Consider the following 112,263-nt stretch of genomic DNA (forward strand, 5'->3'; position numbering starts at 1 on the left):
GCCGGACAGACCGGCTCGCGGCGCCGCGCCGAATACTGGGGTCCTGGAGCCTGTGGGAAGTACCCAGGCGTGGCCTGATCGGGTATCTGCTCCTCGTCGACGCCGCCGCTTTCGCCGCCACCGCGTACCTCTTCGCGTTACGGCCGCCCGCACCTTCGTCGTTGCTCCCGTTTTCCGCTCTGCTGGCGGGAATGATCCTCAGTTCGGAGCTTTCGCGTCCCGTCGAGCGGTCCCGCGCCGACACCCGGCTCGGTGCCGGACTGGACGCGGCATGGATCTTCGCGGGCGCGTTGCTGCTGCCGCCGGCGCTGGCCGCGGTACTCGTCGTCGCCTCGGCGGCATACCGCTGGTGCCGGATCCGGCGCGGTATCCCGCACCGCCAGGTGTTCGCGGCTTCCGCCACCATGCTTTCGGCGCTCGGTGCGTCGATCATCCCTGTTCTGCTGGGTGCGCCGCCATTCCTCGACGCGCCAAGGGATTTCGAAAGTTTCGCGCTGGTTTTCGCGACCGGCCTGGTGTTCCTGTCCGTCGACGCCGCCTTGGCCGCGCCGGCGGCCGAATTCGGGGCGGAACCTTCGGGATTCGCCTTCGACGCGGCGATGGTCGCGTTCGGGTTGTTGCTCGCGTGGTCGGCGGCGGACTGGCCGTTCGTCACCGTGGTACTCGCGGGCGCACTCGTGGTACTTCACCGGGCGGGAACGATGCGTGCCCTGCGCGGCCATGCGGGGACGGACTCCGGCACCGGACTGCTCACCGCGTCGTCCTGGTTGGACGGTGCCCGCACCCAGTTCGAGCTGCTTCGCGGCCGTGGCGCCGATCTTTCGCTGCTGATGCTCGATCTCGACCATTTCGCCCGGCTCAACGACCAGCACGGCAGACATGTGGGGGACGACGTTCTCCGTGCCGTGGCGGACACCTTGCGCGCGGAGGTGCGGGCGGCGGACCTCGTCGGCCGGTTCGGCGGCGAAGAGTTCGTCGTCCTGCTGCCCGGTACGAGCCGATTCGACGCGCACGCGATCGCCGAACGCATCCGGCTGCGGATCTCCTCGACGTTCGTCTCACTGGGTGGGACGTTCGCCGGGGCGACCGTCTCGATCGGGGTGTCGTCACAAGCGGCCGCCGGCGAGACGCTCGACCGGCTCGTCGGCGCGGCCGATCAGGCGCTGCGCGCCGCGAAGGGGGCCGGACGCAACCGGACCGTCGTCTTCGAGGCCGAAAACTAATCTTCGGCCGGGACGCCGATGTCCTCGAACCACAGCTCCGGGTGATCCCGGATGAACTCGGTCATCAGCGCGGTGCACGCCGGGTCGTCGAGCAGGGTGATCTCGACGTCGTTCTCCTCGAGCCAGCCGTGCCCGCCCGCGAACGTGGCCGCCTCGCCGATGATCACGCGGCCGATGCCGAACTGGCGCACCAGCCCGCTGCAGTACCAGCAGGGGGAGAGGGTGGTGACCATGATCGTGTCCCGGTAATGCGGCCGCCTGCCCGCGTTCCGGAACGCGGAGGTCTCGGCGTGCATCGACGGGTCGCCGTCCTGGACCCGGCGGTTGTGGCCGCGGCCGAGCAGGACACCGGCGGTGTCGAAGAGCGCGGCGCCGATCGGGACCCCGCCCTCGGCCTTGCCGAGTTCGGCCTCTTCACGGGCGACGGACAGCAGGTGCGCGGGATCGATCACGAGGTTCACCTTACGGCTCGTGAGTGGCGAGGCCGGTTGTATTGAAGGGTGAGTCAAAGGTGGGAGGTCGCGAAAGCCACTTTCGCGACGCCTGAGGTCCCGAAAGTGGCTTTCGCGACAGGCCACCCCGACACCTTTGCTTTACCACTCACGAGCCCAATGCGGACCGGAACTGTCCTCGATGTCTGCCACACTCCGTCCCATGAAGCGAGCGAACCGATGACCACGGGCACGTCGGCACGGCTGCTGAGGCTGCTCTCCCTGCTGCAGGCGCGGCGCGACTGGCCGGGCGCCGACCTGGCCGACCGCCTGCAGGTGGACGTCCGCACGGTCCGGCGCGACGTCGAGCGGCTGCGGGAACTGGGCTACCCGGTGCACGCCACCCCCGGTGTCGCGGGCGGCTACCGGCTCGGCGCGGGGGCCGCGCTGCCGCCGCTGCTGCTGGACGACGACGAGGCCGTCGCGGTCGCCGTCGGGCTCCGCACGGCCGCGAACGGGACGGTTTCGGGTATCGAGGAGACGTCGGTGCGCGCGCTCGCGAAACTGGAGCAGGTGCTGCCCGCCCGGCTCCGGCACCGGGTGACCGCGCTGAACACGGCGATGATCCCGATCGGCGGCTTCGTCCCGGTCATCGACGCGGCGGCGCTGACGGTGATCGCGTCCGCGTGCCGCGACCACCAGCAGCTCCGATTCGGTTACCGCAGCCACAAGGGCGACGTCAGCGAGCGCCGCATCGAGCCTCTGCGCCTGGTGCACACCGGGCGCCGGTGGTACCTGGTCGCGTTCGATCTCGATCGTGACGATTGGCGGACCTTTCGCGTCGACCGCATCGACGGCGTCCCGGACACCAGTTTCCGGTTCACGCCGAGGGAACCGCCCGCCGAGGACCTCGCGGCCTACGTTTCCCGCGGGATCTCGTCGTCGCCGTACCCGCATCAGATGGTGTTGCGGGTGAACGCTCCGGCGGACGCGCTCGCCGAATACGTGGCACCGACCGCCGGCGCGATCGAGGCCATCGACGAGCACACCTGCCGGGTCCGCGTCGGCTCCAACGACCTTTCCGTGATGCCTTACTACCTCGCCCATTGGGACGTCGACTTCGTCGTGGAAGAGGCGCCCGACGAGGTCAAGGAGAAGCTAAGGCTGGTCGCCGACCGTTTCGCGCGCGCGGTCGTGTGAGTCCGAAGTGGACTGTTCGGCTCGCTTGGCGCGTTTGGCCAGCAGGCCGATCGAGCCGAGCGAGATCAGCGCCAGCACGATGATGTAGAGCGAAACCGACATCGACGTCCCGGTGGATTCGAGCAGCAGCACCATGATGAACGGCGCGAGCCCGCCGCCGACGACCGCGCTGATCTGGTAGCCGAGCGAGGCGCCGGTGTAGCGCATCTCCGCGGTGAACAGTTCGGCGAACAACGCCGCCTGCGGGCCGTACATGATGCCGAGGAACAGCGACCCGACGAACGAGGCGACCACGAACAGTGGCAGCGAGGCCGTGTCGATCAGCAGGAACATCGGGATCGCCCAGAGCGCGACCCCCGCCGCGCCGAAGGTGTAGATCTTCAGCCTGCCGATCCGGTCGGACAGTTTCGCCGAAAGCGGGATGATCGCCAGCTGCAGCGTGCTGATCAGCAGCGTCGCGACGAGCACGGTGGTCCGCGACATCCCCAGATGACGGGTGGCGTAGTCGAGGACGCCGTTGAGCAGGATGTAGAAGGTGGCGGTGTTGACCATGAACGAACCGCCGGCCAGCAGCACCGTGCCCTTGTGGTCGCGCAGGACGTCACGCAGCGGCGACTTGGCGCGGCCGCGTTCCTCAGCGGTGAGTTTCGCTTCCGCACGGCGGTATTCCGGCGTTTCGTCGATCTTGACGTGCATGTACCAGGCCAGCCCGAGCACGAGGATGCCGACCAGGAAAGGGATCCGCCAAGCCCAGGTGAGGAAGGCGTGCGGCGGCGCGACCTGCGCGGCGATCAGGAACACCGTGTTCGCCAGCACCACCCCGATCGGGACGCCGAGCTGGACGAGACTGCCGTAGAGACCGCGTTTGCCGGGCGGCGCGTACTCGGTGGCGAGCAGCATCGCGCCACCCCACTGGGCGCCGACGGCGACGCCCTGCACGAGCCGTAGCAGCACCAGGAGGATCGGCGCGGCGATGCCGATGGTGTCGTAGGTCGGCAGCAGGCCGATCAGCGTGGTCGCCGCGCCCATCAACGCGATCGCCAGCACCAGCACGGGTTTCCGGCCGCGTTTGTCGCCGAGGCTGCCCGCGATGATCCCGCCCAGCGGCCGGGCGAGGAAGCCGACCGCGAACGTCGCGAACGAGGCGAGGACGCCGGCCGCCGGGTTGGTGGTGGGGAAGAAGGTCTTCCCGAAGACCAGGGCGGCGGCGATCCCGAAGACGAAATAGTCGTACCACTCGACCGAGGAGGCGAGTGCCGCGGCGGTGGCGGCCCTCCGGCGCTGGGACACGGTGATCGTCGGTTCGGGGGCGGTTTCAGGGGCGTTCTGTGCGCTGTCTGCCATCTGGATTGCCCTTCGCTCGGCGCTGCTGCGGCGATGCAGTCCGGGCAAGTTAACAACCGCTTAGTATGTGGTCAACGTCTCAACGGGTAATTCTAGATACCGACCAGTTGGTATGTCACTCTGGTGGCGGTATCGCCGACGAAGGCCGATCAGTACTGGTCAGGAGAGTTTCGTGCCGAGCATGCGCAGCACCAGCTCGCTGTACTCCTGGCCGAGCTTCTTGGGGGTCTGGCGGGCTCGTTCGCTGTACCAGCGTGAGACGTCGACGCCGAGCGAGAGCACGGCCCTGGCGGCGGTGTGCGGATCGCCGACGGTGAACACGCCCGTCCGCGCGCCTTCGGTGATGACCTCGCGCACGAGCTGCTCGATGCGGCGGCGCAGTTTCGCGACGATCTCGAACTCCTCGTCCGGCAGCGCGTGCAGTTCGTACTGCACCACCCGGGCGACGGTGTGCCTGCGCGCGTGCCAGGCCACGAAGTCCTCGACCAGCAGCCGGATCCGCTCGACCGGGTCGGTCTCCCGTGCGACGACGCTCTCGACCAGCGAGAGTGTCTGCTCGTGGCCGTACTTCGAGATCGCGAACAGCAGCGCGGCCTTGGACGGGAAGTGCACGTACAGCGCCGCGGGGCTCATCCCCGCCGCCGAGGCGATGTCCCGGGTGGTCGTCGCGTGATAGCCGCGCCGCGCGAAGGATTCGACCCCGGCCAGCATCAGCCGCCGTGCCGTCTCCGGCTGGACGTCGGGCCACAGTTCGGCCGACAGCGACATGGTCATCCGCAGATCCTCCCAGACGCTCGTTCCGGATGGCGGGCTTGACACCGTCTCCGGACCTTCCCATTGTAAGTGAGCGCTCGCTTAGTGATGGCGTCGCCAGTGAACACAGAGGAGATCGAAGAGTGAACTCGTTCAAGGATCGCGTCGCGATCGTCACCGGCGCCAGCCGGGGTATCGGCCTCGGGATCGCCAAGGACCTGGTCGAGCGCGGCGCGAAGGTGTGCATCACCGCGCGCAAGCCGGAGCCGCTGGCCGAGGCGGTGGCCGAACTGGGCGGTGAGGCGGTCGCCATCGCCGTTCCCGGCAAGGCCGACGACACCGCGCACCAGGACGAGGCCGTCGCCAAGACCATCGAGACCTTCGGACGGCTGGACATGCTGGTGAACAACACTGGCATCAACCCCGTGTTCGGCCCCACCCTGGACATCGACCCCGAGGCCGCCGCGAAGATCTTCGCCGTCAACGTGCTCGCGCCGCTTTCGTGGACCCGCCGGGCGCGGGACGCGTGGATGGGGGAGCACGGCGGCGCGGTGGTGAACGTCGCGTCCGTCGCCGGGCTCGGCGCGTCGCCCGGGATCGGCATGTACGGCGTCAGCAAGGCCGCGCTGATCCGGCTCACCAAGGAACTCGGCTTCGAGCTCGGCCCGAAGATCCGCGTGAACGCCGTCGCGCCCGCCGTCGTCAAGACCAAGTTCGCGACAGCGCTGTACGAAGGCCGCGAAGAAGAGGTCGCGGAGTCGTACCCGATGAAGCGTCTCGGCGTGCCGGCGGACATCGCGAGCGCCGTGTCGTTCCTGCTTTCGGAGGAGGCGGGCTGGATCACCGGGCAGACGGTGGTCCTCGACGGCGGCGTCACACTGGCGGGTGGCCTGTGACCGCCTCGTTCACCGGATCCGGTGTCGTCGTCACCGGTGGGGGTGGCGGCATCGGAGCGGTCCTCGCCCGCCGGTTCGCGGCCGAGGGGGCCAGGGTCGTCGTCGGCGACCTGAACGGGGACGCCGCGGCCGAAGTCGCGAAGGAGATCGGCGGAACCGCCGTCGCCGGTGACGCCGCGAGCGAAGCGGGTGTCGCGTCGCTGATCGAGACCGCGCGCGAAACCCTGGACGAGATCGACGTGTTCTGCGCCAACGCCGGGATCGCGCCGATGGGCGGCGTGGACGCGCCCGAGGAGGACTGGGCGCGGATCTGGGACGTCAACGTCATGGCGCACGTGCGTGCGGCGCGGCTGCTGCTGCCGCCGTGGCTCGAGCGCGGCCGCGGGCACTTCATCGCGACGGTGTCCGCCGCGGGATTGCTGACCAGCCTCGGTTCGGCGTCCTACTCCGTGACCAAACACGGCGCGCTCGCCTTCGCCGAATGGCTGTCCGCGACCTACCGGCACCGCGGGCTCACCGTGCAGGCCATCTGCCCGCAGGGCGTGCGGACGGCGATGCTGGAGAACACCGGCCCCGCGGGCGAACTGCTGATGGGTGCCTCGGCGATCCAGCCGGAGCAGGTCGCGGACGCGTTGTTCGAGGCCATCGCCGCCGACCGGTTCCTGGTGCTGCCGCACCCCGAGGTCGCGGACTACTACGCCGCGCGGGCCACGCAGACCGACCGCTGGCTCGGCGGGATGAACAAGCTGCAGCGCAAGGTGGAGCAGCTCACCGGTGAATGACCGGTGCGGCCTTCGCCGAACTCCCGTGATCAGAGGCGTAACTCGCGTGCTTGGAGGCGTAACTCGCGCGTGGCGGTTGATCTGGTCCGGTGGTGTCGACACGGTTGCCGGGAACCCGAAGCGCCACGGCGCGCGGGGGTTCGGATTACGGCAGGGGTGACGACACGCGTCAAGGTGACTCGTCCGGCGCGTGGCGGTTGATCTTCACCGGGTGATCGGCCACTGTGGGTAGGGGGTCTTGCTCGCGGTAAGGAAAACTCGATGAACAAACGCTTCGTGGTCCGTGGGTTCGTGCTCGCCGCAGCCGTGGCGGGGTCGTTGTTCACCGCGGGAACGGCGATGGCGAGCACCGCGGAACCGTGCGCGGCCGGGGCGTCGGGTGACGTCGCGGCGGCTTCCTGCACGCCGTATCGCAAGGTGAGTGAAGGCTGGAGCAGTAAGACCGCCTGCAACCGCGCCGGCAACGAGGGCGCGCAGGCGGGCCGCTGGACCGGCTGGAACTGCAACCAGGCGCTGCGCGGCTGGGAACTGTGGGTGCGCACCTGCACCGCCCTGGCCGCCGAGAAGGACGCGGTGACCACGCGCGAAACCGTCTGATTCGGTACGGGCCGCCCCGGTTGTGAGGCCGGGGCGGTCTAAACCCCTCGGTACGGCGGGAAGTCGGGGGTGCGGCGTTCGTTCCAGCTGGCCAGGCCCTCGGAAAGTTCCGGATGGGCGAAGGATTCCAGCATCAGGGCGGTGGCCTCGCGGGCGGAGTCTTCCAGCGAGAGATCGGCTTCCCGCAGGACCTGCCGCTTGATGAGTGCCATGGAGCGCGGCGCGCTGTGGGTCGCGAGTTCGGTGGCGTATGCCTTCGCCCGCGCCGCGAGTTCTTCCGCGGGCACGATTTCCTGCACCAGGCCGTATTCGTGCGCCTGTTCGGCGGTGAACGTCCGGCCGGAGAGCAGCAGGTCGAGTGCCCGGCCGCGGCCGACGAGTTCGGGCAGCAGTTTCGCCACCCCGTATTCGGCGATGAGGCCGCGCCGGGCGAAGGCGGTGGTGAACTTCGCGCCCGCGGCGGCGAACCGGACGTCGGCGGCGCAGGCGATCACGAAGCCCAGGCCGGCGCAGCCGCCGTTGATGGCCGCGACCACCGGCACGTCGGCATACGCGGCGGCCAGGACGTTGCGGAAGCCTTCGTGCTCCGGCGCGGTCGCGCCGCCTGCCGAGATGCCCTCCAGTAGCCCCAAGTCCGCGCCGGGACAGAAGGAACGCCCGGCGCCGGTGACGACGACAGCGCGGATTCCGGGATCGGCCGACGCCTTGCCCAGCAGGTCGCCGTAGCGGACCTGCATCGCCTGATCCATCGCGTTGCCGCGCGCCGGATTGTCGAAGGTGATCGTGGCGACGGTGCCGTCCACGGCGTACCGGACGGAATCCGAACTGTCCACTTCGGACGGTGAGAGCTGATCGGTCACGTCGACCTCCTTGCGTCATCGCCATACTAAGCGGATGCTTAGAGGCTCGTCGAGACTTTGTCATGGAGGAACCTGCGTGAGCTCCTACGAAGCGAAGCCGTGGCTGGCCGCCTACGGCCCCGGATGAGGGACGCGGAACCGGCGGAACCGGCCACGGTTCCCGCGTCCTTCCGGCGGACGGTCGAGCGCTTCCCGCACGTCACCGCGATCGCCTACTTCGACGGCAGGATGAGCTACCGCGAGGTCGACGAGCTTTCCGACGGCATCGCGCGTCACCTGATCGCGTCCGGTTTCACCCCGGGCGACCGGCTCGCCCTGATCCTGCAGAACATCCCGCAGTTCGTGCTGGCGCTGCTCGGTGCATGGAAGGCGGGCGGAATCGTCGTCCCCGTCAACCCGATGTACCGGGAACGGGAGCTGCGGCACGTCTTCGAAGACGCCGGAGTGCGCGCGGTCGTGTGTTCGCAGAGCGGGTGGAACAGCCGGATCGCTCCGCTCGTTCCCGGCAGCGGCGTGACCATCGCGCTGACCACCAGCGAACTCGACCTGCAGGGCCGCGACGATCCGCGGGTGTTCGGCAAGAGCGTGCGGGAGCCGACTCCCGGCGCCGCAGACCTGCTGAAGGTGGCGCGGGCCGCGGCGGGGGACCCGCCCCCGGACCCCGGCCTCGGCCCGGACGACGTCGCACTGATCAGCTACACGTCGGGCACCAGCGGGACACCGAAGGGGGCGATGAACACCCACGGCAACCTCGGCGCGAACGCGGCCGTGCTCAGCGCGTTCAGCAGCCTCGACGAAGGTGCCACCCTGTTCGGCCTGGCGCCGCTGTTCCACATCACCGGCATGGTCGGCGAGATCGCCTCCGCGATCGACATCGGCGGCACACTCGCGGCGGTTGTCGCGGCAGTGGCCGTGTCCCGTTGTGAGCGTGTCACGTTGCGACCAGCCAGTGAAGCCCATCGGAGCCGTGTGCGTCCACGTTAGACGATCGGACTTGCGGTCGGTGGATGGGTGATGTCGTGTCGCGGTACTCCTTTGGAACAGATCTTCGTTCAGCCGTATGGTCCGGTGATCCTCGACTTCCTGGCGGTGGGGAGGGTGCGGACGTTGTTCGGAGAGTCGGCGCGTTGTCGAAGCCGGAGGATCTCTTCGTGCTGCGCGGCGAGTTGTGACATCGCGCGCTCCTTGAACTCGGTGAGCTCGGTGATCCGTGCATCGCGTTCCTGGACGCGTTCACGGAGCTTGGCGTTCTCGTCTTTCAGCCTGGTGATCTGGAGTTCGCGTGGGTCTGAGACGGTGCCCGCCTCGCGGAGATCGGCCAGCCGACGCTGAAACTCCTCGGCCAGGTGCTGATAGGGCCCTGGCCGCTGGTTGCCCTGCGGGTCGGTGCGTGCGTAGAAGCCCGTTCTGGCGACGCCGGCTTCTCGTGCGAGAGTCTTGAGGTCGCAACCGCCGCGGGCTGGAAGCTGCCCCAGCAGTAGGCGGTCCATCGCAGCACGGATGCTGGCCTCGTTGCGGCGGCGCTGTTCGGTGGTCAGCGGCATGATGTGCTCTCCTGCATTGCGGTCTGCGGGAACGTGGCGGAGTTCTGGGCCAGTTGGCGGCCGATGATCGGTCTCTCTGCGTCGGCCGTCCACGAGGTCGTGATCATGGAATATCGTGCCGGTCATGACCACGGATGACTGGTTGGCCGACACCCGAACCTCTTATGACACGGTCGCGGTCAGCTATGCCGACCAAGTGCGCGGCGCCCTCGCCGGACACCAGTACCTGCGCGCGGCTCTGGCGTTGTTCGCCGACAGCGTGCGGATCGCTGGCGGCGGGCCGGTCGCGGACGTCGGCTGCGGCCCCGGTGAAGTCACCGCCCACCTGCATGAGCTCGGTGTCGACGCCTTCGGTGTCGACCTCTCCCCTGGGATGATCGACGTGGCCCGGCGCGATCACCCCGGCCTGCGGTTCGAGGTGGGCTCGATGACGGACCTGGACCTCCCCGTCGCTTCGGTGGCCGGCCTGCTCGCCTGGCAGTCGTTGATCCACATCCCTGACGACGAGGTGCCGACTGTGTTCGGGCACTTCCACCGAGCATTGCGTCCCGGCGGACCGCTGCAGCTCCTGTTTCACGTCGGCGACGAGTCGCGGTTGATGACGGAGGGCTATGGCGGTCACCCGATGAAGGTCCATGTCCACCGCCGTCAGCCTGACCAGGTGGCATCCTGGCTGCGCGATGCCGGATTCGTGGTCGAGGCTCAGATGCTGCTCGACCCGGATGCGAAAGCTCAGCAAGCGATTCTTTTCGCACGCAGTAAGTCCTAACTTCTGCATATGTCGGGCTCGCCACTCGGAGCCGGAGGACATGCGGGTGTGCTCCCAGCGGTGCTGGTGGCCTCGTCGATGCTGTCGAGCACTCGTTGGACACGGTCGTGCTCGCGCCGAAGCCGGGTCTTCTCCCCCGTGGGGACTCTGGGGTTGCCGGGAACGCTTGGAAGGTGGCCGCCTGCTCGGCCCAGATCGGCCAGTCGCAGGCAGAGCGCTTTGGACGGGTCGCGGAACCAGCAGTAGTTGGCCGGGCCGACGTGCAGGCTTGCGGCCTCCTTTCCTACCTTCAGGGTAGGGAAGGAGGCCTTCACGGACTGGTGAGCGGTTCCTGGTCTGGTGATCGACGTTGCGAAAGCCACTTTCCCAAACGTTGAGGGTTGCGAAAGTGGCTTTCGCAACGGGTTGGTGCTGGAGCGGTGGCTCAGTCGGCGTCGGCACGCACGAGACCTGGCCCATGCGGTGCCGGCACGCTGGGAAAGGTGTGAAGGGCGAGTTTCCTCGGCTCAGCCGAGGGAAGGGGGCCTTCACCCGCCGCTGGTGGCGCTGCGAGGGAAGGACTCGGGGTCCCGTTCCCAATGCCGCGACAAACCGGCCGGTATGCTTGGTGTCCGCACGAGAAGGAGCCGGCCATGACACGAGCGACCACCCGGAAGGCCGAGGCGGGCGGCGACGACCAGGCCGCCGTGCCGCGCCGACTCCTGTCGCACGCCACGAAGCTCTTCGCCAAGAAGGGGTTCGACCGGACCTCCGTGCAGGAGATCGTCGAGGCGGCCGGGGTCACCAAGGGCGCGATGTACCACTACTTCGGCTCCAAGGACGACCTCCTTTACGAGATCTACGCCCGGGTGCTGCGCGCGCAGACCGAGCAACTGGAAAAGGTGGCCTCGAGTGAGGCACCGCTGCGGGAGCGGCTGCGTTCCGCGGGCTCCGACGTCGTCGTCAGCACGATCGACAACCTCGACGACAACACGATCTTCATGCAGTCCATGCACCAGCTCAGCGTGGAGAAGCAGAAGGCGGTCCGCGCGGAACGCCGCAAGTACCACGAGCGGTTCCGCACGCTGATCGAGGAGGGCCAGGAGTCCGGCGAATTCCGCGCGGACAAACCGGCCGACGTGATCGTCGACTTCTTCTTCGGCTCGGTGCACCACCTCGGTTCGTGGTACCGGCGTGGCGGCGCGCTCTCGGCCCGCCAGATCGGTGACCATTTCGCCGATCTCCTGCTGGCCGCGCTGCGACCCGAGTAGCGCTCAGCCCGGCGGCGCGGACACGAGCCGTTCGGCGAACCATTCGCAGCGGCGTTCGAGCACCGTTCCCACCTCCCATCTGGAGGCGAAGGCGAGCAACCCCGTCGCCACGTCGTCGGCGGCTTCGGGTGGCCAGCCCTGGGCGGCCAGGCTCGACCGTATCGCTTCGGCGTAGTCGGAATAGGTGAAGCCGGGCAGCTCCGCGACGAGTGCCGTCGTCGTCCCGAGATGCGAGTTCAGCCCGTCGAAGGACCGTCCGCAGCCGCATTCGGAATCCGCCGAGTCTTCGCCGTCGTCGCAGCACGGGGCGATCCAGATCAGCTCGCCCTCGACGCAGTGGTCGAAGTCGTTCTCCCGCGCACCCTGGGTCTTCGAGGTGGCCACGAGCAGCTTCATGATGACTCCCTGTTCGCTCTGATGTTCGAACAGGTTTTACCGGCGGGGTCCGACACTTTCCGGGCGGACCCCGCCGGGGGAGATCAGGCCGGCAGGTCGATCAGCGGCGCGAGGGCCGCGCGATGCCGCCCAGGAGTGCCCAAAGCGATCTCGTCGCTCTTCGCGCGCTTCAGGTACAGGTGCGCGGGGTGCTCCCAGGTCATGCCGATCCCGCCGTGCAGCTGGATCGCCTCCTCGGTGGCGTGCACGGCGATGGGGGAGTTGCGGGCCTGCGCCACCGCGACGGCGATCGCGATGTCGTCACCGGAAGCCAGGCAGTCGGCGGCGTACCGCGCGGTCGCCCTGGCGTTGACCAGATCCGTGTACAGATTCGCCAGCCGGTGCTTCAACGACTGGAACGAACCGACCTGACGGCCGAACTGGTAACGCTCCTTGAGATAGCGCACCGTTTCGGTCAGGGCCCATTCTGCGATCCCGAGTTGTTCCGAGGCGAGCAGCCCCGCCGCGGTCACGAGTGCGGTGTCCAAAGCGGACACTGCGGCCGAGGAGGCGGCGACGCGCTTCGCGGTCACGTTCTCGAAGGTGACGTCGGCGATGCGCCGGGTGAGGTCCAGGGAAATGGCCTCGGTGACCGTCACGCCCGTCGACGCCACGTCGACCGTGTACAGGCCGGGACCGTCGGGCCCCACCGCCGGGACGACGATCAGTTCGGCCACCGAAGCGTCGGCGACGCTCCGGACCTGACCACTGAGCGTGCCGTCGGTGGCCGCGGTGACCGTCGAGGGGAACTCGGCGCCGGGCGCCGTCGACAGCGGAACGGCCAGCGCGCCGATGAGCGTGCCCGCGGCCAGTTTCCCGAGCCGTTCCGCCACTTCCGCCTGCGACGTGTCGGTCGCCAGCAGGGCCGACGTCGCCAGGACGGCACTGCCGAGATACGGGACGGGGGCGACGCTGCGCCCGAGTTCCTCCATCACGACGGCGACTTCCCGCGCCGAAGCGCCGTGCCCGCCCAGTGCCTCCGGGACGGCGAGGCCCGCCGCGCCCAGGTCCGCGGCGAGCGTGCGCCACAACTTCAGGTCGTACGGTTCCGCCGACTCGGTCCTGGCGATCAGGGCCGCCGGTTCCGCGCGATCGGAGAACAGATCCCGGACGCTGGCGCGAAGGTCCTCTTCGACCTCGGAATACAGCAGGTCGCTCATCGGGGCAGGTCCTTCCAGGCGACGTCCTTGTCGATCCGCGGCTCGGACGGCAGTCCCAGCACGCGTTCGGCGATGATGTTGCGCAGGACCTCCGAGGTGCCGCCCTCGATGGAGTTCCCCTTCGCGCGCAGATAGCGGTATCCGGCTTCGCGGCCGAGGAAGTTCACGCCGTCGGGACGCCGCATCGTCCAATCGTCGTAGCGCAAGCCTTCGTCGCCGAGCAGCTCGATCTCCAGCCCGGACGCGGCCTGGTTCAGCTCGGAGAACGCGACCTTGACCGCGGAACCCTCCGGCCCCGGCGCGCCCGCGGCGAGTTGCTGCCGCAGCCGCGAACTCACCAGGCGCAGACTCTCGCCCTCCACCCACAGCTTCAGCAGCCTGTCGTGCAGTTCGGAGGTGCGCAGTTCCGGGCGTTCCCGCCAGGTTTCCGTGACGACGCCGACCATGCCGCCGTCACGCGGGAACTCGGTCCCGCCGATCGCGACCCGTTCGTTCATCAGCGTGGTCTGCGCGACCTTCCAGCCCTCGCCCACCGCGCCGAGGCGATGCGCGTCGGGAATGCGGACCTCGCTGAGGAAGACCTCGTTGAACTCGGCCTCGCCGGTGATCTGGCGCAGCGGCCGGACCTCCACGCCCGGCGCGGTCATGTCGCACAGGAAGTACGTCATGCCACGGTGTTTCGGCACGTCGGGATCGGTGCGGGTGACCAGGATGGCCCACTGCGACTTGTGCGCGCCCGACGTCCAGACCTTCTGTCCGGTGACCACCCAGTCGTCACCGTCGCGGACCGCGCGGGTGCCCAGCGCGGCGAGGTCGGATCCGGCGCCCGGCTCGCTGAACAGCTGACACCACACCTCGCGTTCGGTCCACAGTGGACGCAGGAAGCGCTGATGCTGTTCCGGGGTGCCGAAGGCGAGAATGGTCGGCGCGGCCATGCCGAGACCGATCCCGATCCGCCGTTTGTCGTTGTCCGGGGCGCCCGCCGCGGCGAGTTCCTTGTCCACAAGGGACTGCAGGGAACGAGGCGCGTTCAGGCCGCCGAGGCCTTCGGGGAAGTGGATCCACGCCAGCCCGGCGCCGAACCGCGCGTCGAGGAAGTCCTGCCGGGGCGTGCTTTCCGGCGGATACGCGGCCAGAAGATCGGCTACCCGGCGCTTGAGATCGTCCACAGTGGTCACTTTGAGGCCTCCCCGCGGTACTTCTTCAGCTCACGGTGCGCCAGCGAGCGCTTGTGCACCTCGTCCGGCCCGTCGGCGAGCCGCAGCGTCCGCACCTGCGCCCACATCTCGGCGACCGGGAAGTCCTGGCTGACCCCGCCCGCGCCGAACAACTGCACGGCCTTGTCGAGGATCCACTCGACGGTGATCGGCGTGGAGATCTTGATCGCCTGGATCTCGGTGTGCGCGCCCTGGTTGCCGACGGTGTCCATCAGCCAGGCGGTCTTGAGCACCAGCAGCCGCTGCTGCTCGATCTTGACCCGCGCCTCGGCGATCCAGTCCTGCACCACGCCCTGTTCGGCGATCGGCTTGCCGAAGGTCTCGCGCGAAAGCGCCCGGCGGCACATCAGTTCCAGCGCGCGTTCGGCCATGCCGATGGCGCGCATGCAGTGGTGGATCCGCCCCGGGCCGAGGCGGGCCTGCGCGACGGCGAACCCGTCACCCTCGCCGGCGATGAGGTTCTCCGCGGGCACACGGACGTCCTCGAAGACCACTTCGGCGTGGCCGCCGTGATCGCCGTCGGTGTAGCCGAAGACGTGCATACCGCGTTTCACGGTCATGCCGGGGGTGTCGCGGGGGACCAGGATCATGCTCTGCTGCTTGTGCGGCGGGCCGTCCGGATCGGTCTTGCCCATCACGATGAAGATCTTGCAGTTCGGGTTCATCGCGCCGGAGATGTACCACTTGCGGCCGTTGATGACGTACTCGTCGCCGTCGCGCCGGATGCCGGTGGCGATGTTGCGCGCGTCGGAGGACGCGACGTCGGGCTCGGTCATCGCGAACGCGGACCGGATCTCGCCGTCCAGCAACGGCTGGAGCCACTGCTTCTTCTGCTGCTCGCTGCCGAACATGGTGAGGACTTCCATGTTCCCGGTGTCCGGCGCCGCACAGTTCAGCGCGGTCGGCGCGAGCCGGATGCTGCGGCCGGTGATCTCGGCCAGCGGCGCGTACTGGAGGTTCGTCAGCCCCGCGCCGTGGTCACCGGGGAGGAAGAAGTTCCACAGTCCGCGCTTGCGCGCCTCGGCCTTGAGTTCTTCGACGATCGGCGGCTGCGACCATTCGCTGTCGCGCTCGGCCAGCTGCTGCTCGAAGACGGCCTCGGCCGGGTAGATGTGCGAATCCATGAACTCGAGGAGCTTTCCCCGCAGTTCCTCGGTTTTCGCGTCGAAGGCGAAGTCCATCTCTATCCCTCTTCCTTGAGAGTCTCATTGCCGTGCGCGATCAACGGGACGACGCCCGCGCCGATGCCGTCGAATCCGGCACCGACGGTCTGGCCCTTGCTGTAGCGAAGGTGGATGCCTTCCAGGATCACCGCGAGTTTGAAGAACGCGAAGCCCACGTACCAGTTGAGCCGCGAGACGTCGCGGCTCGAACGTTCCGCGTAACGCGCGATGACCTCGTCGTTGCGCGGGTAGCCCGGTGCGGAACTGGCGTTCGACACGAACTGCAAGGACACCTTGTCGCGTTCGGCGTAGGCCACCAGCAGCGCGAGGTCGGTCAGCGGGTCACCGAGGGTGGACATCTCCCAGTCCAGCACCGCGGTGATCCGGTCGTCGTCGTTCACCAGCACGTTGTCCAGCCGGTAATCCCCGTGGACGATCGACGGCTTGCCCGAAACCGGCACCGAACCCGCCAGCCGATCGTGCAGTTCGTCGACGCCGGGGAGATCGCGGCTGCGGTTGCCGTCGAGCTGTTTCTTCCAGCGTCGCAACTGGCGTTCGAGGAAACCTTCCGGGCGGCCGAAATCGCCGAGCCCCACCGACTCCGGATCGACGGCGTGCAACTCGACGAGGGTGTCGACCAGTTCGTCCGCGATCGCCTTCGTCCTGGCGGGACCCAGCGCGGCCAGTTCGGTGTCGGAGCGGAAAGGTGTGCCCTCCACGAACTCCATCACGTAGAACCGCGCGCCGATGACGTCGGTGTCCTCGCACAGCAGCACGGTTTCCGGCACCGGGACGGCCGTGCCGTGCAGGCCGGAGATCACCCGGAACTCGCGGCCCATGTCGTGCGCGGTCGGCAGGACGTGGCCAAGCGGCGGGCGGCGGACCACCCAGCGGGACCGGCCGTCGCCCACGATGTAGGTGAGGTTGGACCGGCCCCCCGCCACGACCTGGCCGCTCAAGGCGCCCTGGACGAGCCCGGGCCGGTGCTCGTCCAGGTGGGTCTTGAGCCTGGCCAGGTCGAGGCCCGGCAGGTCGGACTGGTTCATGGTGCCTCCAGCATCTCGCTTTCCGGTGACAGTACCGACCAGTCGGTATGTCGGGTAGGGGTGGTCCGGCGAGGTGCCGGAGGTCACCTTCTCAGGCGATCAGCCGGACGACCATCTCCGCGACGCACGCCGGTTTGGGCTCGCCGTCGATCTCGATCGTCCACCGCACGACGGCCTGCTTGCCACCGGAGACGTCGGTGACCTCGACCAGTTCGGCGCCCGCCCGGATGTTCGCGCCCACCTTGACCGGCTGGGGGAACCGGACCTTGTTCAGCCCGTAGTTGATGCCCATCTTGAGCCCGTTGACCCGGTAGAGCTTCCCGACGAAACCCGAAATGAGCGAAAGCGTCAGGAAACCGTGGGCGATCGGGCCGCCGAACGGCCCTTCGGCCGCCTTCTCGACGTCGACGTGGATCCACTGGTGGTCGTCGGTGGCGTCGGCGAACAGGTTCACCCGGTCCTGGGTGAGCGTCAGCCAGTCGCTGTAGCCGAAGTGCTCGCCGACGGCGTTCTCGAACTCCTGCAGTGAGGCGAATTCGCGCATGGCTCAGTCCTTCGGTCCGCCGGCGACGTAGATGACCTGGCCGGAGATGAATCCCGCGCCGTCGCTCACCAGGAACGACGCGAGGTTGGCGATGTCGTCGGGGGTGCCGACACGCTGCACCGGGATCTGCGACGCGGCCGCAGCCTTGAAGTCCTCGAAGGACATGCCGATCCGCTCGGCGGTCGCCGCGGTCATGTCGGTGGCGATGAAACCGGGGGCGATGGCGTTCGCGGTGACGTTGAACTTGCCCAGTTCGATCGCGAGGGTCTTCGTGAAGCCCTGCATGCCCGCCTTGGCCGCGGAGTAGTTGACCTGGCCGCGGTTGCCCAGCGCCGAGGTGCTGGACAGGTTGACGATGCGGCCCCACTTCTCCTGCGTCTGGTACTTCTGCACCTCGCGGGTCATCAGGAACGAGCCCTTCAGGTGCACGCCCAGCACCGAGTCCCAGTCCTGTTCGGTCATCTTGAAGAGCAGGTTGTCGCGGGTGATGCCGGCGTTGTTGATCAGCACGGTCGGCGCGCCGAGCTCCTCGGCCACCCGGGTCACCGCGGCTTCGACCTGTGCGGCGTCGTTGACGTCCAGCGCGACACCGACGGCCTTGCCGCCCTCGGCGACGATCGCTTCGGCCCCCTGCTTGACACCCGCCTCGTCGAGGTCCAGCAGACCGACGGCGAACCCGTCGGAAGCGAGCCGCTTGGCCACGGCGGCGCCGATGCCGCGGCCGGCGCCGGTGACGATCGCTACACGGGAGGGGTGTTCGGTCACGGGTGACTCCTCGTCGTCGAGTGGAAGTGACGTCGAGTCTGCCGTACTGAGCGGTCGGTTTGTAGAGATACCGGGCCAGGAGTTTCGCTGTGATCGTAATCACCACCCGGCCTCCAGCGCCTCGACCTGCACTTCCGCTCGCGGCGGACGCCGCTCCCGCTGATGACGCCTCGGGCCGGTCCGTCACTCGGTCCGTGGAGGCCCTCCCTGAGTGCCTGAAGGCCTCCAGTCAAGCGCTCACGTGAGTTTTCGCGGTCGTGGGGATGTCGTGAAGGGCTCGACGGCGGCCCCATCGGAAGCACTGAAGCAGCCGCCCGCTCATCCTCACATCTCGTGAGTGGCGATTCGGGTTAGGGCCGGCCGTGTTCTAGGTGCCTACGGCGGGTGGATCGGGATCGCAGGTCCGTGAAGGACCCCAGTACATGAAGGACCCCATCCTTGCGCCTAGGTACAGGAAGGGGTCCTTCATGTACTTCACTCCGGCATCACGCAAGAAGCGCCACAGGTCACGCAGTAGGTACCCAAGGGGAAGCTCGCCAGAACCCGAATCGCCACTCACGACCCACTGGAGGTCAGCCAGCCCGCCTGCCGAGAACCTCGGTGATCAGCTTCGGCAGTTCGCCGCCGTGCCACGAACTGGGCGAGAACCGCTCCTGCGCGATTCCGTCCCAAGGCTCGCCGTCGTCCAGCGAAATGCCTTTCTCGCGGGGGACGAGGGTCCCGATCTCCTGCGCCGAGACGCCTTCCCCGGCAAGGGTCTTCTTGGCGAGCGCGACATCCTGTGGTCGCACGGCGACCACGAGCGTCCAGTCGCCCCAGGCCTGCGCGAGTTCGAACCGGCCGAGTCCCGACTGCTCGCAGACGTCGGCGGGCGCGTCGTCCAGCTGGACGTCCGTCGTGACGCGCGCGCCGAGACCGTTGGCGCCGCACAGGGTCCGCACGGTCGGGAAGAGGCCGTCGGAGACGTCCATCGCGGCGCGTGCCAGTCCGGCCGTGGCGAGCGCCCTTCCGGCGGCCACCTGCGCCATCGGGCGGCAGGCGCGTTCGCGGATGTCCGCGACGAGAGACTCGGGAAGCCGTGCCTGCTTTTCGACGAGCAACGCGTACGCCCACAGATAGCCGGGTGAACCGACCAGAAGCAGGCGGTCACCGGCTTCGGCGCCCGCGCGCCCGAGCCGTCCGTCGGGGACGCACCGGCCGATCGCCGTCGCGGTGAGCTGCCGGACCGGACCGTCCCGGAGATCGCCGCCGACGACTTTGGTCCCGTGGGCCTTGGTGCAGTCGTCGACGCCGTCGAGAAGCCGCCGGAACTCGCCCGCGGTGGTCGTCTTCGGCAGGGTGTAGTTGACGACCAGGCCGATGGGGGTGGCGCCGGCCGCCGCCAGATCGGACAGGTTGATCGTCGCCAGCAGCCAGCCGGCGTGATACGGATCAGTTTCCCCGAGGATGGTGACCAGCGGAGTGGGACAACTGTCGGTGGTGGCGACCAGTTCGCCGCGAAGCCCTTCCGGGGCGTCGAGGACGGCGCAGTCGTCACCGAATCCGTGGACACCGCCGTAGCGCGGCCGCAGGATGTGCTCGAGGATCGCGTGTTCGCCGAGGTCCCCGAGGCGGACGTCATCGCCGACCGGCGAGATTTCAGTTACGCCCGACATGATCCGCCAATCGGGACGGGGCCACGTTGTGGTCGCTGGAATAGTTGTTCGGCATCGTGCCGTAGGGCTGCTCGCTGCCGGTGGACGCGAACAGCATCAGGTTGCAGATCCGCGTGCCGGGGTGCAGGAGCACCGGATGCCGCAGGTGGTTCACGATCTCGAGAGTCAACACGGCCCCTGTCTCACTGCCGAAACCGGGGCTGACCTGACCGCACAGGACGACGCTGATGCCGAGCCGCGCGTAGTCGCTCGTGCCGTCGACGAGACCGGCGAGTTTCTCCGAAAGCCCGATCCTCTCCAGCGTCGGCGCGAGAACGACTTCGCCGGGCTCGACGGACAGCCTGCCTTCGGCGTCGAGTTCCTTCGGGCGGAGGTCCGGATACGTGCTCCGGTCGGCGATGTCGACGATGCCGGTCGATTCCAGCGCGAACGCCTCGTGGCCGAGCCGCAGGCTGATCGCGGCGGGGCGGACGAGACCGGGCTCGAACGGGGTGATCGTCAGTTCCCCGTTCCGGTGCGCGCGTTTGATGGCCCGGTCGGTCAGGATCCCGCGGCGCGGGGCGGGCCAGGTCAACGGCACGACGCCACCGCTTTCGCGACGGCGCCGACCAGGACCCGGAAATCGGCCTCGGTCAGTTCGCCGTTGGGCTGGTCGTCGGTCTGACCGGGCTCGCAGTACACGACGGTGGTGCCGGTGCGATGCGGGCCCTGGATCACCACCGTGGCGGTCAAGCCCGCCGCGATCGGGCGGACGGTGTGCACGATGGCGGTGTCGCACGAGTAGACGTCGCCACGCCGGACCCGCGGGGTCTTCTCCACTTCGAGCCGGGCTCCGCCGTCCGCGCGCAAGGCGGCCGGATTCGCCGGATCGGCGCCGTAGCGGTAGCGGTCGTACGCCATCCCGCCTTCGGTCGTTTCGCGGAATTCGACCATGTGCAGACCTTCGCCCGCGACGATCGTCGAGGCGAATTCCCAGCGGTGGCTGTGCGGATTGGACTCGCCGCGGGACGGTTCCGCGGATTCCGGCCAGACGTGGAGCCGGATCCGGAAATCGGCGGAGGCGTGGAGCACCATTTTGGCGAATCCGTTGGGATGCCAGTAGGAACGCTTCGCCGCGGTGCGGACGGTTTCTTCGTCACCGAGGATTTCCTCGAGCCACGAAAGGAAGCTCTCGGGAGCGTCCTGGACCCGGTGCGCGACCGTGCGCAGCCAGGCCAGATCCGCGTCGCCGTGGCTGGGTCGCGTGCCGGTGACCTCATCGAGGAACGCGTGCGCGTCTGGCCGAACGGCGGTGAGGGTCGAGGGCGGGGTGTCGATCATGTAGTCGTTCCTGGAGGGCTGAGCGGGGGCGCCGCGGCGGCGAATGCGGCCGCGCGGAGCGCGGTGACTGCGTCCAAGGTCTGCCAGATGGGTAGGTCGCCGCTTCCCCAAGCCCAGAGCCCTTGATCGGCGTCGTAGCGCTCCCAAAGGGTTCCGAGCGCCCGGTTGAGCCGGGGGAGTGGCAGGAAGGGGGCGGTGGCGAGCGCTTGGACGACCCAGGCTGCGGTGAAGTGCCGGATGATGATCCGGGTGGTTCCTTCCCCGTCGGGGCGAGGCCTTTCGAGATCCTCGGCCACGCCATCGTCCGAATGCGACCGGTCGATGAGCCATTGTGTGGCTTCGTCGGCCGCCTCACGGACGTCGTTGCGATCTTCACGGCTGCACAGGACGTCCCGCAGAGCGACGACCGACCGCGCGGTGTGCACCACCGACGCCTCCGGGGCGACGAGCCCGGCCTCGTTCTTCTCGGGCCACAGACGTGCGCCGTCGAAGTCGAGCCTGGCCGCCAGGAGGGCGTCGATCAGCCGGTCGGTCAGCGGGGCGTCCGGCCGCAGCCGGACCGCCGTGTGCAGCACGGCGGACAACAGGTACGGACGGGTCCGGCTGTACGGGTCGAGCGACCCCTCGAGCTGGTCCAGCCCTTCGTCGGCGGACATCGTGCTGGTGCGGAACAGCGCGTCCACCACCGACGCGGTGGTCTCCGGCCGCTTGCCGCCCGCGCGGCCACGCCAGCCGTGTTCCGATTGCAGCCGGTAGAGATCTTCGGCGAGCGTATGTAGGTCGATGTAGGGATCGCCTACCACCAGCATCGTGTTGATCCCGTACGCGGTGCTGAGGGCCTTCGGCCCGGTGTTCTTCTGCAGGTTGTGCCGCCAGCCCAGCGGCTTGCCATCGGCGTCACGGATCAGGCGCTCGGCGAGCTTCGCGCCGACGGTGTGGAAGACCTGCAGCAGGGAACGCGAGGTGTCGACGACGCCGGCGTCGCCGAGGACCGGTGGGGTGTGTTCGTGGGGCGAACGGGCCGTCTCCACCAGCGTGAACAGTGTGTTCGCGGCGCGGAAGTGATCGTCGAGCTGGCGGGCGTTGTGCGCCGACGGCAGGTATTTGCCGGTCTCCCACTGGGTCAGGTTCGCCCTGGTGACGCCGATGATCCTGGCGGTCTCCGCCTGCGTTTCCCCCGCGGCCTTGCGCAGCCGCCGCAGCTCTCGTCCGACACCCGACGCGGTAACGGTTTCCGCATCAGGGCTTACCGGCTCGCCTCCGGCCGATGTAGGCTTCATGTAGGCACTAGACACGGACTTACCTACCTTCGGTAGGCATGTAGGGGCGGTGACTGAACGTGCACACAACGGCGAGAGTACAGCAAGCTGATCGGACCGTGCTGGCGCGTGGGTCAACGTCTTGTCACAAGATGCGGAAACCGTGAAAGAGCCTGTTCTGCCTGGTCTTGGGGTGCGTGAACGCACCTGACGGCCAGGGCCGGTACCACCCGGGCGCGACCGGAGAGCGGATGCTGACAGCCATCTGAATGTGACGCTGCGCATCCGAACCCGTTCGTGTCGCCTGTGGGCCACACGAATGCCGGAGTAGGCGTCGTGTGGGCCGACCCGAGTTCGCGCTTGGCTGCATCGGGGGTGAACCTCATGTCCCACCACGAGAACCACACGGCAGCGCCCCGATCTTGGTTCGACCGACTTCTCGAACGTTTCCACGAATGGCTCTTCGCGACCCAAGAAGACACTCGCGCGGTCGCTCGCGGCCGGCAGGTCTCCCGGGTGCCGGGCAGCAGGCGCCGCGTCTACCGCGATCCCCGCTGGAACACCGTCCACGCGTGCGAACCCTGCGGGGGCACGGGGTGGTGGCCCTACGAGGACGCCGTTTGCCCGGACTGCGCCGGTGCCGGTGTCGTCCGCTCCATTCCCGCGGCGGCCGTGGCCGCCGAGCAAACCGCCGGACGGACAGGAGGAAGGTCATGAGCCGTTGGCAGGAACCCCAGGCGATCGCCGAGCTGGCCAGGGAGATCACGGTGGTCAGGAGGCCGAACCCGCTCACCGCGCTCTATCACTGGCGTTACGAGATCGGCGTGCTCCTCGTCCTCCCGTACGCGTTGTTCACCCTTTTCCATGCGGTCGGCCCGATCTGGGGCGCGGTCGTGCTGTTCGGCGTCGCGAACTGGCTGTTCTACTGGCGCTCGGCGCGGCGATTCCTCCGCGACCGGCTTCGCTCGGTCGTCGTGCAGCACCGGCTGCGGACCGGCTTCGCCCGTGCCCGGGTGTGCACCCTCGACGGCAAGCTGCCGGTGATCCTGTGGACGAAACCGCGTGGTGACGAAGTCGAGGTCACGGTGTTCTGCCCGGCAGGAGTCGGTTACGAGCGCATCGAGCAGCGACGGGCTCTGCTCGCGGCGGCGTGCTTCGCCTCCGACGTCCACGTGTACCGCCATCACAAACGCGCCAACGTGGTGCACCTTTCGGTCTGCACCGCACGCTTGCGCAAGGCCGCCGAAGACACTGCAGAGGACGAGGTCAGGCCCGGTCTGCCGCCCGCGCGACGATATGCCGGGCAGCCGGACGGTGCCGCCATTCCCCTGCCGGGGACCTTCGCAGGAATTCCTCGCGCAGTTCGGCGATGAACTCTTCACCGCGCACGCTCGCCAGCGGCCGCATCGGCCCGGAGCGGGTGTGCGCGGTGAAGAACGTGTCCGCGTCGGGATGGACCATCGGGAACGCCAACGGCTCATCCAGTTCGAGTGCGGCGCCCTTCAAGGCGGGTAGGAGCCGTTCTTCCCAGGAACGGTCGCCTGCCGGGACGCGTTCCCGGAGGACGTCCGACAGCACGGTGAACGGCCCTCCCGGTTCGGTGCTGTGCGGCCAGTAGACGACCGAAAGCACTCCGCCGGGGCGAAGCGCGCCGGTCCAGGATCGGAGCGCGGCGTCGGGCTCGGGCAGTTGCTGGAGCCCGAAGACCGAGACGACCGCGGCGGCGGAGGCCGGTTCGAGTTCCGAGGCGTCGCCCTCGACAACGCGTACGAGTGAGTTGCCCGCGGCCCGCGTCCGCGCTCGGGCTGCCATGCCCGCGGACAGATCGATGCCGACGATCTCGCGGCCGGGCAGATGTCCGGTGAGCACGTCGAGTTCCGGGAAGGTCCCGCAGCAGGGGACGAGAACGGGGCCGCCGGGCAGTTCCGCGGGAAGGGCCTGCACCGCGGCGGCGACCCACGGCGCGAACCGGGGGACGTAGTAGGCCTCGTAGCCGTCGGCGGCTTCGTCCCAGCCGTGGGCGACGCGGGCGAGGTGTTCGGCGGTCATCGTGCTGTCTCCGTCGGGTGTTCGAGCGCGGCCAGGCTTCGCCGCAGGTGCTCGCGTTCGGGTTCTGTCGGGGCGAGCCCGATCGCTTCGCGGTAGGCCGTGGCCGCCGCGTCGTGGCGGCCCAGCCGCTGAAGCAGGTCGGCCCGGGCGATGGCGAAGGGAGGGTAGCCGCGGAGCAGCGGTTCGCCGGTCAGTTCGTCGAGCAGCGCGAGTCCCGCGGCCGGGCCGTCGCGAAGGGCGACGGCCACGGCGCGGTTGAGCGCGACGACAGGGGACGGTGCCAAGGTCATCAGGACGTCGTAGAGCGCCACGATCTGCGGCCAGTCGGTGGTTTCGACGTCGGCCGCCTCGTCGTGCAGGGCCGCGATCGCGGCCTGCACCCCGTACGGTCCTGGCGGGCCACCGGTCAGTGAGGCGACCACCAGGTCACCGCCCTCTTCGATCAGTTCCCGGTTCCACCGGCTCCGGTCCTGGTCCGCCAGGAGGACCGGTTCGCCGTCCGGCCCGGTCCGGGCGGCCCGCCGGGCGTGGACGAGCAGCATCAGCGCGAGCAGCCCCGCCACCTCCTGATCGGCGGGCATCAGCCCGCGCAGGATGCGGCCGAGCCGGATCGCCTCCTCGGCGAGGTCGGCCCGTTGGAGACTCGCTCCCGAACTGGCCGCGTACCCCTCGGTGAAGATCGAGTACACCGCCTGCAGCACACCCGGCAGCCGCTCCGGTAGTTCGTCCGCGCCGGGAACACGGAACGGGATGCGGGCCTCGCTGATCTTCTTCTTCGCCCGCACGATCCGTTTCGCCATCGTCGGCACCGGGACGAGGAAGGCCCGCGCCACCTCCGGCGTGGTCAGCCCGGCGAGAAAACGCAGGGTCAGCGCACCCCGGTCCTCGACGGGCAGGGCGGGATGGGCGCAGGTGAAGAACAGCCTCAGCCGCTCGTCCGGCAGGCTGTCACCGGCGTCCGCCGCGGGAGCGGGACCGGCCCGCTCCGCCTCCACCTGCAGGATCGCGAGTTTGGCGGCGTAGGCCTGATCCCGGCGCAGCCGGTCGACCGCCTTGCGTCGCGCGGTGGTCATCAGCCACGCACCCGGCCGCGGCGGGACACCGTCCACCGGCCAGCGCTCCAGCGCCGCTTCGATCGCCTCGGAAGTGACCTCTTCGGCCAGGTCCAGATCACCGAAGCGGCGCACGAGCGCGGCCAGGAGCCTTCCCCGTTCTTCGCGGAACACCGCCTCCACCGACGCCATCCCTGGCCCCTGCCCGTCCATGATCAGACGCTGAAGTCGGCGACCGGGCGGATCACGACGGAGCCGTCCCGCGCGCCGGGGCACCGGGCCGCCCAGTCCAGCGCGGTGTCGAGGTCCGGCACATCGATGACGTAGAAGCCGCCCAGTACCTCGCGGGTCTCGGCGTACGGCCCGTCGGTCACCGTCCGCTTCCCGTCGCGATCGACCTTCACCGTCGTCGCGGTGACGAGGTCGGCGAGTGACTCCCCGGATGACCAGATCCCGGCGTCCCTGACCTCTTTGTCGTAGACCGTCCACTCCTCGAAGGTGCACTGGGGCTCGGTGTCGGTCGCGGCTTGGATCAGCATCATGTACTTCACGGTGGTGCTCCCGTTCCGGTTTTCCGCGCGGCCTGCTTGCCGCACGACACCACTACGAGCGGGAGATCGTCAAATGGACACGACGCCGGGAAAACCTTTCAGGACGCGGTCTCCAGCGCTTCGGCCTGCTCGGTCACCGGTGCGGCGACCACGCGGGCGGGGATGAGCAGCGACGCCAGCGCGATCAGCCCGGTCAGCGCCATCGCGCGTTCGACCAGCCCCAGCGGGATCGCCCGCCACCACGGCTCGCCGCCGTTCATCGAGACCACGATCGCCCCGAGGATCACCCCGAACCAGGCCAGCGCGGCCACCGCGAGCACCCGCGTCACCGCACGCCGCGCGGGCGAGGAGGCGAAGACGGCTTTCGCGGCGAACCACACGGCCAGCGGAAGGGCGACGAAGGCCACCACGCTCGCGATCCGGTGCACCGTCCCGCCGGTGCTCGGCCCGATCGCCCAGTTGTTCTTGGGGAACGCCACGATCACCACCAGGCTCACCGTCCAGAGCGCGCAGAACACCGAGGCCGCGGACAGGGCGGGAAGATGCTTGCGGCGGATCAGCGCGCCGAAGCCGATCGCCGAGCCGAGCGCGACCAGCAGGACCGCGACGTCGAAGATCCACTTGTGCTCACTCAGCGCGTATTCGCTGATGGTCCGGCGGATCGGGCTGATGTCGCTGGTGGCGGGGAGGACCTGCAGCAGCAGGATCAGCAGCGCTCCGCCGGCGACCGAGACCACGGCGGCCAGCAGTGCCAGCGGTGACCGGGCGGTGACCTGGGGCGTCGTCATGGTTGAACGGTAACCACCCAACCTGAAGGTTTTCTTAGGCTTTCCTGTCGAAATCGACAGGGAAGCCCCCTCTCAGGGCGCGTGTGCGAGTGATCGTTCCGGCACGGTCGGTGAGATCGTTGGGCCGAAAGGGGTGCAGACGACTTGTGGCGGGTCCCTCGGACGGGGTCCCGGGTCTAGGGTCTCGCTACCGGTGACCTCACCCGGTCACCGGACTGTCCAAGGAGGTCAGTCTGTGGGGTATTCACCAAACCGGCGAAGAGCGGGATGGACGGCGGCGACCCTGGTGCTCGCCGGCACCTTCGTGGCACTTCCGTCGGCCACGACGGCAGGGGCCGCGGACAACGTGGTGCGGACCAATCAGGCCGTGCCGCGTTCCTGTTTCGCCGCGCTGCAGAAGCCGGGTACCTCCGGCACCGATCGGCGTGAGTTCACGTCCACAGTAGACGGTCTGCTGCAGGCGCGGATCGCCCCTCGTGGCGGCGGTGAGGGCGACTGGGACCTCGCGGTCTTCGACAAGGCCACCGGCGCCGTGGTCGCCGCGTCGGCCGCGTTGCGCAGTCACGAGCTCGCCGAAGGTTTCGTGAAGAAGGACCAGAAGCTGGTCGTGCAGACCTGCCGGTACGCCGGGCAGACCCGCGACGCGCTGCTGGGCGTCGACTTCCTCGCCCTCACGCCGACCGGGGCCCCGGCCGCGCCGCAGCGCGCCGAACTGGTCCGGGTCGAGACGCCCGCCAAGCAGGACAAGGACAAGCTCCTCCGGCTCGGGCTGGACGTCACCGAGAAGGCCGACGCCACCGGCGTCGAGGTCGTCCTCGCCAACGACGCCGACCGCAAGACGCTGGCCGACAACGGCTTCAAGTCGAAGGTGATCGAGCCGGATCTTTCGGGCAAGTCGATCCGGAACGCCAAGGCCGACAGCGAGTACGACGCCAAGACGCAGGCCTCGGCGTTGCCGTCCGGGCGCACGAGCTACCGGCACCTCTACGACTACCAGTTCGAGGTCAAGGAACTGGCCCGCAAGAACCCCAAGCTCGTCACGGCGTTCACGCTGCCGCAGCCGACCTGGGAAGGCCGCGACGTCGTCGCCCTCGAGATCGCGACCGACGTCAAGAACATCGCCGACGGCAAACCCGTCAACTTCACCATGGGCGTGCACCACGCCCGGGAGTGGCCCGCCGGCGAACACGCCATGGAATGGGCCCACGAACTGGTCAAGGGCTACACCGGCACCAACGCCGAACTCCGCGGCCTGGTCGGCCGGACCCGCAACATCATCGTGCCGATCGTCAACCCCGACGGCTTCGAAATCTCCCGTGAGGCCGAGCCCAAGGGCGACTTCTCGCGTTTCGACTACGAGATGAAGCGCAAGAACTGCAACGTCAACGACTCGCCAAAGGAGTTCGCGACCGGCGTCTGCAAGGCCAACCCCGCCGGCCGTGAACGCGGCACCGACCCGAACCGCAACTACGCGGGCTTCTGGGGCGGCGCCGGCGCGTCGACCCTGTGGCGCAGCGACACCTTCCGCGGCGCGGGCCCGTTCTCCGAGCCCGAGACGCAGAACATCCGCTCGATCGTGTCCAACCGCCAGGTGACCAACCTGATCACGCTGCACACCTACTCCAACCTGGTGCTGCGTGTCCCGGGTGTCGCCGCCGTCCGCCCGCCGCTCGACGAGCCGGCGTACAAGGCGCTCGGTGACAAGATGGCCTCGCGCAACGGATACACCAGCCAGCCGTCGTGGGCGCTCTACGACACGACCGGTTCGACCGAAGACTGGTCGTACTGGGCCACCGGTGGCTGGGGCTTCACGTTCGAGGTCGGCCCCAACGAGTTCCACCCGCCGTTCGCCGACGGTGTCGTCGCCGAATACACCGGTGTCGCCCCCGCCGCGGGCGCGGGCAAGGGCGGCAACCGGCAGGCCTTCGTGGACATGCTGGCCAACACCGCGGACCCGGCGGCGCATTCGACGCTGATCGGTACCGCACCGAAGGGCTACCAGCTGAAGCTGCACAAGACCTTCCAGACGCCGACCTCTCCGGTGGTGCAGCCGGACGGTTCGACGAAGCCGCCGATCTACGTGACCGACAACCTGAACTCGTCGCTGGCCTCGACCGGTGGCCGGTTCGCGTGGTCGGTCAACCCGTCGACCCGGCCCTACGTCGCGGGCCGCTACGGCCGCGAGCCGCAGGGTCCGGCGCAGCCCGCGATCCAGGCGGCCAACCCGGCCGGGGTCCCGGCGATCAACACGAACTACCCGGCCGACCCGGCTTCGGAGAGCTTCACGTTCCACGTGGACGGGCTCCCCAAGGTCGACAACGGGAAGTTCAGCGTCGACGTCAAGTGGGCCAGCCAGGACACCGACTGGGACCTGTACGTCTTCGACGCCGCGGGCAACATGGTGTCGTCGTCGGCGAACGGTTCGACCACGGAAGAGCACGCGATCCTGTACGACCCGCCAGCCGGGGACTACACGGCCGTGCTGGTCAACTACGCGCAGGCGAATCCGTCCACTGTGGACGACTGGGCCGGCGGTGTGTCGTTCCAGTCGCCGATCCCGCCGACCTACGGCCCCAAGGAGGCGTACCAGCTGACCTGTACGTCGCCGAAGGGCAAGCTCGTCGGATTGGCGGACGTCTACATCGACCGCGGCCAGACGGTCGACGTCGGTGAGGTCTGCACCCGTTCCGCGCGGGCCAAGAAGGAGCGCGGCTAGCCGGTAGACTCGAGCTCTTATGTCGTGAAGGGCCCCTTTGAGACGTTCATCGTCTCAAAGGGGCCCTTCACGACATCCCCACGGACCGCGACCACTCGCGTGAGCGCCTGAGTGGAGTCCTTCACGGACTCGCGATACCGGCTCACCCGCCGTAGGCACCTAAGACAACCTTGGCTCTAAGCCTCCTTGCCACTCGCGAAACCACATCGGGGGTAGCGAGGGGCTCCTTCACTACCCTCAGGGTAGGTAAGGAGGCCTTCACGGGCCGCTCCCTAAACGGTGCCGACGACCCGGTCCCGCACCAGGCGCATCGTCGCCGTGTCCACAGTGGACGGCTCCGCCGCCAGCCAGCCGCCGATCTCGTGCAGGAACTGCTCGGGTGTCATCGGCGGCGCGGGGGAGGGGTCCTCGTGATCCGTGGTGATCTCGCCGGTCCGGCTCGGGTACACGATCATCGCGCCGCGCAACGCGACGCCCGGCAGGATCCGCCGGTATTCGGCGAGGCTTTCGGTCAGTCTGCTCCCGCCGCCGCGGAAGGCGCGGCCGTTGCGCAGCAGGCGATCGTCGTCATCGGTTTCGTAGTGTCCCGGCAGCCACAGTTTCGATTCGACGAGCACGAGCCGCTTTCCGCACAGCACCGCGTGGTCGACGTCGGCGAACACCGAGTCCGGCCACGAGAGGCCGTGGAAGATCCGCGCGCCGGGCAGCCGGGTCAGGTAGCGCTCCAGCAGATCGGCGGTGAGGCGTTCGGCGAGCTCGTCGGTCTCCGTGCCGGGGGTGCCGAAGACGCGTTTCCCGCCGAATTCGGCGGCGAACCGGTTCTTGGCGCGGGAAGCGGCGAGATAGCCGCGCGCGAGGCGTTGCACCAGCAGTGCGGTCCCGGCGGTCAGGATCAGCCAGACGATGAGCGTGGGGGCCGTGAATCCGACGCCGGTCAGCACCGGGAGCAGCACCAGCACCATCCCGCCGACCGCCGCGACGACCGGGGTGTGCCCGGGGCCGCGCCGCCGTCCGTGGCGCACGCGGCCGTCCTGTGCGGCGAATTCCCACCATTCGAGGTCTTCCGGATCGATCACGACCGGTTCGGGCTCGTAGCCCGGTTCTTCGCCGAAGCGACGTCGCGGCCGCGGCCGGATCGGGACGCGCACGGAGCGCCCGCCCGCGTCGTAGCCCGCGCGCCGCATCGGATCGCTGAGCGTGTCGTAGGCCTCGCGGACCAGCTGGAACGTGAGCGCGGAACCCCCGGTGTCCGGGTGATGCGACTTCGCCAGCCGCCGGTACGCGGTCTTGATCTCGTTGACCGAGGCGGCCTTGCCCACGCCGAGCACCTCGTAGTAGTCGACATCGGGCACGGGCGGGTCACCTCCAAAGGGCCGGGCCGCAACAATATTCGGCCGCCGCCGGGCATCCGCAACCACCTCCGCGGCGCGTCGGGGTGACGTCGCGGGCATACTGTTTCGCTTGTGGCGGAACGAGGTCCGCTTCCCGCGCGTCCTGGATATCGTGGAGATCGACAGCACACGAGGAAGGACAACGGTGGGAGAACCGGTCACGGGCACGGCCGCGGGAGTACCGTTCACAGTCTTGCCGCCATCGGCCGAGGTCAGCGGTCCCGCGCCGGTGGTCGTCGCTTGGCACATGATCGACGCGCCCCGTTCCGACGCCGCGTTCGCGGCCGCGTTGCCGCTGGCGGGGGTGCCTGCGTGGCGGGTGTACCTCGGAATGCCGTTGTGCGGCGCGAGAATGGTCGACGGCTCGATGGACGCCTTGCTCGAGCGGGCCCGGCGTGACGCCATGCTCGCCTACATCGACCCGGTCGTCGCGCAGGCGGCGCTGGAGTTCCCCGCCGCGCTGGCCGAACTGCGCGAGCGCTTCGGGTTCGACTCGTCCCGGATGGCCGTCGTCGGTGGTTCGCTCGGCGGTGCGGTGGCGCTGACGATCCTGGCCACGCGGGAGATCCCGGTCCGCGCGGCGGTCCTGATCAACCCCGCCGTGCGGGCGCGTTCGGTGATCGGCCTGGTCGAAGACATGCTGGAACAGGCGTATCCGTGGAGCGACGAAGCAGAACGAGCGGCGGATCAGCTCGACTTCGTCGCACGATCGGGTGAAATCTCGGCGCGGGACGAGCAGGTTCCGCTGCTGCTCGTCAGCGGCGAGGGCGACTATCCGTCCCTGCGCACCGATGCCGACGACCTGGTCGCCGCGCTGCGTGAGCGGTACGCCCGTCCGGACGACGTCCGCCTGGCCATGCTGCCCGGTCTCGCGCATCCGCTGGCCGAAGAGCCGGGCATCGAACCCGCACCGCAGCTGCCGATCGCGAAACTGGTCGACGACACGGTCACCGAATGGCTGGAGCGCCGTCTGGTTTGACGCGCGTCAGCAGGCGGGCGGCGGGACCGATCGGGGCGGGCCGAATTCGAGGCGCAGCTTGTCGGTCTTCGGGATCACGAACACGACGCCGGTCGAGGCCCGCCAGTTCCCCGGGAGGAAGACGTACTGGCCGCCGGACTGGAGCAGCAGCTTCAGCCCGGTGTACCGGTATTTGTACGCCGATTCGGCGTCGGCGCATTTCACCTGCGTGACACCGTTCGCGGTGAGGTTGAGGCTTTCCGCGCTGTACAAGGTCGCGGCCGGTCTCGTCGTGATCACCCCGGAGGCCTCGAAGGCGCGGCTGGTGCCGACGGCTCCCGAATAGTCGCCGACGGACCAGAAGAGGCCGATGCTCACCAGGACGTAGCCGGTCACCAATTCCGCGACGTTCGAACGGCCGCTCGGTGTGCTGCGCGAGGTCCAGTGACGCCAGGCGAAGAGCACCATCAGGACACCGATCGCGAAGCCGACCCCGGGAACGCCGGGATGGTCGCGAAAGGGTTCCGGGTCGAGGGCGATCGCCGTCGACGAGACGAGGAGCGCGAGGCCGAGCACGCCGGCGACCGGGGCGCAGATCCGCAGCAGGCGGTTCCAGGGACCCTCGCCGAGCCGCGTCTTCAGGAACCGGGTCAGGATCAGGAAGAGCAGCACCGCGCCCGCCGCGCCGGTCAGCGGCAGGAGCATGCCGTCGACACCTCGCCCGAAGATCTCGTCCGGTGTCTGGCCGAGCAGCGTGTAGTGCACACGGAAGTAGATGAAGTACGTCTGCGTGTAGACGAGCCCGAAGTAGTAGAGCAACGCGGTGAGCAGGGTGGTGTTGGCCAGCGCGGTGCCGATCAGCCTGAGCGCGCGCGACGGGTCGGCCGCCGGCTCGCCGACGGCGGGCTCGGGTCTGCGGAGGCCGCGGTGGCCCCGGCGGAGTGAGCGCCGGACGCTCATCCGCCCGTGGTTTCGCTCGGTTCCGTGCTTTCCGACTTCGGAGGTGCCGAGCTTTCCTCTGTCGTCTCGGTCGTACACGACCTGGCCACGATCTTGATCGTTTTGCCGGGGAGAACCGGATTCGGCCCGATACTGAGGATGCAGTCACCCGCGTCCGGGTTCGGGATCACCACCGAGACACCGCACCGCCGGGGACTCTTGCAGAGGTCCGCGAGGTTCTGCTCGATCGCGTTCTTGGCGGTGGTGGGATCGGTGCCGAGCAGGTCGCTGTTGTACTTGATGGGGCTTCCGGGAACCACGGGCGGACGGCGTTCCTCGGTACGCCGGGGTCCCGGCCCGGTCGGGGCCGCCTCGGAAGACGCCGTCGGGGCGGTCTCCGTCGTCACCTCGCTGCCGGTGGTCAGATCCGCCGGAGCGGTGTCGCGGGGAGTCGAGGCTCCGCCGCAGGCCGCCGTGAACCCGAGAGCGGCGATCGCGATCGCCGCGCTGATCAGCCGTTTCATTGACCTCACCGTCCTTGGGAAGACGTCCTTCTGAGTAAGGACGCAGAACGACGGCCTCCTGATACGTCCCGGCTTGGGCCATTCGGGCGTATTTCGCCGCTTTCGCCCTTTCGGGCAGTCCGGGGTGGACCGGCACGCGACAACTTCATCGCCTGGCCTTCCGACACGCCGTGTTTTATGTTAAGAAACTTTACTAACTAAGAGGGAGGCGCGTTTTGAGTTCATCCCCGCTGCCGGGGCTCGAGCGGAAGATCGGGCCGCTCCAGGCGACCGCCATCAACATGACCCAGATGTGCGGCATCGGCCCGTTCGTCACCATCCCCGCGATGGTGGTGACCCTCGGCGGCCCGCAGGCCATGTTCGGCTGGCTCATCGGCGCGGTCATCGCGCTGGCCGACGGCCTGATCTGGGCCGAACTCGGCGCCGCCCTCCCCGGCGCCGGCGGTACTTACGTGTACCTGCGCGAGGCGTTCGGCTCCCGGACCGGCAGGCTCATGCCGTTCCTGTTCGCGTGGAGCGCGGTGCTGTTCATCCCGCTGATCATGTCCACCGGCATCATCGGGCTCGTCCAGTACCTCGGGTACCTGATCCCGGGGGTGGCCGACGACGGCGGGACCACCGGGCTCGGCAAGGTCATCGGCCTCGGCGTCATCGTCCTGATCGTGCTGGCGTTGTTCCGCAAGATCGGCGAGATCGGGAAGCTGACCACCGTCCTGTTCGCGATCATGCTGTTCGCCGCACTCTCGGTGATCGTCGCCGCCTTCACGCATTTCGACGGCGCGCAAGCGTTCGCGTTCACGCCGGGCGCGTTCTCCTTCGACGGCGGCGCGTTCTGGGCCGGGCTCGGCGCGGGCCTGATCATCGCCATCTACGACTACCTCGGCTACAACACCAGCGCCTACCTCGGCGGCGAGGTGCGCGACCCCGGCCGGACGCTGCCGCGATCGATCATCCTCTCGATCCTCGGCATCATGAGCCTGTACTTCCTGCTGCAGCTCGGCGTGCTCGGCTCGGTCCCGCTGGAGGAATTGAAGAACGCCACTTCGGTCGCCTCCACCGTGCTGGAACAGGCTTGGGGCACGGGCGCGGCGAAGGTGATCACCGTGTTCATCGTGATCGCCGCGATCGGCTCGGTGTTCGCCGGTCTGCTCGGCGGCTCACGCGTCCCGTTCGAGGCCGCGCGCGACAAGGTGTTCCTGCCGGTCTTCGCCCGACTGCACCCGAAACTGAACCTGCCGACGGCCGGTGTGCTCACGATGGGCGTCATCGCCGCGATCGGCTCGCTGTTCACACTGACCGCGGTGATCAACGCGGCGGTGACGGTGCTGGTGCTCATCCAGTCGCTCGCGCAGGTCGCGGCGATCGTCGTGCTGCGGCGACGGCGGCCGGAACTGGAGCGGCCGTACCGCCAAGGGCTCTACCCGATCCCGACGGTCATCGCACTGCTCGGCTGGGTCTACATCTACTTCTCCGCCACCTGGCTTTCGATCGGGCTTTCGGTGGGCTGGATCGCGCTCGGCGTGGCGGCGTTCCTCGCCTACGCGAAGGCGGAGCGCGTGTGGCCGTTCGGGCCCAAGGGAATCCAGGAATCGTTCGCGGGGGCGGCAGCAGAGGGGAACGTGCGGTGATGGGGGACGAACTGATCCTGGGGATCGACTTCGGCGGGACGAAGGTCGCGATCGGGCTGGCCGACAGAGCCGGGAGCCTGCTGGTCACCCGGCGGCTCGACACCGACGCGCAGTCGGGCGCCGGGCAGGTGGTCAGCCGTGCGCTCGCCGCGGCACGGAAACTGCTCGCCGACGAAGGCGCCGCGGACGCACTTGTCGCGATCGGCGTCGTCAGCCCCGGCATCGTGCTGGAGGACCGCATCCTGCTGGCCCCCAACGTGCCGGGCTGGGAAGAACTGCGGCTGCGCGAACTCGTCGCCGCGGAGTTCGAAGGCGTGCCGATCGAGGTGGGCACCGACGCCAAGGCGGCGGCGCTCGCGGAATGGCGGTGGGGGGCGCTGGCGGACACCGATCCGGCGGTCTTCCTCTCCTTGGGGACCGGGATCGCCGCGGCGGTCCTGGTCGGCGGACGGCTGCTGGCCGGCGCCAACGGAGCTGCGGGCGAGATCGGGTACAACCTCCGCTCGCCACAGGACACCGACGGGTTCTCCGGCGGAGCGGCGCCGCTGGAAGAGGCCGTCGGTGGGCGTGGGCTGGGCGGCCGGGCGAGTGTGCTGCTCGGCCGCCCGGTAACCGCGGGCGAACTGTTCGGCCTCGCCAGGGAAAACGCACAGGCCAAGGAACTGGTCGGCGCGGCGCTCGACGAACTGTCGATGCACGTCGCGAACCTCGCCATCGCGCTCGACCCGCGGCGCATCGCCGTCGGCGGGGGACTGGTGCGCTCGGCCGACGTCCTGCTGCCCGCGCTGCGAGACCGGCTGGCCCAGGCCGTGCCGTTCCCGCCGGAGCTGGTGGCGGCGAAGTTCGACCAGGACGCGTCCCTGCTGGGCGCGATCGCGATCGCGCTGGACGCGTAACCCGCAATTCGGCACCTGGTTGCGATAGTTGCGCCAGGTAAGCATCGCGTTCAGGTGCCGAATCGCGATCACCGACCGAAGCCGCCGGGCCTTCGCTAGATCCGATCTAGCGAAGGCCCGGCGGCTTTCTCGCGCCTAGGGGGTGAGGCGAGAGGAGGTCGGTCATGGACGACAGTCCGCTGCGGGTCGCGGTGATCATCGGCAGCGTCCGCGAAGGGCGGGTGGGGGACGCCGTCGGCAAGTGGTTCACCGGCCGCGCGGAACACCGGGACGACCTCGTCACCGAAGTGCTCGACCTCGTCGAATTCGACCTGCCCGCCGGGCTGCCGGAACCGCCGGCCGCCGATATGAAGCGATTCGCGAGGCTGGTCGACGAGGCCGAGGCGTTCGTCGTCGTCACCCCCGAGTACAACCGCAGCTTCCCCGCGTCGCTCAAGCAGGCGATCGACTGCGCCTACGACGAGTGGCGTGCGAAGCCGGTCGGGTTCGTCTCCTACGGCTACCGTTCGCAGGGTCTCTACGCCGTCGAGCAGCTGCGCACGATCTTCACCGAACTGCACACGGTGACCATGCGCGACAGCGTGGCCTTCAACCTCCTCGACGACACCTTCGCCCGCGACGGCACCCCCTTCGACACCGACGGGCAGGGACAGGCCGTGACCACCTTGCTCGACGAACTCGTCTGGTGGGGCCTCGCCCTGCGCGAGGCACGCGCCAACCGTCCTTACGTCTGCTGAAGCTTCTGAAAGGAAAACGAAAATGAGTGAACTGGCCATCGAAGCCTCGGGGCTGGTCAAGGTGTTCGGGGAGAACCGGGCGGTCGACGGGATCGACCTGAAGGTCCCCGCGGGCACCGTGTACGGCGTCCTCGGACCGAACGGCGCCGGGAAGACCACCGCGGTGAAGATGCTCGCGACCCTGCTCCGCCCCGACGGCGGCGAAGCGCGCATCTTCGGCAAGGACGTCGTCCGCGAGGCCGACGCGGTCCGGTCCATGGTGAGCCTGACCGGGCAGTACGCCTCGGTCGACGAGGACCTGACCGGGACCGAGAACCTGGTGCTGATCGGCAGGCTGACCGGGCACCGTAAACCGGCCGCCCGTGCGCGGGCAGCCGAACTGCTGGCGGCGTTCGGGTTGTCCGAGGCCGCGGGGCGGCAGGTGAAGAACTACTCCGGCGGGATGCGGCGGCGGATCGACATCGCCGCGAGCATCCTCAACACCCCGGACGTGCTCTTCCTCGACGAGCCGACCACTGGTCTCGATCCCCGCAGCCGCAACCAGGTCTGGGACATCGTGCGAGCGATCGTGGAGCACGGCACCACCGTCCTGCTGACCACGCAGTACCTCGACGAGGCCGACCAGCTGGCCTCCCGGATCGCGGTCATCGACCACGGCAAGGTGATCGCCGAAGGCACCAAGGGGCAGCTGAAGGCCTCGGTCGGCGCGGGCGCGGTCCACGTCCGGCTGCGGGAGGCCGATCGGCGTTCCGAAGCCGAGGCGCTGCTCGTCCGCACCTTGCAGGCGCAGGTGGTGCTCGAATCGGACCCGGTCGCGCTGACCGCGCGGCTTTCGGGCGAGAGCACCGAACAGGGCGCCGCCGAACACGCCTCGCACGCGCTGGGCGAACTCGCCCGCGCGGGAATCATCGTCGACACCTTCTCCCTCGGCCAGCCGAGCCTCGACGAGGTCTTCCTGGCCCTGACCGACCGCACCGCCACGCCTGAGGAGAGTGCAGCTTGAGCACCACAACCGTCAAAGAGAACGAACCCGTCCTCGCGGCGCCGAAGCCCGAAGACCTCGCCGCCGTCCTGATCGCGAAGACGCGGCCACCGCGCCCCAGCGCGCTGTCGACCTCGGTCACCTTCGGGTGGCGCGCGATGTTGAAGATCAAGCACGTGCCCGAGCAGCTGTTCGACGTCACGGCGTTCCCGATCATGATGACGTTGATGTTCACCTACCTGTTCGGCGGCGCGCTGTCCGGTTCGCCGACGGAGTACCTGCAGTTCGTGCTGCCGGGCATCATGGCGAGCAGCATCCTGATGATCACCATGTACACCGGGATCTCGGTGAACACCGACATCGAGAAGGGCGTGTTCGACCGGTTCCGCACGCTGCCGATCTGGCGGCCGTCGGCGATGGTCGGCTATCTGCTCGGCGACATGCTGCGCTACCTCATCGCGTCGGTGGTGATCCTCGGCGTCGGCCTGATCATGGGCTTCCGGCCCGGCGGCGGATTCGGTGGCGTGGCCGCCGCGATCCTCCTGCTGCTGGCGTTCTCGTTCGCGTTCTCGTGGATCTGGACGATGTTCGGCCTGCTGCTGCGCAGCGAGAAGTCGGTGATGGGCGTCAGCATGATGGTGCTGTTCCCGCTGACCTTCCTCAGCAACATCTACGTCGACCCGAAGACGATGCCGAGCTGGTTGCAGGCCTTCGTCGACGTCAACCCGGTGACCCACGTGGTCGCGGCGGTCCGCTCGATGATGTCCGGCAACTGGGACGGCGGCGAGATCACCTGGGTGCTCATCGCCGGCGGAGTCATCCTCGCGATCTTCGGCACGTTGACGATGCGGCTCTACAACCGGAAATGAGCTGGGGGTGACAAGGTCCCCTGGCGGTTCACAGCCGCCAGGGGACCTTGTCTTCGGGTGCGTAGCGGCACGAAGAACCGGTGGTGACCGACGCGCGCAGGTGCGCGGACAGCGCCGGATGCTGCTCGTCGAGTTTGCGCAGGGTGTCGCGGATGCGGGCGGTCACCGTCTTGCGGGCGCGTTCGGCCTCGTCGCCGAGCCGCCTGGTGCGGCCGCCGAGCCCGGCCGCGGATCGCAGTTCGGCGAGCAGCGCGTCCCGTTCACGGTCCAGAGCCGCGGCGCGCGCGTCCTGGCCGAGCTCGGTCGCGGTGTCGATCAGCTCGTCGAGTTCGTCCAGCCGTGTGCGATACCGGGCTTTCGCCTCGTCGTCGAGGACGGCGTCCCCGCCGAGGCTCTTCGCGGCCACGACCTCCTCGCCTCCCGCGGGATCGAGCAGCCGGACGGCCGCCACTTCCGAACCCGGCCTGCCGAGCAGGAAATGCAGGTCCCGCAACCCTTTCGAGTCCGGAAGGCGGGCGGTGACGCCGTCGAAGTGCAAGGTCCACACGGCTTCGTCGCGACGGAATTCGGCGGCGGGGGCGGGCGGCGCCTGCGCGCTGTTCCGCGTCCGCGCCACTCTGGCCAGGATCTGCCGCATGCCGAACGCGGCGGCTTCTCTGTCCACTTCGGACAGCAGGGTCGCCGCGGCCGCCGCGTCGCCTTCGAGGTTCCGGCCGAGCAAAGCCGCCGCCAGCCAGGATTTGGCCTCGGTCGCCCAGACCGTGGCCCTCAGCCGGTCCGCGGAGAGCGCGGCGCCGCGAAGCCGGTCCACCGCGTCGTTCCAGCGTTCCTGCGCCAGATCGAGCCTGCCGAGCCAGAGGTCGACCGGTCCGGAGATCTCGCAGCCGTACAGGGAAACCAGCCATTCCCCGCTGTAGGGCGCGAGCAGCGCGCGGGCGGCTTCACAGCGTTCGGGATCGCGCGAGACCGCCGCCGTCTGCGCCTGACAGCGCAGCCACAACGCTTCCAGATCGCGAGGGTACGGTTTCGCGTCGCCCGCGAGATCGGTGAGCCGCACGGCCTCCCCGACGTCCTCACGGTGGGCCGCGGTGACCGCCTCCAGCAGGCGGCTGTACGAGTACCCGCCGCGGGCGATCTCGCGGTGCAATCCGGCGAGATCGTCGAACCGCCCCTCCAGGCACCACCGGGCCCACCGCTGCAACTGGTTCAGGTCACCGAAATGGGGATGCTCACCCCCTTCGTGGTCGGAGAGCACCTGCTGGATGTACGCCTCGGCTTCGGTGAACCGGCCTTGGAGGGTGGCGATGATGCTCTGGTCGATCCGGGAGGCAAGCTGCGAACTCGGCGCGCGGCCGGTGCTCGCCAGTGCGACGAATTCCTGATACTGCTCGAAATACCGGGGATCGCCCTGTTCGAGCAGCGCCACCCACTTGAACGACGCCGCGTAGTGCTCCAATTCCGGGTTCGCCGTGCGACGGCCGACCACGACCAGTTCGTCGGTGAGCCGTTCCCGTTCCGCGGCGCTGCCCGGCCCCCAGATCGCGTCGTGCCGGGCCCACAGACCGAACAGCAGAGCGGAATCGTCCTCATGGTCGCGGGCGGTCATCATGATGCGCGCGGACAGTTCCTGCGTCATCTCCTCGACGGTGAGTTCCTGTCCTGGCTCGCGGCCACAAAGCCGCGCGTGTGCTTCGGTGAGCACCTTGACCGTCTCGTCGACCCGAAGGCTTTTGTGATCGGCGCGGACCAGGGTCAGCGCCAGCCTGGCGAGGAGATCGTCGTCGTCGAGTTCGTGGATGAGCGCGGAAACCTCGTCGAGGACCTGTCTGCCCTCGTCCGTCTCGTGGTGACGGGTCAGGTGCGCGCCCAGTTCGAGGGCGATGCTCGCCTGCCGCCGCCGGTCCTCGGCGATCTCCATCGCCCGCCGGTAGTGCGTGGTCGTCTCCTCGACCGCCATGCGGCCGGTGGCGTCGATCGCGGCGGCCAGCAAGAGGTCGATGGCCTCGCCCGGATCGAGTTCGGGTCCGGCGAGCAGCGCGTGGCGGGCCAGGTCCGCGGGGAAGAGCCTGTCCCGTGACGTCGGCGTCTCGCGGGCCGCCGCGACGACCGCGGCGTGCTGTTTCCGGCGGTCCTGTTCGGACAGGGCCGCGTACAGCGTTTCGCGGACGAGGTCGTGGGCGAAGGCGAACCGGCCTTGCCCGTGCACCACGACCAGCCGTGCCGCGACGGCCTGGTCGAGCAGCCGGTCCACCTGGGGCACGGGCGCCGAGGCCACGCCGGCGAGCAGCCTGCGGTGGAATTCCCTGCCGAGTACGGAGGCGGTGGTCAGCAGATCGAGAACCGGCTGGGGGAGCAGGGAAAGCCGTCTCTGCAGGGCGTCGGCCACGCCGGGCGCGATGGTCTCGGCGGAACCGCCGCTGTGCCAGAGCCGCGCCGTCTGCTCGACGAAGAACGGGTTGCCGCCGGTGCGGCGGTGGACCTCGGCGACCAACGCGTCTTCGGGCGCCGTGCCCGCCGTCCTGGCCATGAGCGTGCCGACCTCGTCCGGTTCGAGGCCGGTGAGCGTGACCGAAGTGGCCTTCGCGAGCAACGGCAGCATGAGCGAGCGAAGCGGGTGATCGGTCGCCTCGACCTCGACGTCCCGGTACGTGCCGATCAGCAGCAACCGTTCGAACCAGGTGTGCTGCGCGGCGAACTCGAGCAACCGCAGCGACGCGGCGTCGGCCCAGTGCAGATCGTCGAGCACCACCACGATCGGCTGATCCTGGGAGGCGGCCACCAGCGCGCTCGTCACCGCGTCGTACAGCCGGAAGCCGTCCGCCGCGCCGTCGCCGCGGGCTTCACCGAGCAGGACGTCCAGTTCACTGTCGGCCATCGCGGCCCAGCGCCCCTGCCCGACCGCGCGCCGCAACCCGCGGATCACCTGGGTCCACGGCCAATAGCCCGGCGCGCTGGCCGAGTCCCAGCAAGACCCGTTGAGCACCAGGGCGCCGAGGCGTTTCGCCTCCTCGGCGGCGCCGGTGACGAGCGTGGTCTTGCCGATCCCGGCCTCGCCGGTGACCAGCACCAGCCCGCCGTGGCTTTCGGCGGCACGGGCGATCTCCGCGCGGAGAACCCCCGCGGGATGGTCGCGTCCGATGAGCACGGCTGACATGTCCGAATCCTCCCAGTAAGGTCCGACAATCTCACGACGCGCACCCGATGTCAGGCGTTGTCTCCGGTCCGTTGTGACCGACGGTGACCGAGGTCTCCCGGTCGCCGGGAACCTCCCGCGGCGGAAATCCGACTTTCTGGACGTGACTGATCGAGTGGGACGGCGGGTGAACAACCGTCGAAAATCCTGCCCCACCGGGCGAAGGCGACCTGTTGTGCCAGGTCAGGTGCTCAGCGGCAGGAGTAGGGTGCAGGGTATGGGGAGCATTCGCTCGCGCGTGTTGGCTTGGATCGGCCGCCGCTACCTCGCGCGTCAGCAGAAGAACGGTTTCGACCTGTCCAAGATGTCCATCATCCCGGACAACGCGCTGCTGCCGCTCAAGCGCGACGGTCTCGACCCGGTGGCCGAGCTGGGCCGGATCCGCGCGACGGAGCCGATCAGCAAGCTCGACCTGCCGTTCGGGATGAACGGCTGGCTGGTCACCGGTTACGACGAGGCCAAGGCCGTACTCGGCAAGGTGAGCGAGTTCAGCAACGACTTCACCAACCTGGTCGGGAACGCGGGCGTGACCGAGGACCAGAACCCCGGTGGGCTCGGGTTCGCCGATCCGCCGGTGCACACCCGGCTGCGGCGGCTGCTCACGCCGGAGTTCACCATGCGACGGCTGTCCCGGCTGACGCCGCGGATCGACCAGATCGTTGCCGACCAGCTCGACGCGATGGCGAAGGCGGACGGCCCCGTCGACCTGTGGGAGGCCTTCGCGCTGCCGATCCCGTCGCTGACGATCTGCGAGCTGCTGGGTGTCCCGTACGAGGACCGCGACGACTTCCAGCGGCTGAGCACCGCGCGGTTCGACCTCTTCGGCGGCGCGGGCGCGTCACTCGGCGCGATGACCGAGTCACTGTCCTATCTGGACGACATCGTCAAGAAGCAGCGCGAGAACCCGGGCGACGGCCTGCTCGGCATGCTCATCAAGGACCACGGCGACGAAATCGACGACCGCGAGCTGGCAGGCCTCGCCGACGGCGTGCTGACCGGCGGGCTGGAGACCACGGCGAGCATGCTCGCGCTCGGCGCGCTCGTGCTGCTCAAGGACCGCGAGCTGTTCGAGACCGTTCGCGGCGACGACGACGCCGTCCACAAGTTCGTCGAGGAACTGCTGCGGTACCTGACGGTCGTGCAGATGGCCTTCCCGCGCTTCGCCAAGGAGGACATGGAGGTCGACGGCGTCCGGATCGCGAAGGGCGACATCGTCCTGGTCTCCCTCAGCGTCGCGAACCGTGACGGCGTCCTCGGCGAGGACATGGAGAAGTTCGACGCGACCCGCGAGCCGACGTCGCATCTCGCCTTCGGCTGGGGCATCCACCGGTGTATCGGTGCCGAACTGGCCAGGATGGAGCTGCGCACCGCGTATCCCGCGCTGGTGCGCCGGTTCCCGGAGATGCGGCTGGCGGTCGAGCCGGAGGCGGTGGGCTTCCGGAAGGTCTCGATCGTCTACGGCGTCGACGCGCTTCCCGTGCTGCTGGAGTGATTCTCAGGCGACTCCTCTCGGACGGAACTGGATGCTGATCCTGGGGCCGACCGCTTTGGCGGTCTTGGGGACGGCGTGTTCCCACGTTCGCTGGCAGCTGCCGCCCATGACGATCAGATCGCCGTGGCCGAGGGCGTGCCGGACGGTTTCGCCCCCGCCACGCGGGCGCAGCGCGAGCTGCCGGGCGGCGCCGACCGAGACGATCGCGACCATGGTGTCCTCGGTGCGCGAGCGGCCGGTGTCGTCGCCGTGCCAGGCGACGCTGTCGCGCCCGTCCCGGTAGAAGCACAGACCGGAAGTCACGAATGGCTCGCCGAGCTCGTCGGCGTAGTGCGCCGAAAGCGTCTCCCTCGCCTCCGTGAGGATCGGGTGGGGGAGCGGCATGCCTTCGCGGTAGTAGCTCAGCAGCCGGGGCACGGCGACGACACGGTCGTACATCTGCCGTCGTTCGGCTTGCCACGGCACGTCTTCGGCGAGCCGGGCGAACAGTTCGTCCGCGCCGGTGAGCCAGCCAGGCAGCACGTCGATCCAGGCGCCCCTGGTCAGTTCGGTGCGCCGGATCCCGTCGAGCGAGCCGAGCCCGAGTGCGGCGCACTCGTCGAACAGCGAGGCTTGAAGGGCGGGGGTCATGGCAACCGAACATACCCCGGTCCCGATCATTTGTCGAACGCATGTTCGAGTGGGAAAAATGGCCTGCGTCCGGCGGCGAGGCCGGGCACGATGGCCGCATGATCAACACAGCGAGGTCCGCCGACGGAACGCCGATCGTGTTCGAGCGACGCGGCGCGGGTCCGGTGGTGGTGGTCGTCGCGGGTGCGGGCAATGACCGTCACGGTGACGAACCGCTGGTCGCGGAGCTGGCGGCCGAGTTCTCCGTGGTGACCTACGACCGACGGGGCCGGGGCGACAGCGGCGACACCGCGCCGTACGCGGTCGAGCGTGAGATCGAAGACCTGGCCGCTGTCGTCGCTTCACTCGGTGAGCCGGTGATCGTGCACGGCATCTCCTCCGGCGGCGCGCTGGCCCTCCTCGCCGCCGCGGCCGGCGTGCCGATGGCGCGCCTGTCGGTCTTCGAGCCGCCTTATCGCGGCGAAACCGAAGAAGCCCCCGAGGGATACGCCGACGAGATGCGCCGCCTGGTCGCGGCGGACCGCTGGGACGACGCCGTCGCCCTGTTCATGATGTCCGCGGTCGGCTCTCCGGCGGAGGCCGTCGCCGAGGCCAAGGCGACGCCGATGTGGGCCGAACTCCGGTCGTTCGCGCCCACGCTCGTTTACGACGCCTTCGTGATGAGGGACTCGAAGGTGCCGGGCGAACTGGCGACGATCGCGACGCCCGTCCTCGTGATGAACAGCAACGGCAGCACGGATTGGCTCAAGGCCGCCGCACTCGTCGCCGCGAAGGTGACCCCGGGGGCGAGGCAAGTGGAACTGGACGGCGAGTTCCACAGTGTCCCGCCGGAGCGGCTCGTGCCGGAACTCAGCGCGTTCTACCGGGATCCTCGCTGAGGCGCAGGTAGGCCGCGCCACGTGGAGAGATCCGATAGCCGACTTCGAGGCTGAGCGTCAGCCCGAGGTTCTTGAGCTTGCGGATGTCGACCTTCAGCGTTTCCTTCTCGCGGCGGAGGAGGTCCGCGAGTTCCTGTGCCCGGCGGCCGGGATTCCCGGCGATGATCCGCAAGGTTTCGTGAGTCCACGGGCGGCGTCTGTCCATCTTGGACAAGCGCTGGCGGATGGCTTCGAAGTCCTTTTCGGACAGTTCCGCCTCCGCACTGAGCGCGCGGCGGGGATCGGGCCCGAGGTAGCGCAGGTGGATGCGGTACACCGGGGCGTCCGCGGGGCCACGCAGGGTGCCGCGGACCGCGTTCGCCGAGTCGGCCCCGGAGCGGCGGGCGTCGGCATCGGTGATCGCCGCCGGATCGACGGTCTCGACGGAGCCGACCTCGATCACCCCGGCCTCCAGCCGCATGACGTCGCCCTGGCGGACGTTCTGCTTCGACCACCGCCGGAAGGCCAGGTTGATCGTCCCAGCCGCCAATCCTTCGAGGACCGTCATGGAAAGGATCACCTTCGTTACCCAATCAGCGGGACGCCGGAGCGTCAACGTCTTGTCCGATGACGGTTCGTGCTCGTACAGTCGCAGCCTGGTCCTGGTCTGGACCACCGCCGCCCTGAGTGCGCAGGAGGCAGGATGCGGAGACGACTTCGGACCGCCGGGGTGGCCACGGCGGCCGTCCTCGGCCTGATGGCGTCGGCGATGCCGGCGAACGCCCAGGTCGGAACGGGACCGTGGACGGCGGAGAACCCCTCGTTCAAGGTCCAGGAACGCGGGTGCGGAAACGTCGACGGGCTGAATTTCGAACTGACCTGCTCCACCGGCAGCGGGGACCAGCGGGCCGAGCGGCGCTACGTGACCTACACCGGCGGCACCAGGCAGTTCGAAGGATCGTTCCGGATCACCAGCATGGCGGGCAGCCGGATCAGCCTCAAACAAACCTTCCGCGACGCGCCGACCGCCGGGCCGTACTTCATGCTCGCGGTCGAACGCGGCGGGCGGCTCTATGCCGTCCACGGCGGGGACACCCTGGGGAGTGGCGCGACCGTCGGGACGTCCGTGCGGGTCAACACCGTGCACCAGGTCGGGAGCACGCACAAGGTGTACATCAACGGTTCGCTTAAGCAGACCGTGAGCAGCAGCGGCGGCAGCTACTACGACAAGTTCGGCGCCTACCGGACGGCCAGCGGCGCCGGACCGGTCAAGGTGACCTGGAGCGGGATCAAGTTCTGGCGTAAGTGAGGCGGCGGCCGGTGCCGTGGGTCGTGAGTGGCGATTCGGGTTCTAACCCGAATCGCCGTTCACGGCTCGTTCCGGACCTCGGCGCCACGAGTCGAGATCCGTCCACGCTTCGAGTGTCCGCTCGCTTTCGAACCGGCGGCGTTCCCCGGTGACCGGGTCGGTGAACTCGAGGACCTTCGCCAGTAGCTGCAAGGGTTCGGTGAAGTCGTCGAGCGGGGTTTCGGTCAGCTCCGGGTAGAAGTCGTCGCCGAGGATCGGCAATCCGAGGCCGCTCATGTGCAACCTGAGCTGATGCGTGCGGCCGGTCGCGGGGATCAGGCGGTAGCGGCCGAGGCCGTCGCGGTGCTCGATCAGTTCGACGCGGGTTTCGGCGTTGGGCGGCCCGTCGACCTCCTGCGCGGCGATGACCCCGCGTTCCTTGACGATGCGGCTGCTGATCTCGCGCGGCATCACGACGTCCGGATCGTACCGCGCGATCGCCTCGTATTCCTTGTGTACCAAGCGATCCCGGAACATGGTCTGGTATTTGCCGCGAAGTTCGGGGGTGCTCACGAACAGGATGAGCCCGGCGGTGACCCGGTCGAGCCGGTGCGCGGGGCTGAGCGCCGGGAGATCGAGTTCGCGGCGGAGGCGGACCAGCGCGGTCTGCAGAATGTGCCGCCCGCGCGGGATCGTCGCGAGGAAATGCGGTTTGTCGGCGATCAGGAAATGCTCGTCGCGGTGCACGACGGAGATCTCGAACGGGGCCTCGACCTCGTCGGGCAGGTCCCGGTGGAACCAGATGAACGAGTCCGGCACGAACGGCGAATCGACGCCGAGTGGCCCGTCCAGCCCGACGATGCGCTCCTCGCGGAGCATTTCCACGATCCGCTCGGGCGCGACCCGGGGGAGCCGCTCGACGAGGTGCTCCCGCAACGTCGTCCACGGTCCCTCGGCGGGCATCTTGAGCCTTGCGGGGTCGAGCCCGTGGCGGGGTGGGAGCGGCGGGCGGAGCTTGCGTCTCATCACCGCGCACTCTAGTCGTGACCAGGTGAAGTCTCGTCCGGCCTGGTCTCGGGCAGCCGCCGAGGTGTCGCGAAAGCCACTTTCGGGGCGGTAGGCGTCGCGAAAGTGGCTTTCGCGACACCCGCGGAGTTGTCCACAGTGGGGCTGGTGTGGCGAGTTGTCCACCGGTCGGGTGGAGAGTGCTGGCGGCCGACGGCAGGAAGGGCAGACGATCATGACGTGGAAACCAGAGATTGGGATCGTGATCCCGAGGGGCTCTACCGGCACAGCCGTGGTGGAGTGATCACCGTCGCCCGATTGACGGAGCTCGGTGTTCCGTCGAGGACCTGCTATCGCCGGTGCCGTCCGGGAAAGCCGTGGCAACGGCTGCTGCCGGGTGTCGTGCTGCTGCATTCCGGCGAGCCGACGCGACGGCAGCTGATCGATGCCGCCCTCTTGTACGCCGGGCCGGACGCGGTGGTGACCGGAGCCGTCTCCTGTCGACGGCAGGGATCACGGGCCTTGCCGGACCATCCGTTCCGCGTTCACTTGCTTGTGCCGCTTGAACACAAGATCGGCGGTTCCGGACACGTGATCATCGAACGCACGACCCGGCTGCCGCAGGCGGTCGTGTTCGATGGAGTGCCGCTGGCACCTTTGGTCCGGTCGGTTCTCGACGAGTGTCGTCGGCTCAGCTCGCGACAGGAGGTTTCGGCTTTGCTTGCCGAGGCGGTGCAGCGGGGTGCGAGCCTGCCGGAGTTGTTCGGCGAGCTCGATGCCGGGAGTAGCCGTGGCACCGCCATCCCGCGCGAAGCGTTGCATCGGATCGCTGATGGTGCGCGGTCGGCCGCCGAGGTCGACGCGATGCGGGTGTGGCGAATGATCGGTTTGCCGGAGCCTCAGTGGAATCGCGAGCTTCGAGACGAAAGCGGCGAGTACATCGCGACTCCCGACGGCTACTTCGCGGCGGTGGGCCTGGCCTGGGAGATCGATTCGTACGACTTCCACTTCGGCAAGCAGCAGTACGCCGCGACAGTGGCGAGAAACTCCAGATATGCGGCGGCAGGCATCGCGGTCCTTCAGACCTTGCCCAGTCGATTGCGAACGGAACCGAAGCGGGTCGCCGCCGAACTCGTGGCCGCGCATCGTGCCGCCGAAGCCCGTAGCCGCCGCGTCGCCTGACCGGAATGGCTGCCGAGGGTGTCGCGAAAGCCACTTTCGGGACGGTAGGCGTCGCGAAAGTGGCTTTCGCGACACCGGCATCTGAGCTCTCGAGGCACCCAATGGCACGCGAGAGACCGCGAAGCCTTATCCGGCCTGGTCTCGGTACCTCGCGAGGTACCTCTCGGTCACGTCGGCCTCCGCGATGGCGGTGGCCTCGGCGCGGGTCCGGCGGCCGATGCCCGGCGGGAAGCCGTTCTTGGTGAGCCGGTGCTCGATGCTCTCTTCCATGTACGCCATCGAATAGAAGTACGCCACGAGCGCGGCCATCAGCACGATCGCCAGCCGGAGGGTGAGCGGGCCGGGCAGGAGGAGCCACACCGCGCAGAGCGGGGCGATCATCACCGTGCTGCGGGCGACGTGCCGCCAGCGCCAGCTTCCGGTGGTGGCGTCGTGGAGGATCCAGTCGTGGTAGCGCTCGGGCAGCCTGCCGCCGAGTGAGTACCACAGCCAGCGGAACACGTCCGGGCGCTTGCGGGGCATCGGGCGACTCCTTCCGTCGATGCACTCACAGTACACTAATGATTAGTACGCTAAATATTAGCGTCACGGTTAGGATCGGCGACATGAACTCGGAGGGGCCGGAGATGAAGTCGATCGATCTGGGCGAGGATCCGCTCGCGTTGGAGCGTCAAGTGTGTTTCGCGCTGTCGGTCGCGTCGCGCAGCGTCATCGCCATCTACCGGCCGCTGCTGGAGCCCCACGGGCTCACCCATCCGCAGTATCTGGTCATGCTGGCGTTGTGGGAGCGGGGCCCGCAGGCGGTCAAGGATCTGAGTGTCGCCCTGCGCGCCGAGCCGGCGACGCTGTCGCCACTGCTCAAACGGCTGGAGACGATCGGTTACGTCACGCGCAGGCGCAGCGCCGAGGACGAGCGGTTGCTGACGGTCGAGCTGACGGAATCCGGTCACGCGTTGCGCGCGGAGGCGGAAAAGATCCCGTATCGCGTCGTGGAGAAGCTCGGCATGGAGGTCTCCGAGCTGGAGGCGCTGCACAAAGCCCTGACTCGCGTCATCGAAGCCACGGCTTGAGCGAACCGAAACCGTGGCGTGACGAAATGAGGGTGTGAAGCCGCGCCGGGGTGGGTAATTCCCGTCACGCCAACTCACTGTGACAGGAAGATGAGGGACCGTGACCACCTCGACCCCCGCGCCCACGGAAGCAGGTCTGGAGCTCGTGACCAGGCTGAACGCCTACCTGGAAGACGTGGCCGCGGCGCTGGGGATACGGAGGGATTCGTGCACGGTCGACCTCACCGGCCCGGTCGCCGCGCGGATGAGGCTGAACTGGCGTCTTCCCGGCTTCCCCGAACGTGACGTCGACCTGATGTGGCACGAGGAGCATGGTTGGTCTGCCGCCGTGGCGACGCATTCGGACGACGACCACCACGTCGTCGTCGCGTACCTAGGGGGCCGCACGGTCGCGTCGCAGCCGCGGCTGGTCGCCCGGTTCGCCGAAACCCTGCGCACCGGCGAACACCAGGACTGCTGGCCCGGTCCGCCGACGTTGCGTACCGCCGGCGGACCGTCCGCGCTGGCCAAGGAACTCGCCGCCTGGGCTTGATCAGCCGGGCGGGGTGAGGACCACGTCGAGCGCGATCGTGATCTCCGCGCCGATCAGGAACCTCGGCGCGCGGACACCGAGCGCCCGCCGGTCGAAGACGGCGCCGGCGAGCACCCGCCAGGTGCCGTCTCCGTTGTCCTCCGGCCCTGTCGCGGTCACCGTGACGGGACAGGATTCGCCTCGCGCGCCGAGGGTGCCTTCGACCGACCACTCGCCGGGGCCGCCTTCGATCCGGTCCGCGGCGAAGGTCAGCACGGGATGCGCGTCGATCGCGAGCAGACCGGGTTTGCGCAGGTCGGCGTCGCGTTTGGCGTTGCCGGTGTCGATCCTGTCGAGGTCGAGGGCCGCTTCGACGGCGGTGACGCCGCTTCCGGAGACGCGCACCGAACCGAGGCTGACCGGGATCGAGCCATGGACCACGCGGAAACCGAAGTTCCGGACGGTGAACGCGGCCGAGGTCCGTTCGGCCAGCACGGTCCAGGTGCCGACGCGCGCGGACGTCCCGGCGGTCATCGCGGCTCACCCACCAGACCGGGTGCGGGCAGGGACGTGTGGAGCACGCGGTGGACGTCGATCCGGTCCGGGCCGGGCAGCAGCGCCGGGTCCTCGCCGGGCAGCAGTTCCGTGCTCATGACCGCCTTCTGGACGGCTTCCATCGCCTCGATCGACTCGGTGAAGCCGAGGACGAGACGAGACCTGTCCTCGGCGGTCAGGACGTAGAAACCGGCGATCCCGCCGAGTCCCTGGACGGCGGGCCGGATCCGCTCACGCCCGCCGAAGTCGGCGGCGTCGGCCTCGGCCTGGGTGAACGGCCGATCGAACCAGGTCGCCTGCGCGATCCTGGGCTCGGCCGTGCCGCTTTCGACGTCGGAGACCTCGTAGACGCGGGCGTCGAAGGTGCCGGGGGTGTGGTGGTCCCCGGCGGCGAGCGCGGAGCCGCGGTCGCGCCACAGCGCGACGACGAGCCCGGTAAGGCCGCCGATCTGGGCGAGGGTGCAGGTGCCCGGCGAACCGGTGCCGGGGTGGAGTTCCGCGGCGAGGGCGTGGCCCCAGCCTTCCGGCTCGTCGGCGTGCGAACGCCGGAACTGGTGAACAGTGGCGTACATGGGCTTTCCTTTCCGTCGGACGTGCCGACTCTGCGCTCCCGGCGGTGTCCGGACATCAGTGCCAGTACGCAGGGCGGTACGGAATCGGGTGCGGAGCGCGATACTCCTTCCGTGAACCGGGAACCGTTCGTGGGCAGGGTGGGCGAACTGGCGAGCCTGCGTGGCAGGCTCGCGGACGCCGCCGCGGGCTCCGGCGGGCTCGTGCTCGTCTCCGGGCCGCCAGGGATCGGCAAGACCCGGCTGGTCGAAGAGGCGACGGCCGGGGCTTCCGCGGTCGTGTGGGGCCGGTGCGCCGACGATCCCGGAGCGCCGCCGCTGTGGCCGTGGCGGCGGGTGGTCGAGGCGCTGCCGTCGGTCGATTCGGCGGTGACGAGGGCTTTCGCCGAGATCGACGGCGCCGCCGACGTCCAGGCCGCGCGGTTCCGGCTGGTGGCCGCCGCGGCGGACGCGCTGGTGGCCGCGGCGGAGCCGTCGGGACTGGTCGTCGTCCTCGAAGACCTGCACTGGGCCGACGAGGCGTCCTTGCGCCTTTTGCGGCATCTGGCGGGGGAGTTGCGGCGTTCGAAGCTGGCCGTGATCGCGACGCATCGGGACACCGGGCACACGCCCGCACTGGACGCCGCGCTGCCGGATCTCCTGCGCCGTCCTGGCGCACGCGGTATTTCACTGCCGCCGTTGGCCGAGCCCGACGTCCGGGCGCTGCTCACCGAATTGGCGGGGACGAAGCCCGCCGAGGAGGAGGTACGCGAGGCGCATCGCCGCTCCGGCGGGAACCCGCTCTATCTCGGCGCGATCGCGCGTTCGGCGGGGAGATCGGAACTGGGACACCTCGTCCGTGCCGCGGTGGCGGCGCTCGAACCCCAGGTGCGGCGGCTGCTCGCCATCGCGGCGGTGATCGGCGAAGACGTCGAAGCCGCTCTGCTCGCGGAGGTGTCCGGCCTGCCGCTCGGAGAGGTCGTCGACGGGCTCGACCGAGCCGCGGGGGCCGGGGTGCTGGGTGACGGTCGGTTCGCGCACGCCGTCGTCCGCGATGGGATCTACGCGGATCTGGGCCAGGCCGAGCGGGAAGCGTTGCACGGCCGCGCCGCCGCCGCGCTCGAGGAGCACGCCCGGCGTGATCCCGCGTTCGCCGGAACGGTCGCGGGGCATTGGCTGCGTTCGGCGTCCGCGCCGGAGAAGACGGCGGAATGGGCGGCGCTCGCGGCCGCCGAAGCGAACCGGGCACTGGCCTTCGACGAAGCGGCGCGCTTTCTCGCGATCGCGCTGGACGCCCGCTCGAAGGCCGGACTGTCCGAAAGGGACCGTGCCGGGCTGCTGCTCGATCTCGCCGTCGCCGAATACAGGTCCGGCCGGTTCGCACGAAGTCTCGACCACGCCCGCCGCGCCGCCGACGCCGGGCTGGTCGCCGAAGCGGCACTGGTGGTCCGCGACGTCGCGGCGCCGGATCTCCTGCCCGGCATCCGCGACCTCGCCTCACGCGCACTCGCCGTGGACGGGGTCGACAAGACGACGCGGGCCCGCCTGCTGGCGCACAGCGCGTCGGTCGAGGCCGACTACGGCCGATTCGCCGAAGCGGGGAAACTCGCCGACGAGGCCTTCGCGCTCGCTGAAGAGTCCGGCGATCCCGAGACGCTGGTCGACAGCCTCCGCGCCCGGATGAAGGTCGCGCCGGACACGCTGCCGTCGTCGGAGCGGCTGCGGCTCGGGGCGCTCGCGGTGGAACTGGGCACGCGGACCGGGCAGCCGCTGGTCTCCCTGTGGGGGCACAAATGGCGGATCGACGCCGCGCTGGAGGACGGGCGGATGGCGCTCGCCGACGACGAACTCGTCGCGGTGACGACACTGGCGCGGTTGACGAGACTGCCGCTGATCCGCTGGCACGATCTGCGGCTGCGCAGTTCGGTGCTGGCGTTGCGGGGAGATCTGGCCGAGGCACGCGAACTCGACTTCGCGGCGGAGGAACTGGCCGACACCGAACTCGCGGACGACTTCTCCGCGAAAGGGATGTCCTACGCGTTCCGTATCCAGCTCGTCCTGCTCACAGGTGATCCCGGCGAGCTGCGAGGCGACTACGCGAGGTTGCTGGACCGGGCCCCGCACCTGCCGGTGACGCTGGTTTCGCGGCCGTTGCTGAGTCTGCTCAAGGGCGACCTCGACGAGGCGAGGGTCCGGTACGAGCAGCTGGTACCGCTGGTGCGGAGCCCGGAGTTCGCACTGCACAGCACCGGCGCGCTGCCCAACCTCGTACCGCTGGTCGAGGCCTTCCACGACGTCGAGATGGCGGAGTACCTGTTGCGGCGCCTGGAAGAGGTGCGGCCGATCGTGTCCGGCGGCGCCGGCGTCTTCTGCGCCGGCTCGACCTTGGAACAGCCCGCCAGGCTCAACGCCGTCCTCGGCCGCCACGACGAAGCGGTGCGGCTGTACGAGCGGGCCATCGTCGTCAACGAAGGCATCGGCGCCCGGCCCGGTGTCGCCCAGGTGCGGCTGCTGCTCGCCGAAGTCCTGGTCTCCCGAGGCGACCTCGCGCGTGCCCAAGGCCTCGCGCGCGAGGCCCTCGACGAGTTCCGGCGGCTGGCCATACCGGGGCCGCTCGCGCGGGCCGCGGCGCTGCTCGACCGGATCCGCGCCGGACGCCGTGCCGCAGACCCGCTCACCGGGCGGGAACGCGAGATCGTCGTCCTGCTCGCCGACGCGCTGAGCAACCGCCGGATCGCCGAGAAGCTGGTGCTTTCCGAACGCACGGTGGAAAGCCACGTCCGGAGCATCCTGGCGAAACTGGGCCTGGCGAACCGGACCGAGGTCGTCGCGTGGGCGAGCAGGGAAGGTCTCAGGGACTGACGGTCAGCTTGCCGAGGATGCGCGCGACGACGGCGTCGAGATTGGCGTCGAGGAAGAAGTGGCCGCCCTCGAACACCTCCATCTCGAACGAGCCGGTGGTGTGCTCTCGCCAGTTTTCGACGTCCGGCACCTCCAGTACCGGGTCCGCGTCCCCGGTGAACGCCACGAGCGGGCAGCTCACGTCGGAACCGGGCCGGTACCGGTAGGTCTCGACGGCCTTGTAGTCGCCGCGCAGCGCGGGCAACGCGAGCGCGCGGATGTCCGGATCGTCGAAGATCGACGCGTCCGTACCGCCGAGCCTGCTGACCTCTTTGAGGAACGTGTCGTCTTCGGCGAGGTGGTGTGAGGTGTCCTTCCGCACGTCCGGACCGCGGCGGGCCGAGACGAACAGCGCCGCGGGGACGAGGCCACGCGTTTCGAGCCGGCGGGCGACCTCGAACGCGACGATGGCGCCCATGCTGTGGCCGAAGAGGGCGAAGGGTTTCGGGAGCGCGGCGACGACGTCCACCAGCTGTTCGGTGAGGACGTGCAGATCGTCGACGACCGGCTCGCCCATCCGGTCCTGCCGTCCCGGGTACTGCACGGTGTGCACCTCGACGGTGGGTGAGAGGGCCGCCGAAAGCGAACGGTACGCGCTCGCCGATCCACCCGCGTGCGGGAAGGCGATCAGTCTCATCTCGGCCGAGGGTGCCGGATGAAAGCAACGCGTCCAGCGGCGAAGATCCTGCCCTGCCATCGAAAGTCCCCCCAATCGGCGCGCGGACGGCCCACGCGACAATGGAATGTACGGGGGATTCGCGGGGCGAGTCCATGCTTGTGCGGGGTTCTTCACGTGGGAACACTGGACAACGGCCCGCATCCCGGGCCGGTCGGAAGGGAGCGAGTGTGGCGGAGGACCTGAAGATCAGGGTCGGTGCGGGGCTGGGGACCGCGACGGCGACCGAGGAGTTCGGTGCCGCGGTCGACCTGCTGGAGCGGGCGGGTGTCGATTCGCTCTGGCTGCCCGAAGCGGTGTACTCGCCGAGGATCGACCCGGTCGTCGGGCTGACGCACGCGCTCGCCCGCACCACGAAACTGAAGGTCGGCACCGGGGTGATGGTGCTGCCCGGCCGTGATCCGGTCCTGGTCGCGAAACAGCTCGCCTCACTCGCCGCGCTCGCACCGAAAAGGCTCCTCCCGGTCTTCGGCCTGAAACCCGCGCGCGACGCCGAACTGTCCTTGTTCCCGGTGCCGCCCGGACGCCGCGCCGCGGTGTTCGACGAGTCGTTGCGGCTGATCAGGGCACTGCTGGAACAGGAAGAGGTGACCTTCGAGGGCGAGTTCTTCCGCGTCGAGGGCAAGGGGCTCGGCATGCGCCCGGTCAAACGCCTCGACCTCTGGCTCGGCGGGAAGGCACCTGGCGCGCTGCGCCGCGTCGGCAGGCTCGCGGACGGCTGGCTGGCCAGTTTCCTCACGCCGGAGGAAGCGCGCGCCGGCCGCGAGGCGATCCAGAAGGCCGCGGCCGAGGCGGACCGGGAGGTCGAAGCCGACCATTTCGGCATCAGCCTCATCGTCGCGGAGGCCGGGATCCCGGACGCGTTCGCGGCTTCGGTCGCGGCACGGTCCGACGCGGACCCGTCCCGGCTGATCGCGGGCAGCTGGAGCGCCGCCCGCGACCTGATCGCCGAGTACATCGACGCCGGGCTGAGCAAGTTCGTGCTGTACCCGGCCGGGACGGAACCGATCGAGCGGTTCGTCGAGAACTTCGTCGAGCACGCCGTGCCGATGCAGAACTGAGTGGGTCACCGTGGTCGTGAGTGGCGCACCACCCTCACGCGCTAGTCGAACTTCAGCTCTTCGGTGCGCCGCGGCATCAGCAGCAGCGCGCCGACACTGAGCACGGCGACCACCAGCATGGCCAGGAAGACGTGGTGCGTGGCGTCCGCGAGGGCGCCGCGCACGAACGTCGTCGTCGGGGTGTCCGGGCCGTGGCCCTCGAGGACGATGCTGGTCGCGTCGACGCCGGACGGCAGGCCGGTGACCCCCGCTGGCGGGCTGGCGAAGCGGCTCGCCAGGGTGGCGTTCGCGATCGCGCCGAAGATCGCCACGCCCACGGCGCTGCCGAGCGAACGGCTGAACATGTTGGTCGCGGTGACGACGCCGCGGCGTTCCCACCCGATCGTGGACTGCACGGCGATCAGCGTCGGGCTCGACGCCAGGCCCAGCCCCAGTCCCAGGACGAACGCGGCCGCGGCCGCCAGCCAGATCGACGAACCCGCCGCCAGGAACACGGTGAGCGCCGCGCCCGCGATGACGATCCCGCTGCCGATCAGCGCGGTGTCCCGGAACCCGATCCGCATGTAGATCCGGCCCGCCAGCGACGCCGAGATCGGCCAGCCGACGGTCAGCGCCGCCAGTGCGAATCCGGCGACGAGCGCGCCGGTGCCGAGCACGCCCTGCGAGAAGGTCGGCAGATAAGACGTGAGGCCCATCAGCAGCATGCCGACCACGACGGCGACCAGGTTCCCGCCGATCAACGTCCGTTTGGTGAAGATCCACAGTGGCAGCACCGGTTCCTCGACCCTGCGTTCCACGAATACGAAGGCCACCAGCAGTACCGCGGAGGCGGCGAAGATCGCCACGCTCGGCGCGGACGCCCAGCCCCAGGCGACCCCGCCTTCCAGCAGGCCGAGGATCAACAGCGAACAGCCGAGGGTGAGCAGCGTGGCGCCGGTGTAGTCGATGCGGTGCGAGCGGCGTTCGACGCGCTCGCGGAAGTTCCGGAACAGCATCCACGCCGCCAGCGCGCCGAGCGGCAGGTTGATGAAGAAGATCCAGCGCCAGTCGAGGTACTCCGCGAACACGCCGCCCAGCGTCGGCCCGACCACCGACGAGATGGCCCACACGCTGGCGAGGTAGCCCTGCACCCTGGCGCGTTCCTCGACGGTGTACATGTCGCCGACCATGGTCAGTGCGATCGGCTGGATCGCGCCCGCGCCGATGCCCTGCACCGCGCGGGCCGCGATCAGCACCGGCATGCTCCATGCCGCGCCGCACAGCACCGAGCCCAGCAGGAACGCCGCGATCCCGAAGAACATCACCGGACGCCTGCCGAGCACGTCGGCGAACTTGCCGTACAGCGGAACGGTGACCGCCTGGGTCAGCAGATAGATCGAGAACAGCCAGGGGAACTGCGAGAACCCGCCGAGATCGGCGACCACCGACGGCACCGCCGTCGCGATGATGGTCGAGTCCAGCGCGATCAGGCCGGAACACAGCATCACGGCGATCAGGACGGGGCCGCGTTCGGAGCGGAAACCGACCCCTTCCTTCGCGGTGACCGGGGCCGGGGGCGTCATCTGTGGCGGTCTCCTCGGGCTCATGAAGGGGGTCAACTACTTCGCATGGGTAAGCATTCCATGGGGACACCCGGTCATGGGACCGATTTTTTCCGTGAGCTATCCCGCAAAATGGATCGGATGAGCACCTGGATCCGCCCGATCGACCGTGGCTGGGTTGTCCGCGACACCGTCCCGGGACCCGACGTCGACGAGTTCGCCGACCCGGACCGGGTGGCCGCCGCGCTCGCCGAGGCACGCGGCGACAGTCTGCTGGCGGTCCAGCATCCGGCCAGGACTCCGGCCGCGCTGGCGGGCGGCCTCTCGATCGAGGCGGCGTTGCCGCTGGCCAGGGCCACCTTCGAACGCATCCGGCAACGGCACTACCGGCCTGTCGCCGACGTCGTGGCGCCGTATCGCATCGACGGGCCGGACGGGGTCGCGCTGGGCGTGCTGTGCCTGGTCGACCCGGCAGCGGTCCGGGACGACGGGGTGACGCGGGTCCGGCACACCGAGGACGTCTATCCGGACGTCGTCGAGGAACGGGCCGCGATGCTCGCCGGGCTCGGCGTCGCCACGAGTGCGGCCATGCTCGTCCCCGCGACCGGCGGCCGCGAGCTGACCGCGCTGATCGAACGGCTCTGCCGCGGGCAGGCGCCCAGTCTGTCCACAGTGGACGCCGCGGGCCGTGAGCACGAACTGTGGCTCGCCGGTCCCGGCGAGGGCCAGTCCGAACTGCTGGCCGCACTGGACGAGATGGATCTCCTGGTCGCGGACGGAAATCACCGCGTCGCGGCCGCCGCGAAATCGGGGCGCGGCGCGTTGCTGGCACTCGTCACCGGCGGACCGGCGCTGCGGATCGGCCCCATCCACCGCGTGCTCACTGGCACCGGATTCGACGCGGACACGCTGGCCCGGCGATGGAAAGAGGCGGGGTTCGACGTCCATCCAGGACGGCCGGACCCGCCGGCCGAGGAGGGTGAAGTGACCGTGCTGGCAGGCGATTCAGCCTTCCGGGTGGTGCTCGGCAAAGCCGGCGGTGACCACGCCGTGGTCGAACAGAGGCTGCTCCGCGGGGCACTCGGCGTCGATCCGGAGGGGCCGAACGTGCGGCCGTTGCTGCCGGGCGTGCCGGTGCCCGAAGACGCGGACGCGGTATTGCTGCTGGCCCCGGTCCCGTACGCGCAGGTGCTCGCCGTGCACGCGGCCGGGTCGCGGATGCCGAGGAAGGCCACCTATTTCACGCCGAAACCGCGCAGCGGGCTCCTGCTTGCCGAGCTTTGAGCCGCGCTTTTGTCGGTGGCCCGGCCTAGGATCACCTCGTGGAACTGCCCGTGATGCCGCCCGTGAAGCCGATGCTGGCCAAGGCCGTGCACGAACTGCCGCGCACGCCGGGGCTGCTGTACGAGCCGAAGTGGGACGGCTTTCGTTGCGTGGTCTTCCGCGACGGTGACGAGGTCGTGCTCGGCTCGCGCAACGACAGGCCGCTGACGAGGTACTTCCCCGAACTGGTGGACCTGCTCAAGGACGCGCTGCCCGAGCGCTGCGTCGTCGACGGCGAGATCGTGCTGGTCACCGAAGGCGGGCTCGACTTCGAGGCGCTCCAGCTGCGCCTGCACCCGGCCGCGTCCCGGGTGACCAAACTGGCCGCGGAGACGCCTGCCAGTTTCGTGGTGTTCGACCTGCTCGCCCTCGGTGACCGCGATTTGACGCCGGAGCCGTTCGAGGAACGGCGGAAACTGCTCGAGAGCGTCGTCGACACGAAGTTCGCGCGGGTGCATCTCACCCCGCTGTCCGAAGATCCCGACGTCGCCCAGGACTGGTTCACCCGCTTCGAGGGCGCGGGGTTCGACGGTGTGATGGCCAAACCCGCCGACGCACCGTACGAACAGGACAAACGGGTGATGTGGAAGGTCAAGCACCAGCGCACCGCGGACTGCGTCGTCGCCGGATTCCGGTGGCACAAGGACGGCGTCGGGGTCGGATCGCTGCTGCTCGGGCTCTACAACGACGAAGGCGTCCTGAACCACGTGGGCGTGGCCAGCAGTTTCACCGCCGCGAGGCGTCGTGAGCTGGTGGACGAGCTCGCGCCGCTGCGCGAGAACGCGCTGGAGAACCATCCCTGGCGCGAGTGGGCCGAGGCGCACGAAGAGGCGGGCGGCCGCATGCCGGGCGCGGGCAGCCGGTGGGCGCCGAAGAAGGATCTGAGCTGGGAGCCGGTCCGCATCGAGTGGGTCGCCGAGGTCCGCTACGAGCACGTCGAGGGCACGCGGTTCCGCCACGGTGGGCGGCTCGTGCGCTTCCGCCCGGACCGTGAACCGGCCTCGTGCACGTACGCGCAGCTCGAAGAGGTCCCGCCCGCCGAGCTGGCCACCTTGTTCACCGAGCTGGGGGAAGCATGAAAGCGGAGCCGGTCACGCTGGACCTCGACGGCGTCGAGTTCACGGTGTCCAATCCGGGCAAGGTCTACTTCCCGGAGAACGGCGAGACCAAATTGGACCTCGTCGAGTACTACCGCGCCGTTTCGGGGCCGCTGCTGGCACAGCTCGGCGGCAGGCCGCTGCTGCTGGAGCGCTATCCGGACGGCGCGGGCGGGAAGTCGTGGTTCCAGAAGCGGGTCCCGAAGAACGCGCCGGACTGGCTGACCACGACGGTGGTGTCCACTCCGAACGGGACCACTTCGGACGCGCTCGTGGCGAAGGACCTCGCCCACGTCGTCTGGGCGGTGAACCAGGGCTGCCTCGGTTTCCACGTCTGGCCGAACCGGGCCGACGCGCCGGACATCAGCGATCAGCTGCGCGTCGACCTCGACCCGTCGCCGGGGATCGGCTTCCCCGAATTGCGGCACGGTGCCGTCCTGACGAAGGCGTTGCTCGACGAGCTGGGCATCGCCGCGCAACTGAAGACCTCGGGCTCGCGCGGCCTGCATCTGTACGTGCCGTTGGAACCGAAGTGGGACGGCTACGAGGTCCGCGCGGCCGCCGTCGCGCTCGCTCGCGAACTCGAGCGCCGCCACCCGGAGGAGATGACGGCCCAGTGGTGGAAGGAAGAACGCGGCTCGCGGGTGTTCGTCGACTTCAACCAGAACGCGCCGCACAAGACGGTGTTCGGCGCGTGGTGCGTGCGGCCGCGGGCCGGCGGACAGGTGTCGACGCCGATCGGCTGGGACGAACTGGACACCGTCGAGCCGGACGAGCTCACGCTGTCCACTGTGCCCGCTCGGCTCGCCGAACGCGGAGACCCTTGGGCGGGAACGAAACCGCAGTCGATCGAGCCGCTGCTGGAAATGTCGCGAAAGGATATGGCGAGCGGGCTCATGGACGCGCCATGGCCGCCCGTCTACCCGAAGATGCCGAACGAGCCGCCCCGGGTCGCCCCGAGCCGGGCGAAGGTCGTTCCAAGCAGGGCGAAGAAGGACTGAGTACCACGCAATTCGGCACCTGGTTGCGATGATTGCGAAGCGCAAGGATCGCAACCTGGTGCCGAATTGCGGTCAGAGTGGCAGGTCGAAGGCGAGCTGGGTGTGCACGGCGGGTTCGGCCTTGCGGGTGGACCGGTGGCTCGGCAGGGTCGCGGCGCAGCGCGGGCACGGGGCGACGTCGGTGCCGGTGAGATCCACCGGCGTCCACAGGCGGGATTCCTTTTCCCCGCAGGCGGAACGCCGATAGCGGAGGTCTTCGGAGCGGGTCATCAGGTGCGCGGCGGGGGAGTCCTCCGGCAGCGCGCCGACCAGGTACCAGCGTCCGGCGGTGTTCGTCATGGAACTGTCCTCCCGATACAGGTGGTCCAGCTCGAGATTCCTTCCGCAGGCCAGTGTCAACGAGACTCGCCGCGATTCCCGGTATTTCGGCCTTTCGGCGTGTCAGTCCGGAATGAACCGCAGGACGCGCAGCATGCCGCGCTCGTCGACGACCTCGGGATCGTCCGCGACGCACTCCTGGAGACGCGCGGTGACGGCCTCGGTGTCGATTCCTGAGCCGATCAGCACCAGCTCGCTCCGGCGCGGCTGGCCGGACGGCCACGCCGATCGTTCCAGCTGGATGAACGAGCCCACCGTGTGCAGGCCGAACCGGGACTGCTCGCCGTTCGGGCCGAAGTCGAGGAAACCCTTGATCCGGTAGAGCCCGCCGGGACGCTGTTCGAGGAAGTCCATCAGCCGTCGCGGGTCGAGCGGCCGTTCGGCGGTGAAGGCGACGCTGTCGTACGCGGTGTGGAAGTGGTGCTCGTGGTCGTGCTCTTCCTCGCGGAGATCGTCGAACGATAGCTGCCCGGCCCGTTCGCGCGGCCGCGCGTCGAAGAACAGGGTCGGGTCGATCCGGCCGTGGGAGGTCGCGATCACCGGCGTGCCGGGTGCGATCTCGTCGATCGTGCCGCGCAGTTTGGCCAGGGCGTCCTCGTCGGCCCGGTCGGTCTTGTTGAGCACGACCAGGTCGGCGAACCCGAGGTGCTCGTCCAGTTCCGGATGCCGCTTCCTGGTCGCCTCGAACTCGGCCGCGTCGACGAGTTCGACCAGCCCGCCGTAGGCGATGGCGGGGTTCTCGCTGGCGATCATCAAGCGGATGAGGTCACGTGGTTCGGCGAGTCCGCTGGCTTCGATCACGATGACGTCGATGCCTGCCTCGGCCTCGGAAAGCTTGGCGAGCATGGCGTCGAGGCCGCTCGCGTCGACGGCGCAGCACAGGCAGCCGTTGCCGAACGACATCATGGTGTCGACCTGGCCCGAAACGGCCATCGCGTCGACCGCGATGCTGCCGAAGTCGTTGACCACGACACCGATCCGCGCGCCCTGCCGGTTGGCCAGCAGATGGTTGAGCAGGGTGGTCTTGCCGGAGCCGAGGAAGCCCGCGACCAGGATGACCGGAATCCGCCTGTCGACCACGATTTTCCTTTCCGTCGGAGCTTCCCGCACTCTAGCGACGGCGGACGCGGGGCAATACACCGGTCCGGGGAAAGAGCATAAGAGCCTGCGGATGAATACGCTCGAAAGAGTGATTAAGGACGATCATAAAGCGATCTTGAGTGGGTGTGATCATTTCGTCCGGCGCAATTCGGTGAATCTTCCGCGAAGTCGCAGGCAATTCCAAATATTGTCGTCGGCAAGCTTTCTGCCTGCTGAAATGTCAGCGCGGACGAAGCATCTGCCATTTGGTGGATCGTGGCCTTCTTTCGGTGGGGTATCGTCTTTCGTCTGGTCCGGACCCGGCCGGCTCGCCGTGCGGGCAAGATCCTCCGGGCATTTCCGAGTGCAGGAGGAATGGTGATCGTTCCCGCCGCCGCCGCCGGTGCCGGCGTCGAATTCGGAGAGTGGGAGGCCGAGGTGACGACGGCCTCCATGCGGGTGACGGATATCCCCCGCTTGCCTCCGGAGGTGGTGTCGCGGGAACGGAGCGTGGACCCGGCCGAGGCGGAGGACTTCCTCCGGCTCTTCCACGCCGAAACGGACGGCGGGACCGCGGGGCTTGGCGAGCGGCTCGACCGGGTCCGCGCCGAGATCCACGCGACGGGGACGTACCGGCACACCGCGGCCGAGGTCGAGTTCGGCGCCAGGGTGGCCTGGCGGAACTCCGCGCGGTGCATCGGCAGGCTGTACTGGCAAGGGCTGAAGGTGCGGGACCGCCGTGACGTCGACGGCGCCGCCGCCATCGCCGAGGAGTGCGTCACCCATCTGCGGGAGGCGACCCGAGGCGGCCGGATCCGCTCGACCATCACCGTGTTCGCGCCGGACGGTCCGGCGGGACCCGGCCCGAAGATCCACAACGAGCAGCTGATCCGCTACGCAGGCCATCGGCTCGGCGACGGCTCGGTGCTGGGCGACCCGCGCCACGCCGACTTCACCGAAACCGTCCAGGAGCACGGCTGGCGCCCGCCCGAGCGCAAGGGTTCCTTCGACGTGCTCCCGCTGCTCATCGAGTCCGAACCGGGGGAGCGGCGCCTGTTCCGGCTGCCGTCGGACGCCGTGCTGGAAGTCCCGCTGTCGCATCCCGACCACCGCTGGTTCGCCGGGCTCGGACTGCGCTGGCACGCGGTGCCGGCGATCAGCAACATGCGGCTGGTCATCGGCGGGATCACCTACCCCGCGGCGCCGTTCAACGGCTGGTACCTCGCCACCGAGATCGGCGCGCGGAACCTGGCCGACACCGACCGCTACGACCTGCTGCCGGTGATCGCGGACCTGATGGGGCTGTCGACGAAGTCGGAACGCACCCTGTGGCGCGACCGCGCGCTGGTCGAACTGACGTTGGCCGTCCAGCACTCCTTCGACGCGGCGGGTGTGACCATCGCCGATCACCACACCGAATCGCGGCGGTTCCTCACGCATATCGCCAAGGAGGAGCGTGCGGGCCGTCGGTGCCAGGCGGACTGGAGCTGGATCGTCCCGCCGCTGTCCGGCGGGCAGACCGCCGTGTTCCACCGCTACTACGACGAACCGGATCCGGCCGCGAGACCGGCGTTCCTGCCTCCCGGGTAGCGCTCCGACGGGTGAAGAGGTGAGCCGAATGCGGCGTGTCGACGGGCCGGACGGTGGCACGGGTAGCGGCCGCGCGGAGAATGGTGGCATGACCGCAGTGCTCGTCGCCCACGCCGGCAGATCCGGTGGGACAAGGGAGATCGCCGAGGTGATCGCCGCCGAGCTGCGGGAAGCCGGACTGACGGCCGATCTTTTGGACGCGGCCGAAGTCGACGACGTCGAACCGTACGGCGCGGTGATCGTCGGGAGCGCACTGCACCACCGGCGTTGGCGCCCCGAGGCGGTGCGGCTGCTCACCGAACACGAAGAGGCGCTCCGGAACCGTCCGGTGTGGTTGTTCCACAGCGGGCCCTGCGGGCCGCTCGCCGCGGGCAAACGGGTGAGCTTGCCCGCGGGGGTCGCCCTGCTGGCCGCGAGGATCGACGCCGAACGCACGGCCACCTTCGGCGGCAGGCTCACCCCGGCCACCGCGAGCGGCCTGTTCTGGAAGATCATGGCCGCGGGCCCCTGGGCTGGCGACTTCCGCGACTGGCCGTCGATCCGGGCCTGGGCCCGCGACGTCGGCCGCCGCGTGCGCATCCGCGTCACCCTTTGAAGTACCGGTTTCGTCGGTGGCCTGTCGTACGATGCCTTCATGGACAAACGGTTCACTGCGAAGCTGCTCAAAAGCCCGGAGAAGGGCGGCTGGACGTACGTCGTCATGCCCGGCTCCGCCGAGTACTTCGGTACCAAGGGGCTGGTGAAGGTCCGCGGGACCATCGACGGACATCCGTTCCGGAGTTCGTTCATGGCGCTGGGCGACGGCACCCACAAGCTCCCGGTGAAGGCCGATGTGCGCAAAGCGATCGGCAAAGAGGAAGGTGACACGGTGGACGTCGTCCTGCTCGAGCGGCTCGAGGGCTGAGTGGCCGCGGAGTGGAAGCCGTCCCCGGTCATCAAGATCTACGAGGCACTCGGCGCGGTGGCCGACGGCCGGATCGAGATCGACGGTGACACGGCGCGCGTCGCCTCGTCGGACAAGGCCAAGACGTACGACGTCCGCCACGATCCGGCCGCGGGGTCGATCACGGCCAACGACAACGGGTCCTACTGGCAGGGCTACCTCGGCTATCCGGGCATCGCGTACTTGATGGAACGCGGCGTGCTCGCCTACGACAGCGGCCTCATCGCCGGGCTGGCAGGCGTGCCGTGGAAGGAACTCGCCACCCGGTACCGCAACGACTGGGCGAAGGTGGAGAAGCACGTCCGCGACGACCTGGCCGACAAGGGCGTCGATCTGGACCGGTTCGACGCCGGGCTCGCGGAGATTTCGAAACGGTTGGAAGCGTTGGCGCTCACCAAGCTTTCCCCGCGGCTGCGCCCGCCTAAATGACTTTTTGAGTGGTGCGGGCGCAACCGCGGCAGTGGCGCACTGCGCCGGACGCCGATGTCACGGTGGTCGCAGCGTCACCAGGGATCGCGTCGGCGGGTAGCGAGGGCCTCCTTCACTACCTTCAGGGTAGGCAAGGAGGCCTTCACGGCCAGCTGGCTTGCCTGCGCGAGGTGACACCACGCACCGTCCTACCCGCTACAGGCCGACGAGGGTCCAGCCGCGGGAACTTCGCCCGAAAGTACATGATGGCCCCCTTCCTTGCGCCTAGCTCAAGGAAGGGGGCCATCATGTACTTGAAGCAGTGCCGGTACCGCATGGACTTGCGGCCCAGGTGCTCAGCCGCAGTGTTCCGACGGGCTGTTGTACGTCGTTCCGCCCGCGGAACCGCCCCACTTCACGCATTTGCCCGCGGCGGACGCCCGCACCGGGCCGGCGAACCACGAGAACGCCCCGGAGTCGGTGATCCGGGAAGACCCGGCCACCTCGAGGTAGGCCGACGTCGCGGTCGCGGTTCCGGCGGATGCGCTTTTCATCGTGCTGACACAGTTCTGTCCGTTGGAAGCGTTGTAGGACAGGTAAACCGTGCCCGCCGTCCCGAGCGGTTCCGAGTCGATCACGCCGTATCCGCCGCCGCACACCGGGGCTCCGAGCGTGGTCTCGGTGACCGTCGAGAAGCGGATGGTCTCGTTGGCGTTGCCGGCCGGGCCCGCTTCGTACAGCACGCCGACCGAACCCGAAGACAGCTGGACCATGTCTGAGTACGCGGCGTCGCCGCTCCACACCAGCGTTCCGGCGGAGTTGCCCTGCCAGTTCGCGCCCTCGTCGAAGGAAGACCGGACGACGAGTTCCTTGCGGCGGTCGCAGACCGACGGTGCGGCGAACAGGATCCGGTTGTACTTGCCCGCCTTGTCGGTCGCGGTCATCCGCGCGGTCGAAGCCTGCACCACCGGGGTGATCAGATCCTCCTCGAAGGTGAACTTGGTGGAGAAGCTCGCCCCACCGTCGGAGCTGATGGCGTAGGCGCGGTTCTTCGCGCCGCCACTGAGGCATTTGTTGCCGTTGTTGGCCTGGTTCCGCGCTGCGGCGTAGACCCGGCCGTCGAGCAGTTCGGTGACGCTGATTTCCTGCGGGTTCAGCGCGGCCGACAACGCCGGAGTGTCGGTGGCGCCGCGCTTCCACGTGACACCTTGGTCGTCGCTGTAGACGAGCGCGCCGCTGTTCTTGCCGTCGATGGTGTAGCTCATCCCGGCGACGATCCGGCCGGCGTGCGCGCCGCGGGTCAGCACGATGCCGTGTGACGGGCCGGTCGCGAGCCAGCCCGGCGCGGAGTCGAACCCGAGCTGGGTGGTGAGTACCTTGGGCGCGGTCCAGGTCTTGCCGTGATCGTCGCTGATCGAGACGCGCGGAATCCGGTTGCAGTCGGGGTTCTTGACGCATTCCATCACCGAGAGCAGCACGATCCGTCCGGTGGACGGGATCACGATCGGCGTCGGATTTCCTTTGGTGTCACCGAAACCTTCGATGACGATCTTCGGCGCGCTCCAGGTCCTGCCGTTGTCCGCCGAGCGTTTCACGACGAGATCGATGTCGCCGCTGTCGTTGCAGAAGCTGGCGCCGCCGTTGCGGCCTTCGGCGAACGCGAGCAGTTCGCCGTTGTTCGCCTTGACGATGGCGGGGATTCTGAAGCAGTCGTAACCTTCTGTTTTCTCTTTGTACACCAACGTGTTCCCGACTGCGGCGGCGGAGATCCGGTCGCCGGTGTCCGGGGTGGCGAGAGAGGTGGCCGGGGATGCGCCGACCGCCGCGGTGGCGACGAGGGCCGCGAACAGGCCCTGTGCGACGCGGGAGATCTTCACGGGAGTGCTCCGTCCTGGATTCGATTCCGGGTGACGGGACATCAGGGTCCTTCCGGCTCGTACAGCCGTCGTACAAGGCGCGTACAACCCGGTTTCGCCTTCTGTGTCAGGTGACGCAGAAGGACGGTGGTTTCCCTGCCAAGCTCGTTCCCGTCGGACACGGCGCGAGATCGGAAGGGGGAGGCCGGTGAAGGTGTTCGATCTCGAGGGGCGCGAGTGGACGGTCGATCGCCGGTTCGCGCCGTGGCGCCGGTGGGTCCAGCCGATCGCGGGACTCACCGGCGGTTACCGGCAGCACAAACTCACCGCGGACTGGAAGTTCCCTGACGACGACAGCATGGAGGGGCGCGAGGGAGAATCCGTGCACAAGGTGGCCCGCGGACTGTGGGGAACGCTGGCCGTCGCGGAGATACTCGTGCACGTTCCGGTGTACTTGTTGCTGGGGCTCCTCCTGCTGCCGTTCCTGGCGCTGGAACTGCTGTGCCAGGGCGTCGCGGGTTCCTTCACGCGGATCGTGCGGTGGTTCCGGAAGGCGCCGGCGCGGGTCGACGTCGCCGGGTGGCACAAGGAACATCGCAGCCTCGCGTCGCTGACCATCCTCAAAGTGCGCGACGATCTGGCGGCCCCGCTGGTGGCCGAGCTGAGCGGTCTGCTCCGTGGACGCGTCATGTTCGATCCCGGTGATCCGGCCGTGTACGAGGTGCTCACCCGATTCGACGTGCGGGTGGAACGCCATCGGACCTCGCTTCGTCGGAGATCCGTGCACCGATGAGGGGAGACGCGTCGAGCGGCACTTCGGCCTGCCATGGCGGCTCAGTGGTCGTCGGGTGCCAGCTGCCTGAGGTCGTTCAGGCTCCGGACGACGAGCCGCTGGCGGCCGGTGCTGAGGAGCCCGTCGGCGCGCAGGGTGCGGAGGGTCCGCGCGACGGCTTCCCGTGACGCGGACGCGAGTCCCGCCAGGTCGCGCTGGCTGATCCGCAGGGCGATCAGGATGCCTTCGGGGACGGGCACGCCGTACCGCTCGGCGAGGTCGACCAGGATCGCGGCGATGCGTTCGGCGGCGGTGCTGTCCCCGAATTCGGTGCGGCGCGAGTTGGCGTAGCGCAGGCGGGAGGTGATGATCCGGAGCAGGACGACGGAGATGCCCGGCTGCCGGCGGAGCACGGAGTTGAATGCCCGCGAGGACAGCCACAGCCCGGTGACCGGCTCGACGGCGATCGCGGTGGCCGAGCGCAGGCTGCCGTCCATCGACGCCATCTCGCCGATGATGTCGCCCGGATCGCGGACGGCCAGTACGGCGTCGTAACCGCCGGTGGACACCGACGTGATCTTGACCCGCCCGGTCATCAGGATCAGCACCCAATCCGACCGGTCACCCTCCCGGATGATCACCGTTCCCGCCGGATACCGGCGCAGTTCGGCCTCGGCACGCAGCGCCTTGCGCTGGCCGTCGTCGAGCAGTTCCCAGAGCCTGCCGGGTGGGTCGTGCGGCTCCGCCGCCGGCTGTGTCATGCCTTCTCGTCGCCTCCGTGCGCGATCGTACGAGCAGGCCCGGCCGGGCGTTAACCGGGGATCTCTTGGTATGCCTGGGAAAGGCGCTGGATGCCGTCGCGCAGTTGCGCGCCTGTCGCGGCGCTGACGTAGCTCAGCCGCAGATAGGGCCCCGGCGCCTCGGCCGCGAAGTACATCCGGCCGGGGGTGACCGCTACTCCGGCACGGAAAGCGGCGCTGGTCAGCGCCACTTCGTCGGCGAAAGCGGGGAGCGGCTGCCACAGGTGATAGCCCCCGGTCGGGACCGGGACGGCGGTCCAGGACGGCAGGAACTCCCGCACTGCCGAGACGGCGACGTCGCGGCGTTCCCGCAGCGCGGTGGCGAGGGTCCGCAGATGGCGCGACCAGGCGGGAGAGCTCACCAGTTCGAGCGCGGTTTCCTGCAGCGGCCGCGGTACGAAGAAACTCTCGACGGCGTGGAGCCCGCGCAGCCGCTCCAATGCCGGGCCGCGGGCGGCGAGGGCGCTGATCCGCAGGCTCGGTGACGCCGGTTTCGTGAGCGACCGGATGTGCACCACGACGCCGTCGGGGTCGTCGGCCACGAGCGGGGGCGGGGGAGCCGGGCTGCCGGGGTGCGCCATCAGCCGGGCGAAGTCGTCCTCGATGACGAAGGCGCCGGCGTCACGGGCGATCCGCAGGACCTCGGCACGGCGTTCGGCGGACAGCACCGCGCCGGTCGGGTTCTGGAACGCGGGCTGGCAGACGAACAGCCGCGCGCCGGTGTCGCGGAAGGCGTCGGCGAGCAGTTCGGGCCGGACGCCGTCGCGGTCGATCGGCACCGGGACCGGCCGCAGTCCCGAGGCCCGCGCGATGGCCAGTACCCCCGGATACGTCGGGGATTCCACCAGCACCGGCGCGCCGGGGGCGCAGAGCGCGCGCAACGCCGTGGTCAGCGCGCTCTGCCCGCCCGAGGTGATCAGCACGTTCTCGACGTTCACCGGGCTGCCGATGTCACGGGCGAACCAGGCCCGCAGTTCGGGCAGGCCACAGATCGGCGGCCTGGCCCACGCGCCGGGGCGGCGTCCGGCGCGGGCCGAGGCCGCCGCGAGTTCGCGTTCCGGCTGGAGGCTCGGATGCGTGTAGCCGCCGTTGAGGTCGATGACTCCCGATGGCGGGTCGCTCAGCGCGGCGAGCACGCCGCTCGCGTCGATGGCGCGGGCGCCGGATTGGGAACTCAGCGCCACCTCCTGCCACGACACGTCACCGGTCACCGCTACCTCCCGGGGTGGCGGGGCACGGAAGACGCCGGCGCCGGGACGGGTGATCACCAGGCCTTCGGCGGCCAGTGCGGCGATGGCGCGTGACACCGTCACCGGGCTCACTTTCAGCTGCCGGACCAGCTCCCGGCTGGAGGGCAGCTTTCCTTCGATCGGATAGCGCTCCAGCTCGGACCGCAGCTGTGTGGCCAGGCTGGTGACGCTGCTACCATCGGACATGAGACTGGATGATAGCGCTATCGCGGGCCGGGCAGTAGCGGTCCGCTCCGGGACCGCGTTGGCGGCGCTGGGGGTCCTCGCCTTCTCGTTCACTTTCCCCGCCACCGTGTGGGCGCTCAAAGGCTTCGACGCGTGGACCGCCACCGGGCTGCGCAGTGTCCTGGCCGCGCTGGTCGCCGGCACCTGTCTCCGCGTCTTCCGGGTACCGCTGCCGAGCCGCGATCAGTGGCGTGGCCTTGCCGTGGTCGCCCTCGGCTGTGTCCTCGCGTTCCCGATCCTGACCACGCTCGCGTTGAAGACGTCGTCCACGGCGCATTCCGCGGTGGTGATCGGGCTGCTGCCGCTGGCCACCGCCGTCATCTCGTCGAGGCTGACCGGGCACCGGCCGTCCCGCCGGTTCTGGCTCGCCGCCGCGGTCGGCGCGAGCGCGGTCGTGGTGTTCACCGTCGCGCAGAGCGGCGGTGGACTGTCCACAGCGGACCTGTTCCTGTTCGGCGCGCTCGTGCTGTGCGCGTTCGGGTACGCCGAGGGCGGCAGGCTGGCCAGGGAAATGGCGGGCTGGCACGTGATCGCGTGGGCGCTGGTCCTCGCGCTGCCGGTCACCGGCGCGTTCGCCGTGTTCGGGCTCGCGACCGAACCGCTGCACGTCACGGGCGAGGGGATCGTCGGCCTGCTGTACGTCGCGCTCATTTCGCAGTTCGGCGGGTTTTTCGCCTGGTACCGGGGAATGGCCGAGATCGGCGTCGCGCGGGCGAGTCAGTTGCAGCTCGCCCAGCCGCTGCTGACGCTGGTCTGGGCGGTCCTGCTGCTCGGCGAGCACCTGCCGGCCGCCGCGCCGGTGACCGCGCTGATCGTCGTCGCCTGCATCGTGGTCACTCAACGGTCCCGCAGCTAGATCAACGTCGCGAATCCGCCAGACCGCGGTGCCCGCGCGGTGATGGGCTGAAGCACATGACCGCTTCGACCCTCGACACCTCCGCGCGGACCCCGCTGAAGGGATGGCTCGCCGTCCTCGCGGTGACACTGGGGATCTTCTCCCTCGTCACCACGGAGATCCTGCCGATCGGCCTCCTGACCCCGATCGGCGACGACTTCCGGATCACGCCGGGGACGGCGGGCCTGACCATGACCCTGCCCGGATTCCTCGCCGCGCTCGCCGCCCCCGCGGTCACCGTCGCGGCCGGGCGGCTCGACCGCCGGATTCTGCTGTGCGCGCTGATGGTGGTGCTGGCGCTGGCCGACGTCCTCGCGGCGACCGCGCAGGCCTACTGGGCGATGCTCGTCTCGCGAGTCCTGGTCGGGCTGGTGATCGGCGCCTTCTGGGCGATCGGCTCCGGGCTCGCCGAACGGCTCGTCGGCCCTCGGCACGCGGGCAGGGCGACCGCGGTGATCTTCTCCGCCGTGCCACTCGGCTCCGTGCTGGGCGTGCCCGCGGGGACGTTCGTCGGCGAGTTGCTCGGCTGGCGAGCGGCGTTCGCGGTGATGACGGTGTTCACGATCGGCGTTCTCGCCGCGCTGGCCCTCTCGCTGCCTCCGCTGCCGTCGCGGGGCGCCACCCGGCTCGGCGTACTGCGTGAGATGACGCGGGGGCGGGCGACCCGGCTCGGCCTGCTCGTCACGGTCCTGGTCGTGCTCGCCCATTTCGGGACCTACACCTACGTCACGCCGCTCCTGCGCCAGGTGACGCAGGTGGGCCCGGAGCTGATCACCGTCTTCCTGCTCGTCTACGGCACCGCCGGGATCGTCGGCAACTTCGTCGCGGGCGCCGCGATCGCCCGCGATCTCCGGCTGACCTTCCTCGCCGCGGCGGGGTTGATCGGTGTCGCGGCACTCGCGTTGCCGTTTCTCGGCGATTCGAAGCCGGGCGCGCTCGCGCTGCTGGTGGTCTGGGGTTTCGCCTACGGAGCCGTCCCGGTCTGCTCGGGAACCTGGTTCGCGCGTGCGGCACCGCAGGCGCCCGAAGCGGCGTCGGTGCTGTTCACGTCGTCGTTCCAGGCGACCCTCTCGGCGGGGGCGCTCCTCGGCGGGATGGTCGTCGACGCGGTCTCCGTCCCGGCCGTGATGGTCACCGGCGGGGTGATCGCGCTGCTCGCGGCCGCCGTCCTCAGCCGAGCACGGTCAGCGTGACCAGCGCGGTGGTGCCGACCAGCAGGGTGGAGAGCAGGCCGAGCAGCAGGGCGCGGCCGCCGGTGCGGACGAGCTTGCCGATCCGGACCGCGCAGCCCAGCCCGAACAGTGCCCCGGCCAGCAAAAGCGTGCAGGCGATCTTGGCGACGTCGAGCGCGAAACCCGGCACGACGCCGGTGCTGCGCACGGCGGCCATCGCCAGGAAACCGAGGACGAACAGCGGGACCAGCGGCGGCCGCTTCCCGTCGACGGGGCGATGCCGTTCGTGCATCCCGACCGCGGCGACCATCGGGGCCAGCAGGACCACCCGGCTGAGCTTGATCACGATGGCGACCGCGATGGCGGCACTACCCGCGGGGGTGGCCGCGGCGACGACCTGCGCGACCTCGTGCACGCTGAGCCCGGCCCATTCGCCGATCCGGACCGCGTCCAGCCGCAGCCAGCCGCCGATCAGCGGGACGGCCGCGATGGCGAGCCCGCCGTAGAAGGTGACCAGCGCGACGGCGGTGGCGACGTCGGAGTCTTCGCGTTCGACGACGCCTTCCATCGCGGCGATGGCCGACGCGCCGCAGATGGAGAACCCGGTCGCGACCAGCATCGCCAGGCCACGCGGCACGCCGAGGAGCCTGCCGAGGCCGATCGTGCCGAGGAAGGTGATGCCGACCGTGAGCACCACGGCGAGCAGCGTCCCGGGGCCCAGCGCCAGGACCGAGGGGAGCGAGAGCTGAAGGCCCAGGAGCACGACACCGGCGCGAAGCAGCTTCTTGGTGGTTCCGGAGATCGCCTTCCGGGTCTCGTCCGACAACGACGGCAGCGAGCCGGTGAGGATGCCGAGCACGACGGCGATGGTGAGCGCGCTGACGACCGGGAACGCGGTGCCGACCAGGTACGCGGTGCCCACTCCGGCGCCGGTGACGGCCACCGCGGTCAGGAAGGGCTTCGTCGGTCTCGCGTGCGTGGTGCTCATGGTTCGAGCCTCGTCCGTACCGGGTGACCTCGGTAGCCGGGAATGCGAGGGGTAGGTCATACACTTGGGCTATGACCACACCCGACCTGGAGTCCCTGCGCCTGCTGGTGCTCGTGGACGAGCTCGGCAGTATCGGGCAGGCCGCCGCCAGCCTCGGGATCGCGCAGCCGTCGGCGAGCAAGCGATTGTCCACAGTAGAGCGACGGCTGGGACTGGTGCTGGTCGACCGTACGCGGCGCGGTTCCGCGCTCACTCCCGACGGCCGGGTCATCGCGGGCTGGGCGCATCGGGTGCTGTCCGAACTCGATGGTCTGCTCGACGGCGCCGAAGCGCTGCGCACCCAGCACGAGGCACATCTGCGGGTCGCCGCGAGCATGACGCTGGCCGAGTATCTGGTGCCGGGCTGGATCGGCGAGCTCAAACGCCTCGACCCCGGGCTGTACCTCGGGCTGGAGGTCACCAACTCCGACCAGGCCGCCGAACTGGCACGGGAAGGCAAGGTCGATCTCGGGTTCGTCGAGTCGCCCGGTTCGTTGCCCGGCCTGTCGTCCCGGCGGGTGGCCACCGATCACCTGGTCCTCGTCGTGCCGGGAAGTCATCCGTGGGCGCGCAAGCGCCGGCCCGTGACCGCGGCCGAACTGGCGATCACGCCGCTCGTGGTCCGCGAACCGGGTTCCGGGACAAGGGAGACCGTGGACGCCGCGTTGCGCAAGGCCGGTGTCGGACCGGCGAAACCGTTGCTGGAACTGGGTTCCGCCTCCGCGGTCGGCAACGCCGTGATCGCGGGCGCCGGTCCGGCGGTGATCAGTGAACTCGCCATCGTCCGGGATGTCGCCGAAGGCAGGCTCGTCCCGGTCGCGGTGGACGGCGTCGACTTCGGCCGGGAACTGCGCGCGGTGTGGCCCGCCGGGCGACGGCTCGCCGGTCCGGCCGCGGCGCTGCTGAACATCGCGGTCCGGAACGCGAAATCCCGGTGAGTCCTTTCATGAAAGCGGAGTGCCGGACTCCGGGTAACCGGCCGGATGGCGTATCGGAGGCTTTACTCCTCTAGCTCTTGAAAAGCCCGCGTGTAGGGACTCTCCTGGAGGGGTACCAGCTTTTCGAAGGTGTGTCCTCGTGCTGGGAGTCGTCATGACCGAGGTGAAGGCAGCGCCCCGACCAGACGCCGTCCGCTTCGGCGGGCGAAGCCGGGCGCCCAAGGGCAGCGTGTTCCTCAACGTCGTCCGCACCACCGACCACAAGACGATCGGCCTGCTCTACCTCAGCACCTCGTTCGGGTTCTTCGTCGCCGGTGGTTTCATGGCGCTGCTGATGCGCGGTGAACTGGGCAGGCCGGGGATGCAGTTCCTCTCGCAGGAGCAGTACAACCAGCTGTTCACCATGCACGGCCTCATCATGCTGCTGCTGTACGCGACACCGAACCTCTTCGCCTTCGCCAACTACATCCTGCCGCTGCAGATCGGGTCCCCGGACGTCGCCTTCCCGAGGCTGAACGCGTTCTCCTACTGGCTCTACCTCTTCGGCGGGCTGATGGTGCTCAGCTCGTTCCTCACCCCGGGCGGCGCGCCCGACTTCGGCTGGACGATGTACACGCCGCTGTCCAACGCCGCGCACACCCCGGGCGTGGGCGCCGATCTGGTGATCATGGGCCTGATCGTCTCCGGGCTCGGGACGATCCTCGGCGCGGTCAACATGGTCACCACGATCCTCTGCCTGCGCGCACCCGGAATGACCATGTGGCGGTTGCCGCTGTTCACCTGGAACATCCTGTTCACCACGATCCTGATCCTGGCGGTCTTCCCGATCCTCACCGCGGCGCTGTTCGGCCTGATGGCGGACAGAAGGCTCGGCGCGCACGTCTTCGATCCGGCCAACGGCGGGGCGATCCTGTTCCAGCACCTGTTCTGGTTCTTCGGGCATCCCGAGGTGTACATCGTCGCGTTGCCGTATTTCGGCATCATCACCGAGATCGTCCCGGTGTTCAGCCGGAAACCCCTGTTCGGCTACAAACTCATGGTGTTCGCGACGATCGCGATCACCGCGCTGTCCTTCGCCGTGTGGGCGCACCACATGTTCGCCACCGGTGCGGTGCTGCTGCCGTTCTTCTCCATCATGACCTTCCTCATCGCGGTGCCGACCGGGATCAAGTTCTTCAACTGGATCGGCACCATGTGGAAGGGGCAGCTGACCTTCGAGTCACCGATGCTGTGGTCGATCGGCTTCATGGTGACGTTCCTGCTCGGCGGGCTGACCGGGATCATCCTCGCCGCGCCACCGCTGGACTTCCACATCCACGACACCTATTTCGTGGTGGCGCATTTCCACTACGTCCTCTTCGGCACCATCGTGTTCGCCACCTTCGCCGGCATCTACTTCTGGTTCCCCAAGATGACCGGGCGGATGCTCGACGAGCGGCTCGCGAAACTCCATTTCTGGACCACCTTCATCGGCTTCCACACGACGTTCCTCGTCCAGCACTGGCTCGGCAACCAAGGCATGCCGCGCCGCTACGCCGACTACCTGAGCAGCGACGGTTTCACCTTGCTGCACACCATTTCCACGATCGGCGCGTTCCTGCTCGGGGCGTCGGTGCTGCCGTTCGTCTGGAACGTCGTGCGCAGCTACCGGTTCGGGGAGGTCGTCGAAGTCGACGACCCGTGGGGACACGGGAACTCCCTGGAATGGGCGACGACCTGTCCGCCGCCCCGGCACAACTTCCACGACCTGCCGAGGATCCGGTCCGAACGGCCCGCGTTCGAACTCCACTACCCCCACATGATCCCCCGGCTGCGCGCCGAGGGGCACACCATCCCGTTCCAGCGCCGCGATCAGCCCACCCCGTCGGAACTGGTGGCGGACAAGGCGCTGAAGGACGACACCGCCTGACCGAGGGAATGAGGTACCGCGCATGATCCCCATGGACGTCGAAGGGATGGCAGTCCTGGCTCCGGAAGCGGCACCGGTGATGTTGCTGCGGGAGCGGAAGGGCGAACGCCGCTGGCTGGCGATCACGATCGGCGGCCCCGAGGCGAGCGCGGTCGCGCTCGCGCAGGAGAAGATCCGGCTGCCCCGGCCCGGCACGATCGAGCTGATCGGCCACGTGGTCGAATCGTTCGGGCACCGCGTCACCGGTGTCCAGGTCACCGCGCTGCGGGACGGCATCTTCTTCGCCGACCTGGTGCTCGATTCCGGAATCCGCGTTTCGGCCCGGCCGAGTGACGCGGTCGCGATCGGCCTACGGGCCGGGGTCGGGATCGAGGTGGCGGACGCGGTGCTCGAGGTCGCTTCCGTACGGGTCGAGATCATGGGCTCCGGACCCGACGCGGAACTGCCGTCGGTGCCGCCGGACCCGGTCGCGCAGGAACGGGAGGTCGAGGAGTTCCGTGCGGCGCTGGACAAGATCGCGCCCGAGGACTTCGGGGAGCCGCCGCCCGCTGACCCGCCCACTGACTAGGCCCGGAACGCTATGAAAGGTCCTTTCCTTGCAAAATTTGCAAGGAAAGGACCTTTCATAGCGCGTGAGAGGCGTGCGGTTACTTCTTCGCCAGGCCCTGTTCGATAGCCTCGATGATGCGAGGCCGCATCTCGGCCGCGCTGATGATCGCGTCCACCGAGCCGACCTTCACCGCGCGCTCGATGCTGTGCACGCCGTCGAACTCGGCCGCGACCGCGCCCAGTTTCTCGGACCGCACCGACGACTGGAGCTCGGCCAGTTCCGCGGCCAGCGCGGCGCGTTCGGCACCGGTCGCTCCGCTGAGCTTCTCGGTGAGCGACCGCACCCGCGGGTCCGCCGCCGTCCGCGCGTTGACCTCACCGGCGAACACGACCGCCGCGGCGGGCGCGCCACCGAGCACGGAGGCGAACGAGCCTTCCAGCGCCAGCACCGTCATGTTCGGGTTCAGCGCCTTCGAGAAGACCACGAACGCGCCGCCGTGGTACCGCGAGATCACGGTGAACACGATCGGGCCTTCGAAGTTGACGATCGCCCGGCCGATCTCCGCGCCGTACTCCAGTTGCAGCTTCCGCATCGACTCCGGCGAACCGTCGAAACCGGACAGGTTCGCGAGCACCACGAGCGGCCGGTTGCCGCTGGCCGCGTTGATCGCCCGCGCCGCCTTCTTCGACGACCGCGGGAACAGCGTGCCCGCGGTGTAGGTGTCCGGTCCGTCGGTGGGCGGGAAGCCGCGGCGCGGCACCGAACGCGACTCGATCCCGAGCAGGCACACCGGCCGCCCGCCGAGGTGCACGTCCTGCACGGCCGCGGTCTCCGCGTCCGCCATTCCCGGCCAGCGCTCCAGCACCGGGTGGTCCTGATCCGACAGCGCGCGCATCACGGTGCGGATGTCGAACGGCTTCTTGCGGTCCGGGTTGGCCTCCCGCGAGAAGATCTGGCCGACCGTGGTGAAGTCGCTGTCGACGGCCGCGTGCGGGAACGACGAGACGTCCCGGTCGATCGGGTCGTTCGTGACCGCCTTGCGGGGTCCGGATTCGCCCGGCGCCACGTAGGTGTGGTCGTAGTGCGACATCAGCACGTCCCGCGCCGCGGCGAGGTTCGGCGCCCAGTACTGCGCCTGGCCGTTCGGGCCCATGACACGGTCGTAGCCGCCGATGCCGAAGTTGTCCTCCGCCGAGACACCGCCGGAGAAGTCGAGCGACTGCTTGCCGGTCAGCACCATCGCGGAATCCGGCGTCATCACCAGGATTCCCTTGGTGTGCATGAGCATTGTCGCTTCGGCGTTCCAGTACGGCTGGGCGCCGACGTTGATCCCGGCGACCACGATGTTGATCTCGCCGCCGTCCTGGGTGAAGTGCACGATCCGCTTGAGCGCGGCCGCGACCCAGTCCATGTTCTCGGTGCCGGACTCCATCGAGATCCGGGCGCCAGCCGAGAGCGCGTACCACTCCAGCGGGATCCCGAGCCGCTCGGCGAGGTCCAGCGCCGCGATCACCCGCGAGCACTCCGGCTCCGACAGCGCGCCGAGCGCCTTCGTCGGGTCGCCCAGCAGCACCACGCGCTGGACGCCCTCGGGGTAGCGCTCGGTCGGCGTGGTGACCACACCGGCGACGATCGCCGCCTTGTTGCGCCCCTTCTTCCGGTCGACCGGGACGAGGGTGTTCGTGTCGTCCATGTCGTATTCGGTGAACGAGCCGAGCATCTCGGTCAGCTCGTACGGGTACACCGTGTCGCGGCGGCGGGCGCGCAGGACGTTCTGGCGGTAGTCGTCGAGCGGGAGGATCGGTTCGGTGACGGGTTCGGACACCGACATCTGCACGCCGCCGCTGACGTCGTAGCCGATCCGCACGGCGACCTCGTTGACCTCACCGGTCGCGCGGTCACGCTGCCTGCCGAGGAACTGGACCTCTTCGAGACCCGCGCCCGCCGTCGACGGCTGCACACGCTGGGCGACCGTGTCCAGCTCTTCGCCGGTGAGCTCACTGGTCGGCCACACGTACAGCATGATCCGGTTGGTGTCGAAACGCTTCCTCGGCGGAAGTTTCGCCTGCACCCCGCGGATCGCGTCGAGGCAGCCCGCCAGCGTGCCCTCGACCGCGGGCAGGGCCAGCAGCTTGCCGTCGCTGTCCCGCAACGGGGTCAGGTCACGGACCTGGGCGAGCGCGACCAGCCGCTGATCGGACGGGTTCATCGGCGAGACGCACTTGAACAGGTAGACGTCCTCGTCGCCGGACGGCAAGCGCGTGAGGTCGAAGTTCGCCAGCCGCTGCAACTGCATCCGCTGCGCGATCAGCGGGTGCAGGCCGCGGATCAGCCGCTCTTCGCTGAACCCGGTCGAGGACGGGCGGAAGGTGAAGTGGTGGTGCATCACCGCGCCGCCGTGCCCGGCGACCGTGGTGGTGATCCGCCGGACGCGGCTGGGCAGCGACCCGGCCACGAGGACCTCGCGCAGCCCGGCCGCCATCGCGTCGTCGTCGGCCGACTCGTCGTCCCACGTCAGGTAGAGGTCCGCCTCGACATCGGTGTCGGCGGGCAGCTTCGCGGCGAGATCGGCGACCGCCTCGATCGCCCCTGGCAGCCCGGCGCGGTCGACGGCGGTGGTCGCCATGTGGAACCGCTCGTTCTCGTCGGTGTAGTCACCGGTGACGAAGGTGCAGCCGCCGACGGTGACCTGCTGGACACCGGTGAGCGCGCGGTTGCCGTAGTAGCGGCGGCTCAGCACCTCCAGCAGCGGGGTGTGATCGGTGCCGGGGCGGCCGATCCGCTGCCCGAGCAGGCGCACCAGCGGCTGCGCGCTGGCCAGCATGCTCGCGATCCGCTCGGCGCGGTCCGGCGAATCCGGATGCCGGTCGAGGTGGCTCAGGTGTTTGCGGACCTCGCTGTACACCTCGGCGCGGGTGCGGCGGAGCAGCGGCTGGGCGAACCAGCGGAACACCACACTGCGCGCCAGGTCGCCGACCACCGGGAAACGGAGCTGGGTGGCGGCGATGAGCGCCTCCAGCGCCTTGCCCGCCGGCTCGCGCATCGACTCGAACGGCTGCGGCTCGGTGAGCCACTGCCGCAGCAGCGCGGTGACGATCGCGACGTCGGACGAGGTCCGCTGCTGGGCGAGGAAGATACGGAAGACCGCCTCCTCCAGTTCCGGCGTCCGCTCCAGATCCTCGATGCCGTAGTGCGCCAGCACCTTCTTGAGCTTGTTCTGGAACGACTCCGACAGTCCGGCGCGTTCGACGTCGAGGCTCTGCAGGTAGGTGTGGAAGAACTCGCGGGAGCTGTGCACCCGGGTGTCCGTCTTGACCTCCTCGCGCGCCGGCTTGTTGCGCATCAGCTCGGACAGGTCGGCGAACACGGTCAGCAGTTCGACCTCGCCCTCCAGCGGGCGGTCGCCGTTGTCCTCCAGTTCGGCGCGGGCGGCCAGGTACGCGCTGAGCGTGCGGCGCTCGTCGTGCGGGTCGACGTCGAAGCCGAGCAGGAGGCTGCGCAGATCCTGCTGTCCTCGCGTGATCCGCTGCGCCGCCGACGTGCCGTCGGGCTCCACGGGCAGCTCGATCTCGACGCTGCCGGTGTCCTCGGCGACCTCTTCGCCTTCTTCCGCCAGCGGCTCGAGCCGCAGCAGCGGAGCGCCGGTCTCGACCTGACTGCCGACCGAGACGACGCACTCACGCAGCTTCGCGCGGAACGGCGCGCGCAGCACCGTCTCCATCTTCATGCTTTCCAGCACCAGCACGGGCGCGCCTGCCTCGACTTCCGCGCCGACCTCCAGCGGCGTCGCGACGACGAGCGCGGGCGCGGGGGAGCGGACGACGCCGCCCTCGTCGCGGCTGACGCGGTGCGTGACGCCGTCGATCTCGACCAGGTGGATCGGTCCGTGCGTGCCGGTGACCAGACGGAACCGGGTGCCGTTGACGGTGATCTGGCCGGTGTGCTCGTCGAAACGATCCACCTCGACGTCGGCTGGGTGGACGTCGCCGCCGCCCGCCCAGATGCCGACCCGGAACCGGCGGTGGCCGACCCTGGCCACGCTCACGCGGTACGCGGCGCCACGCAGTTTGAGGTCGAGCGGACGGCCGCTCTCGTGCTGAACCTGCGGGCGGCCACCGTGTGCGGTGGAGAGAAGTCGTTGGCGCTCAACGGCTTCCTCGTCTTCGTAGGCCTCGATCGCGGCGGCCGCGAGCGCGATCGCGGAATGGCGATGCGTGACCAGCTTGCCTTCGCCGCGAACCCGGTCGATCCAGCCGGTGTCGGCGGAACCGTCGATCACCTCGGGCTGGTCGAGCAGGTCGAGCACGAAACTCTTGTTGGTCGCGCCGCCCTCGATGATGACCGTGGTCTGTGCCATCGCGCGGCGCAGCCGGCCGAGCGCCTCGTCACGGTCGCGGCCGTAGGCGATGATCTTCGCGATCATCGAGTCGAAGTCGGCCGGGATCGTGTCGCCTTCGCTGACCCCGGTGTCGACCCGGATACCGGGGCCGGCGGGCAGGTCCAGACGCGCGATGCGGCCGGGCGATGGCGCGAAGTCACGATCCGGGTCCTCGGCGTTGAGCCGCGCCTCGACGGCGTGACCGGACTCGGCGGGCTGAGGGCCTTCGAGCTTGCCGCCGGCCGCGACGTGCAGCTGGGCCTTGACCAGGTCCATGCCGGTGGTCAGCTCGGTGATCGGGTGCTCGACCTGAAGGCGGGTGTTCACCTCGAGGAAGGCGAACAGCTTGTCGCCGGGGTGGTAGAGGAACTCGACCGTCCCGGCGCCGCTGTAGCCGACCGCGAGCGCGAGCCGCTCGGCGGACCGCTTGAGCTCGTCGGCCTGCTCGAGGCTGAGTACGGGGGAGGCGGACTCCTCGATGATCTTCTGGTTGCGGCGCTGCACCGAACAGTCGCGGACGCCGAGCGCCCACGCGGTGCCCTGGCCGTCGGCGATGACCTGGACCTCGACGTGCCGGGCGCCCGTGACCAGGCGCTCCAGGAACACGACGCCGCTGCCGAAGGCGCGCTCGGCCTCCAAGCTGGTGCGCTCGTAGGCGTCTTCGAGCTCGTCCGCGGAGGTGATGACGCGAATACCGCGGCCGCCACCGCCCGCGGTCGCCTTGAGCATCAGCGGGTAGCCGATCTCGTCGGCGGCCTTGACGGCGGCGTCGAGATCCGCGACGGCCCCGCGGCTCCACGGCGCCACCGGCACACCGACCTCTTCGGCGATCAGCTTCGCGCCGATCTTGTCGCCGAGCTTGCGCATCGCGTCCGCGCTCGGCCCGATGAAGGTGACGCCCAGCCGCTCACACAACTCGGCGAAGGCCGGATCCTCCGCCACGAACCCCCAGCCGACCCAGGCCGCGTCGGCCCCGGTTTCGGTCAACGCCCGCTCCAGCACGGCGAAGTCCAGATACGGACGCGCCGACGCCGGACCCAGGTTGTGGCTGATGTCGGCTTCCCTCACGAACGTCGCCGACCGGTCCGCGTCCGTATAGAGCGCGACGGTCTCGATCCGCCGTCCGGTCTCCGCCGAAAGCTCGCGGACGGCGTGGATGAGCCGCATCGCGGCTTCTCCGCGGTTGACGATGGCGACACGACTGAACACCGACTGAGCCTCCCAAGTACATGACACAACAGCTGACCCGTCCCGCCGGATCACGCGCGGGACAGTCTCCTGGACCTGTCTAACAGCCTGCCTCTTACCGGCCGGTACGAGAATGTCGTCGGTGGCGCATGCCGAGGGCCGGGTCTTGTAGGAACCCGCCAAAAAGTGGCCTGGAACACCTCGCCGAGGGGCCTGATGACGTCATGAAGTGGACAACTGGGGGTTCGGCTTGATAGCCGAGTTCGCGAGGTGTCATCCGGTGTTCACGCCGGTTTCATCGGGTTGGTTCTCGTTGCTTGGCCGGTTGGGGATGGTGGCCGTTTTCCGGCGACGGCTGGGGGTGATGGTGGTTCTGGGGTTGGGCAGTGGCTGCCGTCGGGGTGGCGGCTCGGAGTGCCCAGTGGTGAATCTCCGGCGTGGGTTTCGGGTGGTGAGGTTTGTCCGAGCGTTGCGTCGTCGTTTTCCGGCGACGCCCAGGAAGGTCGCCGGATCGGGGAAGGGCGCGGAGGCGGTTGTGGGCCATCGTGGTTGGACTCGGGTGAGGGCACGCCCGGCCAAGGGGCGGTGGTTCTTCAGGTCGAAGGGCGCGGCGGCGGTGCGGGAGACAGCCGTTGCCGTTTTCCGGCGATGGTTCAGAACGGTGGTGGTTCGTCGGCAACCCGAGGTTCGTGCAGGGGCGGCGGCGAACTGTCGTAGGTCTGTCCCGTTGGGGTGGTCACGGTGAGAGTGCCATCCGGGGCGAGCCGGTAGGTCCAGCCGGGTTCGTCCTTGAGCCGATGATCCCGCCGACACAAATCGATCAACTCATCAGCATTGGTGTGACCACCGAACTGCCACGGCACCACATGATCGAGATCGCAGGCCTGCGCGACACGGTGGCAGCCGGGTCTTCGGCACTCACGATCCCGCACCCGCACGAACTCACCCACCCCCGCAGTCGGCCGATACCGGTCCCGACCCAAATCCAGCACCTGCCCCGACAACGGATCGGTGATGATCCGCCGCAACACCGTATCCGGCCCCGCCGCGATCTCACGGGCCAACGACGCCGGGATGTGCCCGTGCCCGGCCAGCTCCGCCGGATCCTCGTTCACACCGAGATAGGTCGCCAAGTCCATGTAGAGAAACACCTCGCACCGTTCCCTTTTCCCGCCCTGGCCGCCGAGCAGCAGATCCAGGGCGACATCGGCACGCAGCTGGTCCAAGGTGCGGGGCTCGTCGCCGGTCTTGAGCGCCCGCGCCTCCCGGTCGATCCGGGTGTAGGCGGCGGTCACCTTCTCCACCGGCCCGTCCTCCACCTCGATCGAGGCCACCCCCACCTCACCCTGGCGCACCACCAGACGACGCCCCGCGCGGTGATGTTCGGTCCGGCGGGAAGCACCATCACGATCCACGGTCGACGCCGCATGACTCGCCGCCTTCCGGATCTGCTCCGAATTCCTCCCCTCCAACAGAACATCCACCGCCCGGGCATCCTCATCCGACAGCCACGACGTCGCCGCAGCCACCTTCCTCGCCCCGAACCCATCCACCACCCCCCGGTCCATCAACCCCAACGTCCGCGGCAACCTGGTGGTCAACGCCTCCGCGACGGAAACCAGGGCACCCGCGTGACCGTCCACAACAGACAACGCGAACGCCACCTCCTGCACCACACTCGAAGCGCCATCGCGATGACGGCCCAGTTGTGCGATAGCGCGGAACCGGACCGCCTCCAACCGCGCGATCCCCTCCGACGCCGCCACAGCGACATCCACAGCACCCTTATCCCCCAACACATCCAGCGAACCATTGACCTCCCCCAGCACATCCGACTCGGTCAATTCCTTCAATAGCGCCACAATGGCGTTCGACGTATCCACACACAGAACATACAACCGACCACCGACAGTTTTCGATCTCACAGGAATCGCGGGTGTTGCCGTTTTCCGGCAATAACGTAGGCCTGCTCGGTAGTGTGGCAGCTCGCCCGACGATGGGGGACCAAGGCCAGGAAGCCCCCGTGCACAAGGAGATCTCCCAACATCCAGCCCCGCGAGCGTCGCCGTTCCCCGGCAACGCCCCAAACCAGCTCAGTAATAGTGCCGCAACTCGCCCCACAGCGCGGACCAAGGCCGGGAAGTCCCAGCGCACAAGGAAATCCGCACCCCTTGCTCGTCGTTCTCCACTCCGAGCCCGTTGTCGTGAACGGCCTCCTCGCGACATCCGGTGAACCACGCCGGAAGATACGGGCCCACGACGACCACGGGCCCGACAGCCTCAGCGGGAGGCGGTCCCCAGTCCGCATAGGACATGTGCCCCGAGTAGACCGCGGGAAGCCCGTAGTACTCCAGGGCTCCGGCTTGTCCGTAGTTCCGCGTGAAGATCACTGCGGTGGAGCGCTGCTCGGCGGGGATCCGAGACCAGACCCGCGTGACCGTCGAAGCCAGCTCCGGCCAGCCTGCCTGCTCGCCTTGTTCTTTGTTCACCACCAAAACCGGCGCCAGCGCGGACACCGGCAGCAAGGGCAGCCCGACGACGAGGGAGACGGCCGCGCCGACGAAAGCCAGCGCGACAGCGAGGGCGCGGCGCCAGGTGCGGTCGAGCAGGCGCAGGCAGGGTTCGGCGCCGGCGGCCGCGAGCAGTAACAGAAAGGGTGCCGAGTAGTACGGTTTTCCGCCCAGTACCACCAAGATCACGCACAACACCGGATAGGCCAAGGCCAACGAGCGAGCCCAGCGCAAGTCCGGATCGCGCCAGAGCCGGAGGGCACCGGCGATCCAGACCGGCACTACCACGGGGGAGAGGTAGAGCAGCTGCATCGGCACGAACAGGATCCGGTTCTCCGCGCCGTCGTCCTCGCTGATACCGGAAGCCACGGTCAGCAAAGGGAAACCGTGGGCCGCCTGCCAGATCAGTCCCGGTGCGGCCAGTGCCAGCGCGAGCAGGATCCCGATGGGGAGCCAGCCGCTGCGGAAGACCGTCCGCGGGCCGACGGCGAGGACCGCGAGGCCGATAGAGGCGACCATCAGCAGGATTAGCCATTTGGCCTCCAGTCCGATGCCGACGACGGCGCCGATCGCGAGCCACCACCGTCCGTCGCCGGTGCGGAGGAGGCGCAGGACCACCAGGCCGAGCGCGCTCCAGACCAGCATGTCGACGGTGGCCGTCGACAGCATGTGCCCGTCGACCACGACGAACGCGGCCAGCGCGGTCATCGCGGCGGTGAGGACCTGTGCGCCGCGGCCACCGCCGAATTCGCGGGCGACCAGTGCCAGCAGGACCACCGTCGCGGCGGCGCACAACGTGGCGGCCACGCGCAGGCCGGAAGGAGTGGCGCCGAAGACGTCCGTGGAGATCCTCGCGAGAAAGGGTGTCAGCGACGGCTGGTCGACATAGCCCCAGGCGAGCCGCTTTCCCGCGGCGAGGAAGTACAGCTCGTCCCGGTGAAAGCCGTACCGGCCCGACACCAGTGTCAGCACCAAGACCTGTATCGCGACCACCAGACCGACAGGACCCCGAGCGAATCGCTCCATCGCGCCTCCCCAGCAGAGGGGGATTCTACTGCGTGGGAGGGGCGAGTTCGACGCGGTTGCGGCCACCTTGTTTCGCTCGGTACAGCGCGGTGTCCGTGGCGACGAGAAGGTCGTCGACGCTGGTGATGTTGGCGGCCGGGTACAGCGCCCCGCCGATCGACACCGTCAGATCCGTGAGCACGGTGTCGCGATCGGGCAGCGCGACCGAGACCACCGCCACCTGATGCCGGATCCGTTCGGCCACCTGGCGCAGCGTCTCCTCGCCGTGGATGTCCGGGATGACGATCGCGAACTCCTCGCCGCCCCACCGCCCGCAGACGTCCTGCTCGCGGATCTCGGCGCGCAGCGCGTCGCCGACCGCGCGCAGCACGAGGTCGCCGTTGGGATGCCCGTAGGTGTCGTTGATCGTCTTGAAGTTGTCGAGGTCGAGGAACAGCACGCCGAGGTTGCGGCCGGCGCGCGTGCGGCCGAGGTGCTCTTCGGCCAGCTGACGCCAGCGGCGTTTCGTGACGAGGCCGGTGGTGGCGTCGGTGTGCGCGTCGCGCCGGTACTGCGTCAGCAGCAGCCCGCGGTGCAGCGCGACCAGCGCGATGACGACCCCGACGAGGACCAGCGGGTTGGCCTGCACGAGGACGACGGCCGTCACGAGACCGAGGCCGAGCGCACCCGCCTCGAGGATCTGGTCGCCGAAGCCGGAGAACAGTTCGCCGATCGACTTGGGCGGCGACGAGAGCGCGATCGCGATCATCACCAGCACGGTGTTGATCGCCCAGCGCAGCGCCGCGGCCACGATGATGACGGCGAGATCGCCCAGCCCGGCGAGCAGCCCGGAGTCGGGCGAACCGGGGTAGTGGCGCATGCCGAGGCTGAGGACGACGACGGCGGCCTGCGTGCCGCAGAGCACCGTCGCGGCGGAAAAGATCCACCGATGGGGGAGTACCGGCCGTTGGTGTGGCCAGATCCGCAGCCATGCGATGGTGTAGGTCACCACGACCATCGCGGCGGCGAGCACCGGAGGCAGCGCGATGACGGCGGCGACGCTCCAGACCGCCTTGGTGTCGACGTAGGCGACCGACGGGGCCCTGTCGTACTCCCGTTGGCGTTCGATCTGCCGGGTGCCCTCGATCGCGATGGCCGCGCACAGCGTCAGGACGCCGAATCGGGCCAGGTCGGTACCGGTCACCGGGATCAGCCGGGCGGTGGCGGCGGTCGAGAGGACTGCGATGAGATTCACGACCAGGACGTAGGAGCGAACAGGTCGCGGCAGGCTCCACAGGTGCCAGGCCCTGAGCCGCCGCCGCGCGCCGCCGAGTCGTCCGTCCACGCACCCTCTTCCGTCGGTGATCTACACCGTAATCGAACCGGGACGGCGACGACCGCGTTGTCTCCGACGATAAGACACGCGGCCGCGAATTCCCCCGGACAGCCCAACCAAAACGAGGGAGGTGCACCGATGCAGGACAACAACTGGTGAGTGTTTTGCCGGATAAATCGCTATTTCGCGGGAGGTGAACGACATGCGGGACAACAACTGGACCTGAGTGATCCGGCCCACAAGAGCGTGCGGCTTCACGAAGGGAGGTGAACGTAGTGCGTGACAACAACTGGACGACCCGTCGTGACAACAACTGGACGTGATGTGTCAGGAACCGTGCTCGCCAACGGGTGTCGTCCCGCCGGCCGGACCCGCGGGATCTTCGGATTCCTCCGGGCCGCGGCGGGACGACACCGCCCGTGACCAGCCTGCCCCGGCGACGCAGGCGACCACCACGCCCGCGCCCGCCGCGACGGTGACCACGGTGGTCGGCGCGACGACCTGGGCCAGCAGCCCGGCCGCCGCGATCCCGGCTGCCTGAGCCGCCCGCAACGCCGCTATCGCGACCCCGATCACCTGGCCGCGATGGGCGGCCGGCGCGGCGAGGCTGTACTGCGTCTGAGTGATCATGTCGTGCGCGGAGAACACCCCCGAGAGCGTCCACAGCACGACGATCGTGACCAGGCCCGGCGCCCAGCCGGTCGGGATCAGCACCAGGCTGCTCGCCACCGTCAACGCGCCCAGCACCTTGACCTGCCGTTCCCGCGGGATCCGGCTCAGCAGGATCCCGCCGAGCACCGAGCCGACCGGGTTCGCGGCCAGCAGCCACGGCAGCGCGTCCGCGCCGCCCAGTTCGGCGGCGACCGGGACGGCGAGGCCTTCGGGCACGACGTAGAAACCGCAGCAGCAGGCGATGAGCAGCAGCCAGCGCAGCGTGCGATCGCGCGCCACCAGGCGGCAGCCCTCGATCAGGGACGGGCGCTCGTGATGGCTCGGTGCCGACGGTGGGAACCGTTCGAGCCCGAAGCGGAGCATGAGCGCGGAAAGCGCGAACGTGGCCGCGTCGATCAGCAGCGCGCCGGGTACGCCGAGGCCGGTGACGACGGCGGCGCCCGCGCCGAAGCCCACCACGAGCCCGGCTTGGTAGGTGGAGGAGATGACGGCCTGCCCGACGACCAGCCGGTCCGGATCGAGCAGATCCGGCAGCATCGCCTGTCGGGCCGCGTGGAACGGCCCGGCCATGAGCTGCACGACGAACAACAGCGCGGCCGCGACGGGCAACGGCAGACCGGGCACCGCCATCAGCGCGATCAGGACCGCGCGGCCGACGTCGGTCACCACCATCACGGTGCGCCGCGAGAACCGGTCCGCGATGCCGCCCAGCGCGCCACCGAGGAGATCGGGCACGAACGTCAGCGCGTACGCCGCCGAAGCCCAGCCCGCCGACGATGTCCGGTCGAACACCAGCACCGTGAGGGCGACCCTGGCCAGCTGGTCACCGGCGACCGAGAGCAGATACGCGAGCCAGATCCGGCGGAATCCGGCGACCGCGAAGACGCTGCGGAACGACGCCGCCCGTGCTGGCATGCGCTTCAGGCTGTCGTGAGGCGGCCACTTTGCGCAACCCTCGAGAAAAATCCGTCCGCCGTGTCGAACCACCGAGGGCCCGTTCGACGTGTGGGTAAGAGAAGGAACGGAGAATCCGATGTCGCATTCACTGGGCCCGCTGGCGAACAATCTGGCCGCCTACGCCATCTACTCGACCGCGCAGACCGAGATGCGCCACGCCTACAAGCTGATCGAGGTGGGCGACTACCTCGGCGCCGCCGCGGAGATCGATTCCGCCGCGCATGCCGCCGAGGTGCTCGCCCGCGCGACCTCCGAACTGGACGCCGAGCGTTCGGAACGATGGCTCAGAGTCGTCGCCGCCCGAAGGCGATTCGCCGAACAGGCCCGCGTGCGCGCCTCGGACACCGCACTGGCCCTTGCCGCTTAACGGAAAGCGCGTCGATAAGTGCCGGGGCTGACGCCGGTCGTGCGCTTGAACCGGTCGCGGAACGAGGTGGGCGAACCGAAACCGACTTCGGCGCCGATCCGTTCGACGGCGTACTGGGTGGTCTCCAGCAGATGCTGCGCCTGCCGGACACGCGTCCGGTGCAGCCACTGCAACGGTGTCGTCCCCGTCTGTTCACGGAAGTGCCGGATGAGCGTGCGCGTACTCATCCCGGCGCGTGCGGCGATGTCGGTCAGTGTCAGCTCGCGCGCGAGGTTTTCCTGCATCCACAGCAAAGTGGGTTCCAGCGCCGCGCCGCGGGGAGCGGGAGGATGCCGCAACGCGATGAATTGTGCTTGTCCGCCTTCGCGTTCCAGCGCCATCACGGAAAGACGGGCGGCGTCGGCCGCGATCGCGGAGCCGTGGTCCCGGCGGATCAGGTGCAGGCACAGGTCCAGGCCCGCGGCGGCGCCCGCCGACGTCAGGATCTGCCCGTTGTCGACGTAGAGCACGTCCGGATCGACGTCGACCTCCGGGTACGCGGCGGCCAGTGCCTCGGCGGCGACCCAGTGGGTGGTGGCGCGAAGTCCGTCGAGCAGGCCCACGGCGGCGAGGATGAAGGTCCCGGAACAGATCGAGGCGATCCGTGTGCCTCTTGCGGCGGCCGAGGTGAGCGCGTCGTGGACGGTTTCCGGCAACGGCCCGGTGGGGTCGGCGGTGCCGGGAACGATGATCGTGTCGGCTTCGCGCAGTGCCTCCAGCCCCCACGGGGCGCGCAGAGTGAAGTGCCCCGCGTCGACGTCCGGCTGTCCGGCGCAGACGATGACCCGATAGGCCGCGCTCCCGTCGGCGAGCCGCGTCCTGGTGAAGACCTCGATCGGTGTCGAGAGGTCGAACGGGATCACCTTGTCCAGCGCGAGGACGGCGACGGTGTACATGACCGCAACCTACCCGCCCGGTGGCGAGATCCCGTTGGAAGGCGTCGTTCACGCCACTGGGACCGGGCTCCGTCCGCTTCTAGCGTCGAACCATGATGATCATCGCGCCGATTCTCGTCGGCTTCGTCTATGTCGTGCTGATGTCGCTGATCCACGAGCCGCACCGCCGCCGCTTCAACGCGGTCATGGTGGCGGGCGCCGGCGCCGCTTATCTGAGCGGAGGCGGCCTCGGGATCTGGGAGTTCGCGTTCACCGCCGTCGTGACTTATGTGGCTTACCGCGGCCTCGAGTCCTGGACGTTCATCGGCATCGCCTGGCTGCTGCACACCGGCTGGGACGTCGTGCACCACCTCAAGGGCGCCCCGATCATCCCGTTCGCCGAGCATTCCTCGTTCGGCTGCGCGATCTGCGATCCGGTGATCGCGATCTGGTGTTTCGCGGGCGGGCGATCGGTGACGGATTTCGTCCGCGCCCGTGTCGGTTCCCGCCGTTCGACTGATCGGGCGGCTTGGCCCCTGGGCCGTTCGATGCGAACATATGTTCTATGACGCCCGAGGGTCCCATCCTGCACGCCGACCTGGATTCGTTCTACGCGTCGGTCGAGCAGCGTGACGACCCGAGCCTGCGCGGACGTCCGGTCATCGTCGGCGGGGGCGTCGTCCTGGCGGCCAGTTACGAGGCCAAGGCGTACGGCGTCCGCACGGCGATGGGCGGCGGCCAGGCGCGGCGGCTGTGCCCGGACGCGATCGTGGTCCCGCCTCGGATGCGCGCGTATTCCGAGGCGAGCAAGGCGGTCTTCGAGGTTTTCGGCAACACGACGCCGCTGGTGGAGGGCATCTCGATCGACGAGGCCTTCCTCGACGTCGGCGGGCTGCTGAAGATCGCGGGCACGCCGAGCCGGATCGCCGCGAAGCTGCGGAAGGACGTCCTGGAGCAGGTCGGCCTGCCGATCACCGTCGGCGTGGCGAGGACGAAGTTCCTCGCGAAGGTGGCCAGCGGTGTCGCGAAACCCGACGGTCTCCTTGTCGTGCCGCACGACAAGGAGCTGGAGTTCCTGCACCCGCTCCCGGTCGAGCGGTTGTGGGGCGTGGGCAAGGTGACGGCGCAGAAGCTCCGCGAGCGTGGCGTGACGACGGTCGGGCAGATGGAAGGGTTCGGGGAGAAGGAACTCGTCCGGATGCTCGGCCGCGGCGTCGGCGCCCATCTGCACGCCCTGTCCCACAACGACGACCCCCGGCGCGTGCAGACCGGTCGCCGTCGCCGCTCGATCGGGGCGCAGCGCGCGCTCGGCAGCAGGCCGCGTTCGCCCGCGGAACTCGACGCGACGCTGCTGACGCTGGCCGATCGCCTGTCCCGCCGTCTGCGTTCGGCGCACCGGGTGTGCCGCACCGTCGTGCTGCGGATGCGGTTCGGCGATTTCACCAAAGCGACGCGTTCGCACACCCTGCTGGAGGCGACCGAACAGACCGGCGCGGTCGTCGCGGCGGCCCGTGGCCTGCTCGCCGCGGCGAGACCGCTGATCGACGAACGCGGCCTCACGCTGATCGGGCTCGCGCTCACGAACCTGTCGAAGGACGACGCCATCCAGCTGGCCTTGCCGTTCGGGGCGAAGCCGAGGGACCAGCTCGACGCGACGCTCGACACCGTCCGGGACCGGTTCGGCTCGAAGTCCATCACGCGCGCGGTGCATCTCGGGCAGGTCGAGGAGCCGTGGGTGCCGCTCCTGCCGGACTGAACCCCGTCGCTAGGGTGTCCCGGTGGCGGAAGTCGAGATCTACACCGATGGTGCGTGCAGCGGGAATCCCGGTCCCGGCGGCTGGGGCGCGGTGCTGCGGTACGGCACGGTCGAGAAGGAGATCTACGGCGGGGATCCCGGGCCGACCACGAACAACCGGATGGAACTGACCGCGCCCATCGAGGCGCTGGAAAGCCTGAAGCGCCGGGTCGCGGTCGACATCTACACCGACAGCACCTACGTCCGGAACGGCATCACCAGCTGGGTGCGGAACTGGAAGAACAACGGCTGGATGACCTCGGCCAAGACGCCGGTCAAGAACGCCGATCTGTGGCGCCGTCTCGACGAAGCCGCTTCGAAGCACGACGTCGAATGGCACTGGGTCAAGGGCCACTCCGGGCATCCGGAGAACGAGCGAGCGGACCGGCTCGCCGTCAAAGGCGTGGAAGAGGTCGTGGGGCGACCCGTGATCCAGCCCGGCGAGCGGTCCGCTCCGCGTCGCTAGCAGCTGACGTTGACCTTCGCGCCCTTGGCGAAGGAGACGTGCACGTGGTCCATGTGGTTGGCGGTCGCGCCGCCGCGGTCCTCCATGGTGTCCCAGCCGCTGCCGTCGTTGTAGCGCTGGCGCCAGATGACGTAGGTGACGCCGAAGTCCTTCTGGTTGGCCAGGAGGTACTCGGCGATGGCGTTGCCGGTGGCGGTGTCCACCATGAAGTCCAGCGCGAGGCCGGAGGGGTGGTCGCTGGCGTTCGCCCGGCCGGCGACGCCGCCGACGTTCTTGACGCCGAACTTCGCCTTGACGTGGTTGCCGACCTGGGCCACGTGCGGCTTCACGCCGGCGAGGTCGGTCGAACACGCCGTCGCGGCGGGCACGGTCTTCTTGACCGGCGCGGGGGCCTTGGCCGACGTCGTCGGCTTCGGGGGAGCCGAGGAGGTCGACGGAGGCGGGGTCGTCGTGCTGGAGGAGGGCGGGGTGCTGCTGGTCGACGGCGGGGGAGTCACGCTGGAGACCGGGGGAGCCTGCAGCGCGAGCGCGGCACTTGCCGCTTCGACGTCAGGGGAACCTGCGGTGGTCAGCCACATCGACGCCGGGAGCGCCGTGGCGACCGCTGCCGCGATACCCGCGGGGAGCTTCCACTGCGGAGCCTTGTTCTTGCGATGTCTGCCGGCCATTTCTCTGATCACTCACCACTTCGGGGACGGGAACTCGCGTCGGGGGCCGCGAGCTCCGGGCAACATTACGAAAAGGACACGGCAATGTCACGCCCGAGTGTGTTCGCCCACAGTTACCTTGATCGTTGAACCAAAAGAGGCTCACGGCCGTACAGACACAAGAAGTGCTTTTATGTGACCACCGTGAGTGACGAATTCAGTCCGCTTTGCACGACTGGAAGTACATGTCCCCGTCCGGCGAGGTCACGTTCACTCCCGGGGAGCTCGGAGCCCGCGTGGTCGCAGCCGAAGCCGCGATCGTGGTGCAGACCAGCTGGTTGATGGCCTGATTCGACAGTTTTCGCATACTGAACGGCAGCACGATGGCGGTCGGATCGCCCGAGTACACCTCGACCCGCCCCACCTCCGCCGGGACGAACGTGGTGAGCCCCTGCGCGGCTTCCCGTTCCGTCGGTCCCTTCAGCAGCAGCGTGAGCGCGCCTTCGGGGGAGATGAAACCTTCGGTGGGCCGTGTCACCGGGATGACGCGGCCGTCGGAGACGAAGTACAGCGTCAGACCGTTGACGACGTTCGTCCCCGTGGTGGCGCGGATCGACGGCCCCGGGCCGGCCGGGACGACGCCGGTCGGCTGGACGCCGCAGGCCGCCACCAGCGCCGCGGCCGCGAGAGCGGGCAGCACCCGGATCCTTCTCATCGCGTGCCTCCTTCGGTCCGGTGCGGCAGGCGCAGGACGAACCGGGCGCCGTGCCCGGTGTCGGCGGCGGTGAGGTCACCGCCGTGCAGGCGGGCGTTCTCGAGCGCGATCGCCAGTCCCAGCCCGCTGCCCTCGGAGCGGGCGCGGGCGGTGTCGGCCTTGGTGAACCGGTCGAACACATGCGGCAGGACCTCGGGATCGATCCCCGGCCCGTGATCTTCGACCTCCAGGGTGACGTCGTCGTCGCCGGCGCGCAGGCGGACTTCGACCGGGGCCGCGCCGTGCCGGAACGCGTTGCCGACGAGGTTGGCCACGATGAGGTCGAGCCGCCGCCGGTCCACGCGGGCGAGAACGCCTTCCGGCAGGTCGGTGACCAGGTCTTCGTCGTCGCGCCAGCCGCGCGCGTCGAGGCTGTCCCGGATCGCCGTCGCGAGATCCCACTCGTCGAGCACGAGTTCGGCACGGCCCGCGTCGAACCGGGAGATCTCCACCAGGTCCTGGACGAGCCGGGTCAGCCTGCGGGTCTCGCCCGAGACCAGCCGCGCCGCGACGGCGGTGTCCGGCGGCAGCGTCTCCGCGTCCTCGTCCAGGACATCGGTGACCGCGTTCATCGCCGCGAGCGGCGTGCGGAGCTCGTGCGAGACGTCGGCGACGAACCGGCGCGCGTCGGCCTCCATGGCTCTCAGCTCGCCGACCGTGCGTTCCAGCTCGGCGGCGGTGTTGTTGAAGGTGGTGACCAGTTCGGCCAGCTCGTCGGATCCCTTGGCGGGCAGCCGGACGTCGAGCCTGCCTTCGCCGAGCTGGGCGGCGGCGGTGTTGAGCGCCCGGACCGGCCGCAGCACCTGTCTCGCCGCGAGCAGGGCGAGCGCGGCGGCCAGCGGCAGCACGAGCGCGGCCGTCTGCCAGGCGGATCTCGCGAGTTCTTCGATCGCCTTTTGCTGCTGGACGAGCGACGTGAGCGAGTACACCTCGACGCCGCTGGGCCCCATCGACCCGTCCGGTTGCCGCACCAGCACCGGCAGGCCGACCAGGAGCTCCGGGCTGGCGTCGCGGTTCCGGCGCTGGAACTGGATCCGGGTGTTGTTCGCGATGCTCTGCCGCAGCTCGGGGGAGAAAGTGGTCAGATCCGGGCCGTTGACCGACCGCAGGTTCCGGTAGACCGCGACCGCGTTCAACCGCAGGCTGCCCGCGAAGTCGTTGAGCTGCTCCTGTGTCGGCGGCGTGGACAACGGGCGGCTGTAGGAGCTGACCCGGTCCTTCAGCTGGTCCATCGCCGCGTCCTGGACGGATTTGAGGATCGCGTTCCTCGCCGAGACGTAGCTGACCCCCGCCGTGGCCGCCGCCCCGATGATCGTCATCGCCGCGAAGGCCAGGATGAGCCGGGGCCGCAGCCCGGAGAGCAGCCTCATGAACGGCCGAATCGGTACCCGAAGCCACGGACGGTCTGGACGTGTGCGGGTTTCGCGGGCACGTCTTCGATCTTCGCGCGCAGCCGCTGGACACAGGCGTCGACCAGCCGGGAGTCGCCGAGGTAGTCGTGATCCCAGACGGCGGAGAGGATCTGCTGGCGGCTGTAGACCTGCCCCGGCGTGCGCGAGAGCTCCAGCAGCAGTTTCAGCTCGGTCGGGGTCAGCGAGACCGGCTCGCCGTTCTTCGTGACCACCAGCCCGGCCCGGTCGATGACCAGACGGCCGTGCCGTTCCCCGCCGGGTTCGTCCTCGTTCGCGGGTTTTTCGCTCACCGCGCGCCGCAGCACGGCCCGGATCCGCGCGTCGAGCACGCGGGGTTCGATCGGCTTGGTCACGTAGTCGTCGGCGCCCGCCTCCAGGCCGGCCACGATGTCGAAGTCGTCGCTGCGGGCGGTGAGCATGATGATCGGCACCTCACCGGCCGAACGGATGCGGCGGCAGGTCTCGAAGCCGTCGATCCCGGGGAGCATCAGGTCCAGCACGACGATGTCGGGCTGGAACACCCGCAGTTTCTCCAGCCCGAGCTCACCGCTCTCGGCGGTGTGGACGGTATGCGCCTGCCGGCGCAGCGCGAGTTCCAGCCCCTCCCGGACGGACGCGTCGTCTTCGATCAAAAGGACACTTGCCACGCCGCCATTATTCGGATATCGCCGCGCGTGTGCGACTCGGCTCGATCTTGTAGCAGAACCATGACATTGTCCGGACCTCCCGGCTAAACGGCGTGGGGACAGTGAGACACATGGCCCTACTCACCCACGAAGCGAAGCCGACCCCCGCCCACCGCCCGCTGCCGGGACGGCACGCCGAGCCAAGGCGCACCCTGTCCAGGGCCGTGTTCCAGCTCGCCGCCGGACTGGGACTGGCCGCCGCGTTCGTCGTGACCTACGTGCTCTTCGTGCACACGTCGGCCGGGCAGCTCGCCGAAAACGGCGTCGTCCGCAGCGCGCAGTCCGGTCAGTGGTCCACAATGGACTGGGCGGGACCGCTGCGCGACCAGGACATGGTGCTCGTCATCGGCGCCGCCGGGATCGTGCTCGTCGGTCTGGCGCTGATCCGGCGCAAACCCGGCCTCCTGATCCCCGCGCTGAGCGTGCTCGTGCTCCCGCTCGTCGCCGCGCAGTTGCTCAAGCTCTACGTCCTCGTCCGGCCCGAACTGCCCGACGGCGGCCGCGGACCGGGTCACAACAGTTTCCCGAGCGGACACGTCAGCGCCGCCATGGCCATTCTGATGGCCCTCGCTTTCGTTCTGCCCCAACGGTTCCGCCCGGTGATCATCGGAATCGGCGGGGTCGCCGTCGCCTGGGTCGCGTCGTCGACCGTCGCGCTGGGCTGGCACCGGCTCAGTGACACGGCGGGCGCCTGTCTGCTGGGCGCGTCGTTCGCCTGCCTCCTCGCCGCCTGGCTCACCACCCGGCGCCGGGACCTGCGCCGCACCCCCGCCGCGCTGGTGGCGCTGGCCACGGTGCTGCCCACCGGGATCGTCCTGATCGGCTTCGCGGTGCTGAGCACGGCGACCGACGGCGCCGCCCAGTTCGTCGCCGCGCTGGTGCTGGCCGCCCTCGCCGCGGTGGGCATCGTGCTGGTCGCGTTGTGGCCGTTGCGCGGATCCGCGTTCGAACGGCGGACCGGCGTGGAGACCCGTGTGGTCGACGACCTGCTCGAGACTCGCCTCGTGACCCGCCGCTGACGTGGGTCGTCGGGGTGCTCCCGAATGTCACGTATGGGGCCGGGTCGGCCCCATACGTGACATCGGCGCGTGTTCAGGGACGAGACTCGCGTGCTCGGAAGGCGCCATGACGACGCGGTTGCGCCCGTTCCGTTTCGCTTGGTACATCGCGGAGTCGGCCGCACGGAAGAGCTCGCCGTAGTCCGTCGAGTGCTCGGGCGAGAGGCCGACACCGATCGACACGGTGCAGCCGAGGATCGGCCCCACCGCGCGGGGTTCGTTGGTGGCGTGCCCGCTGGCGAGTTCGGTCAGGCCGGTGATGGCGGTCTTCGCGACGGCCTCCCGGATCCGGTCGGCGATCCGCATCGCCTCCTCGCGGGTCGTGTCCGGCAGCAGTACCGCGAACTCCTCGCCACCCCACCGCCCGACGACGTCGGTGGCGCGGGTGTTCTGCCGCAGCACGGCGCTGACGCAGCCGAGCACGATGTCGCCGCCGGAATGCCCGTACTTGTCGTTCCACTGCTTGAAGTGGTCGAGGTCCAGCATCAGGAACGCGGTCGGCCGCCGTTCGGTCTGGTCTTCGAGCAGCCGCAGGGCGGCCGGGGCGTGGAAGGAGTCCTCGGTCAGCAGCCCGGTCTTCCGGTCACGCTGGCTGCGCGCGATCGTGTCCGCCAGCGCCTGCGAGAGCCGGGTCGAGCGCAACGCGACACCGATCATCACCAGCGGCACCAGCGCGATGTTGACCGCGCCGAGGATCGTGGTGCACGCGGCCAGTTGCAGCGCGTAGACGAAGTCCGCGTTGTCGGCCCAGCTGCCGATCAGCTTCTGCCGCCGCCAGCCGCCCCACGCCAGGCCACGCGCGATGCTGATCAGGAGGGTTTGCGACGCGAAGTACCAGAGCGCGGCGCCCACCAGCGCGACGGCGGCCATCACGATGTCCTCGGCCCGCTGGGGGAGCGTGCCCGACGCGAGCCAGGCGTGCAGTGACGTCAGTTCGGTGATCGTGTGCACGCCCAGGATGGACACGGCGTGCGCGGCGGTGGTGAAGAGGAACGTCGTCATCGCCTTGTGCGCGATGGAGTAGCGCTGCACGCGCACCATCAGCAGCAGCACGAGCGACAACGTGGGCGGCAGCAGGACGGCCGCGCTGCCCAGCCAGACGGCGGTCTGGTCGATGTGCTCGCCGCGCCGGTCGTCGGCGCGGCGCTGTTCCTCTGGATGCTGCGTCTGGACGAGATACCAGATCGTGCAGCCCGCGATCACGCCGAAACGGACGAGGTCCGTGGCGGTGACGGAGTCCTTGAAACCGCTGTGCAGGGCCCAGACGGCGACCGCGATCTCGGTGCCGAGCATCCAGAAGACCGCCGCGGGCGGCAGACGCCACAGTTCCCAACCCGCCGGATGCCGCAGGGTGTTCCAGGCGCGACCACGCAGCCGCCAGACGCGGGCAGCGGCGAGGCCGACGGTGTCGGCGAAACCCCGGAGCGAACCCCGCGGGCGCTCCGAGACCGGGTCACGGTCGTGCTCGGCGAACTCGCTGACGAGGGTCACCTCCATCCGTCACACACCGCACCCGCTCGATCTTGCTGGGTCACCGCGAGGGGGTGACAGGGGGACCGCGTTGACGATCGCGTGAGACAGGCCGATGCCTGCGTTCGCCGGACGCGATACCGCCACAAGCTGGCATGGTGACTCGTATGCCTGATGCCGCATACGACGAAGCCGCGGTCCCCGTGATGTTCGGCCCGGAATTCGACAGGGATCCCTCGCCCGCATACGAATGGCTCAGGGCGAACGCCCCGGCGTTCCGGCTCCCGCTCCCCGGCGACACCTGGACCTGGCTGCTGACCAGGCACGCGGACGTCGTCTCCGCGATGGCCGATCCCCGGTTGTCCAAATGCCCGTCCGTCGCGGCGGAACACTGGCGCAAGGCCAATCTGGGCCTGCCCGCCGACCACCGGCCGTCGCTCATCGGGCATATGAACAACTTCGAGGGCGAGGAGCACGCGCGGCTGCGCAAGGCCTGCGCCGGCGCGTTCGGCCCGCGGCGGCTGCAGCACATGCGCGACCGCACGCATCGGCTCGCGAACGAACTGCTGGACCCGATCCTGGACAGGGGCGAGGGCGACCTCGTCGAAGATTTCGCGTACCCGCTGGGAATCCGGTCGATCTGCGAGCTGATCGGCATCCCGGACACCCTGCTGGACGAGGTCCGCCCGCCGGCGCTGGTGGTCGCCGCCGGTGACGTCACCGACATGGCGTCGATGCTCAAGGCGACCGACGATCTGGACGCGTTGCTCGCCGACGTCGTCGCCCGCAAACGCGCCGAACCCGGGGCGGACCTGATCAGCGACCTGCTCACGCAGGAATCCGCCGGGAAGCTGACCGACGACGAGGTCGCCGCGACGGCGTTCCTCTCCTTGATCGCCGGGCACGAGACGACGATCAGCCTCATCGCGTCCACCGCGCTGACCCTCATCACACATCCGGAGGAGGCGGCCCGCGCCCGCGCCGACGGCTCGTATCTGACGCTCGTCATCGAGGAGGTCCTGCGCCGCGACACCCCGCTGCAGAACACCAGCTGGCGGTTCGTCACCGAGCCGATGGAACTCGCCGGACAGCGGATGGAAGCGGGCGATCCGATCCTGTTGTCGTTGCTGGCGGCCAACCGCGATCCGGAGGTCCACCCCGAACCGCTCGCCTTCCGCCCTGGCGAGCGGCCGGTGCGGCACGTGGCCTTCGGCGTCGGCCCGCATATCTGCATCGGCGCCGCGCTCGCGCGCATGCAGGCGTCCGCGGCCCTGGAGACGCTGTTCGGCCGCGCGCCGTCGATGACGCTGACCGTGCCGGAAGCCCGGCTCGTGTGGTGGCCGAGCGCGATCACCCGCGGCCTGCACAACCTGCCGGTGAAGCTCTAAACCGCGCCTTCGAGGCGGCCCCGCAGCACGCTCGCCTTCCGGTCGTCGAGATCCATGACGAGCTGGAGCGCGTCGCGCCAGGCGGTCATGGCCTCATCGGCCCGCCCCCGCGCGGCCAGCGCGCAGCCGCGTTCGTCGAGCGCGTCGGCCTGCCCCCAGACGTCGCCGCAGTTCCGGTAGGCGGTCAGTGCCTGCTCGCAGTACGCGAGCGCCTGGTCCAGATCGCCGAACCGGCGGCTGGTCCTGGCGAGCGGCACCAGCGCGAAACCCATGCCGTGCTGGTCCGCGTCTTTCGCGTACGCCTCGAAGGCGCGGCGACCATGGTCGAGGGCGAGGTCGCGTTCGCCGAGATCGCGGTACGCGCGGCCGAGGTGGACCCGCGCGGTCGCTTCGCCGAGCCGGTAGCCGATCCGCGCGTTCACCTCGACGCTCTTTTCGGCCAGCCGCACGGCTTCGGCGTAGTCCTCGCGTTCGTGCGCGATGTTCCCGAGCCCGACCAGTGCCCAGCCGAGGCTCGGGTTCTCGCCGATCTCATCGGAGATTTCGACGGCCTGGCCGAACAGTTCGTGCGCGCGGTCGAGGTCGCCGCGCCGCCGGTGCGCCTCGGCGAGGTTGATCGCCGACCACGCCAGCCCGCCGAGGTCGTCGCCCGCCTTCGCGGACTCGATCGCGACCTGGTGGCTGGAGATCCACGTCTGCCACGGCCTGCCGAGCAGGTGGTAGTCGAACAGTTCCACCGGCAGCCGCCAGCCGATCTCGTACAACCCGTGGTCCAGCGCCAGCCGCGCGACGCCGGTGATGCTCGGCATCTCCGACGCGCACCAGATGTAGGCCTCGTCGAAGGTGGCGAACCGGAGCGGCTCGACGCCTTCGGGCGCGGGACCCAGGTCGACGTGGTGGTCACGGGCCGGGGTCAGCGTCCAGCTCGCCGCGTTGGCCGCGTGGAGGTACCAGTGGGTCAGCCGGGAGACCGCCGCTTGCCGCTCGTCCCGCCATTGCCCGGCTGCGGCCTCTTCGGCGGCGTAGACGCGAAGCAAGTCGTGGAAGCGGTAGTACTGCGCGCCGATCTGCTGGACGAGATGGGCGTGCACGAGTTGGTCGAGAAGCCGGCGCGCGTCGTGTCCGGGCAGCCCGGCGAGCGCGGCCGCCGCACTCGCGGTGAACCGCGGGCCGGGGTGGAGGCCGAGCAGCCTGAACATGCGGGCGGTGTCGGCCTCCAGCGCGCGGTAGGACCAGCTGAACGCGGCCCGGACGCCGACCGCGTCGTCGTCGACCGCGAGCAGTTCCAGCCGCCGCCCCTCGGCGACGAGCTCGCGGGCGAGATCGCCGACGCTCTGATGCGGATGCGTGGCGACCCGTTCGGCGGCGATGTTCACCGCGAGCGGCAGCGCCGCGCACAGCCGGACGAGCCTGCCGACGCCTTCGGGATCGCCCGCCGCGCGTTCGTCGCCGATGAGGTCGGCCATGAGCCGCGTCGCTTCCAGTTCTTCCAGTGGCTCCAAGGAAACCTGGACCGCGCCGCTGCCGACGACCAGTCCGGACAGCCGCCGTCTGCTGGTGATCAGCACGGTGGTGTCCGGCGTGCCGGGCAGCACCAGCCGCACGTGCTGCGAGTCGAGGGCGTTGTCGAGCACGACGAGCGTGCGCTGACCGCGCAACAGGCCGCGCAGCAGCGCGAGCCGCATGTGCTCCTCGGCGGGGATGCGGTCGGGGCGGACACCGAGGCAGCGCAGGAGGTCGTCGAGGATGTCGGCGGGTTGCGCGGGGGAGCCCGCCGCGTAACCGCGCAGATCCGACCAGAGGACGCTGTCGAATTCCTCCTGGCGCCGGTTCGCCCAATGCAGGACGAGCGCGGTCTTCCCGACGCCGGGCGGCCCGGCGACGAAGACCACTTTGGCCGCTTCGGTGAACACTTTTTCGTCGAGCAGGGCGAAATGTTCTTCACGGCCGACGAAATGGCCCGGCGGCGGAGGAAGGTGCACATACGGTTCGGCGCGGGCGGCTTCGGCGAGCACGATCAGCGTCCCGCCCGCCCCCAGCGCGCGATCGCAGGCCGCGGCGAATTCCGCGCTCGGCGGGGTGAGGCCGCGTTCGACCCGGCTGATCAGACTTTTGTCGACATAGGCGAGTTTCTGGAGATCGCGCAACGCCAGTCCGACGTCCTGCCTCCGCTGCCGCAGTGCGCGCCCGAACGTCAGCGCGGCCGTGGAAACCGGTCTCGGTTCCGCGCGTGCTTTCCCGGTCTCGCCGGATCTGGCGGAGCCGGAATTCTCGGTCACCAGAAGCACCTTTCTCCCCGCTTCGCGGCAGATCGTGCCACAACCTTCCCATTGTCCGGGTCACAACACGGACACCGGGTGTGCGGAGGTTCGAAGACAGCCCGCAAACTGAGCGAGAACGCGCCCGTCCCCACCGGTGCGCCAGTCGAAAGGGAGGTGGATCATGCGCGACCGCGAAATGTGAGCAGGCCCTGTTCCGCCTTGCGAACAACCGGGCGAGTACTGATCTCCTCGGAAACCGGTCGTGGCCGCCTTTCCCGGCGGCCACGGCCGGGACCCTTCGGAACATGTAGGAACGCTTAACGTCGGTGTAGATCTTTTCACTTGTCCTGACGAGTCGTCCGAGGCAGCTTGGAGAGGTATCGAAGCGGCCCGGCGAAAGGAATCAAGTGAGCATCGGCGCGCCGGGAACCCTGGTCCGGATGGGTGTTCTCGCCCTGTTGTGGGGATCGGGGTTCCTCTGGATCAAACTCGCGCTGACCGGGCTTCCGCCCGTTCAGCTCACCGTCATCCGCTGCGCCCTCGGCGCGGCCGTCCTTCTCGTGCTGAGCCGCTGGGCCGGGCAACGCCTCCCGCGCGGTCGCCGGATCTGGGGCAGGCTCCTCGTCGCCGCCTTCTTCTGCAACGCCTTGCCGTTCGCGTTGTTCAGCATCGGTGAACTGACCGTCGACTCCGGTATCGCGGGGGTGATGAACGCGACGACCCCGTTGTGGTCGTTGCTGATCGGCATCGGGATCGGCACCGAACGCCGGATCACCGTGTCCCGGATGGGCGGTCTGATCCTCGGTTTCAGCGGCATCCTGCTGATCTTCGCGCCCTGGCAGAAAAGCGGCCTGTTCGGCTGGGGGACACTGGCCCTGCTCGGCGCCGGCATCAGCTACGCCATCGCTTTCGCTTACATGGGACGGAAACTCGTTGGCGAAGGCGGCCCGATCGCGATCTCCGCCGCGCAACTGCTGACCGCCACCGGGTTGAGCGCACTCGCGCTGCCGTTCGACGCGGCACCGGCCGGACCGCTGAACGTGACCGCGCTGATCGCCGTCGTCGTCCTCGGCATCTTCGGCACCGGCGTCACGTTCTACCTCAACTACCGGCTCATCGCCGACGAAGGCGCCACCTCCGCGGCGACCGTCGGCTACCTGCTGCCGGTCGTCTCGGTCGCGCTGGGCGCGATCGTGCTCGGCGAGGACCTCGGCCCGCGGGTGCTCGCCGGGATGGCGGTGGTGCTGCTCGGAGTCGCCCTGACGCGTTACGTGAGGTCTTCGGCGAGCAAATCCATCAACAGCCCGTCGTGCCAGCCGTCGCCGTCGGTGTCGCGTTCGTAGCCGCGCATCACCCCGACCTCGCGGAAGCCGACGGCCTTGTAGCAGCGGATGGCGGCGTCGTTGTCCACGGCGGGATCGATCACCAGCCGGTGGTGCCCGCGATCGTGCAGCAGGTGGCGGGCCATCGTGCGGACGGTGTCCGTGCCCAGCCCGCGGCCGTGCGCGGCCGGATCGAGGAACAGGTCGACCGACGCGTGCCGGTACATCGGGTCCTCCTCCTCGCCGTACTGGACGAAACCGCGGACGACGCCTTCCTCGAGGACGGTGAAGCAGGCCGTCGTGGGGTCGTCGAACGGCCAGGTGGGGGAGTCGTCGACCGAACCCCAGCGAGCCCCGACCTCGGCGGTGCCGCGGATCCGCCGCAAATCGGCGACGTGGGCTTCGGTGACCGGGGTCAGCGTCACGATCTCCCCGCGCAACTCGGTGGTCAGTTCCCGCTCCGTCCGCTCGTACGAATGGCGCCAGTCTAGGGAGAAATCGGCGGGGGCGCCGCCGGAACAGCACGGAGAGAGGGTGTCTTCCCGGCCCGGATCAGGTATCAACGAAAGGGAAGGTGGAGGTGGGTCATGGGGAACCCGATCGAGGGACTTCGTCCGGTGGAAGAACTGGCCGACGGCGGCCAGACGGCCGTGCGGGCCGCGGTGCTGCGCAAGGCGAGCGAAGCGGTCGTCAGGAACGCCCGCGACGCGACGGATTGCCGGATGCTGCTGGAAATGCTGGGGCTGCATTCCGAACCGTCGGTCCGGGCGGGCGATCAGGCCGCTTGAGCCGGCGGGAGAGGGCCGAAGGCTCCCTTCACCGCATCAGACGCGGCGAAGGCTCCCCTCGGCCCACTACCCAGCCGAGGCCCTGGGGGCCGCGCTGCTCAACGCCGCGGCAACACGCAGAATTCGTTGTCCTCCGGGTCGGCCATGACCACCCAGTCATCCGATTCGGGGTCCTCGACGACCCTGGCGCCGAGTGACACGAGCCTCGCGACCTCCTCGCGTTGCTCGAGTTCGGTGGGGGCGAGGTCGAGGTGCAGCCGGTTCTTGCCCGATTTCCCCTCGGGGACCGGCTGGAAGAGCAGGCTCGGCACGTCCGGGCTCTTCAACTCGACATAGGTCACGCCGTGGCCGTCGGTCCAGCGTTCGGTTTCGGGATAGCCGAGTGCTTCCTTCCAGAACGCGGCCAGTGCTTCGGCCTCACGGCAGTCGACGGTGACGGCGAGCATCCGGGTTCGCATGATTCCACGGTGGCACGGAACGGCGAGGTTTGCCGGATGCGCGGACGGGCATCCGGCGGAGAACAGGTCCACTCGCCGAAGGGAGCACCATGAAGGCCGTCACCTGGCACGGGAAACGTGATGTCCGGGTGGACACCGTCCCGGATCCGAAGCTGGTCGAGCCGACCGACGCCATCGTGCGTATCACCTCGACCGGTATCTGCGGCTCTGACCTGCATCTTTACGAGGTCCTCGGCGCTTTCATCGACGAGGGCGACATTCTCGGGCACGAGCCGATGGGGGTCGTCGAAGAGGTCGGCTCCGGGGTGCCGAACCTGAAGCCAGGTGACCGGGTGGTGGTTCCCTTCAACATCTCCTGCGGCCACTGCTTCATGTGCGACCGCGGTCTGCAGTCGCAGTGCGAGACCACGCAGGTCACCGACCACGGCAAGGGCGCGGCTTTGCTCGGCTACACCAAGCTCTACGGCCAGGTTCCCGGCGGCCAGGCCGAATACCTGCGGGTCCCGCAGGCCCACTACGGCCCGATCAAGGTGCCGGACGGGCCGCCGGACGAGCGGTTCGTGTACCTCTCCGACGTCGTGCCCACGGCTTGGCAGGCCGTCGATTACGCGGATATCCCCGAAGGCGGCACGGTCGTGGTCTTCGGGCTCGGCCCGATCGGCCAGTTCTGCTGCCGGATCGCGAAACACCGGGGCGCGAGCAAGGTGATCGGCATCGACCTGGTGCCCGAACGGCTCGCGAAGGCCGCCTTGACCGGCGTCGTCACCTACGACACGCGGGAGCACAAGCGTCTCGGCGACCTCATCCGCGAGACCACCGGTGGCCGGGGAGCGGACTCGGTGATCGACGCCGTCGGGATGGAGGCGCACGGCGCCCCGGTCGGGCGGCTGGCGCAGAATCTCGTCGCGCTCCTGCCCGATCCGATCGGCGCGAAGGTCACCGAGAAGGCCGCGATCGACCGGCTCAGCGTGCTGTACGCGGCCATCGACTGTGTCCGGCGCGGCGGCACGATCTCGCTGAGCGGCGTCTACGGCGGCATGGTCGACCCGCTGCCGATGATGGAACTCTTCGACAAGCAGATCACCTTGCGGATGGGGCAGGCCAACGTCCGGCACTGGCTCGACGACATCATGCCGCTGATCGCCGACCCCGCCGACCCGCTCGGTGTCGAGGGCTTCGCGACGCACAAGCTGCCGCTGGCGCAGGCGCCGCACGCCTACGAGATCTTCCAGAAGAAGCAGGAGGGCGCGGTCAAGATCCTCCTCGAACCGTCGGCGGCCTGAGGTGTCGGCTCGCGGAAGGCGGGTATCCGTAGGCGGATCCTGACGGAAGGAGCGAAGGGATGACCACGGCACGAGACATCATGACCGCGGGTGCGACCTGTGTGTCGGCGTCCGACACCGTGCTCGACGCGGCGAAGAAGATGGCCGCCGAGTCGGTCGGCGCGCTGCCGATCTGCGGCGAGGACGGCAGGCTCAAGGGCATGCTGACCGACCGCGACATCGTGGTGAAGGTCCTCGCCGAAGGCAAGGACCCGAGGGCGCTGCACGCCTCGGAACTCGCTCAGGGCGAGGCGGTGACGATCGGCGCGGACGACGACGCCGAGGAGATCATGCGCACCATGGCGAACCACAAGGTCCGGCGGCTGCCGGTGATCGACGGCCACAAGCTCGTCGGCATCGTGGCACAGGCCGACGTGGCGAGGGCGCTGCCCAACCCGGACAGCGGCGAACTGGTGGAAGCGCTGTCCTACGACTGACCGGCCATACTCCTTCGGTGGCGTTCTTCGACATCGAAGGTTATGCACCCGTGTGGCTCTCCGGATTCGAGACGATCCGGAGGGCGCACGGGGTCCGGACGCGCCCGTGGTGGTGGACTTCGGTGCCGAACGGCTGGAGATCACGCACTGGAAGTTCGACGAGCTTTCCCTGACCTGGAACACGATCGACCCGTACGGCAGGTCCGCATGGGACTGGGGTGACCCGGCCGAGCCCAGCCCGCTCCGGTGGCGGCAGGACGTCTACCCGGAACTGTCCGCTTTGGAGGGTCAGGTACCGCAGGACGTCGAGCTCCTGCAATCGGGGAGCCGGGACATGGCCGGACGCATGGTGGCGCTCGGTTTCGTCTTCCCGCGGGGCCGGTTCACCGTCTTCAACGCGCTCGACGAGAACGGCATCGAGTTCGTCCAGCCGGACTCCTCGTACCGGAGGCATTCCCTGACGGGCTGAAAACGTGATGCGGCGGCCGTCGATCTTGGTGATACTTCGCGGCATGTCCCGGATCAGACTGGCCGAAGCGCTCGCTTTGCGCGCCGACGCGACCAAGAAGGTGGAGGCACTGCGCTCCCGGATCGTCGACAACGCGCGGCACCAGGAAGGCGAGGAACCGTCGGAAGACGCGTCCGCCCTGCTCGTCGAGGCCGAAACCGCTTTGGACGAACTGGAATCGCTGATCCAGCGGATCAACCGGACCAACGCCGCGACCCCGCTCGGGGAAGGCACGATCACCGACGCGATCGCGCGCCGCGATGTCCTCCGGCTCCGGCACGGTGTGCTGACCGCGGCCGCCGATGCCGCGGCCGGTCGCAACCAGGGCGGCTACGGCCGCCAGCTCCGCTCCGAACTCCGGTATCTCTCCACGCTTCCGGTCGCGGAACTGCGGTCCCGCGCGGACCGCGTCGCGGGGGAGATCCGCGTGGTCGACGTCGAGATCCAGCGCACCAACTGGGAGACCGATCTCCTGGACTGAACGTGGAAAGCAGGTAGCCCTCCGGGAAGCGGGCACAAGCCGAGGGCCGGCGGTACTCCGGCCCACCTCCTGGCACGTGGCGGGCAGCGTGGGGTTCGACTCCCCGATCACAACTCCGCCCAGCACGACGCACAGGTGACGGCGCAAACGGCAAGTTCATCACCACGTGCCGGTCCCGGAAGGCGAGGGTGGGTACGGGGTCTTTCCACGATCCGGCGGGTCCGCACCGCATTCCCCTCGGCACAGTGGTGTTCCCGACACCCTTCACTCGGTCGAGGCATGGGCGGACCTGATCGACTCTGTGCCAAGGTGAAAAGCGGAACAATCCAAGAGCCCAGGTGGTGACCCCGGATGGCACTGAAGATCGGTTACAAGGCGTCGGCCGAGCAATTCGGCCCGCGCGACCTCGTCGAGTACTCCGTGCTCGCCGAGCAGGTCGGGCTGGACAGCGTGATGGTCAGCGACCATTTCCAGCCCTGGCGGCACCAGGGCGGGCACGCGCCGTTCTCGTTCGCGTGGATGGCGGCGGTCGGCGAACGCACCGAGCGGGTCGTTCTCGGCACCAGTGTGCTGACGGCGACCTTCCGCTACAACCCGGCCGTGGTGGCGCAGGCGTTCGGCACCCTCGGCAGCCTGTACCCGGGCCGCGTCCTGCTCGGTGTCGGCAGCGGCGAGGCCCTCAACGAAGTCGCGGTCGCCCGCATCGAGTGGCCCGCGTTCAAGGAGCGGTTCGCGCGGCTGCGCGAGGCGATCGAGCTGATGCGCAAACTGTGGACGGAAGAGCGCGTCACGTTCGAGGGCGAGTACTTCCAGACCACCGACGCCACCGTCTACGACCGTCCCGAGGGCGGCGTGCCGATCTACATCGCGGCAGGCGGCCCGGTGATGGCGAAATACGTCGGCAAACAGGGTGACGGCTTCATCTGCACCAGCGGCAAGGGGATGGAGCTCTACACCGAGAAGCTGCTGCCCGCGGTCGCGGAAGGCGCGGAGCAGGTCGGCCGCAGCACCGGCGACATCGACAAGATGATCGAGATCAAGCTGTCCTACGACCCGGATCCGGCGCAGGCGCTGGAGAACACCCGGTTCTGGGCGCCGCTCTCGCTGACGCCGGAGCAGAAGGCGGGCATCGAGGACCCGGCCGAAATGGAGAAGGCCGCGGACGCGCTGCCGATCGAGCAGGTCGCGCGCCGCTGGATCGTCACCTCCGACCCGGCCGACGCCGTCGAGCAGATCAAGCCGTACGTCGAGGCGGGCTTCAACCACCTCGTCTTCCACGGCCCCGGCCACGATCAGGAGCGGTTCCTGCGCTCGTTCTCCGAGCAGGTCGTCCCGGGTCTCCGCGAACTCGGCTGACCCGGCGCGGGCGGCGGTACCGCGCGGACGGTGCCGCCCCCGGCTCCCGCCGCGTTCGCGAGCATCCCCGCCGTCGATCAGGACTCGGTGACGAGTTTGCCGATCTCCTGGTCGAAGTCGAACCATTCCGGCTCGGAGCCGGCGGGCACGACGTCGTAGGTGCGGTCGAGGAATTCGGCCAGTTCCTGTGCCGGGGCTTCGAGGACCGCGCAGCCGTCGGGCGCGCTGAGGGCGAAGATCACGATCGAGGTGTCGTCCGCCGGGCTGATGATCACATCGCCCTCACCCGATGGAGTGAGGAGCCCGTCCGCGAGGAGGTCACGGCCGAACATCCACCGGACCGTCCCGCCGCCCGAGTGATAGGCCACCACGACGGCGTAGGGATCCTCTGGGTCGTATTCGAGATCGGCCTGGACCGGGAGCGGGTCCGCACCGAAAGTGCGCAGGCCGAAGACGATCGTCCCCCGGATGAGGTCGCTTTCCTTGTCCAACGCTTCAGCCCCTTACGTTCGGTTGCAGTTGATCTTCAGCTATTGATAACGCAATGTGAAGCCTTTTCGTGACCCGAGTTGACAAGGTTCACACGTTCGGCTGAGAGCTGCGTCTCAGGTGCTCACGGACGGTTCCCGTCGGGCACGTGGGGTGAGCAAGCCGGGAATGCGATCATTCGTGCAAAAGAAAGAGATTTCGCACGTGCATATTCCGGTGAATGAAAATAGCCAACCGTTCGGCGGAGTGCATCGGTATTTGTCGTGGTTAGCATCATTGTGCGTCGCTCGCGTATTCCAGGAGATCGGCGTGGCTCCGTCCTGGACCTTGACGAGCTTGATCGTTGTGGATCGGGAGGGAGCGATAATGGGCGTACGAATCACCGTCGCCATTCCGGTGCGCCGACCAGGAGCGTCGCCGTGACCGACCGGCTGCCGATGCGCGTCGGGCAGTCCGACATCGACCGGCTGGAGGGCGTCGTCGCCGCGCTCCGGGCACGCGATTACCGGGAAGGCGGCGGATCCTGCCGGGAACTGCTGCGCGTGCTCGAGCCCTACGGCACGGCGCTGCGACGGGGAATGATGTCCGATCAGCTGGCCCGGCGGCTGGCGGGAGTGGTCGCGGATCTGCGCAACCTGAGGGGCTGGACGGAATTCGACTCCGGCCGTCCTGTCCGGGCGGAGCGGCACTTCCGCCGCGCGCTCGAGCTCGCGGCGGAGGCGGGCAACGACGACCTCGTCGCCAACGTCCGTTACCGGCTCGGCCGGATGTATCTGCATCACCGCACTCCGGCGGAGGCGCTCGAGCAGTTCGGTCAGGGGCAGGCCGCGGCGCGCCGGGCGGGAAGGTCGCTGTCGCAGGCGATCCTGTCGGCGAACGAGGCTTGGGCCTACGCGCTGCTCGGCGACGTGCGCCGGGCGCTGGACAAGCTTTCCCTTGCCCCGGAACAGTTCGCGGAATCCGCCGGGGACGCCGTCCCGTCGTGGTCCGCCTTCTTCACGGCCAACGACCTCGCCGCGATGATCGGCACGGTGCGCACCGAACTCGCCAGGCTCGTCGACGTCCGGCACAGCAGGGAGGCCATCCCCGCGCTCACCGAGGCCATCGACGGCTACGGCCCGGACATGGTGCGCAGCCGGTCGCTGACGATGATCTGGCTCGCGGTCGACCACGCGCTGGAAGGCGACCTCGACCGTGCGGCGGAGGTCGGTCTCGCCGCGATGGAGATCGCGGACGGAATCCGTTCCGCCAGGACGCGAGACCGTTTGCGGCCGCTGTCGGAAAGCGTGCGGAGGCGGGTGGGCGACATTAATGCGCGGGATCTTCTTGACCGGATCGCAACATTTCGGGCCAGCGCCTGAGCGCCGGAGAATAGGTGGAGGAATGACCGGATCAATTTCGCCGGGCGTAGGCTCGCGGGCATGAAACGGACTTCGTTCGCGCAGTGGCCGTGTTCGATCGCGCGCACCATGGACCTGCTCGGCGACTGGTGGACGCCGCTGGTCCTGCGGGAGGCCTTCTACGGGATCCGCCGGTTCGACGAGTTCCAGCAGGAGCTCGGTATCGCGCGGAACACCCTCGCCGACCGGCTGCGCCGCCTGGTCGGGGAGGGGCTGCTGGAAAAGCGCGCCTACCAGGCCGACCCGGTCCGTTACGACTACGTCCTGACCGAGAAGGGCGCGGATTTCTACGGTGTGCTCGCGGCGATGTCGCGCTGGGGCGACCGCTGGCTCGCCGAGGAGGCCGGGCCGCCGATCGTCCTCCATCACGAGACCTGCGGGCGCGATACGCACGCCGAGGTCGTCTGCGCGCACTGCGCCACGCCGCTCACCGCCGAGAACACCCGGGCACGACTGGGGCCCGGCTACCCGCCGAAGCTCGCGAACCGGCCTGACGTGGTGCGCCGTTTCGCCGCGCAGGAGGGTTTGACAACGTAAGTCCATCTAAGCAACTATCGAGGTCACGAGCACGGGAGGGCGACCACGATGGAGTGGACGGGCGCCAAGTACGCCGACAAACCGACGGTCGAGGTCGAGGCCTGGGTCGACGCAGATCCGAAGCGGGTCTGGTCGATCGTGTCCGACGTGCGGCTGATGCCGGAGATGAGCCAGGAAGTCCGCTCGGTCGAATGGTGCGATGGCGCGGCCGGTGAAGCCATGGTCGGCAGGCGGTTCGTCGGCCACAGCAAGCACGACTCGTTCGGCGAATGGGAGACGACCTCGTACGTCGTCGAATGCGAGGCGCCGCGTGTCTTCGCCTGGGCGGTTCAGGATCCCGAGACGCCGACCGCGGTGTGGCGCTTCACGCTGGAACCCGAGAACGGCGGCACCAAGCTCCGGCAGTGGATGCAGATGGGGCCGGGGCGGTCCGGGCTTTCGCTGGCCATCGACCAGATGCCGGACAAGGAGCAAAAGATCGTCTTCGTCCGGTTGCGCGAGTTCGAGAACGCGATGACCGGGACCCTCGCCGCGATCAAGGAGCGGGCAGAGGCCGGCGACGCCTGATGCGGACGGCGACCACGGTCGAGGCCTCGCGCGGCTGGCGGGAAACGCTGGACTTCGTGCTGGAGGCGGAAAAACTCGGTCTCGACGACTGCTGGGTCGCTGAGGCGTGGGGTTCGGACGCACCGTCCGTGCTCGGCTACCTCGCCGCGCGGACCGAGCGGATCCGGCTCGGCTCGGGAATCATCCAGCTCGGCACCCGGACCCCGGTGGCGATCGCGCAGGCCGCGCTGACGCTGTCGGACCTCTCCGATGGCCGGTTCGCCCTCGGACTCGGCGCTTCGGGGCCGCAGGTGATCGAAGGCCTCCACGGCGTTTCGTTCGCCCGGCCGCTGACACGGATGCGGGAAACGGTCGCGATCATCCGCCAGGCGTTCGCGGGGGAGAAGATCTCGTTCTCCGGCAGGGAGTTCGAGATCCCGCTGCCGGGTGAGAGCAGGCCGATGCGGCTGTCGGCCGCGCCGAACCCGGACATCCCGATCCACCTGGCGACGCTCTCGCCGAAGCTGCTGGAACTGACCGGCGAGATCGCGGACGGCTGGTTGGGCACCAGTTTCGTCCCGGAGGGCGCGGAGGCCTACTTCTCGCATCTCGACGCCGGACTCGAGAAGTCGGGCCGGTCGCGGTCGGACCTGGAAGTCTGCCAAGGTGCCGAGGTCGCCTTCGCCGCGGACGAGGACGAGTTGCGCGGGATGATCGCGGGCCGCAAGGGCGAACTCGCGTTCAGTCTCGGCGGGATGGGTTCGGCGAAGACGAACTTCTACAACAACGCCTACAGCAGGCAAGGCTGGGCCGAAGTCGCCGCCGCGGTGCGGGAGCGCTGGCAGGCGGGCGACCGGGAAGGCGCGGCCGCGCTGGTGACCGACGAGATGGTGCTCGGCACGACGCTCATCGGCACCGAGCCGATGGTGGCGCGGCGGCTGCGCGTCTGGCGTGACGCCGGGGTCGACACGGTCCGGCTGTACCCGGCGGGGGAGACGGTCGCGGATCGGCTCACCACCCTCGGCCGCGCGCTGGACCTGGTCCGCGCGCTGGGCTGAATGCCCGCGCCGGTTGAGGTGACCGGCCGAGCGAAGCCGTTCCCGTCTGCTCCAAGCGGGTAGAACTTGTTTCACTTTTGCCGTCGGCTGGAGAACATGACCTCGCTCGATCCCCCACGCGAGGAGGATTCATGGGGTCCGATTTCCACCTGTCCCGGCGCCAGGTGCTGCGCGGTACGGGGATCGCGCTGGCTTCGGGACTGCCGTTCGCCGGGACGGCGTCGGCCGAGGCCGCGGTGCTCGGTGAATACGACGTCGTCGTGGTCGGGGCTGGCGCGGC

The 112,263-nt window shown here is 69.2% G+C and carries 108 protein-coding genes (2 of these 108 cut by a window edge); 55 read left to right on the forward strand and 53 right to left on the reverse strand.

The genetic code is table 11. From position 1 onward, the window contains the following. On the forward strand, positions 1-1,223 hold the 3' portion of the coding sequence (locus ACLJO0_RS15310; protein ID WP_410579178.1) for a GGDEF domain-containing protein. 37 nt of this gene lie to the left of the window's left edge; the window shows 1,223 of its 1,260 coding nt (coding positions 38-1,260); the start codon falls outside the window, past its left edge; it ends in the stop codon at positions 1,221-1,223. Here the strand turns inward: ACLJO0_RS15310 and ACLJO0_RS15315 are convergent. Next, positions 1,220-1,684 (reverse strand): nucleoside deaminase, encoded by a 465-nt coding sequence (locus tag ACLJO0_RS15315; protein ID WP_410579179.1) that lies wholly within the window; start codon positions 1,682-1,684, stop codon positions 1,220-1,222. The two genes, ACLJO0_RS15310 and ACLJO0_RS15315, sit on opposite strands and share 4 nt — an antisense overlap. Before the next feature lie 210 nt (positions 1,685-1,894). Between ACLJO0_RS15315 and ACLJO0_RS15320 the strand changes: the two genes are divergently transcribed. Further along, positions 1,895-2,854: a helix-turn-helix transcriptional regulator gene (locus tag ACLJO0_RS15320; RefSeq protein WP_410579180.1), complete on the forward strand. Its 960-nt coding sequence runs from the start codon at positions 1,895-1,897 to the stop codon at positions 2,852-2,854. On the opposite strand, the gene ACLJO0_RS15325 is transcribed toward ACLJO0_RS15320, so the two are convergent. Then, the gene (locus ACLJO0_RS15325) at positions 2,813-4,198 is read right to left on the reverse strand and encodes an MFS transporter (protein WP_410579181.1); all 1,386 of its coding nucleotides are present in this window, start codon (positions 4,196-4,198) and stop codon (positions 2,813-2,815) included. The genes ACLJO0_RS15320 and ACLJO0_RS15325 overlap by 42 nt on opposite strands. A 159-nt stretch (positions 4,199-4,357) precedes the next feature. Then, positions 4,358-4,972: a TetR/AcrR family transcriptional regulator gene (locus tag ACLJO0_RS15330; RefSeq protein ID WP_410579182.1), complete on the reverse strand. Its 615-nt coding sequence runs from the start codon at positions 4,970-4,972 to the stop codon at positions 4,358-4,360. 122 nt (positions 4,973-5,094) lie between these two features. Here ACLJO0_RS15330 and ACLJO0_RS15335 point away from each other — a divergent pair, with 122 nt between their 5' ends. From ACLJO0_RS15335 to ACLJO0_RS15345, 3 genes are all read left to right on the forward strand, one after another. Beyond that, a complete protein-coding gene (locus ACLJO0_RS15335; RefSeq protein ID WP_125793880.1) occupies positions 5,095-5,847 on the forward strand; it encodes an SDR family oxidoreductase in 753 nt (250 codons plus the stop codon). Further along, a complete protein-coding gene (locus ACLJO0_RS15340) occupies positions 5,844-6,629 on the forward strand; it encodes an SDR family oxidoreductase (protein WP_410579183.1) in 786 nt (261 codons plus the stop codon). Before ACLJO0_RS15335 ends, ACLJO0_RS15340 begins: the two co-directional genes overlap by 4 nt. Before the next feature lie 261 nt (positions 6,630-6,890). Continuing rightward, a complete protein-coding gene (locus ACLJO0_RS15345; RefSeq protein WP_410579184.1) occupies positions 6,891-7,226 on the forward strand; it encodes a hypothetical protein in 336 nt (111 codons plus the stop codon). 38 nt (positions 7,227-7,264) lie between these two features. Here ACLJO0_RS15345 and ACLJO0_RS15350 read toward each other — a convergent pair whose 3' ends face one another. Continuing rightward, positions 7,265-8,086, reverse strand: a complete 822-nt coding sequence (locus ACLJO0_RS15350) for an enoyl-CoA hydratase-related protein (RefSeq protein ID WP_410579185.1) — start codon at positions 8,084-8,086, stop codon at positions 7,265-7,267. A gap of 123 nt (positions 8,087-8,209) precedes the next feature. On the opposite strand from ACLJO0_RS15350, the gene ACLJO0_RS15355 reads away from it, so the two are divergent. Continuing rightward, on the forward strand, positions 8,210-9,070 hold the full coding sequence (locus ACLJO0_RS15355) for an AMP-binding protein (protein WP_410579186.1): 861 nt from the start codon (positions 8,210-8,212) through the stop codon (positions 9,068-9,070). A gap of 68 nt (positions 9,071-9,138) precedes the next feature. Here ACLJO0_RS15355 and ACLJO0_RS15360 read toward each other — a convergent pair whose 3' ends face one another. Continuing rightward, positions 9,139-9,630, reverse strand: a complete 492-nt coding sequence (locus ACLJO0_RS15360) for a hypothetical protein (RefSeq protein ID WP_410579187.1) — start codon at positions 9,628-9,630, stop codon at positions 9,139-9,141. A 124-nt stretch (positions 9,631-9,754) separates the two neighbouring features. On the opposite strand from ACLJO0_RS15360, the gene ACLJO0_RS15365 reads away from it, so the two are divergent. Both ACLJO0_RS15365 and ACLJO0_RS15370 read left to right on the forward strand, forming a co-directional pair. After that, positions 9,755-10,399 carry a class I SAM-dependent DNA methyltransferase gene (locus ACLJO0_RS15365; RefSeq protein WP_283658655.1) on the forward strand — a complete coding sequence of 215 codons (645 nt, stop codon included), beginning with the start codon at positions 9,755-9,757 and terminating at the stop codon, positions 10,397-10,399. Positions 10,400-11,031: 632 nt separating this feature from the next. Next, on the forward strand, positions 11,032-11,649 hold the full coding sequence (locus tag ACLJO0_RS15370) for a TetR/AcrR family transcriptional regulator (RefSeq protein ID WP_125793885.1): 618 nt from the start codon (positions 11,032-11,034) through the stop codon (positions 11,647-11,649). 3 nt (positions 11,650-11,652) lie between these two features. Here the strand turns inward: ACLJO0_RS15370 and ACLJO0_RS15375 are convergent, their stop codons facing one another. The 11 genes from ACLJO0_RS15375 to ACLJO0_RS15425 form a co-directional block, all read right to left on the reverse strand. After that, positions 11,653-12,045 (reverse strand): hypothetical protein, encoded by a 393-nt coding sequence (locus ACLJO0_RS15375; protein ID WP_410579188.1) that lies wholly within the window; start codon positions 12,043-12,045, stop codon positions 11,653-11,655. A gap of 83 nt (positions 12,046-12,128) precedes the next feature. Then, positions 12,129-13,244 (reverse strand): acyl-CoA dehydrogenase family protein, encoded by a 1,116-nt coding sequence (locus ACLJO0_RS15380; protein ID WP_410579189.1) that lies wholly within the window; start codon positions 13,242-13,244, stop codon positions 12,129-12,131. Next, a complete protein-coding gene (locus ACLJO0_RS15385; protein WP_410579190.1) occupies positions 13,241-14,422 on the reverse strand; it encodes an acyl-CoA dehydrogenase family protein in 1,182 nt (393 codons plus the stop codon). The genes ACLJO0_RS15380 and ACLJO0_RS15385 overlap by 4 nt, the downstream gene beginning before the upstream one ends. After that, positions 14,419-15,642, reverse strand: a complete 1,224-nt coding sequence (locus tag ACLJO0_RS15390) for an acyl-CoA dehydrogenase family protein (RefSeq protein WP_410579191.1) — start codon at positions 15,640-15,642, stop codon at positions 14,419-14,421. Before ACLJO0_RS15390 ends, ACLJO0_RS15385 begins: the two co-directional genes overlap by 4 nt. A 2-nt stretch (positions 15,643-15,644) precedes the next feature. Further along, positions 15,645-16,670 carry a phosphotransferase family protein gene (locus ACLJO0_RS15395; RefSeq protein WP_410579192.1) on the reverse strand — a complete coding sequence of 342 codons (1,026 nt, stop codon included), beginning with the start codon at positions 16,668-16,670 and terminating at the stop codon, positions 15,645-15,647. Between the two features lie 91 nt (positions 16,671-16,761). After that, entirely contained in the window at positions 16,762-17,214 is a 453-nt protein-coding gene (locus ACLJO0_RS15400; RefSeq protein ID WP_410579193.1) for a MaoC family dehydratase, read from the reverse strand. Positions 17,215-17,217: 3 nt separating this feature from the next. Then, a complete protein-coding gene (gene fabG, locus ACLJO0_RS15405) occupies positions 17,218-17,979 on the reverse strand; it encodes a 3-oxoacyl-ACP reductase FabG (RefSeq protein ID WP_020637045.1) in 762 nt (253 codons plus the stop codon). A gap of 572 nt (positions 17,980-18,551) precedes the next feature. Continuing rightward, positions 18,552-19,634, reverse strand: coding sequence for a thiamine-phosphate kinase (locus tag ACLJO0_RS15410; RefSeq protein WP_410579194.1), 1,083 nt, complete (start codon positions 19,632-19,634; stop codon positions 18,552-18,554). Next, positions 19,618-20,214, reverse strand: a complete 597-nt coding sequence (dcd, locus tag ACLJO0_RS15415; RefSeq protein ID WP_410579195.1) for a dCTP deaminase — start codon at positions 20,212-20,214, stop codon at positions 19,618-19,620. Before dcd ends, ACLJO0_RS15410 begins: the two co-directional genes overlap by 17 nt. Further along, positions 20,205-20,954, reverse strand: coding sequence for a hypothetical protein (locus tag ACLJO0_RS15420; RefSeq protein WP_410579196.1), 750 nt, complete (start codon positions 20,952-20,954; stop codon positions 20,205-20,207). The genes dcd and ACLJO0_RS15420 overlap by 10 nt, the downstream gene beginning before the upstream one ends. Next, complete coding sequence (locus ACLJO0_RS15425) at positions 20,951-22,234, reverse strand: helix-turn-helix transcriptional regulator (protein WP_410579197.1); 1,284 nt, start codon at positions 22,232-22,234, stop codon at positions 20,951-20,953. The genes ACLJO0_RS15420 and ACLJO0_RS15425 overlap by 4 nt, the downstream gene beginning before the upstream one ends. A 692-nt stretch (positions 22,235-22,926) precedes the next feature. Here ACLJO0_RS15425 and ACLJO0_RS15430 point away from each other — a divergent pair. Then, positions 22,927-23,586 carry a hypothetical protein gene (locus ACLJO0_RS15430; RefSeq protein ID WP_410579198.1) on the forward strand — a complete coding sequence of 220 codons (660 nt, stop codon included), beginning with the start codon at positions 22,927-22,929 and terminating at the stop codon, positions 23,584-23,586. Here the strand turns inward: ACLJO0_RS15430 and ACLJO0_RS15435 are convergent. From ACLJO0_RS15435 to ACLJO0_RS15450, 4 genes are all read right to left on the reverse strand, one after another. Next, positions 23,480-24,262, reverse strand: a complete 783-nt coding sequence (locus ACLJO0_RS15435; protein ID WP_410579199.1) for a class I SAM-dependent methyltransferase — start codon at positions 24,260-24,262, stop codon at positions 23,480-23,482. The genes ACLJO0_RS15430 and ACLJO0_RS15435 overlap by 107 nt on opposite strands. Continuing rightward, positions 24,259-25,527, reverse strand: a complete 1,269-nt coding sequence (locus ACLJO0_RS15440; protein WP_410579200.1) for an RNA polymerase sigma factor — start codon at positions 25,525-25,527, stop codon at positions 24,259-24,261. The genes ACLJO0_RS15435 and ACLJO0_RS15440 overlap by 4 nt, the downstream gene beginning before the upstream one ends. Positions 25,528-25,529: 2 nt before the next feature. Then, positions 25,530-25,865 carry a YciI family protein gene (locus ACLJO0_RS15445; protein WP_125793900.1) on the reverse strand — a complete coding sequence of 112 codons (336 nt, stop codon included), beginning with the start codon at positions 25,863-25,865 and terminating at the stop codon, positions 25,530-25,532. Positions 25,866-25,963: 98 nt separating this feature from the next. Then, positions 25,964-26,653: a DUF998 domain-containing protein gene (locus ACLJO0_RS15450; RefSeq protein ID WP_410579201.1), complete on the reverse strand. Its 690-nt coding sequence runs from the start codon at positions 26,651-26,653 to the stop codon at positions 25,964-25,966. 235 nt (positions 26,654-26,888) lie between these two features. Between ACLJO0_RS15450 and ACLJO0_RS15455 the strand changes: the two genes are divergently transcribed. After that, positions 26,889-29,369: a M14 family zinc carboxypeptidase gene (locus ACLJO0_RS15455; RefSeq protein WP_410579202.1), complete on the forward strand. Its 2,481-nt coding sequence runs from the start codon at positions 26,889-26,891 to the stop codon at positions 29,367-29,369. A 272-nt stretch (positions 29,370-29,641) separates the two neighbouring features. Here ACLJO0_RS15455 and ACLJO0_RS15460 read toward each other — a convergent pair whose 3' ends face one another. After that, on the reverse strand, positions 29,642-30,721 hold the full coding sequence (locus tag ACLJO0_RS15460; RefSeq protein WP_410579203.1) for a J domain-containing protein: 1,080 nt from the start codon (positions 30,719-30,721) through the stop codon (positions 29,642-29,644). Positions 30,722-30,830: 109 nt separating this feature from the next. On the opposite strand from ACLJO0_RS15460, the gene ACLJO0_RS15465 reads away from it, so the two are divergent. Then, positions 30,831-31,739: an alpha/beta hydrolase family protein gene (locus ACLJO0_RS15465; protein ID WP_410579204.1), complete on the forward strand. Its 909-nt coding sequence runs from the start codon at positions 30,831-30,833 to the stop codon at positions 31,737-31,739. Positions 31,740-31,745: 6 nt separating this feature from the next. Here ACLJO0_RS15465 and ACLJO0_RS15470 read toward each other — a convergent pair whose 3' ends face one another. After that, positions 31,746-32,678 carry a hypothetical protein gene (locus tag ACLJO0_RS15470; RefSeq protein WP_410579205.1) on the reverse strand — a complete coding sequence of 311 codons (933 nt, stop codon included), beginning with the start codon at positions 32,676-32,678 and terminating at the stop codon, positions 31,746-31,748. Continuing rightward, entirely contained in the window at positions 32,675-33,181 is a 507-nt protein-coding gene (locus ACLJO0_RS15475; protein ID WP_410579206.1) for a hypothetical protein, read from the reverse strand. The genes ACLJO0_RS15470 and ACLJO0_RS15475 overlap by 4 nt, the downstream gene beginning before the upstream one ends. A gap of 215 nt (positions 33,182-33,396) precedes the next feature. Here ACLJO0_RS15475 and ACLJO0_RS15480 point away from each other — a divergent pair, with 215 nt between their 5' ends. The 5 genes from ACLJO0_RS15480 (at position 33,397) to ACLJO0_RS15500 (ending at position 38,293) form a co-directional block, all read left to right on the forward strand. After that, complete coding sequence (locus ACLJO0_RS15480; RefSeq protein ID WP_410579207.1) at positions 33,397-34,809, forward strand: APC family permease; 1,413 nt, start codon at positions 33,397-33,399, stop codon at positions 34,807-34,809. Further along, positions 34,806-35,705 carry an ROK family protein gene (locus tag ACLJO0_RS15485; protein ID WP_410579208.1) on the forward strand — a complete coding sequence of 300 codons (900 nt, stop codon included), beginning with the start codon at positions 34,806-34,808 and terminating at the stop codon, positions 35,703-35,705. Before ACLJO0_RS15480 ends, ACLJO0_RS15485 begins: the two co-directional genes overlap by 4 nt. Before the next feature lie 164 nt (positions 35,706-35,869). Next, positions 35,870-36,442: an NADPH-dependent FMN reductase gene (locus ACLJO0_RS15490; protein ID WP_410579209.1), complete on the forward strand. Its 573-nt coding sequence runs from the start codon at positions 35,870-35,872 to the stop codon at positions 36,440-36,442. Between the two features lie 22 nt (positions 36,443-36,464). Next, positions 36,465-37,445 carry an ATP-binding cassette domain-containing protein gene (locus ACLJO0_RS15495; RefSeq protein ID WP_410579210.1) on the forward strand — a complete coding sequence of 327 codons (981 nt, stop codon included), beginning with the start codon at positions 36,465-36,467 and terminating at the stop codon, positions 37,443-37,445. After that, entirely contained in the window at positions 37,442-38,293 is an 852-nt protein-coding gene (locus tag ACLJO0_RS15500; protein WP_410579211.1) for an ABC transporter permease, read from the forward strand. The genes ACLJO0_RS15495 and ACLJO0_RS15500 overlap by 4 nt, the downstream gene beginning before the upstream one ends. A gap of 28 nt (positions 38,294-38,321) precedes the next feature. Here ACLJO0_RS15500 and ACLJO0_RS15505 read toward each other — a convergent pair whose 3' ends face one another. After that, complete coding sequence (locus tag ACLJO0_RS15505; protein WP_410579212.1) at positions 38,322-41,447, reverse strand: ATP-binding protein; 3,126 nt, start codon at positions 41,445-41,447, stop codon at positions 38,322-38,324. Between the two features lie 256 nt (positions 41,448-41,703). Between ACLJO0_RS15505 and ACLJO0_RS15510 the strand changes: the two genes are divergently transcribed. Further along, a complete protein-coding gene (locus ACLJO0_RS15510; protein WP_199748969.1) occupies positions 41,704-42,978 on the forward strand; it encodes a cytochrome P450 in 1,275 nt (424 codons plus the stop codon). 3 nt (positions 42,979-42,981) lie between these two features. On the opposite strand, the gene ACLJO0_RS15515 is transcribed toward ACLJO0_RS15510, so the two are convergent. Further along, a complete protein-coding gene (locus tag ACLJO0_RS15515; protein WP_410579213.1) occupies positions 42,982-43,608 on the reverse strand; it encodes an alpha-ketoglutarate-dependent dioxygenase AlkB in 627 nt (208 codons plus the stop codon). Between the two features lie 98 nt (positions 43,609-43,706). Between ACLJO0_RS15515 and ACLJO0_RS15520 the strand changes: the two genes are divergently transcribed. Then, entirely contained in the window at positions 43,707-44,486 is a 780-nt protein-coding gene (locus tag ACLJO0_RS15520) for an alpha/beta fold hydrolase (RefSeq protein WP_410579214.1), read from the forward strand. Here the strand turns inward: ACLJO0_RS15520 and ACLJO0_RS15525 are convergent. Further along, positions 44,458-45,033 carry a hypothetical protein gene (locus ACLJO0_RS15525; protein ID WP_410579215.1) on the reverse strand — a complete coding sequence of 192 codons (576 nt, stop codon included), beginning with the start codon at positions 45,031-45,033 and terminating at the stop codon, positions 44,458-44,460. The genes ACLJO0_RS15520 and ACLJO0_RS15525 overlap by 29 nt on opposite strands. Positions 45,034-45,168: 135 nt before the next feature. Between ACLJO0_RS15525 and ACLJO0_RS15530 the strand changes: the two genes are divergently transcribed. Beyond that, a complete protein-coding gene (locus ACLJO0_RS15530; protein ID WP_410579216.1) occupies positions 45,169-45,774 on the forward strand; it encodes a hypothetical protein in 606 nt (201 codons plus the stop codon). 42 nt (positions 45,775-45,816) lie between these two features. Here the strand turns inward: ACLJO0_RS15530 and ACLJO0_RS15535 are convergent, their stop codons facing one another. Then, the gene (locus ACLJO0_RS15535; RefSeq protein WP_410579217.1) at positions 45,817-46,779 is read right to left on the reverse strand and encodes an RluA family pseudouridine synthase; all 963 of its coding nucleotides are present in this window, start codon (positions 46,777-46,779) and stop codon (positions 45,817-45,819) included. Between the two features lie 219 nt (positions 46,780-46,998). On the opposite strand from ACLJO0_RS15535, the gene ACLJO0_RS15540 reads away from it, so the two are divergent. Further along, complete coding sequence (locus ACLJO0_RS15540) at positions 46,999-47,940, forward strand: hypothetical protein (RefSeq protein ID WP_410579218.1); 942 nt, start codon at positions 46,999-47,001, stop codon at positions 47,938-47,940. Between the two features lie 126 nt (positions 47,941-48,066). Here the strand turns inward: ACLJO0_RS15540 and ACLJO0_RS15545 are convergent, their stop codons facing one another. Then, on the reverse strand, positions 48,067-48,462 hold the full coding sequence (locus ACLJO0_RS15545; protein ID WP_410579219.1) for a DUF5313 domain-containing protein: 396 nt from the start codon (positions 48,460-48,462) through the stop codon (positions 48,067-48,069). Positions 48,463-48,566: 104 nt separating this feature from the next. On the opposite strand from ACLJO0_RS15545, the gene ACLJO0_RS15550 reads away from it, so the two are divergent. Both ACLJO0_RS15550 and ACLJO0_RS15555 read left to right on the forward strand, forming a co-directional pair. After that, complete coding sequence (locus ACLJO0_RS15550) at positions 48,567-49,010, forward strand: MarR family winged helix-turn-helix transcriptional regulator (RefSeq protein ID WP_410579317.1); 444 nt, start codon at positions 48,567-48,569, stop codon at positions 49,008-49,010. Positions 49,011-49,110: 100 nt separating this feature from the next. After that, positions 49,111-49,542: a DUF6292 family protein gene (locus ACLJO0_RS15555; RefSeq protein WP_125783942.1), complete on the forward strand. Its 432-nt coding sequence runs from the start codon at positions 49,111-49,113 to the stop codon at positions 49,540-49,542. On the opposite strand, the gene ACLJO0_RS15560 is transcribed toward ACLJO0_RS15555, so the two are convergent. After that, a complete protein-coding gene (locus ACLJO0_RS15560) occupies positions 49,543-50,055 on the reverse strand; it encodes a YceI family protein (protein WP_410579220.1) in 513 nt (170 codons plus the stop codon). Next, positions 50,052-50,648, reverse strand: coding sequence for a hypothetical protein (locus tag ACLJO0_RS15565; RefSeq protein WP_410579221.1), 597 nt, complete (start codon positions 50,646-50,648; stop codon positions 50,052-50,054). The genes ACLJO0_RS15560 and ACLJO0_RS15565 overlap by 4 nt, the downstream gene beginning before the upstream one ends. A gap of 111 nt (positions 50,649-50,759) precedes the next feature. Here ACLJO0_RS15565 and ACLJO0_RS15570 point away from each other — a divergent pair, with 111 nt between their 5' ends. Next, a complete protein-coding gene (locus ACLJO0_RS15570; protein ID WP_410579222.1) occupies positions 50,760-53,486 on the forward strand; it encodes an ATP-binding protein in 2,727 nt (908 codons plus the stop codon). Here ACLJO0_RS15570 and ACLJO0_RS15575 read toward each other — a convergent pair. Further along, positions 53,476-54,162, reverse strand: coding sequence for a thioesterase II family protein (locus ACLJO0_RS15575; protein ID WP_410579223.1), 687 nt, complete (start codon positions 54,160-54,162; stop codon positions 53,476-53,478). The two genes, ACLJO0_RS15570 and ACLJO0_RS15575, sit on opposite strands and share 11 nt — an antisense overlap. 209 nt (positions 54,163-54,371) lie before the next feature. On the opposite strand from ACLJO0_RS15575, the gene ACLJO0_RS15580 reads away from it, so the two are divergent. Further along, a complete protein-coding gene (locus ACLJO0_RS15580) occupies positions 54,372-55,262 on the forward strand; it encodes a TIGR03854 family LLM class F420-dependent oxidoreductase (RefSeq protein WP_410579224.1) in 891 nt (296 codons plus the stop codon). A 41-nt stretch (positions 55,263-55,303) separates the two neighbouring features. Here the strand turns inward: ACLJO0_RS15580 and ACLJO0_RS15585 are convergent, their stop codons facing one another. Further along, on the reverse strand, positions 55,304-56,824 hold the full coding sequence (locus ACLJO0_RS15585; RefSeq protein WP_410579225.1) for an MDR family MFS transporter: 1,521 nt from the start codon (positions 56,822-56,824) through the stop codon (positions 55,304-55,306). Positions 56,825-56,935: 111 nt separating this feature from the next. Between ACLJO0_RS15585 and ACLJO0_RS15590 the strand changes: the two genes are divergently transcribed. Genes ACLJO0_RS15590 through ligD form a run of 3 tightly spaced genes read left to right on the forward strand, consistent with a single transcriptional unit; the run spans position 56,936 to position 60,224 of the window. Then, the gene (locus tag ACLJO0_RS15590; RefSeq protein ID WP_410579226.1) at positions 56,936-58,087 is read left to right on the forward strand and encodes a DUF1015 family protein; all 1,152 of its coding nucleotides are present in this window, start codon (positions 56,936-56,938) and stop codon (positions 58,085-58,087) included. Between the two features lie 38 nt (positions 58,088-58,125). Beyond that, positions 58,126-59,205 carry an ATP-dependent DNA ligase gene (locus ACLJO0_RS15595; protein ID WP_199748971.1) on the forward strand — a complete coding sequence of 360 codons (1,080 nt, stop codon included), beginning with the start codon at positions 58,126-58,128 and terminating at the stop codon, positions 59,203-59,205. Then, the gene (gene ligD / locus ACLJO0_RS15600) at positions 59,202-60,224 is read left to right on the forward strand and encodes a non-homologous end-joining DNA ligase (RefSeq protein WP_410579227.1); all 1,023 of its coding nucleotides are present in this window, start codon (positions 59,202-59,204) and stop codon (positions 60,222-60,224) included. The genes ACLJO0_RS15595 and ligD overlap by 4 nt, the downstream gene beginning before the upstream one ends. A 72-nt stretch (positions 60,225-60,296) precedes the next feature. On the opposite strand, the gene ACLJO0_RS15605 is transcribed toward ligD, so the two are convergent. Together ACLJO0_RS15605 and ACLJO0_RS15610 are read right to left on the reverse strand one after the other, a co-directional pair. Then, positions 60,297-60,563: a hypothetical protein gene (locus ACLJO0_RS15605; protein WP_125783960.1), complete on the reverse strand. Its 267-nt coding sequence runs from the start codon at positions 60,561-60,563 to the stop codon at positions 60,297-60,299. Between the two features lie 102 nt (positions 60,564-60,665). Continuing rightward, entirely contained in the window at positions 60,666-61,682 is a 1,017-nt protein-coding gene (locus ACLJO0_RS15610; protein WP_410579228.1) for a CobW family GTP-binding protein, read from the reverse strand. Between the two features lie 375 nt (positions 61,683-62,057). Here ACLJO0_RS15610 and ACLJO0_RS15615 point away from each other — a divergent pair, with 375 nt between their 5' ends. From ACLJO0_RS15615 to ACLJO0_RS15630, 4 genes are all read left to right on the forward strand, one after another. Beyond that, on the forward strand, positions 62,058-63,272 hold the full coding sequence (locus tag ACLJO0_RS15615; protein ID WP_410579229.1) for a nitric oxide synthase oxygenase: 1,215 nt from the start codon (positions 62,058-62,060) through the stop codon (positions 63,270-63,272). An 88-nt stretch (positions 63,273-63,360) separates the two neighbouring features. Continuing rightward, positions 63,361-63,867, forward strand: coding sequence for a flavodoxin domain-containing protein (locus tag ACLJO0_RS15620; protein WP_199748973.1), 507 nt, complete (start codon positions 63,361-63,363; stop codon positions 63,865-63,867). A 39-nt stretch (positions 63,868-63,906) separates the two neighbouring features. Continuing rightward, positions 63,907-64,176, forward strand: coding sequence for a DUF1905 domain-containing protein (locus ACLJO0_RS15625; RefSeq protein WP_125783966.1), 270 nt, complete (start codon positions 63,907-63,909; stop codon positions 64,174-64,176). Further along, positions 64,177-64,644, forward strand: a complete 468-nt coding sequence (locus ACLJO0_RS15630; protein ID WP_410579230.1) for a hypothetical protein — start codon at positions 64,177-64,179, stop codon at positions 64,642-64,644. A 335-nt stretch (positions 64,645-64,979) separates the two neighbouring features. Here ACLJO0_RS15630 and ACLJO0_RS15635 read toward each other — a convergent pair whose 3' ends face one another. Further along, positions 64,980-66,500, reverse strand: coding sequence for a sialidase family protein (locus ACLJO0_RS15635; protein ID WP_410579231.1), 1,521 nt, complete (start codon positions 66,498-66,500; stop codon positions 64,980-64,982). 187 nt (positions 66,501-66,687) lie between these two features. Between ACLJO0_RS15635 and ACLJO0_RS15640 the strand changes: the two genes are divergently transcribed. Next, positions 66,688-67,272, forward strand: a complete 585-nt coding sequence (locus ACLJO0_RS15640; RefSeq protein WP_410579232.1) for a hypothetical protein — start codon at positions 66,688-66,690, stop codon at positions 67,270-67,272. A 41-nt stretch (positions 67,273-67,313) separates the two neighbouring features. On the opposite strand, the gene ACLJO0_RS15645 is transcribed toward ACLJO0_RS15640, so the two are convergent. Beyond that, positions 67,314-68,012, reverse strand: coding sequence for a Crp/Fnr family transcriptional regulator (locus tag ACLJO0_RS15645; protein WP_125793931.1), 699 nt, complete (start codon positions 68,010-68,012; stop codon positions 67,314-67,316). 50 nt (positions 68,013-68,062) lie between these two features. Next, positions 68,063-69,487, reverse strand: coding sequence for a PLP-dependent aminotransferase family protein (locus tag ACLJO0_RS15650; RefSeq protein ID WP_410579233.1), 1,425 nt, complete (start codon positions 69,485-69,487; stop codon positions 68,063-68,065). Here ACLJO0_RS15650 and ACLJO0_RS15655 point away from each other — a divergent pair. Beyond that, positions 69,486-70,382, forward strand: a complete 897-nt coding sequence (locus tag ACLJO0_RS15655) for a DMT family transporter (RefSeq protein ID WP_410579234.1) — start codon at positions 69,486-69,488, stop codon at positions 70,380-70,382. The genes ACLJO0_RS15650 and ACLJO0_RS15655 overlap by 2 nt on opposite strands. 56 nt (positions 70,383-70,438) lie before the next feature. After that, the gene (locus ACLJO0_RS15660) at positions 70,439-71,614 is read left to right on the forward strand and encodes an MFS transporter (protein WP_410579235.1); all 1,176 of its coding nucleotides are present in this window, start codon (positions 70,439-70,441) and stop codon (positions 71,612-71,614) included. Here the strand turns inward: ACLJO0_RS15660 and ACLJO0_RS15665 are convergent. Then, positions 71,592-72,581: a YeiH family protein gene (locus ACLJO0_RS15665; RefSeq protein ID WP_410579236.1), complete on the reverse strand. Its 990-nt coding sequence runs from the start codon at positions 72,579-72,581 to the stop codon at positions 71,592-71,594. The two genes, ACLJO0_RS15660 and ACLJO0_RS15665, sit on opposite strands and share 23 nt — an antisense overlap. Before the next feature lie 71 nt (positions 72,582-72,652). Here ACLJO0_RS15665 and ACLJO0_RS15670 point away from each other — a divergent pair, with 71 nt between their 5' ends. The 3 genes from ACLJO0_RS15670 to ACLJO0_RS15680 all read left to right on the forward strand — a co-directional run bounded on the left by ACLJO0_RS15670 (position 72,653) and on the right by ACLJO0_RS15680 (position 76,035). Beyond that, complete coding sequence (locus ACLJO0_RS15670) at positions 72,653-73,558, forward strand: LysR family transcriptional regulator (RefSeq protein ID WP_410579237.1); 906 nt, start codon at positions 72,653-72,655, stop codon at positions 73,556-73,558. Positions 73,559-73,712: 154 nt separating this feature from the next. Beyond that, positions 73,713-75,467 carry a cytochrome c oxidase subunit I gene (gene ctaD / locus ACLJO0_RS15675; RefSeq protein WP_410579238.1) on the forward strand — a complete coding sequence of 585 codons (1,755 nt, stop codon included), beginning with the start codon at positions 73,713-73,715 and terminating at the stop codon, positions 75,465-75,467. Positions 75,468-75,489: 22 nt separating this feature from the next. After that, entirely contained in the window at positions 75,490-76,035 is a 546-nt protein-coding gene (locus ACLJO0_RS15680; RefSeq protein ID WP_410579239.1) for a bifunctional nuclease family protein, read from the forward strand. 79 nt (positions 76,036-76,114) lie between these two features. On the opposite strand, the gene ACLJO0_RS15685 is transcribed toward ACLJO0_RS15680, so the two are convergent. From ACLJO0_RS15685 to ACLJO0_RS15705, 5 genes are all read right to left on the reverse strand, one after another. Further along, positions 76,115-81,604, reverse strand: coding sequence for a carboxyl transferase domain-containing protein (locus ACLJO0_RS15685; protein ID WP_410579240.1), 5,490 nt, complete (start codon positions 81,602-81,604; stop codon positions 76,115-76,117). Between the two features lie 632 nt (positions 81,605-82,236). Further along, entirely contained in the window at positions 82,237-83,409 is a 1,173-nt protein-coding gene (locus ACLJO0_RS15690; RefSeq protein ID WP_410579318.1) for a DUF222 domain-containing protein, read from the reverse strand. A gap of 267 nt (positions 83,410-83,676) precedes the next feature. Further along, the gene (locus ACLJO0_RS15695; protein ID WP_410579241.1) at positions 83,677-85,119 is read right to left on the reverse strand and encodes a glycosyltransferase family 39 protein; all 1,443 of its coding nucleotides are present in this window, start codon (positions 85,117-85,119) and stop codon (positions 83,677-83,679) included. 25 nt (positions 85,120-85,144) lie between these two features. Continuing rightward, the gene (locus ACLJO0_RS15700; RefSeq protein WP_370310859.1) at positions 85,145-86,443 is read right to left on the reverse strand and encodes a GGDEF domain-containing protein; all 1,299 of its coding nucleotides are present in this window, start codon (positions 86,441-86,443) and stop codon (positions 85,145-85,147) included. Between the two features lie 318 nt (positions 86,444-86,761). Next, on the reverse strand, positions 86,762-88,021 hold the full coding sequence (locus tag ACLJO0_RS15705) for an MFS transporter (protein WP_410579242.1): 1,260 nt from the start codon (positions 88,019-88,021) through the stop codon (positions 86,762-86,764). Between the two features lie 118 nt (positions 88,022-88,139). Between ACLJO0_RS15705 and ACLJO0_RS15710 the strand changes: the two genes are divergently transcribed. Continuing rightward, entirely contained in the window at positions 88,140-88,430 is a 291-nt protein-coding gene (locus ACLJO0_RS15710; protein ID WP_125794793.1) for a hypothetical protein, read from the forward strand. Here the strand turns inward: ACLJO0_RS15710 and ACLJO0_RS15715 are convergent. After that, complete coding sequence (locus ACLJO0_RS15715) at positions 88,427-89,365, reverse strand: GlxA family transcriptional regulator (protein ID WP_410579243.1); 939 nt, start codon at positions 89,363-89,365, stop codon at positions 88,427-88,429. The genes ACLJO0_RS15710 and ACLJO0_RS15715 overlap by 4 nt on opposite strands. Before the next feature lie 92 nt (positions 89,366-89,457). Here ACLJO0_RS15715 and ACLJO0_RS15720 point away from each other — a divergent pair, with 92 nt between their 5' ends. The 3 genes from ACLJO0_RS15720 to rnhA are packed head-to-tail and all read left to right on the forward strand — an operon-like array spanning position 89,458 to position 91,605. Further along, positions 89,458-89,913, forward strand: coding sequence for a DUF6010 family protein (locus ACLJO0_RS15720; RefSeq protein ID WP_410579244.1), 456 nt, complete (start codon positions 89,458-89,460; stop codon positions 89,911-89,913). Then, positions 89,910-91,100, forward strand: a complete 1,191-nt coding sequence (dinB, locus tag ACLJO0_RS15725) for a DNA polymerase IV (RefSeq protein WP_125794789.1) — start codon at positions 89,910-89,912, stop codon at positions 91,098-91,100. Before ACLJO0_RS15720 ends, dinB begins: the two co-directional genes overlap by 4 nt. A gap of 22 nt (positions 91,101-91,122) precedes the next feature. After that, positions 91,123-91,605 carry a ribonuclease HI gene (gene rnhA, locus ACLJO0_RS15730; protein WP_396566150.1) on the forward strand — a complete coding sequence of 161 codons (483 nt, stop codon included), beginning with the start codon at positions 91,123-91,125 and terminating at the stop codon, positions 91,603-91,605. Here rnhA and ACLJO0_RS15735 read toward each other — a convergent pair. The 4 genes from ACLJO0_RS15735 to ACLJO0_RS15750 all read right to left on the reverse strand — a co-directional run bounded on the left by ACLJO0_RS15735 (position 91,602) and on the right by ACLJO0_RS15750 (position 95,065). Next, positions 91,602-92,273, reverse strand: coding sequence for a hypothetical protein (locus ACLJO0_RS15735; protein WP_410579245.1), 672 nt, complete (start codon positions 92,271-92,273; stop codon positions 91,602-91,604). The two genes, rnhA and ACLJO0_RS15735, sit on opposite strands and share 4 nt — an antisense overlap. Positions 92,274-92,469: 196 nt before the next feature. Then, positions 92,470-92,967, reverse strand: coding sequence for a hypothetical protein (locus ACLJO0_RS15740; RefSeq protein ID WP_410579246.1), 498 nt, complete (start codon positions 92,965-92,967; stop codon positions 92,470-92,472). Next, positions 92,964-94,376 carry an ATP-binding protein gene (locus ACLJO0_RS15745; protein WP_410579247.1) on the reverse strand — a complete coding sequence of 471 codons (1,413 nt, stop codon included), beginning with the start codon at positions 94,374-94,376 and terminating at the stop codon, positions 92,964-92,966. The genes ACLJO0_RS15740 and ACLJO0_RS15745 overlap by 4 nt, the downstream gene beginning before the upstream one ends. Beyond that, complete coding sequence (locus tag ACLJO0_RS15750) at positions 94,373-95,065, reverse strand: response regulator (protein ID WP_410579248.1); 693 nt, start codon at positions 95,063-95,065, stop codon at positions 94,373-94,375. The genes ACLJO0_RS15745 and ACLJO0_RS15750 overlap by 4 nt, the downstream gene beginning before the upstream one ends. A gap of 110 nt (positions 95,066-95,175) precedes the next feature. Here ACLJO0_RS15750 and ACLJO0_RS15755 point away from each other — a divergent pair, with 110 nt between their 5' ends. After that, positions 95,176-96,123, forward strand: coding sequence for a phosphatase PAP2 family protein (locus tag ACLJO0_RS15755; protein ID WP_410579249.1), 948 nt, complete (start codon positions 95,176-95,178; stop codon positions 96,121-96,123). A gap of 27 nt (positions 96,124-96,150) precedes the next feature. On the opposite strand, the gene ACLJO0_RS15760 is transcribed toward ACLJO0_RS15755, so the two are convergent. Beyond that, positions 96,151-97,659, reverse strand: a complete 1,509-nt coding sequence (locus ACLJO0_RS15760; protein WP_410579250.1) for a GGDEF domain-containing protein — start codon at positions 97,657-97,659, stop codon at positions 96,151-96,153. 140 nt (positions 97,660-97,799) lie between these two features. Here ACLJO0_RS15760 and ACLJO0_RS15765 point away from each other — a divergent pair, with 140 nt between their 5' ends. After that, positions 97,800-99,020, forward strand: coding sequence for a cytochrome P450 family protein (locus ACLJO0_RS15765; RefSeq protein WP_410579251.1), 1,221 nt, complete (start codon positions 97,800-97,802; stop codon positions 99,018-99,020). Here the strand turns inward: ACLJO0_RS15765 and ACLJO0_RS15770 are convergent. Next, the gene (locus ACLJO0_RS15770; RefSeq protein ID WP_410579252.1) at positions 99,017-101,299 is read right to left on the reverse strand and encodes a tetratricopeptide repeat protein; all 2,283 of its coding nucleotides are present in this window, start codon (positions 101,297-101,299) and stop codon (positions 99,017-99,019) included. The two genes, ACLJO0_RS15765 and ACLJO0_RS15770, sit on opposite strands and share 4 nt — an antisense overlap. Before the next feature lie 389 nt (positions 101,300-101,688). Between ACLJO0_RS15770 and ACLJO0_RS15775 the strand changes: the two genes are divergently transcribed. Beyond that, positions 101,689-102,624, forward strand: coding sequence for a DMT family transporter (locus ACLJO0_RS15775; RefSeq protein WP_410579253.1), 936 nt, complete (start codon positions 101,689-101,691; stop codon positions 102,622-102,624). Here ACLJO0_RS15775 and ACLJO0_RS15780 read toward each other — a convergent pair. After that, complete coding sequence (locus tag ACLJO0_RS15780; protein ID WP_370308573.1) at positions 102,549-103,055, reverse strand: GNAT family N-acetyltransferase; 507 nt, start codon at positions 103,053-103,055, stop codon at positions 102,549-102,551. The genes ACLJO0_RS15775 and ACLJO0_RS15780 overlap by 76 nt on opposite strands. Before the next feature lie 135 nt (positions 103,056-103,190). On the opposite strand from ACLJO0_RS15780, the gene ACLJO0_RS15785 reads away from it, so the two are divergent. Beyond that, positions 103,191-103,391, forward strand: a complete 201-nt coding sequence (locus ACLJO0_RS15785; protein ID WP_410579254.1) for a hypothetical protein — start codon at positions 103,191-103,193, stop codon at positions 103,389-103,391. A 98-nt stretch (positions 103,392-103,489) separates the two neighbouring features. Here ACLJO0_RS15785 and ACLJO0_RS15790 read toward each other — a convergent pair whose 3' ends face one another. Then, entirely contained in the window at positions 103,490-103,849 is a 360-nt protein-coding gene (locus ACLJO0_RS15790) for a VOC family protein (protein ID WP_125794778.1), read from the reverse strand. 89 nt (positions 103,850-103,938) lie between these two features. On the opposite strand from ACLJO0_RS15790, the gene ACLJO0_RS15795 reads away from it, so the two are divergent. The 5 genes from ACLJO0_RS15795 to fgd all read left to right on the forward strand — a co-directional run bounded on the left by ACLJO0_RS15795 (position 103,939) and on the right by fgd (position 107,953). Then, positions 103,939-105,132 (forward strand): zinc-dependent alcohol dehydrogenase, encoded by a 1,194-nt coding sequence (locus ACLJO0_RS15795; protein ID WP_410579255.1) that lies wholly within the window; start codon positions 103,939-103,941, stop codon positions 105,130-105,132. Positions 105,133-105,191: 59 nt separating this feature from the next. Then, complete coding sequence (locus ACLJO0_RS15800) at positions 105,192-105,608, forward strand: CBS domain-containing protein (protein WP_410579256.1); 417 nt, start codon at positions 105,192-105,194, stop codon at positions 105,606-105,608. 52 nt (positions 105,609-105,660) lie between these two features. Continuing rightward, a complete protein-coding gene (locus ACLJO0_RS15805; RefSeq protein ID WP_410579257.1) occupies positions 105,661-106,077 on the forward strand; it encodes a hypothetical protein in 417 nt (138 codons plus the stop codon). 43 nt (positions 106,078-106,120) lie between these two features. After that, positions 106,121-106,597 carry a DIP1984 family protein gene (locus ACLJO0_RS15810; RefSeq protein WP_410579258.1) on the forward strand — a complete coding sequence of 159 codons (477 nt, stop codon included), beginning with the start codon at positions 106,121-106,123 and terminating at the stop codon, positions 106,595-106,597. A 351-nt stretch (positions 106,598-106,948) separates the two neighbouring features. Continuing rightward, positions 106,949-107,953 (forward strand): glucose-6-phosphate dehydrogenase (coenzyme-F420), encoded by a 1,005-nt coding sequence (fgd, locus tag ACLJO0_RS15815; RefSeq protein ID WP_125794774.1) that lies wholly within the window; start codon positions 106,949-106,951, stop codon positions 107,951-107,953. A gap of 77 nt (positions 107,954-108,030) precedes the next feature. On the opposite strand, the gene ACLJO0_RS15820 is transcribed toward fgd, so the two are convergent. After that, the gene (locus tag ACLJO0_RS15820) at positions 108,031-108,444 is read right to left on the reverse strand and encodes an SsgA family sporulation/cell division regulator (RefSeq protein WP_038515280.1); all 414 of its coding nucleotides are present in this window, start codon (positions 108,442-108,444) and stop codon (positions 108,031-108,033) included. Between the two features lie 435 nt (positions 108,445-108,879). On the opposite strand from ACLJO0_RS15820, the gene ACLJO0_RS15825 reads away from it, so the two are divergent. The 5 genes from ACLJO0_RS15825 to kstD form a co-directional block, all read left to right on the forward strand. Beyond that, positions 108,880-109,803 (forward strand): tetratricopeptide repeat protein, encoded by a 924-nt coding sequence (locus ACLJO0_RS15825; protein WP_410579319.1) that lies wholly within the window; start codon positions 108,880-108,882, stop codon positions 109,801-109,803. A 60-nt stretch (positions 109,804-109,863) separates the two neighbouring features. Next, positions 109,864-110,379, forward strand: a complete 516-nt coding sequence (locus ACLJO0_RS15830; protein ID WP_396566180.1) for a winged helix-turn-helix transcriptional regulator — start codon at positions 109,864-109,866, stop codon at positions 110,377-110,379. 48 nt (positions 110,380-110,427) lie between these two features. Continuing rightward, on the forward strand, positions 110,428-110,946 hold the full coding sequence (locus ACLJO0_RS15835; RefSeq protein ID WP_410579259.1) for an SRPBCC family protein: 519 nt from the start codon (positions 110,428-110,430) through the stop codon (positions 110,944-110,946). Further along, the gene (locus ACLJO0_RS15840; RefSeq protein ID WP_410579260.1) at positions 110,946-111,983 is read left to right on the forward strand and encodes an LLM class flavin-dependent oxidoreductase; all 1,038 of its coding nucleotides are present in this window, start codon (positions 110,946-110,948) and stop codon (positions 111,981-111,983) included. The genes ACLJO0_RS15835 and ACLJO0_RS15840 overlap by 1 nt, the downstream gene beginning before the upstream one ends. 131 nt (positions 111,984-112,114) lie before the next feature. Continuing rightward, a protein-coding gene (kstD, locus tag ACLJO0_RS15845) for a 3-oxosteroid 1-dehydrogenase (RefSeq protein ID WP_410579261.1) crosses the window boundary here: on the forward strand, positions 112,115-112,263 show its start. It continues 1,600 nt past the right edge of the window; the window shows 149 of its 1,749 coding nt (coding positions 1-149); the start codon lies at positions 112,115-112,117; its stop codon lies off the right edge, out of view.

It is taken from the genome of Amycolatopsis sp. lyj-108, from assembly GCF_046549005.1.
Taxonomy (GTDB): Bacteria; Actinomycetota; Actinomycetes; order Mycobacteriales; family Pseudonocardiaceae; genus Amycolatopsis.

Bases quoted from the DNA above. Each gene is read 5' to 3' on its own strand.
- ACLJO0_RS15320 (WP_410579180.1), top strand. From the start codon at position 1,895: ATGACCACGGGCACGTCGGCACGGCTGCTGAGGCTGCTCTCCCTGCTG.
- ACLJO0_RS15325 (WP_410579181.1), bottom strand. From the start codon at position 4,198: ATGGCAGACAGCGCACAGAACGCCCCTGAAACCGCCCCCGAACCGACG.
- ACLJO0_RS15330 (WP_410579182.1), bottom strand. From the start codon at position 4,972: ATGACCATGTCGCTGTCGGCCGAACTGTGGCCCGACGTCCAGCCGGAG.
- ACLJO0_RS15345 (WP_410579184.1), top strand. From the start codon at position 6,891: ATGAACAAACGCTTCGTGGTCCGTGGGTTCGTGCTCGCCGCAGCCGTG.
- ACLJO0_RS15355 (WP_410579186.1), top strand. From the start codon at position 8,210: ATGAGGGACGCGGAACCGGCGGAACCGGCCACGGTTCCCGCGTCCTTC.
- ACLJO0_RS15360 (WP_410579187.1), bottom strand. From the start codon at position 9,630: ATGCCGCTGACCACCGAACAGCGCCGCCGCAACGAGGCCAGCATCCGT.
- ACLJO0_RS15365 (WP_283658655.1), top strand. From the start codon at position 9,755: ATGACCACGGATGACTGGTTGGCCGACACCCGAACCTCTTATGACACG.
- ACLJO0_RS15370 (WP_125793885.1), top strand. From the start codon at position 11,032: ATGACACGAGCGACCACCCGGAAGGCCGAGGCGGGCGGCGACGACCAG.
- ACLJO0_RS15375 (WP_410579188.1), bottom strand. From the start codon at position 12,045: ATGAAGCTGCTCGTGGCCACCTCGAAGACCCAGGGTGCGCGGGAGAAC.
- ACLJO0_RS15380 (WP_410579189.1), bottom strand. From the start codon at position 13,244: ATGAGCGACCTGCTGTATTCCGAGGTCGAAGAGGACCTTCGCGCCAGC.
- ACLJO0_RS15390 (WP_410579191.1), bottom strand. From the start codon at position 15,642: ATGGACTTCGCCTTCGACGCGAAAACCGAGGAACTGCGGGGAAAGCTC.
- ACLJO0_RS15395 (WP_410579192.1), bottom strand. From the start codon at position 16,670: ATGAACCAGTCCGACCTGCCGGGCCTCGACCTGGCCAGGCTCAAGACC.
- ACLJO0_RS15400 (WP_410579193.1), bottom strand. From the start codon at position 17,214: ATGCGCGAATTCGCCTCACTGCAGGAGTTCGAGAACGCCGTCGGCGAG.
- ACLJO0_RS15410 (WP_410579194.1), bottom strand. From the start codon at position 19,634: ATGTCGGGCGTAACTGAAATCTCGCCGGTCGGCGATGACGTCCGCCTC.
- ACLJO0_RS15420 (WP_410579196.1), bottom strand. From the start codon at position 20,954: ATGATCGACACCCCGCCCTCGACCCTCACCGCCGTTCGGCCAGACGCG.
- ACLJO0_RS15425 (WP_410579197.1), bottom strand. From the start codon at position 22,234: ATGAAGCCTACATCGGCCGGAGGCGAGCCGGTAAGCCCTGATGCGGAA.
- ACLJO0_RS15430 (WP_410579198.1), top strand. From the start codon at position 22,927: ATGAGCCGTTGGCAGGAACCCCAGGCGATCGCCGAGCTGGCCAGGGAG.
- ACLJO0_RS15435 (WP_410579199.1), bottom strand. From the start codon at position 24,262: ATGACCGCCGAACACCTCGCCCGCGTCGCCCACGGCTGGGACGAAGCC.
- ACLJO0_RS15440 (WP_410579200.1), bottom strand. From the start codon at position 25,527: ATGGACGGGCAGGGGCCAGGGATGGCGTCGGTGGAGGCGGTGTTCCGC.
- ACLJO0_RS15450 (WP_410579201.1), bottom strand. From the start codon at position 26,653: ATGACGACGCCCCAGGTCACCGCCCGGTCACCGCTGGCACTGCTGGCC.
- ACLJO0_RS15470 (WP_410579205.1), bottom strand. From the start codon at position 32,678: ATGAGCGTCCGGCGCTCACTCCGCCGGGGCCACCGCGGCCTCCGCAGA.
- ACLJO0_RS15475 (WP_410579206.1), bottom strand. From the start codon at position 33,181: ATGAAACGGCTGATCAGCGCGGCGATCGCGATCGCCGCTCTCGGGTTC.
- ACLJO0_RS15490 (WP_410579209.1), top strand. From the start codon at position 35,870: ATGGACGACAGTCCGCTGCGGGTCGCGGTGATCATCGGCAGCGTCCGC.
- ACLJO0_RS15495 (WP_410579210.1), top strand. From the start codon at position 36,465: ATGAGTGAACTGGCCATCGAAGCCTCGGGGCTGGTCAAGGTGTTCGGG.
- ACLJO0_RS15505 (WP_410579212.1), bottom strand. From the start codon at position 41,447: ATGTCAGCCGTGCTCATCGGACGCGACCATCCCGCGGGGGTTCTCCGC.
- ACLJO0_RS15510 (WP_199748969.1), top strand. From the start codon at position 41,704: ATGGGGAGCATTCGCTCGCGCGTGTTGGCTTGGATCGGCCGCCGCTAC.
- ACLJO0_RS15515 (WP_410579213.1), bottom strand. From the start codon at position 43,608: ATGACCCCCGCCCTTCAAGCCTCGCTGTTCGACGAGTGCGCCGCACTC.
- ACLJO0_RS15520 (WP_410579214.1), top strand. From the start codon at position 43,707: ATGATCAACACAGCGAGGTCCGCCGACGGAACGCCGATCGTGTTCGAG.
- ACLJO0_RS15525 (WP_410579215.1), bottom strand. From the start codon at position 45,033: ATGACGGTCCTCGAAGGATTGGCGGCTGGGACGATCAACCTGGCCTTC.
- ACLJO0_RS15530 (WP_410579216.1), top strand. From the start codon at position 45,169: ATGCGGAGACGACTTCGGACCGCCGGGGTGGCCACGGCGGCCGTCCTC.
- ACLJO0_RS15535 (WP_410579217.1), bottom strand. From the start codon at position 46,779: ATGAGACGCAAGCTCCGCCCGCCGCTCCCACCCCGCCACGGGCTCGAC.
- ACLJO0_RS15545 (WP_410579219.1), bottom strand. From the start codon at position 48,462: ATGCCCCGCAAGCGCCCGGACGTGTTCCGCTGGCTGTGGTACTCACTC.
- ACLJO0_RS15550 (WP_410579317.1), top strand. From the start codon at position 48,567: ATGAAGTCGATCGATCTGGGCGAGGATCCGCTCGCGTTGGAGCGTCAA.
- ACLJO0_RS15560 (WP_410579220.1), bottom strand. From the start codon at position 50,055: ATGACCGCCGGGACGTCCGCGCGCGTCGGCACCTGGACCGTGCTGGCC.
- ACLJO0_RS15565 (WP_410579221.1), bottom strand. From the start codon at position 50,648: ATGTACGCCACTGTTCACCAGTTCCGGCGTTCGCACGCCGACGAGCCG.
- ACLJO0_RS15575 (WP_410579223.1), bottom strand. From the start codon at position 54,162: ATGAGACTGATCGCCTTCCCGCACGCGGGTGGATCGGCGAGCGCGTAC.
- ACLJO0_RS15585 (WP_410579225.1), bottom strand. From the start codon at position 56,824: ATGACGCCCCCGGCCCCGGTCACCGCGAAGGAAGGGGTCGGTTTCCGC.
- ACLJO0_RS15590 (WP_410579226.1), top strand. From the start codon at position 56,936: ATGGATCGGATGAGCACCTGGATCCGCCCGATCGACCGTGGCTGGGTT.
- ligD (WP_410579227.1), top strand. From the start codon at position 59,202: ATGAAAGCGGAGCCGGTCACGCTGGACCTCGACGGCGTCGAGTTCACG.
- ACLJO0_RS15605 (WP_125783960.1), bottom strand. From the start codon at position 60,563: ATGACGAACACCGCCGGACGCTGGTACCTGGTCGGCGCGCTGCCGGAG.
- ACLJO0_RS15615 (WP_410579229.1), top strand. From the start codon at position 62,058: ATGGTGATCGTTCCCGCCGCCGCCGCCGGTGCCGGCGTCGAATTCGGA.
- ACLJO0_RS15620 (WP_199748973.1), top strand. From the start codon at position 63,361: ATGACCGCAGTGCTCGTCGCCCACGCCGGCAGATCCGGTGGGACAAGG.
- ACLJO0_RS15625 (WP_125783966.1), top strand. From the start codon at position 63,907: ATGGACAAACGGTTCACTGCGAAGCTGCTCAAAAGCCCGGAGAAGGGC.
- ACLJO0_RS15645 (WP_125793931.1), bottom strand. From the start codon at position 68,012: ATGACACAGCCGGCGGCGGAGCCGCACGACCCACCCGGCAGGCTCTGG.
- ACLJO0_RS15655 (WP_410579234.1), top strand. From the start codon at position 69,486: ATGAGACTGGATGATAGCGCTATCGCGGGCCGGGCAGTAGCGGTCCGC.
- ACLJO0_RS15650 (WP_410579233.1), bottom strand. From the start codon at position 69,487: ATGTCCGATGGTAGCAGCGTCACCAGCCTGGCCACACAGCTGCGGTCC.
- ACLJO0_RS15660 (WP_410579235.1), top strand. From the start codon at position 70,439: ATGACCGCTTCGACCCTCGACACCTCCGCGCGGACCCCGCTGAAGGGA.
- ACLJO0_RS15665 (WP_410579236.1), bottom strand. From the start codon at position 72,581: ATGAGCACCACGCACGCGAGACCGACGAAGCCCTTCCTGACCGCGGTG.
- ACLJO0_RS15670 (WP_410579237.1), top strand. From the start codon at position 72,653: ATGACCACACCCGACCTGGAGTCCCTGCGCCTGCTGGTGCTCGTGGAC.
- ctaD (WP_410579238.1), top strand. From the start codon at position 73,713: ATGACCGAGGTGAAGGCAGCGCCCCGACCAGACGCCGTCCGCTTCGGC.
- ACLJO0_RS15680 (WP_410579239.1), top strand. From the start codon at position 75,490: ATGATCCCCATGGACGTCGAAGGGATGGCAGTCCTGGCTCCGGAAGCG.
- ACLJO0_RS15695 (WP_410579241.1), bottom strand. From the start codon at position 85,119: ATGGAGCGATTCGCTCGGGGTCCTGTCGGTCTGGTGGTCGCGATACAG.
- ACLJO0_RS15705 (WP_410579242.1), bottom strand. From the start codon at position 88,021: ATGCCAGCACGGGCGGCGTCGTTCCGCAGCGTCTTCGCGGTCGCCGGA.
- ACLJO0_RS15710 (WP_125794793.1), top strand. From the start codon at position 88,140: ATGTCGCATTCACTGGGCCCGCTGGCGAACAATCTGGCCGCCTACGCC.
- ACLJO0_RS15715 (WP_410579243.1), bottom strand. From the start codon at position 89,365: ATGTACACCGTCGCCGTCCTCGCGCTGGACAAGGTGATCCCGTTCGAC.
- ACLJO0_RS15720 (WP_410579244.1), top strand. From the start codon at position 89,458: ATGATGATCATCGCGCCGATTCTCGTCGGCTTCGTCTATGTCGTGCTG.
- dinB (WP_125794789.1), top strand. From the start codon at position 89,910: ATGACGCCCGAGGGTCCCATCCTGCACGCCGACCTGGATTCGTTCTAC.
- ACLJO0_RS15735 (WP_410579245.1), bottom strand. From the start codon at position 92,273: ATGGCCGGCAGACATCGCAAGAACAAGGCTCCGCAGTGGAAGCTCCCC.
- ACLJO0_RS15740 (WP_410579246.1), bottom strand. From the start codon at position 92,967: ATGAGAAGGATCCGGGTGCTGCCCGCTCTCGCGGCCGCGGCGCTGGTG.
- ACLJO0_RS15745 (WP_410579247.1), bottom strand. From the start codon at position 94,376: ATGAGGCTGCTCTCCGGGCTGCGGCCCCGGCTCATCCTGGCCTTCGCG.
- ACLJO0_RS15755 (WP_410579249.1), top strand. From the start codon at position 95,176: ATGGCCCTACTCACCCACGAAGCGAAGCCGACCCCCGCCCACCGCCCG.
- ACLJO0_RS15760 (WP_410579250.1), bottom strand. From the start codon at position 97,659: ATGGAGGTGACCCTCGTCAGCGAGTTCGCCGAGCACGACCGTGACCCG.
- ACLJO0_RS15765 (WP_410579251.1), top strand. From the start codon at position 97,800: ATGCCTGATGCCGCATACGACGAAGCCGCGGTCCCCGTGATGTTCGGC.
- ACLJO0_RS15785 (WP_410579254.1), top strand. From the start codon at position 103,191: ATGGGGAACCCGATCGAGGGACTTCGTCCGGTGGAAGAACTGGCCGAC.
- ACLJO0_RS15790 (WP_125794778.1), bottom strand. From the start codon at position 103,849: ATGCGAACCCGGATGCTCGCCGTCACCGTCGACTGCCGTGAGGCCGAA.
- ACLJO0_RS15795 (WP_410579255.1), top strand. From the start codon at position 103,939: ATGAAGGCCGTCACCTGGCACGGGAAACGTGATGTCCGGGTGGACACC.
- ACLJO0_RS15800 (WP_410579256.1), top strand. From the start codon at position 105,192: ATGACCACGGCACGAGACATCATGACCGCGGGTGCGACCTGTGTGTCG.
- ACLJO0_RS15810 (WP_410579258.1), top strand. From the start codon at position 106,121: ATGTCCCGGATCAGACTGGCCGAAGCGCTCGCTTTGCGCGCCGACGCG.
- fgd (WP_125794774.1), top strand. From the start codon at position 106,949: ATGGCACTGAAGATCGGTTACAAGGCGTCGGCCGAGCAATTCGGCCCG.
- ACLJO0_RS15825 (WP_410579319.1), top strand. From the start codon at position 108,880: ATGCGCGTCGGGCAGTCCGACATCGACCGGCTGGAGGGCGTCGTCGCC.
- ACLJO0_RS15830 (WP_396566180.1), top strand. From the start codon at position 109,864: ATGAAACGGACTTCGTTCGCGCAGTGGCCGTGTTCGATCGCGCGCACC.
- ACLJO0_RS15835 (WP_410579259.1), top strand. From the start codon at position 110,428: ATGGAGTGGACGGGCGCCAAGTACGCCGACAAACCGACGGTCGAGGTC.
- ACLJO0_RS15840 (WP_410579260.1), top strand. From the start codon at position 110,946: ATGCGGACGGCGACCACGGTCGAGGCCTCGCGCGGCTGGCGGGAAACG.